Annotated in this window: 119 protein-coding genes, 1 tRNA gene and 1 pseudogene (1 of these 121 only partly in view); 84 read left to right on the top strand and 37 right to left on the bottom strand. The window is 57.2% G+C overall.

The annotated features are described in order from the left end of the window. The 3 genes in view from rplV to rplP are tightly spaced (at most 13 nt apart) and all read left to right on the top strand, a layout consistent with a single transcriptional unit that may run on beyond the window. A protein-coding gene (gene rplV, locus BLT54_RS17800) for a 50S ribosomal protein L22 (protein WP_009574009.1) crosses the window boundary here: on the top strand, positions 1-248 show its 3' portion. The gene continues 133 nt to the left of window position 1, outside the view; only the last 248 of its 381 coding nucleotides appear in the window; its start codon lies off the left edge, out of view; it ends in the stop codon at positions 246-248. Next, a complete protein-coding gene (gene rpsC / locus BLT54_RS17795) occupies positions 248-955 on the top strand; it encodes a 30S ribosomal protein S3 (RefSeq protein WP_074646534.1) in 708 nt (235 codons plus the stop codon). The genes rplV and rpsC overlap by 1 nt, the downstream gene beginning before the upstream one ends. Positions 956-968: 13 nt before the next feature. Next, entirely contained in the window at positions 969-1,382 is a 414-nt protein-coding gene (rplP, locus tag BLT54_RS17790; RefSeq protein WP_009574011.1) for a 50S ribosomal protein L16, read from the top strand. A 119-nt stretch (positions 1,383-1,501) separates the two neighbouring features. Here rplP and BLT54_RS22325 read toward each other — a convergent pair whose 3' ends face one another. Both BLT54_RS22325 and BLT54_RS17785 read right to left on the bottom strand, forming a co-directional pair. After that, the gene (locus BLT54_RS22325; RefSeq protein ID WP_143026872.1) at positions 1,502-1,999 is read right to left on the bottom strand and encodes a hypothetical protein; all 498 of its coding nucleotides are present in this window, start codon (positions 1,997-1,999) and stop codon (positions 1,502-1,504) included. 90 nt (positions 2,000-2,089) lie between these two features. Then, complete coding sequence (locus tag BLT54_RS17785; RefSeq protein ID WP_074646533.1) at positions 2,090-2,710, bottom strand: 2OG-Fe(II) oxygenase family protein; 621 nt, start codon at positions 2,708-2,710, stop codon at positions 2,090-2,092. 123 nt (positions 2,711-2,833) lie between these two features. Here BLT54_RS17785 and BLT54_RS17780 point away from each other — a divergent pair, with 123 nt between their 5' ends. The 41 genes from BLT54_RS17780 to BLT54_RS17595 all read left to right on the top strand — a co-directional run bounded on the left by BLT54_RS17780 (position 2,834) and on the right by BLT54_RS17595 (position 31,007). Next, positions 2,834-3,262, top strand: a complete 429-nt coding sequence (locus BLT54_RS17780) for a hypothetical protein (RefSeq protein WP_143026871.1) — start codon at positions 2,834-2,836, stop codon at positions 3,260-3,262. A gap of 180 nt (positions 3,263-3,442) precedes the next feature. After that, positions 3,443-3,568: a hypothetical protein gene (locus BLT54_RS23040; RefSeq protein ID WP_281241905.1), complete on the top strand. Its 126-nt coding sequence runs from the start codon at positions 3,443-3,445 to the stop codon at positions 3,566-3,568. 46 nt (positions 3,569-3,614) lie between these two features. Beyond that, a complete protein-coding gene (locus BLT54_RS17775) occupies positions 3,615-4,070 on the top strand; it encodes a hypothetical protein (RefSeq protein WP_143026870.1) in 456 nt (151 codons plus the stop codon). A gap of 173 nt (positions 4,071-4,243) precedes the next feature. Further along, positions 4,244-4,441 carry a 50S ribosomal protein L29 gene (rpmC, locus tag BLT54_RS17770; RefSeq protein WP_009574014.1) on the top strand — a complete coding sequence of 66 codons (198 nt, stop codon included), beginning with the start codon at positions 4,244-4,246 and terminating at the stop codon, positions 4,439-4,441. A 14-nt stretch (positions 4,442-4,455) separates the two neighbouring features. Continuing rightward, positions 4,456-4,701: a 30S ribosomal protein S17 gene (gene rpsQ / locus BLT54_RS17765; RefSeq protein WP_009574015.1), complete on the top strand. Its 246-nt coding sequence runs from the start codon at positions 4,456-4,458 to the stop codon at positions 4,699-4,701. 63 nt (positions 4,702-4,764) lie between these two features. Beyond that, positions 4,765-5,133, top strand: coding sequence for a 50S ribosomal protein L14 (gene rplN / locus BLT54_RS17760; RefSeq protein WP_009574016.1), 369 nt, complete (start codon positions 4,765-4,767; stop codon positions 5,131-5,133). After that, positions 5,133-5,438: a 50S ribosomal protein L24 gene (gene rplX, locus BLT54_RS17755; protein WP_009574017.1), complete on the top strand. Its 306-nt coding sequence runs from the start codon at positions 5,133-5,135 to the stop codon at positions 5,436-5,438. Before rplN ends, rplX begins: the two co-directional genes overlap by 1 nt. Beyond that, positions 5,438-6,001 (top strand): 50S ribosomal protein L5, encoded by a 564-nt coding sequence (gene rplE, locus BLT54_RS17750; RefSeq protein WP_074646530.1) that lies wholly within the window; start codon positions 5,438-5,440, stop codon positions 5,999-6,001. The genes rplX and rplE overlap by 1 nt, the downstream gene beginning before the upstream one ends. Positions 6,002-6,022: 21 nt before the next feature. Next, positions 6,023-6,328, top strand: a complete 306-nt coding sequence (rpsN, locus tag BLT54_RS17745) for a 30S ribosomal protein S14 (RefSeq protein ID WP_009574019.1) — start codon at positions 6,023-6,025, stop codon at positions 6,326-6,328. A 15-nt stretch (positions 6,329-6,343) separates the two neighbouring features. Beyond that, complete coding sequence (rpsH, locus tag BLT54_RS17740; RefSeq protein ID WP_009574020.1) at positions 6,344-6,736, top strand: 30S ribosomal protein S8; 393 nt, start codon at positions 6,344-6,346, stop codon at positions 6,734-6,736. Positions 6,737-6,748: 12 nt separating this feature from the next. Beyond that, positions 6,749-7,282 (top strand): 50S ribosomal protein L6, encoded by a 534-nt coding sequence (rplF, locus tag BLT54_RS17735; protein WP_009574021.1) that lies wholly within the window; start codon positions 6,749-6,751, stop codon positions 7,280-7,282. Positions 7,283-7,293: 11 nt separating this feature from the next. Further along, positions 7,294-7,653 carry a 50S ribosomal protein L18 gene (gene rplR, locus BLT54_RS17730; RefSeq protein WP_074646529.1) on the top strand — a complete coding sequence of 120 codons (360 nt, stop codon included), beginning with the start codon at positions 7,294-7,296 and terminating at the stop codon, positions 7,651-7,653. 175 nt (positions 7,654-7,828) lie between these two features. Further along, the gene (rpsE, locus tag BLT54_RS17725; RefSeq protein WP_009574023.1) at positions 7,829-8,404 is read left to right on the top strand and encodes a 30S ribosomal protein S5; all 576 of its coding nucleotides are present in this window, start codon (positions 7,829-7,831) and stop codon (positions 8,402-8,404) included. Positions 8,405-8,415: 11 nt separating this feature from the next. After that, the gene (rpmD, locus tag BLT54_RS17720; protein WP_009574024.1) at positions 8,416-8,607 is read left to right on the top strand and encodes a 50S ribosomal protein L30; all 192 of its coding nucleotides are present in this window, start codon (positions 8,416-8,418) and stop codon (positions 8,605-8,607) included. 158 nt (positions 8,608-8,765) lie between these two features. Continuing rightward, entirely contained in the window at positions 8,766-9,143 is a 378-nt protein-coding gene (locus BLT54_RS17715) for a COG4315 family predicted lipoprotein (protein ID WP_074646528.1), read from the top strand. A gap of 81 nt (positions 9,144-9,224) precedes the next feature. Next, entirely contained in the window at positions 9,225-9,731 is a 507-nt protein-coding gene (locus BLT54_RS17710) for an RNA polymerase sigma factor (RefSeq protein ID WP_074646527.1), read from the top strand. After that, a complete protein-coding gene (locus BLT54_RS17705; RefSeq protein ID WP_074646526.1) occupies positions 9,728-10,492 on the top strand; it encodes an anti-sigma factor family protein in 765 nt (254 codons plus the stop codon). The genes BLT54_RS17710 and BLT54_RS17705 overlap by 4 nt, the downstream gene beginning before the upstream one ends. A gap of 160 nt (positions 10,493-10,652) precedes the next feature. After that, entirely contained in the window at positions 10,653-10,793 is a 141-nt protein-coding gene (locus tag BLT54_RS22655) for a hypothetical protein (protein ID WP_176832912.1), read from the top strand. 185 nt (positions 10,794-10,978) lie between these two features. After that, complete coding sequence (locus tag BLT54_RS17700; RefSeq protein WP_074646525.1) at positions 10,979-11,197, top strand: DUF1127 domain-containing protein; 219 nt, start codon at positions 10,979-10,981, stop codon at positions 11,195-11,197. A 39-nt stretch (positions 11,198-11,236) separates the two neighbouring features. Further along, entirely contained in the window at positions 11,237-11,359 is a 123-nt protein-coding gene (locus BLT54_RS23035) for a hypothetical protein (protein ID WP_281241904.1), read from the top strand. A gap of 304 nt (positions 11,360-11,663) precedes the next feature. Next, a complete protein-coding gene (rplO, locus tag BLT54_RS17695; RefSeq protein WP_074646524.1) occupies positions 11,664-12,140 on the top strand; it encodes a 50S ribosomal protein L15 in 477 nt (158 codons plus the stop codon). Between the two features lie 105 nt (positions 12,141-12,245). Next, positions 12,246-13,604, top strand: a complete 1,359-nt coding sequence (gene secY / locus BLT54_RS17690) for a preprotein translocase subunit SecY (RefSeq protein WP_143026869.1) — start codon at positions 12,246-12,248, stop codon at positions 13,602-13,604. Then, a complete protein-coding gene (locus tag BLT54_RS17685; RefSeq protein ID WP_009574031.1) occupies positions 13,601-14,242 on the top strand; it encodes an adenylate kinase in 642 nt (213 codons plus the stop codon). Before secY ends, BLT54_RS17685 begins: the two co-directional genes overlap by 4 nt. 225 nt (positions 14,243-14,467) lie before the next feature. After that, positions 14,468-14,836: a 30S ribosomal protein S13 gene (gene rpsM / locus BLT54_RS17680; protein ID WP_074646523.1), complete on the top strand. Its 369-nt coding sequence runs from the start codon at positions 14,468-14,470 to the stop codon at positions 14,834-14,836. Positions 14,837-14,851: 15 nt separating this feature from the next. Further along, the gene (gene rpsK / locus BLT54_RS17675) at positions 14,852-15,244 is read left to right on the top strand and encodes a 30S ribosomal protein S11 (RefSeq protein WP_009574033.1); all 393 of its coding nucleotides are present in this window, start codon (positions 14,852-14,854) and stop codon (positions 15,242-15,244) included. Positions 15,245-15,367: 123 nt separating this feature from the next. Next, positions 15,368-16,384, top strand: a complete 1,017-nt coding sequence (locus BLT54_RS17670; RefSeq protein ID WP_009574034.1) for a DNA-directed RNA polymerase subunit alpha — start codon at positions 15,368-15,370, stop codon at positions 16,382-16,384. A 137-nt stretch (positions 16,385-16,521) separates the two neighbouring features. Then, the gene (gene rplQ / locus BLT54_RS17665) at positions 16,522-16,950 is read left to right on the top strand and encodes a 50S ribosomal protein L17 (protein ID WP_074646522.1); all 429 of its coding nucleotides are present in this window, start codon (positions 16,522-16,524) and stop codon (positions 16,948-16,950) included. A 337-nt stretch (positions 16,951-17,287) separates the two neighbouring features. Beyond that, positions 17,288-17,899 (top strand): autoinducer binding domain-containing protein, encoded by a 612-nt coding sequence (locus tag BLT54_RS17660; RefSeq protein ID WP_074646521.1) that lies wholly within the window; start codon positions 17,288-17,290, stop codon positions 17,897-17,899. Between the two features lie 54 nt (positions 17,900-17,953). Continuing rightward, entirely contained in the window at positions 17,954-18,541 is a 588-nt protein-coding gene (locus tag BLT54_RS17655) for an acyl-homoserine-lactone synthase (RefSeq protein WP_074646520.1), read from the top strand. Between the two features lie 86 nt (positions 18,542-18,627). Further along, complete coding sequence (locus BLT54_RS17650; RefSeq protein WP_074646519.1) at positions 18,628-19,941, top strand: replication-associated recombination protein A; 1,314 nt, start codon at positions 18,628-18,630, stop codon at positions 19,939-19,941. A 65-nt stretch (positions 19,942-20,006) separates the two neighbouring features. Next, positions 20,007-20,381 (top strand): fluoride efflux transporter CrcB, encoded by a 375-nt coding sequence (gene crcB / locus BLT54_RS17645; protein WP_074646518.1) that lies wholly within the window; start codon positions 20,007-20,009, stop codon positions 20,379-20,381. After that, on the top strand, positions 20,378-21,424 hold the full coding sequence (locus tag BLT54_RS17640; RefSeq protein ID WP_074646517.1) for an RluA family pseudouridine synthase: 1,047 nt from the start codon (positions 20,378-20,380) through the stop codon (positions 21,422-21,424). The genes crcB and BLT54_RS17640 overlap by 4 nt, the downstream gene beginning before the upstream one ends. Continuing rightward, positions 21,421-22,092 carry an HAD-IA family hydrolase gene (locus BLT54_RS17635; protein ID WP_074646516.1) on the top strand — a complete coding sequence of 224 codons (672 nt, stop codon included), beginning with the start codon at positions 21,421-21,423 and terminating at the stop codon, positions 22,090-22,092. Before BLT54_RS17640 ends, BLT54_RS17635 begins: the two co-directional genes overlap by 4 nt. A 4-nt stretch (positions 22,093-22,096) precedes the next feature. Beyond that, a complete protein-coding gene (locus BLT54_RS17630; RefSeq protein ID WP_074646515.1) occupies positions 22,097-22,804 on the top strand; it encodes an ATP12 family chaperone protein in 708 nt (235 codons plus the stop codon). Positions 22,805-23,031: 227 nt separating this feature from the next. After that, positions 23,032-24,057 (top strand): amino acid ABC transporter substrate-binding protein, encoded by a 1,026-nt coding sequence (locus BLT54_RS17625; protein ID WP_074646514.1) that lies wholly within the window; start codon positions 23,032-23,034, stop codon positions 24,055-24,057. 144 nt (positions 24,058-24,201) lie between these two features. Continuing rightward, the gene (locus BLT54_RS17620; RefSeq protein ID WP_074646513.1) at positions 24,202-25,422 is read left to right on the top strand and encodes an amino acid ABC transporter permease; all 1,221 of its coding nucleotides are present in this window, start codon (positions 24,202-24,204) and stop codon (positions 25,420-25,422) included. Between the two features lies 1 nt (position 25,423). After that, positions 25,424-26,740 (top strand): amino acid ABC transporter permease, encoded by a 1,317-nt coding sequence (locus BLT54_RS17615; protein WP_074646512.1) that lies wholly within the window; start codon positions 25,424-25,426, stop codon positions 26,738-26,740. Positions 26,741-26,755: 15 nt separating this feature from the next. Continuing rightward, the gene (locus BLT54_RS17610; protein WP_009574046.1) at positions 26,756-27,544 is read left to right on the top strand and encodes an amino acid ABC transporter ATP-binding protein; all 789 of its coding nucleotides are present in this window, start codon (positions 26,756-26,758) and stop codon (positions 27,542-27,544) included. A gap of 247 nt (positions 27,545-27,791) precedes the next feature. Then, positions 27,792-29,003: an alpha-D-ribose 1-methylphosphonate 5-triphosphate diphosphatase gene (locus tag BLT54_RS17605; RefSeq protein WP_074646511.1), complete on the top strand. Its 1,212-nt coding sequence runs from the start codon at positions 27,792-27,794 to the stop codon at positions 29,001-29,003. Beyond that, positions 29,000-30,205 (top strand): MFS transporter, encoded by a 1,206-nt coding sequence (locus tag BLT54_RS17600; RefSeq protein WP_074646510.1) that lies wholly within the window; start codon positions 29,000-29,002, stop codon positions 30,203-30,205. Before BLT54_RS17605 ends, BLT54_RS17600 begins: the two co-directional genes overlap by 4 nt. Next, positions 30,192-31,007 carry a sugar phosphate isomerase/epimerase family protein gene (locus BLT54_RS17595; protein ID WP_083351883.1) on the top strand — a complete coding sequence of 272 codons (816 nt, stop codon included), beginning with the start codon at positions 30,192-30,194 and terminating at the stop codon, positions 31,005-31,007. Before BLT54_RS17600 ends, BLT54_RS17595 begins: the two co-directional genes overlap by 14 nt. Before the next feature lie 50 nt (positions 31,008-31,057). Here the strand turns inward: BLT54_RS17595 and BLT54_RS17590 are convergent, their stop codons facing one another. From BLT54_RS17590 to rpmH, 22 genes are all read right to left on the bottom strand, one after another. Further along, a complete protein-coding gene (locus BLT54_RS17590) occupies positions 31,058-31,702 on the bottom strand; it encodes a DapH/DapD/GlmU-related protein (RefSeq protein ID WP_074646508.1) in 645 nt (214 codons plus the stop codon). After that, a complete protein-coding gene (gene phnE, locus BLT54_RS17585) occupies positions 31,699-32,556 on the bottom strand; it encodes a phosphonate ABC transporter, permease protein PhnE (protein ID WP_074646507.1) in 858 nt (285 codons plus the stop codon). The genes BLT54_RS17590 and phnE (BLT54_RS17585) overlap by 4 nt, the downstream gene beginning before the upstream one ends. Beyond that, a complete protein-coding gene (phnE, locus tag BLT54_RS17580; RefSeq protein ID WP_074646506.1) occupies positions 32,553-33,503 on the bottom strand; it encodes a phosphonate ABC transporter, permease protein PhnE in 951 nt (316 codons plus the stop codon). Before phnE (BLT54_RS17580) ends, phnE (BLT54_RS17585) begins: the two co-directional genes overlap by 4 nt. A 72-nt stretch (positions 33,504-33,575) precedes the next feature. Next, complete coding sequence (phnD, locus tag BLT54_RS17575; protein WP_074646505.1) at positions 33,576-34,490, bottom strand: phosphate/phosphite/phosphonate ABC transporter substrate-binding protein; 915 nt, start codon at positions 34,488-34,490, stop codon at positions 33,576-33,578. Between the two features lie 39 nt (positions 34,491-34,529). Further along, complete coding sequence (gene phnC / locus BLT54_RS17570) at positions 34,530-35,333, bottom strand: phosphonate ABC transporter ATP-binding protein (RefSeq protein WP_074646504.1); 804 nt, start codon at positions 35,331-35,333, stop codon at positions 34,530-34,532. 123 nt (positions 35,334-35,456) lie between these two features. Continuing rightward, a complete protein-coding gene (locus tag BLT54_RS17565) occupies positions 35,457-36,638 on the bottom strand; it encodes an alpha-D-ribose 1-methylphosphonate 5-triphosphate diphosphatase (protein ID WP_074646503.1) in 1,182 nt (393 codons plus the stop codon). After that, the gene (locus BLT54_RS17560) at positions 36,625-37,344 is read right to left on the bottom strand and encodes a phosphonate C-P lyase system protein PhnL (RefSeq protein ID WP_074646502.1); all 720 of its coding nucleotides are present in this window, start codon (positions 37,342-37,344) and stop codon (positions 36,625-36,627) included. Before BLT54_RS17560 ends, BLT54_RS17565 begins: the two co-directional genes overlap by 14 nt. Further along, the gene (locus BLT54_RS17555) at positions 37,341-38,138 is read right to left on the bottom strand and encodes an ATP-binding cassette domain-containing protein (RefSeq protein WP_009574057.1); all 798 of its coding nucleotides are present in this window, start codon (positions 38,136-38,138) and stop codon (positions 37,341-37,343) included. The genes BLT54_RS17560 and BLT54_RS17555 overlap by 4 nt, the downstream gene beginning before the upstream one ends. Then, positions 38,135-39,064: an alpha-D-ribose 1-methylphosphonate 5-phosphate C-P-lyase PhnJ gene (locus tag BLT54_RS17550; RefSeq protein WP_074646501.1), complete on the bottom strand. Its 930-nt coding sequence runs from the start codon at positions 39,062-39,064 to the stop codon at positions 38,135-38,137. Before BLT54_RS17550 ends, BLT54_RS17555 begins: the two co-directional genes overlap by 4 nt. After that, the gene (locus BLT54_RS17545) at positions 39,061-40,134 is read right to left on the bottom strand and encodes a carbon-phosphorus lyase complex subunit PhnI (RefSeq protein ID WP_074646500.1); all 1,074 of its coding nucleotides are present in this window, start codon (positions 40,132-40,134) and stop codon (positions 39,061-39,063) included. The genes BLT54_RS17550 and BLT54_RS17545 overlap by 4 nt, the downstream gene beginning before the upstream one ends. Further along, positions 40,134-40,670, bottom strand: coding sequence for a phosphonate C-P lyase system protein PhnH (gene phnH / locus BLT54_RS17540; protein WP_074646499.1), 537 nt, complete (start codon positions 40,668-40,670; stop codon positions 40,134-40,136). The genes BLT54_RS17545 and phnH overlap by 1 nt, the downstream gene beginning before the upstream one ends. After that, entirely contained in the window at positions 40,670-41,089 is a 420-nt protein-coding gene (locus BLT54_RS17535) for a phosphonate C-P lyase system protein PhnG (protein WP_074646498.1), read from the bottom strand. Before BLT54_RS17535 ends, phnH begins: the two co-directional genes overlap by 1 nt. 4 nt (positions 41,090-41,093) lie before the next feature. Continuing rightward, positions 41,094-41,810: a phosphonate metabolism transcriptional regulator PhnF gene (phnF, locus tag BLT54_RS17530; protein WP_074646497.1), complete on the bottom strand. Its 717-nt coding sequence runs from the start codon at positions 41,808-41,810 to the stop codon at positions 41,094-41,096. A 190-nt stretch (positions 41,811-42,000) separates the two neighbouring features. Beyond that, a complete protein-coding gene (locus tag BLT54_RS17525; protein WP_074646496.1) occupies positions 42,001-42,507 on the bottom strand; it encodes a SixA phosphatase family protein in 507 nt (168 codons plus the stop codon). Then, the gene (gene argB / locus BLT54_RS17520) at positions 42,504-43,397 is read right to left on the bottom strand and encodes an acetylglutamate kinase (RefSeq protein ID WP_074646495.1); all 894 of its coding nucleotides are present in this window, start codon (positions 43,395-43,397) and stop codon (positions 42,504-42,506) included. Before argB ends, BLT54_RS17525 begins: the two co-directional genes overlap by 4 nt. Before the next feature lie 67 nt (positions 43,398-43,464). Next, positions 43,465-44,112 carry a ribosome biogenesis GTP-binding protein YihA/YsxC gene (gene yihA / locus BLT54_RS17515; protein WP_074646494.1) on the bottom strand — a complete coding sequence of 216 codons (648 nt, stop codon included), beginning with the start codon at positions 44,110-44,112 and terminating at the stop codon, positions 43,465-43,467. 18 nt (positions 44,113-44,130) lie between these two features. After that, positions 44,131-45,963, bottom strand: a complete 1,833-nt coding sequence (gene yidC / locus BLT54_RS17510) for a membrane protein insertase YidC (RefSeq protein ID WP_074646493.1) — start codon at positions 45,961-45,963, stop codon at positions 44,131-44,133. Between the two features lie 105 nt (positions 45,964-46,068). Then, positions 46,069-47,613, bottom strand: coding sequence for a putative bifunctional diguanylate cyclase/phosphodiesterase (locus tag BLT54_RS17505; RefSeq protein ID WP_074646492.1), 1,545 nt, complete (start codon positions 47,611-47,613; stop codon positions 46,069-46,071). A 77-nt stretch (positions 47,614-47,690) separates the two neighbouring features. Beyond that, a complete protein-coding gene (gene ttcA / locus BLT54_RS17500) occupies positions 47,691-48,572 on the bottom strand; it encodes a tRNA 2-thiocytidine(32) synthetase TtcA (RefSeq protein ID WP_074646491.1) in 882 nt (293 codons plus the stop codon). A gap of 6 nt (positions 48,573-48,578) precedes the next feature. Next, a complete protein-coding gene (gene yidD, locus BLT54_RS17495) occupies positions 48,579-48,887 on the bottom strand; it encodes a membrane protein insertion efficiency factor YidD (protein ID WP_074646490.1) in 309 nt (102 codons plus the stop codon). Further along, positions 48,884-49,327, bottom strand: coding sequence for a ribonuclease P protein component (rnpA, locus tag BLT54_RS17490; protein ID WP_074646489.1), 444 nt, complete (start codon positions 49,325-49,327; stop codon positions 48,884-48,886). Before rnpA ends, yidD begins: the two co-directional genes overlap by 4 nt. Before the next feature lie 52 nt (positions 49,328-49,379). Continuing rightward, entirely contained in the window at positions 49,380-49,514 is a 135-nt protein-coding gene (gene rpmH, locus BLT54_RS17485; RefSeq protein ID WP_009574071.1) for a 50S ribosomal protein L34, read from the bottom strand. 270 nt (positions 49,515-49,784) lie between these two features. Between rpmH and BLT54_RS17480 the strand changes: the two genes are divergently transcribed. The 7 genes from BLT54_RS17480 to BLT54_RS17450 all read left to right on the top strand — a co-directional run bounded on the left by BLT54_RS17480 (position 49,785) and on the right by BLT54_RS17450 (position 56,813). Then, positions 49,785-50,507 (top strand): TVP38/TMEM64 family protein, encoded by a 723-nt coding sequence (locus BLT54_RS17480; RefSeq protein WP_074646488.1) that lies wholly within the window; start codon positions 49,785-49,787, stop codon positions 50,505-50,507. Further along, positions 50,504-51,877 carry a dihydrolipoyl dehydrogenase family protein gene (locus BLT54_RS17475; RefSeq protein ID WP_074646487.1) on the top strand — a complete coding sequence of 458 codons (1,374 nt, stop codon included), beginning with the start codon at positions 50,504-50,506 and terminating at the stop codon, positions 51,875-51,877. Before BLT54_RS17480 ends, BLT54_RS17475 begins: the two co-directional genes overlap by 4 nt. 65 nt (positions 51,878-51,942) lie before the next feature. Then, entirely contained in the window at positions 51,943-53,346 is a 1,404-nt protein-coding gene (locus BLT54_RS17470; RefSeq protein ID WP_245708047.1) for a sensor histidine kinase, read from the top strand. A gap of 75 nt (positions 53,347-53,421) precedes the next feature. Continuing rightward, positions 53,422-53,498 (top strand) — tRNA-Arg (locus tag BLT54_RS17465). A 318-nt stretch (positions 53,499-53,816) separates the two neighbouring features. Continuing rightward, a complete protein-coding gene (locus BLT54_RS17460) occupies positions 53,817-54,608 on the top strand; it encodes a hypothetical protein (RefSeq protein ID WP_074646485.1) in 792 nt (263 codons plus the stop codon). Positions 54,609-54,926: 318 nt separating this feature from the next. Next, the gene (locus BLT54_RS22890) at positions 54,927-55,664 is read left to right on the top strand and encodes an HNH endonuclease (protein WP_074646484.1); all 738 of its coding nucleotides are present in this window, start codon (positions 54,927-54,929) and stop codon (positions 55,662-55,664) included. A gap of 105 nt (positions 55,665-55,769) precedes the next feature. Further along, a complete protein-coding gene (locus BLT54_RS17450; protein WP_143026868.1) occupies positions 55,770-56,813 on the top strand; it encodes a hypothetical protein in 1,044 nt (347 codons plus the stop codon). 321 nt (positions 56,814-57,134) lie between these two features. Here the strand turns inward: BLT54_RS17450 and BLT54_RS17445 are convergent, their stop codons facing one another. Further along, complete coding sequence (locus tag BLT54_RS17445) at positions 57,135-57,419, bottom strand: hypothetical protein (protein WP_074646482.1); 285 nt, start codon at positions 57,417-57,419, stop codon at positions 57,135-57,137. A gap of 90 nt (positions 57,420-57,509) precedes the next feature. After that, entirely contained in the window at positions 57,510-58,133 is a 624-nt protein-coding gene (locus BLT54_RS17440) for a helix-turn-helix domain-containing protein (protein WP_074646481.1), read from the bottom strand. A gap of 287 nt (positions 58,134-58,420) precedes the next feature. Between BLT54_RS17440 and BLT54_RS17435 the strand changes: the two genes are divergently transcribed. The 8 genes from BLT54_RS17435 (at position 58,421) to BLT54_RS17400 (ending at position 68,685) form a co-directional block, all read left to right on the top strand. After that, positions 58,421-58,657, top strand: a complete 237-nt coding sequence (locus BLT54_RS17435) for a helix-turn-helix domain-containing protein (protein ID WP_074646480.1) — start codon at positions 58,421-58,423, stop codon at positions 58,655-58,657. Positions 58,658-58,821: 164 nt separating this feature from the next. Continuing rightward, positions 58,822-59,550, top strand: coding sequence for a hypothetical protein (locus BLT54_RS17430; protein WP_074646479.1), 729 nt, complete (start codon positions 58,822-58,824; stop codon positions 59,548-59,550). Next, the gene (locus BLT54_RS17425; RefSeq protein ID WP_074646478.1) at positions 59,547-61,748 is read left to right on the top strand and encodes a DDE-type integrase/transposase/recombinase; all 2,202 of its coding nucleotides are present in this window, start codon (positions 59,547-59,549) and stop codon (positions 61,746-61,748) included. The genes BLT54_RS17430 and BLT54_RS17425 overlap by 4 nt, the downstream gene beginning before the upstream one ends. Further along, complete coding sequence (locus BLT54_RS17420) at positions 61,741-62,733, top strand: TniB family NTP-binding protein (protein WP_074646477.1); 993 nt, start codon at positions 61,741-61,743, stop codon at positions 62,731-62,733. Before BLT54_RS17425 ends, BLT54_RS17420 begins: the two co-directional genes overlap by 8 nt. Next, positions 62,669-64,510 carry a TniQ family protein gene (locus BLT54_RS17415; protein WP_083351881.1) on the top strand — a complete coding sequence of 614 codons (1,842 nt, stop codon included), beginning with the start codon at positions 62,669-62,671 and terminating at the stop codon, positions 64,508-64,510. Before BLT54_RS17420 ends, BLT54_RS17415 begins: the two co-directional genes overlap by 65 nt. Positions 64,511-64,575: 65 nt before the next feature. Continuing rightward, the gene (locus BLT54_RS17410) at positions 64,576-66,144 is read left to right on the top strand and encodes a TniQ family protein (protein ID WP_245708046.1); all 1,569 of its coding nucleotides are present in this window, start codon (positions 64,576-64,578) and stop codon (positions 66,142-66,144) included. A gap of 90 nt (positions 66,145-66,234) precedes the next feature. Continuing rightward, positions 66,235-66,519, top strand: a complete 285-nt coding sequence (locus tag BLT54_RS17405; protein ID WP_074646475.1) for a hypothetical protein — start codon at positions 66,235-66,237, stop codon at positions 66,517-66,519. A 534-nt stretch (positions 66,520-67,053) separates the two neighbouring features. Beyond that, the gene (locus tag BLT54_RS17400; protein ID WP_074646474.1) at positions 67,054-68,685 is read left to right on the top strand and encodes a hypothetical protein; all 1,632 of its coding nucleotides are present in this window, start codon (positions 67,054-67,056) and stop codon (positions 68,683-68,685) included. A gap of 206 nt (positions 68,686-68,891) precedes the next feature. Here the strand turns inward: BLT54_RS17400 and BLT54_RS17395 are convergent, their stop codons facing one another. Next, complete coding sequence (locus BLT54_RS17395) at positions 68,892-72,287, bottom strand: AAA domain-containing protein (protein WP_074646473.1); 3,396 nt, start codon at positions 72,285-72,287, stop codon at positions 68,892-68,894. Positions 72,288-72,760: 473 nt separating this feature from the next. On the opposite strand from BLT54_RS17395, the gene BLT54_RS17390 reads away from it, so the two are divergent. From BLT54_RS17390 to BLT54_RS17375, 4 genes are all read left to right on the top strand, one after another. Next, a complete protein-coding gene (locus BLT54_RS17390; protein WP_245708045.1) occupies positions 72,761-73,087 on the top strand; it encodes a nucleotidyltransferase family protein in 327 nt (108 codons plus the stop codon). Positions 73,088-73,329: 242 nt separating this feature from the next. After that, a complete protein-coding gene (locus BLT54_RS17385; RefSeq protein WP_143026867.1) occupies positions 73,330-73,515 on the top strand; it encodes a hypothetical protein in 186 nt (61 codons plus the stop codon). 209 nt (positions 73,516-73,724) lie between these two features. Beyond that, positions 73,725-73,892, top strand: coding sequence for a type II toxin-antitoxin system RelE/ParE family toxin (locus tag BLT54_RS23145; protein WP_218129404.1), 168 nt, complete (start codon positions 73,725-73,727; stop codon positions 73,890-73,892). Between the two features lie 46 nt (positions 73,893-73,938). Continuing rightward, positions 73,939-74,232, top strand: coding sequence for an addiction module antidote protein (locus tag BLT54_RS17375; RefSeq protein WP_074646470.1), 294 nt, complete (start codon positions 73,939-73,941; stop codon positions 74,230-74,232). Positions 74,233-74,559: 327 nt separating this feature from the next. On the opposite strand, the gene BLT54_RS17370 is transcribed toward BLT54_RS17375, so the two are convergent. From BLT54_RS17370 to BLT54_RS17360, 3 genes are read right to left on the bottom strand one after another with little or no spacing between them, the layout of a single operon-like run. Further along, complete coding sequence (locus BLT54_RS17370) at positions 74,560-74,955, bottom strand: rhodanese-like domain-containing protein (protein ID WP_074646469.1); 396 nt, start codon at positions 74,953-74,955, stop codon at positions 74,560-74,562. Positions 74,956-74,969: 14 nt separating this feature from the next. Further along, entirely contained in the window at positions 74,970-75,917 is a 948-nt protein-coding gene (locus BLT54_RS17365; RefSeq protein ID WP_074646468.1) for an NAD(P)-dependent oxidoreductase, read from the bottom strand. Then, positions 75,914-77,095, bottom strand: a complete 1,182-nt coding sequence (locus BLT54_RS17360) for a mandelate racemase/muconate lactonizing enzyme family protein (protein ID WP_074646467.1) — start codon at positions 77,093-77,095, stop codon at positions 75,914-75,916. The genes BLT54_RS17365 and BLT54_RS17360 overlap by 4 nt, the downstream gene beginning before the upstream one ends. Positions 77,096-77,272: 177 nt before the next feature. On the opposite strand from BLT54_RS17360, the gene BLT54_RS17355 reads away from it, so the two are divergent. The 6 genes from BLT54_RS17355 (at position 77,273) to BLT54_RS17330 (ending at position 85,356) form a co-directional block, all read left to right on the top strand. Then, positions 77,273-77,992, top strand: a complete 720-nt coding sequence (locus BLT54_RS17355) for a FadR/GntR family transcriptional regulator (RefSeq protein ID WP_074646466.1) — start codon at positions 77,273-77,275, stop codon at positions 77,990-77,992. A gap of 77 nt (positions 77,993-78,069) precedes the next feature. Beyond that, on the top strand, positions 78,070-79,977 hold the full coding sequence (locus BLT54_RS17350) for a propionyl-CoA synthetase (protein WP_074646465.1): 1,908 nt from the start codon (positions 78,070-78,072) through the stop codon (positions 79,975-79,977). Further along, positions 79,974-82,307 (top strand): molybdopterin-dependent oxidoreductase, encoded by a 2,334-nt coding sequence (locus tag BLT54_RS17345; protein WP_074646464.1) that lies wholly within the window; start codon positions 79,974-79,976, stop codon positions 82,305-82,307. Before BLT54_RS17350 ends, BLT54_RS17345 begins: the two co-directional genes overlap by 4 nt. 102 nt (positions 82,308-82,409) lie before the next feature. Then, a complete protein-coding gene (locus BLT54_RS17340; RefSeq protein WP_074646463.1) occupies positions 82,410-83,357 on the top strand; it encodes a tripartite tricarboxylate transporter substrate binding protein in 948 nt (315 codons plus the stop codon). 22 nt (positions 83,358-83,379) lie between these two features. Then, positions 83,380-83,832 (top strand): tripartite tricarboxylate transporter TctB family protein, encoded by a 453-nt coding sequence (locus BLT54_RS17335; RefSeq protein WP_074646462.1) that lies wholly within the window; start codon positions 83,380-83,382, stop codon positions 83,830-83,832. A 12-nt stretch (positions 83,833-83,844) separates the two neighbouring features. After that, positions 83,845-85,356 carry a tripartite tricarboxylate transporter permease gene (locus BLT54_RS17330; RefSeq protein WP_143026866.1) on the top strand — a complete coding sequence of 504 codons (1,512 nt, stop codon included), beginning with the start codon at positions 83,845-83,847 and terminating at the stop codon, positions 85,354-85,356. 1,242 nt (positions 85,357-86,598) lie between these two features. Here BLT54_RS17330 and BLT54_RS17320 read toward each other — a convergent pair. The 4 genes from BLT54_RS17320 to BLT54_RS17300 form a co-directional block, all read right to left on the bottom strand. Further along, positions 86,599-87,090 carry a GNAT family N-acetyltransferase gene (locus BLT54_RS17320; RefSeq protein WP_342707862.1) on the bottom strand — a complete coding sequence of 164 codons (492 nt, stop codon included), beginning with the start codon at positions 87,088-87,090 and terminating at the stop codon, positions 86,599-86,601. 1,236 nt (positions 87,091-88,326) lie between these two features. Next, positions 88,327-89,103 (bottom strand): MetQ/NlpA family ABC transporter substrate-binding protein, encoded by a 777-nt coding sequence (locus BLT54_RS17310; RefSeq protein ID WP_074646457.1) that lies wholly within the window; start codon positions 89,101-89,103, stop codon positions 88,327-88,329. A gap of 22 nt (positions 89,104-89,125) precedes the next feature. After that, positions 89,126-89,800 (bottom strand): methionine ABC transporter permease, encoded by a 675-nt coding sequence (locus tag BLT54_RS17305; protein ID WP_074646456.1) that lies wholly within the window; start codon positions 89,798-89,800, stop codon positions 89,126-89,128. Then, positions 89,790-90,851 (bottom strand): methionine ABC transporter ATP-binding protein, encoded by a 1,062-nt coding sequence (locus BLT54_RS17300; RefSeq protein WP_074646455.1) that lies wholly within the window; start codon positions 90,849-90,851, stop codon positions 89,790-89,792. Before BLT54_RS17300 ends, BLT54_RS17305 begins: the two co-directional genes overlap by 11 nt. A gap of 463 nt (positions 90,852-91,314) precedes the next feature. Here BLT54_RS17300 and BLT54_RS17295 point away from each other — a divergent pair, with 463 nt between their 5' ends. The 3 genes from BLT54_RS17295 to BLT54_RS17285 are packed head-to-tail and all read left to right on the top strand — an operon-like array spanning position 91,315 to position 94,052. Further along, positions 91,315-92,301, top strand: coding sequence for a TRAP transporter substrate-binding protein (locus BLT54_RS17295; RefSeq protein WP_074646539.1), 987 nt, complete (start codon positions 91,315-91,317; stop codon positions 92,299-92,301). After that, a complete protein-coding gene (locus BLT54_RS17290; protein WP_074646454.1) occupies positions 92,302-92,808 on the top strand; it encodes a TRAP transporter small permease in 507 nt (168 codons plus the stop codon). Further along, positions 92,805-94,052, top strand: a complete 1,248-nt coding sequence (locus BLT54_RS17285; protein WP_074646453.1) for a TRAP transporter large permease — start codon at positions 92,805-92,807, stop codon at positions 94,050-94,052. The genes BLT54_RS17290 and BLT54_RS17285 overlap by 4 nt, the downstream gene beginning before the upstream one ends. 40 nt (positions 94,053-94,092) lie before the next feature. On the opposite strand, the gene BLT54_RS17280 is transcribed toward BLT54_RS17285, so the two are convergent. Then, entirely contained in the window at positions 94,093-95,415 is a 1,323-nt protein-coding gene (locus tag BLT54_RS17280; protein ID WP_074646452.1) for an aspartate aminotransferase family protein, read from the bottom strand. A gap of 150 nt (positions 95,416-95,565) precedes the next feature. Between BLT54_RS17280 and BLT54_RS17275 the strand changes: the two genes are divergently transcribed. From BLT54_RS17275 to BLT54_RS17260, 4 genes are all read left to right on the top strand, one after another. Further along, a complete protein-coding gene (locus BLT54_RS17275) occupies positions 95,566-96,429 on the top strand; it encodes a MurR/RpiR family transcriptional regulator (RefSeq protein ID WP_245708044.1) in 864 nt (287 codons plus the stop codon). Positions 96,430-96,476: 47 nt separating this feature from the next. Further along, on the top strand, positions 96,477-97,442 hold the full coding sequence (locus BLT54_RS17270; protein ID WP_074646451.1) for a TAXI family TRAP transporter solute-binding subunit: 966 nt from the start codon (positions 96,477-96,479) through the stop codon (positions 97,440-97,442). 80 nt (positions 97,443-97,522) lie between these two features. Then, complete coding sequence (locus tag BLT54_RS17265; protein WP_074646450.1) at positions 97,523-100,138, top strand: TRAP transporter permease; 2,616 nt, start codon at positions 97,523-97,525, stop codon at positions 100,136-100,138. Next, positions 100,135-100,566 carry a universal stress protein gene (locus BLT54_RS17260; RefSeq protein WP_074646449.1) on the top strand — a complete coding sequence of 144 codons (432 nt, stop codon included), beginning with the start codon at positions 100,135-100,137 and terminating at the stop codon, positions 100,564-100,566. The genes BLT54_RS17265 and BLT54_RS17260 overlap by 4 nt, the downstream gene beginning before the upstream one ends. A 146-nt stretch (positions 100,567-100,712) precedes the next feature. Here the strand turns inward: BLT54_RS17260 and BLT54_RS17255 are convergent, their stop codons facing one another. Together BLT54_RS17255 and BLT54_RS17250 are read right to left on the bottom strand one after the other, a co-directional pair. After that, positions 100,713-101,447: a response regulator transcription factor gene (locus BLT54_RS17255; RefSeq protein ID WP_074646448.1), complete on the bottom strand. Its 735-nt coding sequence runs from the start codon at positions 101,445-101,447 to the stop codon at positions 100,713-100,715. Then, on the bottom strand, positions 101,444-103,408 hold the full coding sequence (locus BLT54_RS17250) for a hybrid sensor histidine kinase/response regulator (RefSeq protein WP_074646447.1): 1,965 nt from the start codon (positions 103,406-103,408) through the stop codon (positions 101,444-101,446). Before BLT54_RS17250 ends, BLT54_RS17255 begins: the two co-directional genes overlap by 4 nt. A 160-nt stretch (positions 103,409-103,568) precedes the next feature. On the opposite strand from BLT54_RS17250, the gene BLT54_RS17245 reads away from it, so the two are divergent. The 8 genes and pseudogenes from BLT54_RS17245 to BLT54_RS22315 all read left to right on the top strand — a co-directional run. Further along, positions 103,569-105,230, top strand: a complete 1,662-nt coding sequence (locus tag BLT54_RS17245) for an acyl-CoA synthetase (protein ID WP_074646446.1) — start codon at positions 103,569-103,571, stop codon at positions 105,228-105,230. Between the two features lie 79 nt (positions 105,231-105,309). Further along, positions 105,310-106,071, top strand: a complete 762-nt coding sequence (locus BLT54_RS17240) for an ABC transporter ATP-binding protein (protein ID WP_074646445.1) — start codon at positions 105,310-105,312, stop codon at positions 106,069-106,071. A gap of 128 nt (positions 106,072-106,199) precedes the next feature. Beyond that, positions 106,200-106,829: an ABC transporter ATP-binding protein gene (locus tag BLT54_RS17235; protein WP_245708048.1), complete on the top strand. Its 630-nt coding sequence runs from the start codon at positions 106,200-106,202 to the stop codon at positions 106,827-106,829. Positions 106,830-106,854: 25 nt separating this feature from the next. Then, positions 106,855-108,060: an ABC transporter substrate-binding protein gene (locus BLT54_RS17230; protein WP_074646443.1), complete on the top strand. Its 1,206-nt coding sequence runs from the start codon at positions 106,855-106,857 to the stop codon at positions 108,058-108,060. 78 nt (positions 108,061-108,138) lie between these two features. Then, a complete protein-coding gene (locus BLT54_RS17225; RefSeq protein WP_074646442.1) occupies positions 108,139-109,029 on the top strand; it encodes a branched-chain amino acid ABC transporter permease in 891 nt (296 codons plus the stop codon). Positions 109,030-109,040: 11 nt separating this feature from the next. Further along, the gene (locus BLT54_RS17220) at positions 109,041-109,967 is read left to right on the top strand and encodes a branched-chain amino acid ABC transporter permease (protein WP_143026864.1); all 927 of its coding nucleotides are present in this window, start codon (positions 109,041-109,043) and stop codon (positions 109,965-109,967) included. 14 nt (positions 109,968-109,981) lie between these two features. After that, a complete protein-coding gene (locus tag BLT54_RS17215; protein WP_074646440.1) occupies positions 109,982-110,863 on the top strand; it encodes a 3-hydroxybutyryl-CoA dehydrogenase in 882 nt (293 codons plus the stop codon). Positions 110,864-110,879: 16 nt separating this feature from the next. Then, positions 110,880-110,973, top strand: a pseudogene (locus BLT54_RS22315) (electron transfer flavoprotein subunit beta/FixA family protein); the annotation flags it as partial.

Below are 110,973 nucleotides of genomic sequence, written 5' to 3'. Positions count from 1 at the left end.
TTACGGACCTCACGTTCTCCAACAAGCGTATTGCGGCTGACGTGAAGAAATGTCTTCAGTCTGCGATCGCCAATGCCGAAAACAACCACAACCTCGACGTCGATGAACTCATCGTTGCCGAAGCTTGGGTTGGCAAAAACCTGACCATGAAACGCGGTCGCCCGCGCGCGCGTGGCCGGTTTGGCAAGATCATGAAGCCGTTTGCGGAAATCACCATCAAGGTGCGTCAAGTTGAGGAGCAAAACTAATGGGTCATAAGGTTAACCCGATCGGTATGCGCCTCCAGGTCAATCGCACCTGGGACAGCCGCTGGTACGCCGACACCAAGGATTATGGGAATCTTCTTTTGGAAGACCTCAAAATCCGCGACTTCGTCAAAGAAGAGTGCAAACAAGCCGGCATCAGCCGTGTGATCATCGAACGTCCGCACCGCAAGTGCCGCGTCACGATCCACACCGCCCGTCCGGGTGTCATCATCGGCAAAAAAGGCGCGGACATCGAAGGTCTGCGCAAAAAAATCGCCGCGATGACCGCGTCCGAGCTGCACCTCAACATCGTTGAAGTGCGCAAGCCGGAACTCGACGCCGCTCTCGTGGCCGAGTCGATTGCACAGCAGCTTGAGCGTCGTGTGTCCTTCCGTCGTGCCATGAAACGTTCGGTTCAGAACGCCATGCGCATGGGCGCTTTGGGTATCAAAGTGAACGTCGCTGGCCGTCTTGGTGGTGCCGAGATCGCACGGACCGAATGGTATCGCGAAGGTCGCGTGCCGCTGCACACTTTGCGTGCTGACATCGATTACGCTCATGCCGAAGCCTCCACGGCTTATGGCATCATCGGCATCAAAACCTGGATCTTCAAAGGCGAGATTATGGAACATGACCCGCAGGCTCATGACCGTCGCGCCGAAGAAGCTCAAGCTGGTCCGGCGCCTCGCGGCGACCGCGGCCGTCGCTAAGGAGATCTGAGATATGCTTCAGCCAAAGCGTACAAAATTCCGCAAGGCCCACAAAGGCCGGATCCATGGTCAAGCCAAAGGCGGCTCTGACCTGACTTTCGGGACATTCGGCCTCAAGGCCGTTCAGCCCGAGCGCGTCACCGCGCGTCAGATTGAGGCAGCTCGTCGTGCGATGACCCGCCACATGAAACGCCAGGGTCGCGTTTGGATCCGTATCTTCCCGGATCTGCCGGTCACCTCGAAACCGACCGAAGTCCGTATGGGTAAAGGTAAAGGTTCTGTTGATTATTGGGCATGCAAGGTCAAACCCGGCCGCGTGATGTTCGAAATCGACGGCGTGACGGAAGAAGTCGCACGTGAGGCCCTGCGCCTTGCCGCGATGAAACTCCCGATCAAAACCCGCACCGTGGTCCGCGAAGACTGGTAAAAGTGGGTGCCCCACGGGGCACCTGCGCACAAGCGGTGGAGCGGGTGTCATAGACACCTGCGGGCCGCGCCCCAGTTGAAAAATATACCCCCCGTCGAGAAATCGGCGGGGGTTTTTGTTTATAACCAACTCTCAGTATATGAGTTATAGGCAATCAACTCAGGAAAAAACTCGGGGGTGGGGATCGGTGTTACACCATCATTCATGTCCCAAAAGCGCGAATAAATCACGACGCAGTCTTTTGGCGCTGTTCTTTTCCTTGAAGTATTCAGTGTCGGTTGCAGCTTATGAATAAGTGCGCCTTCAGCGGTGTGCAGGTCTGTCGGTGTTTTTAGGGTCCGTCTTCCAGACAAGCCAGCGGTTGCAATTTCTCCAAGATAATATGCGTTGTTGATCGGATCATTCATCTTTTCGTGTTTGCCAAACCGAGAGCTGGGAGACGTTGATAGGCCGATATAATTAATGGAGCTTTCGGCTAACGCTTCTCTGCTTGATATACCCATATATAGTGTGCGTGTTAGTGTGCGTGACTTTTTGCCCCAAGCAATGGCTTCCTCTTTAAGGCCTTCAATTGACGTGTAAGGTCCGTACCATTCTACTATAATCGCAATTGGCATTTTATTTCCTAAATAGCAATTTCTATTCAGTTATGCTCAGCCGAATTCGGGTGGGGCGCAAGGAATTATGCGCTAGGTCTTATTTCTTACTCATTCCCAGCGATAATTAAAGCTCACGGAAATCCGGTCAAACTCCGAGCCATTCATCGGAACTTCGTGGCGCAGCCAGCTTTCCCAGAGCAAGACGTCCCCCACCTTGGGTTTCATGTAGATAAAGCTCTTTAATTCACGCCGCGCGTCTTTGTTGCGCGGCGGGGCGGCCATCATCATCGCGTGGCGGGGGTCTTCGAGTTTGAGCGCAGAGGCACCTTTTGGCATCGCCACGTAGGTGGTGCCGGAAATCACCGAGTGCGGGTGGATGTGTGAGCCGTGGGTGCCGCCTTCGGGCAGGATGTTGATCCAGAGATCTTCGAGCACCAGCTTGCGGTCGTCCAGGTTGAATTCCAAATCCTTGGCAAAGGCCGCGACATGTTTGTCGAGGGCTTTCACGAGGGATTTGAAGATCGGAAAGCGCCAAGCAAGATCGGTGAGGGAGGCATAGGAGGTGTAGCCCGGATAATCATTCGCCTCACACCACTCCTGACCCGCCTCGTCATCTTCGGCGATGACATAACAAGACTGTTCCAATTCATCCGCGTCGATCTTGGGCTTAAACTCGGACAAGGCGGCGTGATAGAGGCGGGTGACGAAGAGGGATTCGATGGTGGGCATGTGACAGGCTCTCTAAAAGGTTTGTCCCGTCTTAGCGCGGCGGGGAAAGTTTGGCGAGGCGGCACTTGCACGCGGGCGGCCAATCCGTAACAGTCAGAGCAAATTTTGCGGGAGGTTTTCGCTTTGGACAATTTGTTTTATCTCATGTCGTCGCCGGAATTTAAAAAGGTCTTTTATGCCCTTGGAGTGGGGGCCTTGTTTCTGGCCATAGGCCTCGTTGTCGTCGCCTTTTCGTTTTACGGACGCGGGCGGGAAGAGGAAGAGGCCAGCACACTGGAGCCGCAATGGGTGATGCTGTTTGCGACATTTCGCGACAGTTTGATCATCACGATCCTCTATACTGCGGAGGCGTTTTTGTATCGTTACTCGGACTTTATGGGGCTGCGCGAGATGAGCATGATGAACGTCATGAGTGCCTATCCTTTGGTACAGCCGTTGCTGGTTTATATTTTCGACATCTTGATCTTTGTCGTTGCAGCCCTTCGGGTGATTTCGCTCACGCGGTTTCTGGCGCGGGCGAAACACGGGGCGGGCGCGTCGCCAAACCCATGATGTAAGCAGGGCGTTTCTGGACGTGATGCGTAGCTTAGGGAGTGGGTCTTTTCAGCCAAACAGGGTCTCAACCGCCCTTAGGCCGAAAGCCCGGTTTCGATTGGCACCAACGGGCAAACTTTTCTCACGGTTGTCGCCAAGCCTCTGAGATACTTTCATGGCAAGGGGCTCGTACAGGACGTGATCAAGCTATTGACCGAAGAAGGGCTTGTGCCTGAAAACCCATCATGGGGCGACATAGAAAATGTTCATGTTGTTCAAACGATGGCAGCTGATGATGGAACTGTGCTGGATGTCGATGACTGAATAGGTGAGCCAAAAGTCGAGAATATACATAACGAGCGGGTTCAAGATGGCTGATGCAGACAATTTCTCTTTTCGTATCGATCGAACGCTGGGTTGGCATCCCGACAAGGACTGTTCTGTGTTCTCGCTTGACTTGGCCTTTTATACGGAAGGTGACATTTTCTTTCGGGTTGATGGCACGACGAAAGCGGTCAGCAAATATCTGTTAGAGTTCTATCTTGAGCTAAAGGCATCTGCCCTGAAATTCTTGGGCACAACATCGTATGAGACGACAGTTGCCATGCCGCTATCTGGGGGAGGGCTGATCTTTTCTCGCAATGAACAAAACGTTTCTATGGAGTTTCGAGGTGCGTTCACCGTGGACATGACTTGGCCTGACTTCATAGAGGGCTTTCGACGGTTTGAGTGTGAGTTGGTAAAAGAGTTGGGCACGCGGTTCCCGAAAATGGTTCGTACAGCAGAGTTTCAACTGATTTATCCAATTGAAGCGACATTGCATTAGGGCTGCGTTGCAAACCCCATCTTTCCCTTGCTCTATCCCCACGCTTCCCCTATAGGAACCCATCGCACGTGCCCGGTCCTCGGGATTCGTGTGTTTTGACATTCGCCCATCAGGCTCAGGGTCACCCACATAACGAACGTGGCGCTCTCTGATGTAAGACAAAGGATAAGGCTATGAACGCCCAGGAACTCCGCGCTAAGACGCCGGACGAGCTCAAGACCGAGCTTGCCAATCTTAAAAAAGAATCCTTCAACCTGCGCTTTCAGCAGGCCACGGGTCAGCTCGAAAACACCGCTCAGATTCGCAAAGCGCGCCGTTCGGCCGCTCTTGTGAAAACCATTCTGAACGAAAAAGCAGCTTCGGCTGAGTAAGAGGAGACTGACCTATGCCCAAACGTATTCTGACAGGTGTTGTCACCTCGAACCAGAACGAACAGACCGTGACCGTGTCCGTGGAGCGTCGCTTCAAACACCCGGTTCTGAAAAAGACCATTCGTAAGTCCAAAAAATACCGGGCTCACGATGAGAACAACCAATTCAACGTTGGTGAAACAGTCCGCATTCAGGAATGTGCACCGAAGTCGAAGACCAAGCGTTGGGAAGTTATCGTCACTGAGACGGCAGCGTCCTAATTTAATCGAAACCCTGGGGGAACAGGTCGCTGCAGACCTCCCCCATAGGTCGGGAGAAACCATATGATCCAGATGCAGACCAATCTGGATGTAGCTGATAACTCAGGCGCTCGCCGAGTTCAGTGCATCAAGGTCCTCGGCGGTTCGCACCGTCGTTACGCGTCCGTGGGTGACATCATCGTTGTATCGGTGAAAGAAGCCATTCCGCGCGGCCGTGTGAAAAAAGGGGACGTCCGCAAGGCCGTCGTCGTTCGCACCGCCAAAGAAGTCCGTCGCGAAGATGGCACAGCGATCCGTTTTGATCGCAATGCTGCCGTGATCCTCAACAACAACAACGAGCCGGTCGGTACCCGTATCTTTGGCCCAGTTGTGCGTGAGCTTCGTGCGAAAAACTTCATGAAGATCATCTCGCTCGCTCCGGAGGTGCTCTAATGGCTGCTAAGTTGAAAAAAGGCGATAAAGTTATCGTTTTGGCTGGCAAGGACAAAGGCAAAAAGGGTGAAATCACCACTGTGCTGCCGTCCAAAGGCAAAGCCATCGTGGAAGGCGTGAACATCGCCATCCGTCACACCCGCGCCTCTCAGGGCGATCAGGGCGGCCGCAAGCCGATCGCAGTGCCGGTCGACCTGTCCAACCTGGCGCTTTTGGATGCCAACGGCAAAGCCACCCGCGTCGGTTTCAAAATCGAAGGCGACAAAAAAGTGCGCTTCGCCAAGACCACGGGAGACGTGATCTGATGCTTGATACAGCAAATTACACCCCGCGTCTGAAGGCGATTTACAAGGACAGCATTCGTGCCACGCTCAAAGAAGAGTTCGGCTACAAAAACGACATGCAGATCCCGCGCCTCGATAAAATCGTTCTCAACATCGGTTGCGGTGCTGAAGCTGTGCGTGATTCCAAAAAAGCCAAATCGGCTCAGGAAGATCTCACTGCCATCGCCGGTCAAAAGGCCCTCATCACGAAAGCCAAGAAATCCATCGCTGGTTTCCGCGTTCGTGAAGACATGCCGCTTGGTGCGAAGGTTACTCTTCGTGGCGACCGTATGTACGAATTCCTCGACCGTCTGATCACGATCGCAATGCCCCGTATCCGCGACTTCCGCGGCGTGCCGGGTAAATCTTTTGATGGCCGTGGCAACTATGCCATGGGCATGAAAGAGCACATCGTGTTCCCCGAGATCAACTTCGACAAAGTCGATGAAGTCTGGGGTCTGGACATTGTCATCGCCACCACGGCGAAAACCGATGCTGAAGCCAAGAGCCTGTTGAAAGCGTTCAACATGCCCTTCAACAGCTGATCGCGCGAGGAGTTAGAGAACATGGCTAAGAAATCCATGATCGCCCGTGAGCGCAAGCGTGAGAAATTGGTGGCAAAATACGCTTCCAAACGCGCTGCTCTCAAAGAGGTCATTTACGATCAAGACAAGCCGATGGAAGAGCGTTTCCGCGCCTCCCTGAAACTTGCAGATCTGCCGCGCAACAGCTCGGCAACCCGTCTTCATAACCGTTGTCAGTTGACCGGTCGTCCCCACGCTTACTACCGTAAGCTGAAGGTCTCCCGGATCATGCTGCGGGAACTTGGCTCGTTTGGCCAAATCCCCGGTCTCGTGAAATCCAGCTGGTAAGAGAGGGCATAAGATATGAACGATCCTATCGGCGATATGCTCACCCGTATCCGTAACTCTCAACTGCGTGGCAAATCCGTTGTCTCCACCCCGGCATCCAAGCTGCGGGCATGGGTCTTGGACGTGCTGCTCGACGAGGGCTACATCCGCGGCTATGAGAAAGGCACTGATGCGAATGGTCACCCGACCCTCGAAATCAGCCTGAAATATTACGAAGGCACTCCTGTTATTCGCGAATTGAAACGGGTTTCGAAACCCGGTCGTCGCGTGTACCTCGGTGTCAAAGACATCCCATCGGTCCGTCAGGGCCTGGGCGTGTCGATTGTCTCCACCCCCAAAGGTGTGATGTCTGATGCAAACGCTCGTGCCAACAATGTTGGCGGCGAAGTGCTTTGCACAGTCTTCTAAGGAGGTCTCTCGATGTCTCGTATTGGTAAAAAACCGGTCGAAATGCCCAGCGGCGTAACCGCCTCTGTGTCCGGCCAGACCATTGAAGTGAAGGGCCCGAAAGGCTCTCACTCCTTCACCGCCACGGACGACGTGACCCTCACCATTGAAGGCAACGTCATCACCGTGACCCCCCGGGGCAAATCCAAGCGTGCGCGTCAACAGTGGGGCATGTCCCGCACTGTGATCGGCAACATGGTCACTGGCGTTTCTGTCGGTTTCAAGAAAGAACTTGAAATCAACGGTGTTGGTTACCGTGCTCAGCTTCAGGGCAACATCCTGAAACTGAACTTGGGTTACTCCCACGAAGTGAACTTTGAGGTTCCGGCTGGCGTCACCGTCACATCCGCGAAACCGACAGAGATCACCGTGGAAGGCTCTGATCCGCAGCTCGTCGGCCAAGTCGCAGCCAATATCCGCGAATGGCGTAAACCGGAGCCCTATAAAGGCAAAGGTATCAAGTACAAAGACGAGTATATCTTCCGCAAAGAAGGTAAGAAGAAGTAAGGACGCTCAAAATGGCAAACAGCAAAAGAGACCTGTTCTTGAAGCGCCGCCTGCGCGTCCGGAACAAACTTCGCAAGAACAATGTTGGCAAACTTCGTTTGTCGATCCATCGTTCGAACAAGAACATCAGCGCTCAGCTGATCGACGATGTCAAAGGCGTGACCCTCGCCTCCGCTTCCTCTTTGGAAAAGGATCTGGGGATCATCGGCAAGAACAACGTCGAAGCAGCCACCAAAGTCGGTGCTGCAATCGCAGAGCGTGCCAAGAAAGCCGGTGTGGAAGTGTGTTACTTCGACCGTGGCGGCTTCTTGTTTCACGGCAAGGTCAAGGCTCTGGCCGACGCTGCGCGTGAAGGTGGTCTGAAGTTCTAAGACTGAGCGCGATCCGAAAAGTGGATATCGGTTTTCGGACCAAATTGCGCGAACACTAAGTCTGTGGGGGACAGGTTTGTCCCCCCGATGATCCGGGTCGGCCTCACATATGTGGGGCCTTCACCGCGATTGAAATTAACGGCGTCAGCTACGCCACCAGTTCAAAGGAATGCCAATGGCAGAACGTGAAAACCGCCGGGACAACCGTCGCGACCGCGATGAAACCCCGGAATTCGCCGATCGTCTTGTTGCGATCAACCGTGTCTCCAAAACTGTGAAGGGTGGTAAGCGTTTCGGCTTTGCAGCTCTCGTGGTTGTGGGCGACCAAAAAGGCCGCGTCGGCTTCGGCAAAGGCAAAGCGAAAGAGGTCCCTGAGGCCATCCGCAAAGCCACCGAGCAAGCAAAACGCCAAATGATCCGCGTGCCGCTCAAAGAAGGCCGTACCTTGCACCACGACACCAACGGTCGTCATGGCGCTGGTAAAGTCGTGATGCGCACCGCACCGCAAGGTACTGGTATCATCGCCGGTGGTCCGATGCGCGCCGTGTTCGAGATGCTCGGTGTTCAGGACGTGGTCGCAAAGTCGATCGGTTCGCAGAACCCGTACAACATGATCCGCGCCACGCTGGACGGTCTCAAATCTGAGGCTTCTCCGCGCTCCGTGGCTCAGCGTCGTGGCAAAAAAGTCGCCGAGATTCTGCGTCGCGACGATGCACCGGTTGCTGACACTGAAACCGCTGTAGAAGCGTAAGGAGTAGACACATGGCTAAAACCATCGTTGTAAAACAGGTCGGCTCCCCGATCCGTCGCCCTCAGGTTCAGCGCGCAACGCTGATCGGCTTGGGTCTCAACAAAATGCACAAAACCCGTGAGCTGGAAGATACCCCTTCCGTGCGCGGCATGGTGCGTTCGATCCCGCACCTCGTTGAAATCATCGAAGAGCGCGACAATTAATCGACGCTTTCGAGCTTGATTTTGAAAAGCCCCGCAGGAAATTGCGGGGCTTTTTGCATTTTCTTCTAAAAAAACCATCGGGCCGGGAATAAAACGCTCTCTGCCCCTGTATCTCCCATGTCTGCACATGGTCAGACCTCATGTCAGGGAGACAGAAGATGATGAAGATCCTCACCGCAACCGCCCTTACCCTCGCCACCCTTGCCGCCCCCGCGTTCGCAGAAAGCCCGGTTTTGATCGGGGAACTGAATGGCGAATCTCTGTTGATGGACGCCCAAAAGATGACGCTTTACACCTTCGACAAAGATGAAAAAGGCGTCTCAAACTGCTATGAAGGCTGTATCGAAAACTGGCCCGCACTCACCGCAGAGTCCGAGGCCGATCTTCCGAAAGGCTACAGTCTGATCACCCGCAAAGACGGTGTGAAACAAGTCGCCTACAAAGATCAGCCGCTCTATCTTTGGGTCAAAGACATGCAGCCGGGTGACATGACCGGGGATGGCGTCAAAGGCGTTTGGCACACTGCCCGGCCGTAACCGCCCTCCGACACAGGTTTGATCCACCCGGATCATGCGTCAGGCGGGGGAGCTGTCCCCCGCCGCTTTCAAGAGGCACTCATGGCCAAGTTCAAAGCAGAACTCGAAGCGGCACTCCCAGCGATCTGGCGCTATGCGTTTGCGCTGACCCGCGACCATGCGCGCGCGGATGATCTGGTTCAGGATTGCGTCGAACGGGCGCTGAACAAACGCCATCTTTGGTCGGCAGATCGGCCCTTGCGGCCATGGCTGGCCAAAATCGCACTCAATGTGTTTCGCAATGGGCTACACCGCGAACGCGCCCACCTTCACCTTGCCTATGATGAGGCCGGGGACACCCCCGATTTGCCGGTGTCAGAGACCCATATGGATGCGCGCCTCGATGCCAAACGCACTCTTGCGCGTGTCGCGCAATTGCCCGAAGAGCAACGCCACGCTTTGCTGCTCGTCACCGTAGGCGGTTTGAGCTATGCGGAGACAGCCGAGGCCCTGGGAGTGCCGATTGGCACCGTGATGTCGCGCATTGCCCGCGCCCGCCATCGTCTTAAGCAAGATCCACAGCCCGTTCAACTCAGGAGCGTGACATGACCCATGCGGAGGATTTTGATCCGACCCTTCATCGCTATGCCGATGGGGAGATGACGCAAGATGAGATGCGGGCATTTGAGGCGCGCATGGAGGCCAATCCGGCGCTTGCCGCACGTGTGGCCGAGGTCATGGCGCTCAACAAGGCGCTGAATATGGCCGTACCAAGCCCACAGGCGACGTATTTTGCCAAGATGATGCCGGACATCAGCCCGGACATCAGCCCGCGCAGTACTTGGCCGCTACGGGCCGTGGCCGCCGTGGCTTTGCTCGGGATCGGATTGGGTCTGGGCTATTGGGGTGGGTTGGCGCGCTCTGCCGGACAGGGTGGTGTATCAGAGGGCCAACTTTTGGCCTCCGCCTCAGCCGCACATATGCTCTACACAGCGGAAGTGCTGCATCCGGTGGATGTTTCGGGCGATGAGCGCGATCATCTCAAAACATGGCTGACCAAGCGGCTTGGAGCCGAAGTGCGCATCCCGACGCTGACGCAGGAGGGGTTTTCTCTTGTGGGGGGGCGGCTCTTGCCAGCGCCGCACGGGGCCGCCGCGCAGTTCATGTATGAAACCGAGGCCGGACAACGGGTCACGCTTTACCTCACGCCGACGGCGCAAATGGCGGTCTCTTCCCTTAAATTCAACACTCATGATGGGCTGACCGCCGTGTCATGGCAGGACCCACATTGGCATTATGTTTTGGTCGGCGCGGCGTCGCGGGCCGAGATGGAGCATCTGGCCAAGCGGGTCCATGGCGATGTGATCTAAAGCCATGATGGCGACGCCAATTTAAAGAAAATTGACCCTCAACGCCGCGTTTTGGCCTGATTCCTTTTTATCTTTGTTAAGGCGACAGGCACAATGTGGCGGGCAATCGGTGCAAGGCAAGTCTTGCCAAGAGACTGTGCAATGCTCAATGAGGTGATCCATGCCTTTCACACTGCCAAAACTCAGGGCCGGATTGCGTGCCCAGTCCCCACTTTTCGCGTTGATTGACCGGGTGAAATCCTCTTGGGAGGCGGGGCCACCGCCGCATTGGACCGATCATATGCGCCAAACGCGGGAATAAGTGCGTATTATTTATACAAAAATGCATAAATAAGTAACGGTTTTAAAACTGCATGCATTTTATGCATAGCCGCCAGACCGAAACAGGGGGATGTCAAATCTCCCGATCCCCCCTACATCAGTCGTGCTCCCAAAGAGACACAAACAGCACGGAGCGTACGGCTCCGCATTTTTAGGATTAGAACAATGGCACATACCGCTCACTCCACCCGCTCCGCCGGCTTCGGCTTCTCCCGCTTTCTTGGCGAAATCTTTGACAACATCCGTTTGTCCTTTGCTCGCCAGCGCGCTTACACCCAGACCTTCAATCAGCTCGACGCCCTGTCGGATCATGAGTTGAACGACATCGGCTTGGGCCGCAGCGACATCCGCGACATCGCTCGCGACACCGCCGCCCGCGTTTAACAGCGCCCAGATTTAGGTCTCATTGAGAAGGACGAAACGATGCAACTTGTAGCTCCCTTTCCTGCCCAGCCCTTTGGCGCAGTGATGCGCGCGCTCAAAGCCGTTTGGCACACAGGCGCGGCCCCAAGTTGGACCGAATACCTGCGCGAAACCCGCGACTGAGCCCCTCAACGAGACTGGACAGATCAAACACCCTGCAGGACACTGCGGGGTGTTTTTGGTTTTATCGTATTGGCGGTGCCCCAAACGACCTTGGCCGGTATGTGATCACGCGGCTGGGGAGACGACCATGCGGCGCTTGGCCTATCTGAGCACTCATTCTAAAGTATAAGAGGGTGTGGCTTGATCTACGCGCACAACCCCTCTATACGCGCCCGGTGGACGAGACCGTTCATAAGAATCAACATTTGTAAGCCGTGGTTGCCCACTCCGTCGCTGGAGGGCACATCCGGCAAGGAGAAGCGACATGAAATTGCATGAATTGCGTGACAACGCAGGCGCCACCAAAGCTCGGAAACGCGTTGGTCGTGGTCCGGGTTCCGGCACCGGTAAAATGGGTGGCCGTGGCATCAAAGGTCAGAAATCCCGTTCGGGTGTGGCGATCAAAGGATACGAAGGCGGCCAGATGCCTTTGTACCAACGTCTGCCGAAGCGCGGCTTTAACAAGCCGAACCGCAAAGAGTTCGCTGTTGTGAACCTCGGCCTGATCGAAAAATTCATCGAAGCGGGTAAACTCGACGCTGCAAACGTCACCGAAGACACTTTGGTGTCCTCCGGGCTGATCCGCCGCAAACTCGACGGCATCCGCGTTTTGGCGAAAGGTGAAGTCACCTCGAAACTGTCGATCACTGTGACCGGCGCATCGAAATCTGCGATCGAAGCTGTGGAAAAAGCAGGCGGTTCGCTGACTGTGACTGCAAAGGCCGACGCGGCAGCCGAATAAGGCTTGTGACAGAGGGCCTGGACCCTTAAGTCATCCTTAAGTTTTCCAAGCGCCGCCCCCGGAAGACCGGTCGGGCGGCGCTGTTCGTGAAGAGAGAGACCATTAATGGCATCCGCAGCAGAACAAATGGCAGCGAACCTCGACTGGGGCACCCTCGGGAAAGCCAAAGAGCTTCGCCAGCGTATCTTTTTCACCCTCGGTCTTTTGATCGTGTACCGTCTGGGCACCTATATTCCGGTGCCTGGGATCGACGGTGGCGCGCTTAAGAGCTTTATGGATCAGGCGGCATCCGGTATCGGCGGCATCCTGTCGATGTTCACCGGCGGTGCATTGGGCCGGATGGGTATTTTCGCCCTCGGTATCATGCCTTACATCTCTGCGTCGATCATCGTTCAGCTGATGACCTCCATGGTCCCCGCGCTTGAGAACCTCAAAAAAGAGGGCGAGGCGGGGCGCAAGAAAATCAACCAATACACCCGTTTTGGCACGGTCGCTTTGGCGTTGTTTCAGGCCTACGGTTTGGCTGCTTCGCTTGAGGCTGGCGATCTGGCCCATGATCCGGGCTGGTATTTCCGCGCGGGCGTTGTGATCACCCTCGTGGGCGGCACCATGTTCCTGATGTGGCTCGGTGAACAAATCACCCAGCGCGGTATCGGCAACGGCATCTCCTTGATCATCTTCGTCGGCATCGTCGCCGAAATCCCACGTGCCTTGGCTCAGTTCTTTGAATCTGGCCGGACCGGCGCGGTGTCCCCGGCGGTGATCCTCATCGTGATCGCCATGATTGTCGGTGTGATCGCCTTCGTGGTCTTCATGGAGCGGGCGCTGCGCAAGGTGCATATCCAATATCCCCGCCGTCAGCAGGGTATGAAAATCTATGACGCGCAGTCCTCCCACCTGCCGATTAAAGTCAACCCGGCGGGCGTGATCCCGGCGATCTTTGCAAGCTCCCTCTTGCTGTTGCCGACCACCGTCGCGACCTTTTCCGGTCAGGGTGACGTTGGTCCGGTGATGTCGACCATTCTGGCCTATTTCGGTCCGGGGCAGCCGCTCTATCTGTTGTTCTTCACCCTCATGATCGTGTTCTTTGCCTATTTCTATACCGCCAACGTCGCGTTCAAAACCGAAGACGTGGCTAAGAACCTGAAGAATCAAAACGGTTTTATCCCTGGCATCCGCCCGGGCAAAAAGACCGAGGAGCATCTGGACTACATTGTGGCCCGTATTCTCGTCATTGGTTCAGCCTATCTTGCGGCAGTTTGTCTCTTGCCAGAGATTTTGCGTAGCCAATTCGCCATTCCCTTCTATTTTGGCGGCACTTCGGTGTTGATCGTGGTATCGGTGACGATGGATACGATTCAGCAAATTCAATCTCACTTGCTGGCGCACCAGTATGAGGGTCTGATTGAGAAATCTCAGCTGCGTGGGAGGAAGCGCAGCAAAAGAGGGACGACACGGAAATGAACATAATTCTGCTTGGACCGCCCGGCGCGGGCAAAGGCACACAGGCACGCCGTCTTGTTGAGGAGCGGGGCATGGTGCAACTTTCGACCGGGGATATGCTGCGTGATGCGCGGACCTCCGGGACCGAGATGGGGCAAAAAGTTGCTGCAATCATGGATGCGGGGCAACTTGTCACCGATGAGATCGTGATTGGCCTGATTGATGAGAAAATCCGCAACGGCAATGCCGCTGGATTTATCTTTGACGGTTTCCCGCGTACTTTGGGTCAGGCTGACGCGCTCAACGAACTGTTGTCGCGCAATGGCGCCCAACTCGAAGCTGTGATCGAGATTGCCGTCGATGACCAAGCGCTCGTCAATCGCATCACCGGCCGTTACACCTGTGGCAACTGTGGTGAGGTCTATCATGACACCACCAAGCCGACCAAGGTCGACGGTGTATGTGATGCCTGCGGATCGACCGATCTGAAACGCCGTGCGGACGACAATGAGGACAGCCTCAAAACCCGTCTGATGGAATATTACAAAAAGACCTCTCCGCTGATTGGCTACTATTATGCCCGTGGTGACCTGAAGTCCGTCGATGGCCTTCAGGACCCGGAAAAAGTGGCGGCGGATATTGCTAAGGCGCTGGCGTAAACGCGCCACATCCTTGGCATGACTTGGAAATTCACCGGGGCCTCTTGACGCTCCGGTGATTCCCCCTTATGGCAACCCATCCCTATGGGGCAAAGATTCGCCACCGGACCGAGTCCGAGGCAATCAGATTGAATTCAGCTGCGGCTCGCGAGGCCTAAAACCCGCGAGCCAACGTTGTGAAAAAAGGTTCCGGTATTACGGAACCGCAACGAAAGGACAGACCACGTGGCACGTATCGCCGGCGTAAACATCCCCACTGCAAAGCGGGTCCCGATCGCCCTCACCTATATCACTGGCATTGGCAACACCTCTGCTCAAGCCATCTGCGAAGCCGTTGGCATCGACCTGACCCGTCGTGTGAACGAACTCTCCGACGCCGAAGTTCTCGCCCTGCGCGAACATGTCGACGCCAACTACACCGTCGAAGGTGACCTGCGTCGTGAGACCCAGATGAACATCAAGCGTTTGATGGACCTCGGTTGCTACCGTGGCCTCCGTCACCGCCGCAACCTCCCGGTGCGTGGTCAGCGGACCCACACCAACGCGCGCACGCGCAAAGGTCCGGCAAAAGCAATCGCCGGCAAGAAGAAATAAGGGAGGGCATAGAACATGGCACGCGATACCCGTCGTACCGCTAAGAAAAAGGTCTCCAAGAACATCGCCGCTGGCGTTGCTCACGTGAATTCGACCTTCAACAACACCAAAATCCTGATCTCCGACGTGCAGGGCAACGCCATCGCTTGGTCGTCTGCTGGCACCATGGGCTTTAAAGGCTCGCGGAAATCCACACCTTACGCCGCCCAGATGGCTGCGGAAGATGCGGCGAAAAAGGCTCAGGATCACGGTCTGAAAACCATCGAAGTCGAAGTTCAGGGGCCGGGTTCGGGTCGTGAATCCGCGTTGCGTGCGCTTGCGGCTGTTGGTTTGAACATCACGTCTATTCGTGACGTGACCCCGATTGCACACAACGGCTGCCGCCCCCCGAAGCGCCGCCGCGTGTAATCACGCCTATATTATTTGGATCGCGGGTGTTCGCGCCCGCGGTCCGTTTTTGTGTTTAAAAGACCCCTCGGGCGTTCTCCGCTTACGGACATGGGCGGGAGGACAGGAATGGAGGCTACTTCAATGATCCACAAAAATTGGGCCGAGCTCATCAAACCGCAACAGCTTGACGTCAAGCCGGGCAACGAGCCCGCACGTCAGGCCACCGTTGTCGCCGAACCGCTTGAACGCGGCTTTGGCTTGACACTGGGCAACGCATTGCGTCGCGTGCTGATGTCGTCGCTTCAGGGCGCGGCCATCACCTCCGTTCAGATCGACAACGTTCTGCACGAGTTTTCGTCCATCGCCGGCGTGCGTGAAGATGTCACCGATGTGATCCTCAACCTCAAAGGCATTTCTTTGCGCATGGATGTGGAAGGGCCGAAACGCCTGTCCATCGCTGCCAAAGGGCCGATGGTTGTCACCGGCGGTGATATTTCCGAATCTGCTGGCATCGAAGTTTTGAACAAAGATCACGTGATCTGTCACCTCGATGACGGCGCTGATTTGTTCATGGAACTGACGGTCAACACCGGCAAAGGCTATGTCTCTGCCGAGAAAAACAAGGCCGAAGATGCGCCGATCGGTTTGATCCCGATTGATGCGATCTTCTCGCCGGTCAAAAAAGTGTCTTACGACGTGCAGCCGACCCGCGAAGGTCAGGTGCTCGACTATGACAAACTGACGATGAAAATCGAAACCGACGGCTCTTTAACCCCGGAAGATGCAGTCGCATTCGCGGCGCGTATCCTTCAGGATCAATTGGGCATCTTTGTGAACTTTGACGAGCCGGAATCGGCTGGTCGTCAGGAAGAAGACGATGGCCTTGAGTTCAACCCGCTTTTGTTGAAGAAAGTGGACGAGCTGGAACTGTCTGTCCGTTCGGCAAATTGCCTGAAAAACGACAACATCGTTTACATCGGCGATCTGATTCAGAAAACCGAAGCCGAGATGCTGCGCACCCCGAACTTCGGTCGCAAGTCGCTCAACGAGATCAAAGAGGTTCTGTCTGGCATGGGCTTGCACCTCGGTATGGATGTCGAAGAATGGCCGCCTGAGAACATCGAAGACCTGGCGAAGAAATTCGAAGACCAGTTCTAAGCAATTTGGGGGAGGCTTAGGCCTCCTCCCTCGACAATGCCCGGAATTGCCGGGGACTATATGGGCACATGCCCCAAGGAGAGCCGGTGACACGCATCGCCGGTCAGACAAAGCAAAACACGCTATAGGAGAGACACATGCGTCACGCTAGAGGCTACCGCCGCCTGAACCGGACCCACGAACACCGCAAAGCGATGTTCTCCAACATGTCCGGCTCGCTCATTGAGCACGAACAAATCAAAACCACCTTGCCGAAAGCCAAAGAGCTTAAGCGCATCATGGACAAGCTGATCACGCTCGGCAAACGTGGCGATCTTCACGCCCGTCGTCAGGCGGCTGCTCAGTTGAAACAGGACAAAGATGTTGCGAAACTCTTTGAAATCCTTGGTCCGCGCTATGCAGAACGCAACGGTGGTTACACCCGCGTTTTGAAAGCTGGCTTCCGTTACGGTGACATGGCTCCGATGGCCATCATTGAACTGGTTGACCGCGATCCGTCTGCCAAAGGTGCTGCCGACCGTGCGCGCCTTGAGGCCGAAGACGCCGCAATGGCCGAAGAAGATTAAGTCTTCTCGATCCGATTCTAAAAAGCCCCGCCTCGTGCGGGGCTTTTTTGTTTGAATGTGTAAATTTGATGCATTTTGTCAGTATTCTTGTCTTTTCGCCTTGGGCTTTTGCCCCAATACTGGACGAACAGAGGCATTTTGGGTCGGGTGCCGCACGGTGTTTGTCAAAAGAAAACAGATCATTTGATCAGAAATCATGCGAAAAGGCGCTATTCATCACGGCACGTTCATAACGGCACCCAAAGAGGCTTTTCAAACGATACTCTTTGGTTTAGTCCTTGTTCAGGTGGTCGCCTTAGGGTTGTCACTCCCTTTCGTAAAAGAATGAATTTTATCAATGTCTGACACAACGGAACTCACACGCTTGTTCGCTCAGCTTCGGGCTGCATCTCCGGCCGGATATTCGGTCGGGTTACATATTCGGTTTGCGTCGCCGCTTGTTGCGGAGGCCACATATGATCCGAAATGGCTCGAACATTACACGGCGAACGCCTATGCGTTGAGAGATCCGATGATTGCTTGGGGGTTGAGCTGCGAAGGGCAAACAAGGTGGAGCGAAATAGAACTCCCCGATCCATTTAATCTTTGGAGGCAGGCCGCTGAATTCGGCCTGAACTATGGTATCGCCGTGTCCTGTGGACCGGTTCAGTCGAGAACCATCATCGGGTGTGCCCGCGCAGATCGCGAATTTACGGATCAAGAGATCACGAAAATCGCCACCATTTCGCGTACGCTTCATGAAATCTCGGAACCCCAAACAGATCTGACACAGGCTCAAATTCAGGCCCTCCGGTGCATCGCGGGCGGTGATCGTCATGCAGCAGCCGCGGCCAAGCTCGGGATTTCGGAGAGCGCGCTTAAGGCGCGTCTTGTCTCTGCCCGGGAACGTCTTATGGCCCGGACAACCTCAGAGGCCATTCAAAAAGCCAAGGAGATCAAGCTGTTGTGACGGTGCTCGCTCTCGCGTTGCGTTGAAGAAATCAACCAACACCGGAGACGTACCATGCAAACGACCACACTTTCTTTTGCCAATCTGCACAACCACGGCGATCTTTTCGCCAACATGCTTCGCGCCAGACATGAAACCTTCATTCAACATGCGAAGTGGGATTTGCCGCAGGCCGATGGCATGGAATATGACCAATACGACACGCCCGCATCCCGTTGGATCGCGGTTCACGAGTTCGGAGATGTGTTGGCCGGTATCCGCTTGACCCCGACAACCACAAAATGTGGCATTTATTCCTATATGATCCGCGATGCTCAGCGGGGACTTTTGGACAGCATCCCAAGCAATCTGTTGTTTGATGAGGCACCCGTTGCGCCGCATGTTTGGGAATCGAGCCGGATTTTCGTGTCGCCCCGCGTACCTGCGAAACAACGGATGCGGGTCCAGATGAGCCTGATTGGGGAAATGACCAATTCCGCACGGGCCTTGGGAGCCACGTCGGTTTTGTGCCTTATCCCTGAAAATGGCAATCGCTGGGGGCGTCGTGTCGGTCTCGACATTGATGTCGTGGGGCCGGTGATGGACATCGGCGGCGCGCGCAACGCATGTATGCGCATCAACCTTAGCAACAAACTTCACTAACCATGTGCTTTGGACCGGGGCCGAAACGCGCCATTTCGGCCCCGATACCCCTTTTCCATTGGCCATAAGCGGCGTAACGTCCGCCTATGTCTGACCTTTTTGCATCCACAGAACCATCGACCTCACACGCCGCCGGGCCGCGCCCGCTGGCCGATCGTTTGCGCCCACAAACTTTGGGCGAGGTGATTGGTCAGGAACAGGTTTTGGGGCCTGACTCCCCGTTGGGCGTGATGTTGGCGTCCGGCTCCCTGTCTTCGATCATTTTCTGGGGGCCGCCGGGCGTGGGCAAAACCACCATCGCACGGTTATTGGCGGCCGAAACCGATCTGCATTTCGTGCAGATTTCTGCGATTTTCACCGGCGTGCCGGACCTGCGCAAAGTGTTTGAGGCGGCGAAAATACGGCGGCAAAACGGCCAGGGCACCTTGCTGTTTGTTGACGAGATTCATCGGTTCAACAAAGCGCAACAGGACAGTTTCCTGCCCTACATGGAAGACGGCACCATTCTTTTGGTCGGCGCAACCACGGAGAACCCCTCGTTTGAACTGAACGCTGCTGTGCTGTCACGCTCGCAAGTGATGGTGTTGACGCGGCTGTCTTTGGCCGATCTTGCGCTTTTGGCCGAACGCGCCGAGCGCGAGTTTGGCAAGCCTTTGCCACTGAATCCCCGCGCGCGCGACACGTTGTTTGAAATGGCGGATGGCGATGGGCGCACCCTTTTGAACCTGATCGAACAGATCGCCGCGTGGAAGGTCGAAACGCCTCTCGATCCCGAACAGTTGGGCAAGCGCTTAATGCGCCGTGCCGCAAAATACGATAAATCCGGCGACGAGCATTACAACCTGATTTCAGCGCTGCACAAATCGGTGCGCGGCTCTGATCCCGATGCGGCGCTCTATTGGTTTTCGCGGATGTTGGAGGGCGGCGAAGACCCACGCTATCTGGCGCGGCGGCTGACCCGGATGGCAATTGAGGACATCCAATTGGCCGACCCACAGGCGCAGGCGATGTGCCTTCATGCCTGGGAAGTTTACGAACGTCTGGGCTCGCCCGAGGGCGAATTGGCACTGGCGCAGGCGGTGGTCTATCTGGCGCTCGCGCCGAAATCGAATGCGGTCTACACGGCCTTTAAAGCGGCGCGCGATGCGGCGCGCAAAACCGGGTCTGAACCGCCGCCCAAACATATTCTCAACGCGCCGACCAAACTGATGGCGGAGCAGGGATATGGTGAAAACTATGCCTATGATCATGATGCCGAGGACGGATTTTCCGGGCAGAACTTTTTCCCCGACACACTCCCGCGCACTCAGTTTTACAAACCGGTTGAGCGCGGGTTTGAACGGGATTTGGCCAAGAGAGTGGCCTATTTCGATAAGCTGCGTGACAAACGCAACGGTTGACGTTGACATTGCTCCCGGCGCATCACAGGAAGCGCCAAGCAGAAAGGCCCGCAGAAAGGACTGTCATGCCCCCCTTGATCCAAGTCGCCCTCGGAGGTGCGTTCGGCGCCACGGCGCGTTACATGATCGGCCTCGCCACAGCGCGGCTTTTGGGCAAGGATTTTCCATGGGGCACTGTGACGGTCAATTTCTTGGGCTCGTTTCTGATGGGGGTCATCGTCGTGGTGCTTGCCCATGAAAACGGCAACCGCTACGCGCCCCTGTTGATGACGGGGATGTTGGGCGGCTTTACAACTTATTCGGCCTTCTCGCTGGATGCGATTACGTTTTATGAGCGCGGCGAGGTCACTTTGGCCGCTCTTTATGTCGTTGCAACATTGGTGCTCGCATTGGGCGGCATCGTATTGGGCCTTTACACCGCACGGAGTTTTTACGCATGAGCCGGGTTCAGATGATCACCATTGGCGACGATCAACCCGAGCAAAGGCTCGACCGTTGGTTTCGCAAAATGTTTCCACAAATCACCCAAGGCAACATCGAAAAGATGTGCCGCAAGGGCGATATCCGTGTCGATGGCGGGCGGGTGAAATCCAACACGCGGGTTGGGCCGGGGATGGAAATCCGCGTGCCGCCATTGCCCGATGAGGTCGCGCCCAAACGCGACCGCAGTGGCGACGCGATTTCCGCCGCTGACGAGAAACTGATCCAGTCCTGCGTGATTTACAAAGACGATTACGTCATCGTGTTGAACAAACCGGCGGGCTTGCCGACCCAAGGCGGATCGAAACAGACGCGTCATGTTGACGGTCTGGCTGAGGCGCTCAAATTCGGACTTGAGGAAAAACCGCGCCTTGTGCACCGGCTTGACAAGGACACCTCTGGCGTTCTGATTTTGGCCCGCACACCGGCGATGGCCACGAAACTGACCGAAGCCTTCCGCCACAAAAACACCCGCAAGATTTACTGGGCTTTGGTGGCGGGCGTGCCTGTGCCGTACCTTGGCGAAATCAAATACGGTTTGATGAAAGCGGGCGGCCATGGTGCGCGCGGCGAGGGCGAAAAGATGATCGCCATCCATCCGCGCGACATGAATGCCAACCCGGACGCCAAACGTGCGCATACGCTTTATGCCACGCTTTACCGCGTCGGTTCGCGCGCCTCTTGGGTGGCGATGGAGCCGATCACCGGGCGCACCCACCAGTTGCGCGCACATATGGCCGAGATCGGCCATCCGATCATTGGCGATGGTAAATATGGTGGCTCTGGTCAGGAAAACCTTGGCGATGGCTGGGGCGCGCAATTGGGCGGGATCATTTCGAAAAAACTCCACCTGCACGCGCGCAGCCTGACCTTTGAACATCCGGTGACGCATAAGGTCATCACCGTGACCGCGCCCTTGCCCGAACATATGCGCAACAGTTGGGACACGTTTGGCTGGACTGATGATCTGGCCGCCGTTGATCCGTTCGAGACGCTGCGATGACCAAACTCGTTATATTCGACGTAGACGGCACACTGGTCGACAGTCAGGCTCATATCATCATGTCGATGGAAGCCGCATTTGCGACCGTAGGGCAGGCGGCCCCGGACCGTGACACCATCCTGTCCATCGTTGGTCTGTCTTTGCCGGTGGCGATGCGCGAACTTGCACCTGAGGCGGATGACGCCGCGATTGCGCGGATGGTTGATGGCTATAAGGACGCGTTCCAAACCCATCGTTTGAAACAGGGCGCCGCCGCCTCGCCGCTTTATCCCGGTGCCGAAGAGGCTCTGCGGACTTTGGGCGCGCAGGGCGATGTTGTGTTGGCGATTGCGACCGGGAAAAGCCGCCGGGGTTTGGATGCGCTGCTGGCCGATTGGGCGTTTGCCGATCTGTTTGTCACCACGCAATGCGCCGATGATCACCCTTCCAAACCGCATCCTTCGATGGTGCTGAGTTGCCTCACCGATTGTAATGTCGCGGCGTCCGAGGCGGTGGTGATTGGCGATACGACCTATGACATGGAAATGGCCCGCGCGTCACGGGTCCAAGGGATTGGTGTGCGCTGGGGCTATCATGGGGGTGAGGCGCTCATGGCTGCGGGCGCGCATGTGGTTTTGGATGATTTTGGCCAGCTCAATGCGGCCTTGGATGAGATGTGGAAAGGGTGACGACGTGTCCGAATGGAAGGCAAAGCGGTTTTGGAAAAAGACCACGGTTGAGGCCGTTGAGGGCGGGTTTGAAATCCGTCTGGATGGCCGTCCGGTGCGCACCCCTGCCAAAGCGCCGCTGATCGTCCCGACCCGTGCTTTGGCCGAGGTGATCGCGGCGGAATGGGAGGCGCAGGAGGGGGAGATTGGCCCAAACACCATGCCCGCCACCCGCAGCGCCAATGCCGCCATTGATAAAGTCGCCATTCAACACGCCGAGGTTGCCAATTTGCTGGCCGATTATGGGGACAGTGATTTGCTCTGTTACCGCGCCGCCCATCCGCGCGAGTTGGTGGAGCGTCAGGCGGAGCAGTGGGACCCCCTTCTCGACTGGGCCGAAGAGGCGTTTGGTGTGCGGCTTCATCCCCGGACGGGCATCATGCATGTGCCACAGGAGGCGGAGGCGTTGCAGGTCCTGCGCGCCAAGAGCCATGGGTTCAACGCATTCGAACTGGCGGCGTTTCACGATCTGGTCAGCCTGTCAGGCTCGCTGATTCTTGGCCTTGCGGTCACCCATGGGAAGTTGTCTGCAGACGAGGCATGGATGCGATCGCGCCTTGATGAACTGTACCAAATTGAACAATGGGGCGAGGACGAAGAGGCCAGTGAGAGCGCCGAAATCAAGCGCCAAAGCTTTGTTCATGCAGAACTCTTTTACCGCTTGGTCAATTAAGTGGCGCTCCTGCAGTTGCCTTGCTGAATTCACGCGCATTTCCGCAAGCGGTTTGGGCGAACGCACGGTTATCATGCAGAATCGTGATCCCACTCTTGACGTTCTTGAATGAATCCCTCCAAACTACGCTCATCGAAGGGGCAATTGCTCACTTTGGTAACGTTCCCGACCCGGAGGGGATCGGAAAAGAAGCGCCGAAAACGGCGCAGTATCAGGAAGAGGTAAACATGAAAAAATCCGTATTTCTTGGCGCGCTGACGATGGCTGGCCTTGCCGCTGGTGCGGCGATGGCTCAAGATTCGTCAACACTTGCCGCCGTCCAAGAGCGCGGCGCGCTCAAATGCGGCGTGAACCCGGGCACTCCCGGCTTTGCTGCGCCGGACGCAAACGGTAAATATATCGGTTTCGACGTTGATCTGTGTCGCGCTGTTGCCGCGGCCGTTCTCGGCGATGCTGAAAAAGTTGAATACACTCCGCTGACCTCCGCTGTGCGTTTCACCGCACTGGCATCCGGCGAAGTCGATATGCTGGCACGGAACACCACCTGGACCTTCTCTCGTGATGTGGATCTCAAAAACACCTTTGTGGGCGTGAACTATTACGATGGTCAGGGCTTTATGGTCCCGAAAGCCCTCGGTGTGTCCTCCGCAAAAGAACTGGCTGGTGCGACCGTGTGTATCGAAACCGGCACCACCACCGAACTCAACCTTGCCGACTATTTCCGTGTGAACAACATGGATTACGAACCGGTTCCGGTTGAAAGCTTTACCGAAGCTCAGACCCAGTTCCTTGCAGGTGCATGTGACGTCTACACCACAGACGCCTCCGCTCTGGCCGCATCGCGCGCCTCTTTCGAAACCCCGGAAGCCTATGTCGTTCTGCCGGAAATCATCTCCAAAGAGCCGCTTGGCCCGCTTGTGCGTCACGGTGACGACAACTGGGGTGACATCGTGCGCTGGACGTTGAATGCGATGGTCACTGCTGAAGAATTTGGTGTGACCTCCGCCAATGCGCCGGAACTTGTCAAAGGCACTGAGAACCCGGAGATCAACCGTCTTCTGGGCGTCGAAGGCGAACTTGGCGCGATGCTGGGGCTTGACAATGCGTGGGCGTACAACGTTATCACCCAAGTTGGCAACTACGGCGAAAGCTTTGAGAAAAACATCGGTGAGAACACTCCGGTGGGCCTGGCGCGTGGCTTGAACGCCCTTTGGACCGAAGGTGGCCTGATCTACTCGCCGCCCTTCCGTTAAGATCATAATGTGGGAAGGGCGCGGGTCATACCGCGCCCTTTTCCGTTCTGACGCTACCCAAACGATAGTCAAACATTTCGGCGCGCGGACCATGGGATCGCGCGGGGTATGGGTTTATTCAGGGGAAACAGGGGACCGTCTCTTATGACGACACTTACAGATATACCGCAAAGCCAGGGTTTTCGGCTCAGTCAGTTGATTTACGATACGCGGTATCGCTCGATCACGATCCAAGTCATTGTTTTTATAGCCTTCATGCTGGTTGGCTGGATACTTGTCCGTAACGTGACGATCAATCTTGCCAATCTTGGCAAGGAAATTGATTTCACGTTTTTGCGCAACCCGTCCAATTATGACATCCAGCAGACCTTGATCGAATATGACTCGACATCGAGCAATTTCCGAGCCGCCATGGTTGGCTTGTTGAACACGCTTCTTGTCGCCTTCCTGGGGTGCATTCTGGCAACCTTGGTGGGGGTCACAGCCGGTGTGTTGCGCCTGTCGAAAAACTGGCTCGTGGCCAAGGTCATGACGGTCTATGTCGAAACCTTCCGCAACATTCCGGTTGTGATCTGGATCATCGCCACCATGGCGGTTCTGTCCGAAGCCCTGCCACAGCCAAGCGCCTTTCGTGGCGAAACGCCGACTGCGTCGATGTGGCTTTGGGACACGGTCGCGGTGACCAACCGGGGGACATACATTCCCATGCCGGTTTGGGGCGCAGGTTCCGTCTTTGTGATTGTCACGTTCTTACTGTCGCTTCTGGCCCTCTGGTCCTTTGGCAAATGGGCGCAGCGCCGGTTTGAAGCGACCGGGCAAATCCTGCCAACCGCCTGGATCAAACTGGCGATCTTCATCGCGCCGACGCTTTTGGTTTACTTGGCTTTGGGCGCTCCAATCACCTTTGATTCCCCGGCGCTCAAAGGCTTTAACTTTCAGGGAGGCATTCAGCTTAGCAACTCGATGATCGCGCTTTGGCTGGCGCTGTCGATCTACACTGGCGCCTTTATCGCCGAGATCGTCCGCTCCGGCATTCTCGCGGTCTCCAAGGGCCAGACCGAAGCGGCCTTTGCCCTGGGCATTCGCCCTTCACGTACAATGAACCTTGTGATCTTGCCGCAGGCGCTCCGCGTCATCATCCCGCCGCTGATCTCTCAGTTCCTCAACCTGACCAAAAACTCCTCTCTCGCTTTGGCCGTTGGCTATCAAGATTTGCGTGCCACCCTGGGCGGGACGACGATGAACAACACCGGGCGCGAGCTTGAATGTATGCTTTTGATGATGCTGATTTATCTCATCGTCTCTCTGATCATTTCGTCGGGCATGAACGTCTACAACAAATCCATGAAGTTGAAGGAGCGTTAAGATGGTCAAACAAAATTCAACCATCGCCTATGTGCGCTCTGAAATTTTAGAACAACAACCGGCCCCGCGAGGACAGGTTGGGGCCTCCAAATGGGTCCGTGAAAACCTGTTTTCGGGCTGGTTCAACACGATTTTGACACTGGTTTCGCTTTATCTGGTGTTCACCCTGTTGCAAGCGCTCGTGCCTTGGGCCTTTGGCGGGGTTTGGACCGCGGATTCCTTGCAGGAATGCCGCGCCATTCTGAACGAACGCTATGGCAATACCCATCATGCCTGTTGGGCCGTCATCAACGAGCGTTGGAACCAGATCGTCTATGGAACCTTCTTCCCCTCCACCGAATATTGGCGCACCCATGTCGCCTTTGTCCTGTTGATCCTCGCGATCTTGCCGGTGCTGTTCGATGCACTGCCGCGCAAGATGATGTGGATCACCATGGCCTATCCCTTTGTCATGGTCTGGCTGATCTGGGGGGGCTCGCTTTGGGGGCCGATTTCTGTGGCTGTCGGCTTTGGGATTGCCTATTTCACCGCCTCCGTCGCGGCGCGTTATCTTGGCTCTGGCCTGACCGCTCTGGTCTCTGCTGTCGCCGCTTTTGTGTGGTGGATGATCCTTGGCCCCATTGTGGTCTCGGCGCTCAACGACACTATGCCGCTCTTGGCCTTGCGTGAAATCCAAAGCCGCGAGCTTGGCGGTTTTGTCATCTCCGTGATCATCGGCGTCTCTGGCATCGCTTTGTCTTTGCCGTTGGGCATCATCCTTGCCTTGGGGCGTCAATCCGATCTGCCTTTGGTGAAAATGATCTGTGTCGGTTTCATCGAATTCCTGCGCGGCGTGCCACTGATCACCTTGCTGTTCACCGCCTCGCTGTTGCTCAACTACTTCCTGCCACCCGATACCGAGTTTGACCTCACCCTGCGCGTGATCGTCATGGTGACCTTGTTCTCCTCCGCCTATATGGCCGAAGTGATCCGCGGCGGCCTTGCCGCCCTGCCAAAGGGTCAATACGAGGCCGCCGATGCGCTGGGTCTCGACTATTGGAAAGCACAGCGGCTTATTATCATGCCGCAAGCGTTGAAAATCTCGATTCCGGGCATCGTGAACACCTTTATCGGCCTGTTCAAAGACACCACTCTGGTCTTTTTCATCGGCATTTTCGACATGCTCGCCGCCGCTCAGGCGATCCGCGCAAACTCCGCATGGAACGGCATCACCTGGGAACTCTACATCTTCATCGGACTTATCTTTTGGGTCTGCTGTTTCTCTATGTCTCGTTATTCACAGTGGCTGGAGCGCAAGCTCCGCACCGATCACCGTTAAGAAAGGAGACCGGATATGTCTCTCGCAGAAGACCGCACAATCGACCGCTCGAAGCTGACCGTCTCCGATGAGGTGGCCGTTCAGATCGTCAATATGAACAAATGGTATGGGGAGTTTCACGTGTTGCGTGACATCAACCTGACCGTCAATCGCGGGGAGCGGATCGTCATCGCCGGGCCGTCTGGCTCCGGCAAATCGACAATGATCCGTTGTATCAACCGCCTTGAAGAGCACCAAAAAGGCAAGATCATTGTCGATGGCACCGAATTGACTTCGGATTTGAAAAACATCGACAAAATCCGTTCGGAAGTCGGCATGTGCTTTCAGCACTTCAACCTGTTTCCGCATCTCACCATCTTGGAAAACTGCACCCTTGCACCGATGTGGGTCCGCAAAACGCCGAAACGCGAGGCCGAAGAGATCGCGATGCATTTCCTCGAAAAAGTGAAAATCCCGGAACAGGCCGACAAATACCCCGGCATGCTTTCGGGCGGGCAGCAGCAGCGCGTGGCCATTGCCCGCTCGCTGTGCATGAAACCGCGGATCATGTTGTTTGACGAACCGACCTCGGCGCTTGACCCGGAGATGATCAAAGAGGTGCTCGACACCATGATCGAACTGGCCGAAGAGGGCATGACCATGCTCTGCGTGACCCATGAAATGGGTTTTGCCCGTCAGGTCGCCAACCGCGTGATCTTCATGGACCAAGGTCAAATCGTCGAACAAAACGAGCCGGAAGAGTTTTTCAACAATCCGAAATCGGATCGCACCAAACTGTTTCTGTCTCAGATCCTCGGCCACTAAACCGACACCACATCACAGACCATCACAGACCAAAGGGCGCTCTTCGGGGCGTCCTTTGTTTTGGGTGTCTCTTGGTTTAGTGACTACCGGCTGGGTCTCCCGCCGCTGGGACAGTATCGTCACAAAAACTTCGCATCCGCGTCACGCAGAATATGCTTTGCGGTGAAATTCATCCGTACGATTATGCCCCCAAGATCCAAACGATCCTTGGCTGTGCCTCGGCCAATCCATTAGAGCAGCGCCCCTCATGACCCTACACACGTTCCAAGGCGCAACCGTCTACCTCCCCGGCGAGATCGCACAGGTCAATGTCACCGTGTTTGACGGCCATATCGTTGAAATCGACGGTCCGGCGCAGGGCGACATCATTGATGCCAAGGGTAAAACCCTTGCCCCCGCGTTGATCGACGTCCATGGCGATGCGTTTGAACGCCAACTCATGCCCCGTCCCGGCGTCTTTTTTCCGCTTGAGGCCGCAGTGATCGACACCGACCGACAACTCGCCTCCAACGGCATCGCGACCGCCTATCATGCCGTCACGCTCGGCTGGGAACCGGGGCTGCGCGATGTGGCGCGCGGTCGCCATATGATGCAGGCGTTGTTGGATTTGGCCCCACGCCTCACGGTTGAAAACCGGGTTCAACTGCGCTGGGAAACCTTTGCTCTTGAGGCGCTCGATGTCATCGAATGGGCGCTTGGCGCGCCGTTTTTGCCCTCCATCGCCTTTAATGATCACACGTCCATGACCATGCGCGGGTTTGATGTTGCGATCCAGGAGCGGGCGTTTGAATTTTCACCCGCGTTTTCCGTGGCCGATCTCAATGATCCCCGGATGACCGCCCGCATCGCGGCCAAGGCGCATCGTTCGGGGCTTACCAATGCCGAATACGTCGCGCTTTTGGCCCGTGTCTGGGAACGGCGGTCTGACGTGCCTGCGGCCATCGACAGGGTCACCGATCTGGGCCGCAAAGCCGGCGCACCGATGTTAAGCCATGATGACACCCGCTCTGAAACCCGGAGCTATTTCCGCGCTTTGGGCGCGAGAGCAGCGGAATTTCCCATGGTGATGGAGGCGGCTCTGGCCGCGCGCGACAGGGGCGATCTGATCATCTTTGGCGCGCCCAACGCCGCCCGTGGCGGCAGTCACATCGGTTCTTTGAGCGCGGGCGACATGGTGGAATCGGGGCTTTGCGACGTCTTGGCCTCGGATTATTTTTATCCGGCGATGTTGGCCGCCGTGGCGCGGTTGGACGCCGATAAACGTGCGGATCGCAGCGCGATTTGGTCTCTGGTCTCCGCTGGCCCGGCGCGGGCGATGAACCTGAGCGACCGGGGTGAGATCGCGCTTGGCAAACGCGCCGATCTTGTGCTGATCGACTGGCCTGAGGGCCATGCGCCCTCGGTGCTGGGCACTTGGGTTGGTGGGCGGTGCGCCTATCGCGGTCAGTCCGCCGGATGAAACCAGATCTGCGCGATTACATCCCTTCTGTTGGCCTCGGACTCACGCAGATTCTGGGCTACGGCAGTCTGATGTATGCCTATGCCGTGCTGTTGCCACGGATGGCCGAACATCTCGATCTGTCGCTGTCGACCGTTTTTGGCATCCTGTCATTGGGCCTGTTCTTTGGCGGGCTTGTCTCACCCGTGGCGGGCATGTTGGTTGATCGTTTTGGCGGGCGTTGGGTGATGACGCTTGGGTCGATCGTTGCCGGACTGGCGCTGATGTCCCTGTCGCAAGTGAGTGGAAAATTCGGGCTTTTCCTTGCGATCTTGCTGGCCGAAGGCGCGGGCATGTTCGTGCTCTACAATGTCGCTTTTGCTGCGATCATGCGGATTGAGAGCCGTGTCCCTGCGGCGCGGGCGATTTCGATCATTGCTCTTTTTGGTGGCGTGGCCTCGACAATCTTTTGGCCTTTGACGCTGAGCCTTGCCAATGAGTTCGGTTGGCAGACCACATGGATCACCTTGGGCCTCATGGTGCTTTTGATTTGTACGCCGCTGCATTTTGTTCTCCTCGGCGGACCGCAAAAAGGCCCGGAGGCAGTCGCCACCCCGCTGAATCAGGACTGGCCCGAACTGCAAGGGGCTGTGCGACAGAAAGCGATGCTTTGGATGATCTTGTCCTTCGTGTTCTCGGGCTATGTGATGGGGGCTGTGATGACGCTTTGGGTGAGCAATGTGCAGACATTGGGGCACACGGCCGCCGCTGCCGCCTTTGCCGGGGCCGTGATCGGACCGTTTAAAACCGTGGGGCGCGGGTTTGAAATGCTCGTAAGCCGCAACCTCTATCCGCTTGTGACCTACGCTATGTCGCTTGGGTTGATGATTGCCGGGTTTATCCTCCTTCTGGGGTTTGGAGCCAGTTTCATCGGCCTGCTCTGTGCTGCCGCGCTCTATGGCATGGGGGATGGAATCAAGACCATTGCCCGAGGCACGTTGCCGCTCGCTCTGTTTGGGCAGCAAGGTTACGGCGCGCGGCTGGGCTGGATGTCCTTTGTGCAAATGGCGGTCAACGCCTCGGCCCCTTTCACCTTTGCTTATCTGGCGGAGCAATTTGGCGGGTGGTGGTCTTTTGCAGCCATGGCCGCTTGCCTGTGCTTTGCCCTTGCGACCTATTTTTTGATCCCCGACCCAAGGAGAAATCGCCATGTTGCCGCTTAAGATCGGTGCCTGCCTGAAAACGGATGAGATTGCTTTGCATCGGGAGTGGCTGTTTGAGGCTGACCGTGACATCGAAGTGCAGGATTTCATGACCCATGCCGCCCTCACGGGCGAGTTTGAGGCGCGTATCGCTGCGGCGAAAACCGCGCTTGCGGGGCATGCCGGGCGGGTCGGGATTCATGGCCCTTATGAGGGTCTCGACCTCGACAATAAGGATGCGGAATTGCGTCCGCTCATCACCGCGCGGTTTTTGCGGGCGTTGGAAGCGGCGGACCGGATCGGCGCACGCCAGATGGTGCTGCACTCGCCCTATACACGTTGGTATCAAAACAATCTTTTGTGTACCAAGGGCTATGCCGAGGCCAAGCTTGAACGCATTCAGGACGTCCTGACCCCGGTCGTGCGCGCCGCCGAAGACATGGGCATCACGCTTGTGATCGAAAATATTAAGGACGTGGACCCGGCCACACGGCGCAAGATGGTCGAAAGCTTTGCTTCGCCTTCGGTTGCCCTGTCAATCGACACGGGTCATGCGCATCTGGCACGGTGCATGTCCGGCGCGCCGCCTGTGGATTATTTCGTGCGGGACGCGGGGGAGCAGTTACAGCATATCCATATTCAGGACGTGGACGGCTATGCCGACCGCCATTGGGCACCGGGCGAGGGCGACATTGAATGGTCTGCGGTGTTTCGCGCTCTGAGCACCTGTGCGAGTGCGCCGCATGTGGTTTTGGAACTGCGCAACAAGGCCGACATCCCCAAAGGCTACGCCTATCTCAAAGGGCTTGGTCTGGTTGCATAAGACGATAAGCCCGCCGTCATGGATCTGCGGCGGGCTGATGCGTGGCGGGGTCAGCCCCGGTGTTTTTCGTCTCGGTATTTTTCAATAAACGCGTCAATGTCCAAGGCCCGAATATCTGGCAAGGCCTGTTTGTATGTGTCGCGCGGCCAATCCCAGACGGCGATCTCCATGAGGGCCGCCGCCTGAGCCTCCGTAAAGCGGGGTTTGATCACGCGCGCAGGGACACCGCCGACCACCGTATAGGGCGCGACGTCGTGGGTCACGACGGCCCCGGCGCCAATGACGGCTCCGGTCCCGATGGTCACGCCTGCGGTGATGGTCACGCCATGGCCGATCCAAACGTCATGGCCGATGGTGACCCAATGATCTTTGCGCCATTCGAAGAAATCATGGTCATCCTCACCCAGCCCATAGGCCTCGGCGCGGTACACCGAATGGTGTTGTACCGCGCGCCATGTCGGGTGATTGCCAGGGTTGATCCGCGCCGCATTGGCGATGGAACAAAATTTGCCGATACTCGTCCAAACCACATGGCAGTGTTGGGTGATGTAGGAGTAATCGCCCATGCTTGACGACTTCATCATCGTGCCCTTGCCAACCTCTGTCCATGCGCCCAGATCACAATCGCTGACATCGGCCTCGGGATGAATCGTGGGCCTTTCAGAAAGCTGTTTCTTTGATCCTGCACCGCTCATTTCGTGCCCTCCCAGTCCCCGATGATGCGTGCCCGAATGATCCCCGAAAGATGGTCGATCACATAGACCATGGCGATGATCAGAAAGATGATGGACCACGCCTCATCCCATTTGTACGCGGAAATCCGGTCCGACAGTAGAAATCCAATCCCGCCTGCGCCCACGATCCCGAGGATGGTGCCGGAGCGGACATTGGATTCGAAATTATAAAGCAGGATGGACAGGATCACCGGATTGACCTGTGGCGCGATGCCAAAGCGGATTTGTTGAAACCGTGTCCCGCCCGAGGCCTTGACCCCATCAATAGGTTTGGTCGAGGTGTTTTCAATCGCCTCGGAGAACAGTTTGGCAAAGGTGCCGACCTCGGAGACAGCGATGGCCAAAATACCCGCCAATGGTCCAAGCCCGAACGCCCGAATGAAAATCAACGCGAGGATCAGCGTTTCGAAGGCGCGGATGATGTCATAGCCGCGCCGCACCCCAAGGCGCAAACCATTCAGCCGGTTGATGTTTTTTGCCCCCAAAAAGGACAAAGGAAATGCCACGATGGCCCCCAACAGCGTCCCCATGAAGGCGATGGAAAGCGTTTCCCCCAGCCCTTTGAGAATCTCGGAAAACTCCGGCCAGCTTTTCCAGATATAGGGGGGGAACATGAAACCCAACACATGTCCCAGACGGCCAAGACCGATCCAGATGCGGGTTGGGCTAAAATTGAAAACCCAAAGACAATAGAGCATCAGCCCCGCGAACAGCGTCCAAAGCGCGATCCGGCGCAGGCGCAGGGTCAGTGGGAGATGAAAGGCGCGTGGCACACGGGCGCGGGCCTGTTCGATTTGCGCATGGGTCAGGCTCATGGGCGATCCTCCATTCCGATTATTTTATGGCGCAGTTTCTCGGAGCCGTAGTCGATAACGATGACCGTCGCGAGAATGATGAGAAACAGCGCAGAGAGATCGGTGTATTCCTGAAAACTCATGGCTGTTCGAAATTCCTGCCCCAAACCGCCCGCGCCGACATAGCCGATGATGGAGGAGGAGCGCACGTTGATCTCAAAGCGCAGCAACGTGTAGCTGATGATGTTGGGAAGCACTTGCGGCACGGCGCCGTAGCGGATTTGATCGAACCATGTGCCCCCGGCCGCTTTGACCCCTTCGAGCGGGCGCATGTCGATGTTTTCGTTCACTTCGGAATAGAGCTTGCCCAAAGCGCCGCAGGCATGAGTGCCAATGGCCAAAACGCCCGCCATCGGACCCACAGAGAAGCAAAACACAAAGATCAGCGCCCAGACGATGTCGGGTACGGTGCGGGTGATTTCAAGCAAACGACGGGTCAGCCACAACACCCATTTGTTAGGCGACAGGTTCCGTGCTGCTGGAAAGGAAAGCAAAAACCCGCCGACAACGCCGAATGTGGTCGCCATAAAGGCAATGAGCACCGTCTCCCAAAGCAGTTTGAGCCAGGTTTTCCAACGCCAGAACCATTCGCCAAAATCGCTCCAAAAACTATCCCACCGCAGGGTTGGGAGGGTCTGGGACACATATTCGCCCAACCGGGGCAACCCCGCAGGAATGATCCAGCGCCATTCGCGCGCCCCGTCGGGCATCGTGACTTGGGTGATCTTAAAAAAATCTCCGATCCATGCCGAAAACGCGAAAAGCGACACGAGGACAAGCGTGCCAATGGCCCAGCCCCGCCGCGCTTGACGACGTTTGGTGGCAAAGTCCAATTCGAATTGTGTCAGCCGTTCCGGCGCGGCTGCGTCGACGGTCAACTGGGGCATTGGGGCGACTGTGAAGGTCATATGAACCTCTGTGAGATCAGGCCAAAAGGATAAAAGGGGACACCAGTGTGCCCCCTTTTAAATGCAGGTTGATCAGCCGCGACGCTGGCTTTTGATCCAATCGCGCATGTCGACGATCCACTGGTAGCGATCGCGATCCACGCGGGTGAAGCCGATCTCCGGGTTCGGGTCGGTTGGCTCAAAGGACGAGTAAAGCGCGTAGCCTTCGGGGTCTTCCGTCGGGAAGGCTTCGAGAGCATTGGTCAGATCGGAAATCAGTTCAGCCGGCAGGTTGCTGCGCACGGTCCAGGGGCCAGAGGTGATTTCCGGGCTTTCCCAGATTTTGCAGATCAGCCCGGCCTCGATCATGCCCTTGGATTCCATCCGCTGATAGATGCCATCCAGATCGTTGTTCTGGTAGGTCGATGCGGTGTTGAATGTCCCGTTCACAACCCCGCTCACCCCGGCTTCATGCGAGCCAGAGAACGGCACGGCGGCGAAATATTCTTCGGGTTTGAACCCTTCCTTGGTCAGGAAGTTGAAATAAGGAACGGCGTAGCCCGAGGTCGAATCCGGGTCAGCAAAGGCGTGGATCTTGCCTGCGGCATCGGCAAGGCTTTTGATCCCCGAGTCACAGCGGGTGACAACGATGGAGCGATAGCCGGTGTTGCCGTCTTTTTTGATGGTGGTCAAAATCGGCTCGACCTCGCCATTGGTGGCGGTGTAGGCGGCGGCATAGGACGAGGAGCCAAAACGGGCAATCTCGATTTGATTTGCGGCAATGGCCTGAACCACGCCATCATAATTGCCTGCGGTGAAAATTTCGACCTTCACCCCCAATGTGTTTTCCAAATACGTCCGCAGCGGCTCCGTGCGCATCAGACGGTCTTTTTCGTTTTCGCCCGAAAGGACACCGAATTTCAAAGTTTGGTAGTCTTCTTTCCAACCCTCAGCGAGCGCAGGTGCTGCGATCAGAACCGCAAGAGCGGTGGCAGTGATGAAACGCATGTGGAAATCTCCTTTGAAGCGTTTGTGAAAAGGCGATGATCAGGCCGGCACGGTGGCGTGTACGGCGGTCGATGTGACCGCCGCGTTAAACTCTTGCAGGCCATCAAGTCCGTAAATGTCACGCACGACATCATCGGTGAGCTGTTCGGGGGTGCCATCGAAATACACGCGGCCCTGACGCATGGCGATGATGCGGTCACTGTAGGCGCGGGCGGTGTCGAGCGTGTGCAGGTTCACCAAAACGGTGATCCCGTCCTCCCGGTTGATCCGTTTCAACCCGTCCATCACCAGCGTCGCATTGGCCGGGTCAAGCGAGGCAATGGGTTCGTCGGCGAGCATGATTTTCGGGCGTTGCACAAGCGCCTTGGCGATGGCCACGCGTTGTTGTTGCCCGCCTGACAGCGTCCCCGCGCGTTGCAGCGCTTGCGGCACAAGATCAAGCCGATCCAAAGCCCGGATCGCCATGGCGCGCTCCTCATCAGAGAATTGCATCGTCATCGACGACAGGACCCCGTGTTCTGCCAGACGCCCGATCAGCACATTGGTTAAGACGTCAAGCCGATCGACGAGATTGAACTGTTGAAAGATCATTGCGCAATCCCGACGCCAGTGTCGCAGGGCCTTGCCCTTGAGCGCGGTGATGTTGGTGTCACCAAACGAAATCGACCCCGCAGTGGGATCGACCAGGCGATTGAGCAGACGCAGCAATGTTGATTTTCCGGCACCCGAGCGGCCAATCACGCCGATAAACTGCCCCGGTTCAATGGAGATCGACACGTTGTCGACGGCGTGGGTCTCGCCAAAAGAGCGGGAGACATTGGACAGGATCAAGGCAGAACTCATGGTATACTCCGGAGATATTCATTCGGATGTTTCACCATGAGGTTTACGTGAGCGGATTAACGTCCCGCCGACATTTGCATGACGATGCCCTGATAATTTGGCGACAGATATGTGACAGCCGCCTCAGGCAGGGTGTAACAGCTTAAGGTCGCGACTCTGCAGCCGCCCGATCGAATGGATCATCTTGCCGCCACAAAACGTGGCGCTCACACGGGTCAGCGCGCCACGTTCAACCAGCGCCAAATCGGCACGCAGTCCGGGTTCGATCCGCCCGCGATCCGTCAGCCCCAGTGCTTTGGCCGGATTGGCCGTTACCAAAGCCGCCGCCCCCGCAAGCCCCTTTGGATCGCTTTCGGCCAAGGTCATCACCGCCGCCAACATCGCCGCCGGGTGGTAATCCGCCGCGAGAATGTGCAACAGCCCCTTGGCATGTGCCTCGCGCGCTGAAAGATTGCCGGAATAACTCTGACCGCGCATCGCATTTGGTGCCCCCATCGCATTCAGCATCCCACGCGCTGCGGCGGTCTCGGCCGCCTCAGACGTGACCGGAAACTCGCTGATCACCGCGCCCATTTCGGCCATCAAAAGCGCCTTTTTGGCACTGTCATCATCATGGCTCGCAAGCGCGACACCGTGGCTTTTGCAGAGCTTGGAAACCTGACGGAGATTGTCGAGAATAACCTCCTGCGGGCGGGTGCGTTCAGCGATCCTGGTGCTCACGACCTGTCTGGCTTCGGTTTCGGACATGCCGTCGCGTGTGGCGATAAGGCTGATATGACGCTCAATGTCGCGATACTGTCCCTGACCCGGCGTGTGATCCATCACGGAAACCAAATCGACCTGCTCATCGGCGATCAAATCGGCCAGCACCTGCACCGCATTGGCATAGGTGATGTCAAAGCGAGCATGGATGCGATGGTCGACGCGGCAGGACCTGCGCAGCCGGTGCAGATCACGGATGACTTGGCTGGTGTGTTCAAACGAGCGCCGTTCGCCAATTCTTGCTGCCCGCGAGAAACTCACCGCCGCATAAGCCGTGGTGATCCCCGCCGCGGACAAGCGCGCATCAAGATGCGACACAGCCACCTCCATCGGGAAATCGACCCGCGGCCGGGGTTCCAATTCGGTTTCGATCATGTCGCCGTGCATGTCGATGAAGCCGGGAAAGACCAGCGCCCCGCCACAGTCGATGCCGTTTGAAACAGGCCGTTCGGCGATCTGGGCGATCAACCCGTTTTCAATGCAGAGCGCGCCGTCAGTGAGCACACGATCCGGCAAGACGAGGGAAAGATTAGACAGCCACATCGGCGCGGTCCTCCATATTGGGGGCATCAGGGGTCAGGTCAATGACTCGGTCAATCAGGTGTTCGACGTCATCGGGATGGTGAAACACGCCGATCATGGCGGTGCCGCTTTGTTTGAGCTCATGCAGACGCGCGACCAGAGCCACCCGCGCATGTGCGTCGAGCGAGGCGGTCGGTTCGTCCAAAAGCAACAGCTTTCGGGGCAAGATCAGCGCGCGGGCGAGGTTGACCTTTTGCTGCTCTCCGCCTGAAAACGTCGTGGGATAGGCGCGCCAGAGGCTGTCTTTGACCCCGAAAGCCTTGAGCCAATAGCGCGCCTTGTCCAGGGCCTGTGGCGCGCTGTGCCCGGCCATGCGCAGCGGCTCGGCCACGAGATCTTCGGCTGAAACCCTCGGGCGTGCCACAAGGAACTGAGTGACAAATCCGATCTCGGTGCGTCGCAAATGGGTCACATCCACGTCGGCGGCGCGCAACAGGTCGATCACCCCGTGATCCGAGTGAAATAGAACCTGACCCGCCTGCGCCAGATAGCTGCGATACAGGGTGCGCAGCATCGTGGATTTGCCCGCGCCGTTTTGACCCTTGAGCAAAAGAAATTCGCCCGCGTTCAGATCAAAAGAAATGTTGGAAAACGCCGCCATCTGACTGCCCAGATGGTGCATGGTGAAGCCTTTGGTCAGGCCTTGGACGTGGAGAATGACACTCATAGTTTCGCATGCACCAATTGTTGCGTGTAGGGATGTTGCGGGTCTTGGAAAATCTGATCGACCAACCCCGCTTCGACCACTTCGCCGCGGCGCATGACCATGACGCGGTCGGCCAAAGTGCGGATCACCCCCAGATCATGAGACACGATGACCATGGTGATATTGCGGTCCTGTTGCAGCCGTTTGAGCGTATCAAGCACCAGCGCCTGCACACTGACATCCAGCCCCGTGGTCGGCTCGTCCAGCAACAACAACGCAGGTTCAAGCGCGATCGCCTTGGCCAATTGCACACGTTGCTGCATGCCGCCCGACAATTCGATCGGCGGTGCGTCAAGGCGTTCAAGCGGAAATTCGGACGCCGCCAAGGCCGCGCGCGCCTTGTCGCGCAGCACGGAAAACCGCCGCTCTCCGGCAATCAAAAGCCGCTCGGCCACGTTGCCGGAACTGGAGTGTTTCATCAAAAGCCCAAGATGCGGGTTCTGATACACGATGCCGATCTTGGTTGCGCAGAGCATCCGGCGCGCGAAACGGCCAAGCTCAAACAGATTGCCCTGTACATCGGGCAGATCCAATGTGTAGCTGCCGCTGTCGGGCGTGTCCTCAAGGTTCATCATCCGCAACAGCGTTGATTTTCCAGAACCACTTTCCCCCACAATCCCAAGCACTTCGCCGGGAAATACCTCGGCTGAGACGCGGGTCACAGCCTGCACATCGCCATAGGTCTTGGTGACATCGCGCAGAGTCACCAAAGGCCGCGTGGTGACGATGCGCGGGGCGTCGAGTGTCAGGGTCATTCTGCCATCTCCCCATTTTCATACCATGTCTTGCCAAAGGTGACGGCGTCGCCCGTGCTCTGTTGGATGTGTTTCACGCCAAAGCCGCTGTCGGACAGTTCATAGGCGGAACTGCCATCCTCTTGTGGGATTTCGTTCATGAAAAACCCTTTGGCGCCGGAGCGGGAACAGGTCAGGTCGTGGTGCTCTTCGACCTTGTAGGGCACATCATCAAAGACCAGAGGTTCAACGCGAGTGTAGGGGGGAACGGCAAAAATGCGCTTTTCGCGACCCGCAGACAGGATTGTCAAATGCTGTGCCATGTTCAGCTTTGGCACGTCCCAACGCGGGATCGGCGAAGGGGTCATGACGTGACGTCCATTGACCATCGAGGGGTAGCTCGCGCCCTGCATCACCCGCCCGGATCGCACGATTTGTTCGTAAAGCTGTAGCCACATCCGGCCATAATCCGCATCGGCATGCATTTGACGCGCGATTGACATATTGGGCTGAACCGGGCGCAGAGGCTCGGGGTTGGGCACTTGCAGCACAAGGATTTGAGCCTCGTTCAGTTTTTCTTCCGGGATGCGGTGGCGTGACTGAATCAGATCGGCCTGGAGCGTATCAAGCGTGGTTGGCGCACCGGAGACCCTGGCCAAAAAATGCCGGATCGACGCGGCGTTGACGCTGTCGTCAGCGCCTTGATCAATCACTTTGATCCGCATGTTGGGGTGGATGAGAGTCAGCGACACCTGCAATCCCCCCGTTCCCCAGCCCCGTGCCATCGGCACCTCGCGGCTGGCATAGGGCATCTGACAACCGGGCACCGCCACGGCTTTGATCATTTTGCGCCGAATTTCGCGCTTGGCAGAGGCGTCCAGAAAGCCGTAACTCATCGGCTCCCAGGCGCGGGACAAGGTTTTGAGGCTTTGTGGCGTCACACTCATTGCGCAGGTTCCTTTGAGGGGGATGTTTTTTCTGCCGTTGTGCCGGTCTTCTTGGCGCTGCGCATTGCATCCAAAGAGGATTGAAATGTCACATAATGCGGCAGTTTGAAGTGGATACAGAAGCCCGAGCTTTCCACGCCTTCGGTATGATAGAGGTAGAATTCCTCCTCGGTGGGTGACCCTTTGGGCGCGCCTTTGCTGTTGAGATCCAGCGTGGCGGCGGAGATGCATTTCACCTCGTTCCAGCCCAGCGTGGCGGCAAAGCCCAGCTCAAGTGTGTCGCCTTTCTTTGACACGACCTCGGCCTGTGACACCTTGACCCGTCCTGCCGAAAAGGCTGTGCCTTTCGGGTGGGTCACGATGATCTCAGCCTCGCACAGGCGCAATTCGTTCACCGTTGGATGCGCTTGGCCGTAGCCGCGCATCGCCGCATATCCAAGCGCCAAAGTCGCGCCCGTGTCCGCGCGCGCCAAGCTTTGCAACCTGTGCGCGCGCGTGGCCGGAAACAAAACTGGCTCACGGGTCACATCGGGAATGTCCTCGGGCGCGGTCTCATCGAAACCGGGCATTTCCACCAGATCATTCTCCGCCTGCCACGCCGCAACCGAAGGCTGATGCGCGGGGGCGGGCGTGGCCGAGGGGGTGACCGGGGCCGGGACATAACGCGCGCCCTCAAGCACATCGGTTGCGATGATCCGGTGGGAATAATCCAAGGTCGGGCCAAGCACCTGACCGCCGGGAATGTCTTTGAACGCTGCCGAAATGCGACGATGGGTAAACAGGGTTACCTGTTCAATCGGGCGCGCCACATGCAGTCGCGGTTGCGTCGTGCGCCACGCGCGCAGCAACAGAACCGCCTCATATAAGTCGCCCCCCGCCTGCGCCAAAGCCAGCGCGGCGAGGTCTTCGTCATAAAGCGAGGCCTCGCCCATCACCCGGTCGATCAGATAGGGCAGGGCAGTTTTGATCTCCGCCACCCGTTCGGGTGTGATCTCGCCCATCTCGGCGCGAAACAACCGTTCTGCCTGTTCAATCGCCTGTTCGCCACCGCGCGTCGCCACATAGGCCATCAGAGCATCTCCACTTTGGTTGACCGTGGCAGGCCCAGGACCTGCGCACCGTCGATGAAAAACACATCGAACCCGATCGGGTATTGGATGAGATCGCGGCGCAGGGACCAAAACCCGTCCGGCACCCCGCCGATATGAACGCATTCCTCTGTCTCGATCCCCGGCCCGGTGAGACGCAGGCGCGGCCCTTCACCAAGGCGGGCGCGGATCACGACACTGGCGCCACCGTCGGGGTAGAGATCGGAGCCGGTCGACAGGGATTTCAGGCCATCCAGATCGGTGAGCGCGCCCAGAAACACATGATCGGCGCCCGCCAGCGCTGCGATACGCGCGCCGGTTTCCAACACTTTGGGCATCAAAAGCGGGTCGGCGCAGAAGACATGACATTCGCGGTCGATCAGCGCCTCAATGATTTGGGCTTCGCCTCGTTCGGGTAAATCGCGCAGGCGGCCGGGGCGGCTCATCGACCAAATCAGGGCCTCGAATGTGGCATTGGCGCGGGTTTCCTCACGCGAGGGTGTGGGGGCTGTGCGCATCAGAACGTCTCCATATCAACGCGGGTCGCTTCGATCCGGCACAGGGTGTCATGATCCTGCGCCTGCTGCATTTTTGCCTGTTCGCTGACAAAAGCTGTGCAGTCCGCCACCGCACGGCCCGCGTCCAACGCCAGATCGACTAGCGCCATGGCCATGGCCGCCTCAAGATCACGCCCACGCCGCATGCCATAACCTTCATGCGCGCCCATTCGGATATGCGCCTCGCTCACAAGCACCTCGCCAAGATGAAACCCCGTGCCCTGCGCCGTGTCGCGCATCGGCAACATGACCAGTCCGGTTCGACTTGAAAGCACTTCGACCGGATCGAGGTGATCAAGCAGCCCCTCGCCAAAGGTCTTGATCGCGCAGGCGTCGCTGCGCGCCAATGTGGTGAGGCATAGGTTGTGCGGATGGGTCATCGCCTTAGTCCCTCTCGTTTGTCATGGTGAATTTGACGCGCAGCGCCGACCAGATGACTTCGCTGAAACTCAACGCCGTGCCATCCAAGGATTGGTCAATGGCGCGGATGACAATGACCGGGGTTTGCGGGTGCTGACGCAAAAGCTTGGCCTCTTCCGGGCGGGCAAGGCGGCTGTGCAAAGTGGTTTCGGCGCGCAGATAATCGGTGATGCCGTAGGATTTATAAGTCTCGGTCACCGAGCCGATCAGATCACGCCGGGTGACAAAATCGGGAAAGCGTTTGGCGCAGCGATAGCCGGTTCCAATGTTGATCGGCAGCGTGTCAGCATAGGTGATGCGGCGACTTTTTTGCACGGGAGCGCCGGGAAGCAGGCCGAGCGCGCGCGCGACCCGTTCGGAGGCGGCGGTTATTTCCGCGCCAAGCAATGCGCCTGTCACCTCGATACCTTGCGAGTTCAGGTTGCGGTGCAGCCGCGTGCGCGTTCCGATCGCATATTCAAGCATCGGGCCGGATTCAACAAAGGTGCCACGCCCCTGTTCGACGCTGACACTGCCTTCGCGTGCCAGTTCAGCGATGGCGCGACGCACAGAATGGCGTCCTGCCTCATATCGCGCCGCCAATTCGGGTTCGGTCGGAAGCCTGTCCCCCGGTTGCAATGTGCCATTGGCGATGTCTTGTTCGATTGCGTCACAGATGCGCCGCCATTTCTGAGTGATCATTGTCCACCATCATTCATTCGGATGAATGTGGACTACGCCGCGTTGGTAACATGTGCATGACGCCGGGCGCAGATTTTGATGACGATCCGTATGGGGCGAATTGTGTGGGGCTATGGCAAATCAGCCCCGCGCAGCGCGGTGGCCCGGCTGCCTTGTCGCTGTGACCTGTCAAAAAGCGAAGGGGGGAGAGTTACGCGTCCAGATCGCGCGGCACCACAAAGTCGACAACCGGGTTCACGCCAAATGCAATCTCTGACCAAGTCGGGGCGGCCACGTCAAACACCGTGGTGGCACAGGTTGGGTAGCGCGCAAAGTCTTTGTGCAGCGGCGCTCTGTTGGCAAAGCGTGCGGCAAATTCGCCAACGCCGGGGTTGTGGGCGATCACCAAAACCGTGTTGCCCTCGGCCTGTTTCAACTGGGACATGATCCGCATGTCAGAGGCGAGATACAGCGTGTCTTTGACCACGAGATCGGCACAGAGCCCCATGCCATTGGACAACCATTCATAGGTTTCGCGGGTGCGCGCGGCGGCAGACACCAACACCTGATCAGGCAGATACCCTTTGTCCCGCAGCCAAATCCCCATCAGGGCGGCGTTGCTTTGGCCGCGGGCATTGAGCACCCGGTCAAAATCGTCGCTCAGAGGATCATCCCAGCTCGATTTCGCGTGCCGCATCAGGATGAGGCGCAGGCTCATTTTGCGCCATGCGGTTTCATACTGGGTTGGCTGTCGCGAATAAGCGAACCCGCACCGTGTTCGGTGTAAAGTTCCAACAAACAGGCATTGGGTGCGCGCCCGTCCAAGATCACCACGGCCCGCACCCCGGCGTTCAGGGCATCCAGCGCGGTTTCGGTTTTCGGGATCATGCCACCGGCGATGATGCCCTCTTCGGTGAGGGTGCGGATTTGTTCGGAGTTGAGCGAGGTCAAGACGTTTCCATCCGCGCCTTTGACGCCGGACACATCGGTCAAAAGCAACAGGCGATCGGCCTTAAGCGCGCCCGCGATGGCGCCGGCGGCGGTGTCGCCATTGACGTTAAACGTCTCGCCGTCGCGACCCGCGCCCACAGGCGCGATCACCGGAATGAGGTTTTCATCGCCAAGTTCCTTGATGATCGAGGGGTCCATTTTGACTGGCGTGCCAACAAAGCCCAAATCGGGATGAGTCTGTTCGCAAATCATCAGGTTCGCGTCCTTGCCGGAAATCCCGACCGCGCGCCCACCTTGGCTATTGATCGCCTGAACGATGCGTTTGTTCACAAGGCCGGACAGGACCATTTCGACGACCTCAACGGTGGCCTTATCGGTCACGCGCTTGCCGTTGACGAATTCGGATTTGATGTTCAGATCGGCCAAAAGCTTGTTGATCATCGGACCGCCGCCATGAACGATCACCGGTTTGACGCCAACCTGCTGCATCAACACCACGTCGCGGGCGAAACTTTCCATCGCCTCGTCAGACCCCATGGCGTGACCGCCAAGTTTGATCACCACTGTCGCGCCTTCGTAGCGCTGCAAATAGGGCAAGGCTTGTGACAATGTGCGGGCGGTTGCGATCCAGTCTCTGTTCATGTCTTGCGTCTTCATTTCCCGGGAGTCCATTGGAGGGGTTGCTCCTGAGTATCGCGTTCCCGGGCGCGGGTGCAAGGGTCGCTTACACCAGCGTTGCGATCACGGCGCGCAGAACATCAATGCCCCACCCTTTTTCCGAGGAGGTGACGATCAGTTCCGGGTAGGCGGCCGGGTGTTTTGCCACCGCCGCGCGCACCTGCTCTAAGATCGCCGCGCGCTCCACCTCTTTGACCTTGTCGGCTTTGGTCAACACCACCTGAAAGGTCACGGCGGACTTGTCGAGCCGCTCCATGATGTCCTCATCCACGGATTTGACCCCGTGGCGGCTGTCGATCAGCACAAAGGCCCGGCGCAACGTGGCGCGGCCAGACAGGTAGGCCTTAAGCAGGCGTTGCCATTTTTCGACGGTTTGGATCGGCGCTTTGGCATAGCCATAGCCGGGCAGGTCGACGAGGTAATGACTGTCTGAGGCGGTGAAAAAGTTGATTTCTTGTGTCCGACCCGGCGTGTTCGAGGCACGTGCGAGCGCCTTATGCCCGGTCAGGGCGTTGATCAGAGACGATTTGCCCACGTTTGAGCGGCCTGCAAAGCAGACCTCAAGGCGGTCATCAGGCGGCATGCCGTCCATGGCCACCACGCCTTTGACAAATTCGGTCTGTGCCGCAAACAGCAAGCGGCCCTTCTCGAGGGCCGCCGCGTCAGGATCCGCAATGGGAAAACTTAGGTTCATCTGGTGTGGGACGCCCTATCAGGACGCCCCCTCCTTTTTCTTAAGCCGCAGCGAGCGTAACACGTTGCCCAAAACATCGGGTTTGTGCCCGTGGCTGCGCATGATGATGTACTGCTGTATGAATGTGATCGTGTTGTTGCAAATCCAGTAGAGCACCAGACCAGAGGCGAAGTTGCCGAGCATGAACATGAACACCCAAGGCATCCAAGCCATGATCATCGCCTGCGAGGCGTCTGTGGGGGCTGGGTTCAGCTTTTGTTGCAACCACATCGAGATACCGAGGATGATCGGCAAAATCCCGAGGGAGACAAGGGCAAAGGTCGTGCCGGCTTCGGGGGCTGCGAAGGGCAGAAGACCGAACAGGTTCAGGATCGAGCTTGGGTCCGGTGCGGACAGGTCTTTGATCCAACCGAGCCACGGGGCCTGACGCAATTCGGTGGTGACGATGATCACCTTGTAGAGCGAGAAGAACACAGGGATCTGCAAGATCAGCGGCAAACAGCCAGAGGCCGGATTCACCTTGTTGGTCTTGTAGAGCTCCATCATGCCGCGCTGGAGTTTTTCTTTGTCGTCGCCAGCGGAGGCTTTGAGTTTTTCCATCTCCGGCTGAAGCTCTTTCATCCGCGCCATGGAGACGTAGGATTTATACGCCAGCGGCAACATGATGCCTTTGAGGATCAGCGTCAGAAGAACGATCGACCAGCCCATGTTGCCAATCAGGCCATTGAGGGCGTGAAGAATGCGGAAAATCGGCTTGGTAAAGAAGAAGAACAAGCCCCAATCGGTCGAGTCGCTGAACTTATAGACCCCATCTTTGGTCTCATAGCTGCGAATGGTTTCCCATTCTTTCGCCCCGGAGAACAAGCGCGAGGTGATTTCAACGGACTGGCCCGGAGCAAGTTCAATTGTCGGGTAGCGCGCAACCGTCCGATAGACGTCGGCGCTTTCCTGATAAGACACGACCGAGGTGAACGGATCGTTGGAATCTGGGATCAGAACCGTCATCCAGTAGTGATCGGTAAAGCCCACCCAACCGTCTTTTTCGACATCGACGATTTCGGCGTGCTGGCCCCAACGCGGGTCCGCATCCAGTTCGGTGAACTTGGTTTTAAGCATCGAGCTTTTGAAGCTGATCTCTTTGAGTTCCTTGCCAGACTGGCGGATCGCGCCCTCATGGACGAGCAACCGCGTCAGGTCTTCGGGCTTGCCAATTTTCACAACTTCGTTGTTGGCCGCCATACGGGCCGGGGTTGCGCTGTTGTTTTGCACGGACTGCGTGACGGTGAACATGTAGTTCTCGTCAATCGCAATGTTTCTGTGAAAAATCAGGCCCTTGCCGTTGTCCCAAGCCAGTGTGACGGGGGCATCCAAGGACAGAACGTCACCGCTTTCTACGGACCAGGTGGTGTTTGCACCCGGCACGTCAGAGGCGTCCAAAGTGCCGCCCGGTGCCCAGCCATACAGGGCGTAATAGGGGCTCTCGCTCCCCACCGGGCGAAGCAAGGTGACGATCGCGTCACTGTCAAGCTCGACTTTGTAGTCTTTGAGGGAGAGATCGTCGATGCGCCCCCCTGCGAGGGAGATAGACCCTTCCAGCCGGGGGGTCTCGATGGTGATCCTTGCCGCATCCGGCACTTGTTCCGCCGTAGCGTTGCTGACACTTGTCAGCTCGGTCGCGGCGTCGGCACCCGGAGGTGTCAACGCCCCGGTGCCCCCCTGATCGACCGCCGTCGCCACAGGGGCGTTGGGGTCCACAACAGGTTGGGGAGCTGGGAAAAAGATCTGCCAGCCAAGCAAGACAGCGCCGCTCAACACTACGGCCAGAATCAGGTTCTTGTTTTGATCGTCCATGAAGGCCGCCCGATTTTTGGAAAATAATCTTGGCTGGTTCAACCTGTCCAAGGCCGGAACGTCAAGCGGTTTTGGCTATTTCTTTTGGAAAATGCGGCAAAGTGATCAACTGGCGCGTTTGCCGATCCGGGGCGTTTCGGCCAATTTGCGTCTATGAACGTCCATCCATTCGAGCGTTTTTTCAAACGCCATCGGTCGTGAAATGGAGAAGCCTTGCACATGACCACAGCCAAGTTGTGCCAGCATGGCATGTTCGCCAACGGTCTCAACCCCCTCCGCAAGCGTTTCCAATTCAAGGCGTTCGGCCATGGTCAGAATGGCGGCAAGCATGTTTTGCTGATCGCGATCCAGATCGCAGCGTGTGACATAGGACCGGTCAATTTTGATCCGCTTGACGGCAAAGCGACGGATATTGGCGATGGAGGCATGGCCGGTGCCATAGTCATCAAGATCAATACCACAGCCCATTTCTTTCAAGGCCCAAATATTGCGGGTGATGATATCATTGTCGGAAGAGGCGATGACGCTTTCCAAAATTTCAATGCTCAGTCTGGAGGGATCGAGTTCAAACCGATCGAGTTCCCAACGGATCTTGTCCACCAGTTTCGGATTTGCGAGATCGGATGGCGAAAAGTTGACCGCAACAGTGTCCACATGAAATCCAGCCTTATCCCATGTTTTCAAAGACATGAGAGAGTGGTAGAGAATGACTTCGCCGAGGCGTTCGTACAATCCCAACTCTTCAATGGCCGAAATGAAGTCGCCGGGATTGATGATGCCTTTTTCCGGGTGGTGCCAACGTGCCAGCGCCTCCATTCCGGATACCTCACCGGTGTCGGTTGAGATTTGGGGCTGAAACCACGGCACAATTTGACCATTTTCCAAGGCATCGCCGACATCGGCAAGGATCGTTCCGCGATCAAGTGTTTTGGGTGTGAGCGAGGGCGTGAAGGCGCGAATCGAGCCGGGCCCATTGTGACGCGCGTCCAACAAAGCGACCTCTGCCGCATCCAAAAACGCTTGTCCTGAACAGGCGGGGGCGCGGTTTGGCATGCAAAACCCGATTGAACAGGTTGCATAAACCTTGGTTGCATTCAGTGTGTAAGGCTCAGACAGTGCAGCCTGTAGCCGGGAGGCCAGTTGAATCAGGGTTTCGAGATCAGCGCGACGCACCGGGGCGAGGCCAATGGCGAAACGCGCACCCTCTAAACGCGCCACAACATCATGTTCGCGCAGCGTGTTCACCAAACGATTTGCGGCAGTTTTCAGCATGTTGTCGGCAGCGTCGGCCCCCCAATTGGCCTCCAATGCGCGATAATCATCAAGATCAATGGCCAAACACGCGGTGGTTCGACCGGTGACATCCCGGCTGTCGAGGATTTGGTCCAGAGCATCAATGACGGTAGGACGTAGAGGCAAGCCCGTCACACCATCGCGCGCCCGCGTCGGGTCGCGTGTGAAAGACGAAGCAAGCGATGGAAGCGCGCCGATTACCGCGAAAAGCGCCGGGATGAGCAAAGCCGCGATCACCAAAGCAGTTTCCCCGCCAAACCAATAGACGCTGAGGCAGATGGCAGGCAGAAAAGCCAGAGTTTGAGGCCCCATCAGGGCATCGCGCAGGCGGCGAAGCTTCGCGGCGATGTGGCGCATTGGTGTCGTCCCGGTCTTGTGTTCGGCCCAAAAGGCCCTTTCACCGGAGAACGTGGGCCAAGAAAGTGGCCGTGCGGTTAACGCAGCTTCGGGATTTCCATAGAATTTTCTGGATTTGTTCCAATTTTCTCGCCATCCGTTAACGAAAGGCCAAGGAAATCGAACAATTTCGGGTCCAGCATATGTGAAGGACGGATATTGGTCAGTGCTTTGAACATGACTTGACGCCGTCCGGGGCTGTTCTTTTCCCAGCCATCGAGAATGTGTTTGACCTGTTGGCGCTGAAGCCCGTCTTGGGAGCCACAGAGATCACATGGAATGATTGGATAGTTCATCGCACGGGAGAATTTTTCGCAATCCTCCTCCGCCACATGCGCCAGCGGGCGATAGACAAAAAGATCGCCCTCTTCATTGACCAATTTCGGCGGCATCGTGGCAAGTCGGCCACCATGAAACAGGTTCATAAAAAACGTTTCAAGGATGTCGTCGCGATGATGACCCAACACCACGGCGGTACAGCCCTCTTCGCGGGCAATCCGGTACAGGTTGCCGCGGCGCAGACGTGAACAGAGCGCACAAAAGGTCCGCCCGGCGGGCACTTTATCCATGACGATGGAATAGGTGTCCTGGTACTCAATGCGGTGCGGAACCTGCATTTTCTCCAAGAATTCAGGGAGAACCGTGGCAGGAAAGCCGGGCTGACCCTGATCCAGATTGCAGGCGACGATCTCCACCGGCAACATGCCACGCCATTTCAGCTCATAAAGCGCGGCGAGCATCGTGTAGCTGTCCTTGCCACCTGACAGGCAGACCAACCATTTCGCACCACGCTCCACCATGCCGTACTGTTCAATTGCCTCGCGCACATTGCGGATGATGCGTTTGCGCAGCTTTTTGAACTCCGTCGTGGACGGGGCGCCGTGAAAAAGCGGGTGAATGTCGTCGAGATCATCGAGCATGGTGGATCACTCCTCGGCGCTGTCTGGGGTGGTATCGGGTTTGACGTGGTCGTGTTGGCAATGAGTGTGCTTGGCGTGGCTGTGTGGCTTTTTCGGGTCCGGTACGGGATCATAGCCGGTCCCCCCCAGCGGATGACATCGGCCAATGCGCCGGATGGTCAAATAGCTGCCTTTGAGCGCGCCGTGTTTTTCCAGCGCTTCCATAGCATAGGCGCTACAGGTCGGCTGATAGCGGCAATTATACCCAATCCACGGGCTGAAAATAAGACGATAAGCGCGCACGGGCAGGGACACCACATAGGCCAGCGGGGTCATCGTGCATCCCCGTGAATTTTGCGCATCGCGTATTTCAGATCTTTGAGCAAAAGATCAAAGGGACGCGCACTCGTGTCGTTTTTTTTGCCGATCAGCACATAATCCCAGCCCTCGCGCCCCATTTCTGGAATGACAAGGCGGGCGGCTTCGCGCAGGCGCCGTTTGGCGTGATTGCGAAACACGGCGTTGCCAACTTTTTTGGAACAGGTGTAGCCGACGCGAATGCCGCTTGCCGGTTCACCTTCGCCACGGTTGCGCCCCTGAAGCAAAAAGCTCGACGTGCCCTGACGCCGCGCACGCGCAGCCTTCAGGAAATCAGCGCGTTTGCGCAGCGTGTCCATCTGAGGTTTTTCACTGGCATCAGCGCATGACAAAACCGCCGGTCGCGGACCTGCGGCTGTGGCGCTTGCCTCTGCCTTGGGTGCGTCCGGCGGTGTCATTTTGGTCTCGCCCCTAAAAGTCTAAACTCTCAAGGATGTCCCGGTCGCAGATTTATGCGCAGAGGGACTTACGGCCACGCGCACGGCGGGCGTTGAGAATTTTACGGCCAGCTTTGGTCGCCATACGGGCACGGAAGCCATGGCGGCGCTTGCGGACGAGGTTGCTCGGTTGGTAGGTGCGTTTCATCGCGCCGTCTCCATCGGTTGATCAGGGCCCAAACCCCCAAAGAACGGGGATTCGAAGGCGGTAAGTGTTTCGAAGCCCAGCCAATAGGAGGGCAGCGGGCGCTTGTCAATTCACATGCGACGTATTTCTGTAACAAACTGCCCCGATGTCGGGGAATTTGAGGGCAGGGCATCACTGCCGCGTGAGAGTCGCGCAAACTTCTGGTCACGGGGCGCTTGATTGCCCATTTTGCAGGAAATCGCACAAATTCATAGCCAAAAGGATCGTATCTTGGCCGAAGCTCCCCCCTCGACACAGCGCAAACATCTTGTGCCGCTGTTGGTGCTGCTCTGTGTGGCGCTCGCTCTGGCCTATGTGTTTCGTGATGCCTTGAGTTATGAGGCGCTGTCGGAGAATCGGCTGCGCCTGATCGCGCTGCGCGATGTGCATTATGCGCTCACCGTCTTGGGATTTGTTGCCGTCTACACGGTGATCGTCGGGTTTTCCCTTCCGGGCGCCACAGTCGCGACCCTCACGGGCGGCTTTTTGTTTGGCACCTTCCCAGGTGTGATCTTTAATATCACCGGGGCCACATTTGGGGCCTCGCTTTTGTTCCTGGCGGCGCGTTGGGGGCTTGGCGGATGGCTGGCATCAAAGTTGGATGCCTCGGAAGGGCGCATTCACAAGATCAAGCAAGGCATCGACGAAAATCAATGGTCGATGCTGTTCCTGATGCGATTCATGCCGGTGGTGCCGTTTTTCGTTGCCAATCTTTTGCCGGCTCTGTTCGGCGTGGCCTTTCATCGCTTTGTGATTTCCACCGCCCTTGGCATCATTCCCGGCGCTCTCATTCTGACCTCTGTGGGGGCGGGATTGGGCGAGGTGTTTGACCAAGGCGGGCGGCCTGATCTGAGCGTTTTGTTTGAACCGAAAATCCTCCTGCCGATTCTGGGCCTGTGTTTGCTCTCAATCGCGCCTATGGTGATCAAAGCACGAGGTAAGGAGCCATTATGAAACAGATCAAAACAGACCTCTGTGTGATCGGGGCCGGGTCTGGTGGGCTGTCGGTTGCTGCGGGCGCGGTTCAGATGGGCGCGCGGGTCGTTCTGATTGAAAAAGGCGAGATGGGCGGGGATTGCCTCAATTATGGCTGCGTTCCGTCCAAGGCGCTGCTCCATGCCGCATCGAAGGGCATGAGCTACTCTGATGCGCTCACCCATGTTCACAAAACCATCGACATCATCGCGCCGCATGACAGTCAGGAACGGTTTGAAGGGCTGGGCTGCACCGTGATCCGGGCCCATGCGCGGTTTACCTCGCCGGATGCGGTGGAGGCGGGCGAGTATCGCATCAAAGCCCGCAGGTTTGTCATCGCCACCGGCTCGCGTCCGATGGTGCCGCCGATTGAAGGCATCGAAGATGTCCCTTACCTCACCAATGAAACGCTGTGGTCGCAAACTGCGCTGCCGGAGCATCTGGTGATCCTTGGTGGCGGACCAATTGGGATGGAAATGGCGCTGGCGCATCGGCGTTTCGGCGCAAAGGTCACGATTTTGGAGGCAGGCCGTGTGCTTGGCCGCGATGACCCCGAGGCCGTCAAGCTGGTCAAAGAAGCGCTGATCGCGGAAGGCGTGAAAATCCTTGAGCATTCCACCGTGGTCAAGGTCGCGACGGAGCCGGGCGGCGTGGCTCTGACTTTGGCAAAGGGCGCTGTGTGCCATGGCTCGCACCTTTTGGTCGCCACCGGGCGCATTGCCAATTCCGAATCCCTGTCGCTGGAACATGCCGATGTCGATCACAACCGTGGCGGCATCAAAGTGAACGACCAGTTGCGCACGTCCAATCGGCGGGTTTATGCCATTGGCGATGTGGTCTCGGGCACACCGCAATTCACCCATGTGGCGGGCTATCAGGCCGGGGTGGTGATCCGCTCGCTGCTGTTTGGCCTGCCCGCCAAAGCCGCGACCCATCACATCCCCTATGTCACCTATACCGCGCCCGAATTGGCTCAGATTGGCCTGACAGAAGAGGCGGCGCGCAAGGCCCATGGTGGGGCGCTTGAGGTGCTGCGCGCAGACTACGCGGGCAATGACCGCGCCATTGCGAGCGAGCGCGCAGGGGGCGGGTTCATCAAGCTGATGGTGGTCAAAAGCCGCCCCGTGGGGGTCACCATTGTCGGTCCTGAGGCGGGCGAACTGATCGCGCTTTGGTCGCTTGCGATCGCCGCAAATCTCAAGATGAGCAAAATTGCGGGGATGGTCGCACCTTATCCCACATTGGCAGAGCTTAACAAACGCGCGGCGAGTGCCTATTTTACCCCCAGGCTGTTTGACAGCGCTAAGGTCAAAACGGTGGTAAAGCTGGTTCAGCGGTTCCTGCCCTGATCCGCACCTAACAAGGGATGAAAGCCATTCTTCGATTTCTAAACTCGCTGACCGGGCGGTTCCTGATGTTGACGTTCATCTTTGTGATGGCGGCAGAGGTCATGATCTTTGTGCCCTCGGTTTCGCGGTTTCGCGAAGATTTCCTCTTGTCCCGGCTTGAGCGCGCCCAAATCGCCTCTCTGGCGCTTTTGGCCAATGACAGTCTTGATATGGACCTCGAAGACGAGTTGTTGGCCAATGCGGGCGTTTATAACGTTGTGTTGCGCCGCAATGAAATTCGTCAACTTGTGCTCTCCTCTCCGATCCCCGAACAAATCCACGCCACCTATGATCTGCGCGATGCGGGGGCATTTGAGCTGATCCGGGACGCGATGCTCACCCTGTTTGATCCCGAAGCGCGGGTGATCCGGGTGATCGGCGATCCGGTGAAACAAGCCGGGCTTTTGATCGAGGTGACGCTGCCCACAGCACCTTTGCGCATCGCGATGATCGACTACGGCATGCGCATTTTGATCCTCTCCGCCGCGATTTCGTTTTTCACCGCCTTTCTGTTGTTCTTGGCGGTGCGTGCACTTTTGGTGCGGCCGATCAAACGGGTGATCGGGGCGATGACCTCCTACACCCAGGCACCCGAAGACGCCCGCCGGATCATTCAACCCTCTGCCAAAGTCTCTGAATTGCGCGAAGCGGAAGTGGCGTTGAAAGCGATGGAAACCGAACTGACCTCTGCGCTGCGCCAAAAGGAACGTCTGGCGCAATTGGGCGGGGCGGTTGCCAAGGTCTCCCACGATCTGCGCAATATTTTGACCACGGCACAGCTCTTCACCGACCGTCTTGAAATGTCGCAAGATCCCGGTGTGATGCGTTCTGCGCCAAAGCTGGTGAATTCGATCCAACGCGCGGTCAACCTGTGCGAATCCACCTTGGCCTTTGGCAAGGCCGAAGAACCGGCCCCGGCGCTGGCGGGTGTGCGTCTGGCCGAATTGGTCGGCGAGGTGATCGAAGGCGAACGGCTGACCATTGAGGATTTCGACCTGTCCTTTGCCGAAGATGTGCCCAACACCATGGTCATCCGTGCGGACACCGAACAAATGTACCGCGTGCTCTCAAACCTTGTGCGCAATGCCCGTCAGGCGATTATTGCTACGGGCAAGCCCGGCGAAATCTCGGTGGCGGCCTTTGAGGATGATGACGAATGGGTGTTGAGCGTGACGGATACCGGGCCGGGCCTGCCGGTAAAGGCCCGCGAACACCTGTTCCAGCCGTTCCATGGCGGCGCACGCAAGGGCGGCTTTGGGCTTGGCCTTGCGATTGCCGCCGAACTGGTGCGCGGCCACGGTGGGCGGCTCTTACTGGAACGCAGCGACACGTCGGGGACGGCCTTTGCCATCCATCTCCCAAAAGGCTACGCACAATCGCCCTCTGATGCGAAGGCGTCCGATGCCGAAACCGCCGAGGCCGCCGAGTAAGCCAAATAAGTTTTCAAAAAACCGCATTGGCCTCTTGCGTCCCCGCGCAACACTCGCTAAATCCGCCCACACAGTGCACCCGTAGCTCAGCTGGATAGAGTACCTGACTACGAATCAGGGGGTCAGAGGTTCGAATCCTCTCGGGTGCACCATTTTTCTTTTATTGAACGTCACACGAACCTGACCCAACCGTCATAGTTGGACCACAACAGGGTTGTCAGACGCTCAATTTGAGGCGCTTGTGATAGCCGAGCGTCAAGACTCAAAAACGCGCCGTTCAAGCGAACTGGCGCGGTTTTTGTTTTTATATGGGATGGGCGTGCTGAGGTTGCTTGCGGCCCTAAGCTGCCACTCACTGCGGACGAAACTGCTGTCCGCAAAAATCCTCATATTGTTTGGTCCCGTCTTTACTGGTAATTTCGTAGACCAAAATCGCTTAAAAAAATCAAAACCTTAAGAAGGAAATTCCAATGGGCGAAGCTCGAACCAGACAGAACCGAATAAAGGGCTTTTTGGAACAGAACCCATGGTGTTGTCTTTGTGGCGGATCGGTGGCCGCTACCACGATTGAACATGCACCACCGAAGGTTTTTTTCATAAATAAAGAGGTCCCTGCGGCAACCCATAGGATGCCCGCCTGTGAGCGTTGCAACAATGGATCAGGTCCCGCCGATCAAGTTGCTGCACTTGTCGCATTGATCCAGGCGTCTGTTCACCGGGATGTTCCGGACGAATACATGGAAAAACTCATGCAAGGTGTTCAAAACAATACTCCTGACGCCTTCTCAGCTATTGCGGAAGGTGTATCATCTGATGTGCCTTTGAGAGTTGACGGGAAAGTCGATTTTTACGCCAGAGTCGAAATCGACCAAAGGGTTTTTTCAGGTTGGCTTAACCCATGGGCAGCAAAACAAGCATACGCACTCTACTATCTTCATTCCGGTGGAGAAATCTTGCCGCCGACTTCGCGGGTCATGGTCCAATGGTTTACCAATGCACATGTCTTGGATGAGCAGTCTCCTGATGAGTTGCTACGGGCTTTGGGCAACTATGGAGATCTCAGGCAGGGTGCGAAAAACTCTGAACTGCAATATGGCTATAAATGGCAACTTAATGGCGAGATAGGATGTTTCATCCTGATGCTTCAAGATTCGTCGATGGTGATGCTTGGCGTATTCCATGATCAAGAACAGGCAAAGAGTTTTCCCCATTGGACACTTTTTGCGACCAACGCTGAAAGTGGAATATATCAAATTCAATGAGCGGGTCTGGACGATATTCCAGAGAAATTTCAATGAACAGACTTTGCTTCTCATATTTTTGTCGATTTTGGCTCAATCTCGCCATGTGGCAGCGCGGAACCCACAGGAATATCCTTGGCGGTAAATCTGCATTCACGGCCCAGACCGGACATGCAGTCGCTGGCCCAATGCTGCGCTGCAGCTCGTTGAAGCGCTCATCCGTGCATCGTACAGCATCTCCTTGGGTCAGATGACCGCTCCCCTTTGCCTAACAACCTTGAGAGGAGCGGCGACAAAAATATATGGTGGTATCGGCGCTGACCGGCTAACCATACCGATATGACCGAGAAAAAGCGCAACCCCGATTGGACCCGCGACGAGCATCTCGTCGCTTTGGATTACTATATCGACAATCGGGACGACTACTTTTCGCCAACTAGCGCAGGCGTCGAGGAACTGGCGGCCAACATTAGCAGAGTTGCCAAAGTGCTCGGATTGACCGGATTAGATACCTTTCGGAACCCCTCCGGTGTCTCGATGAAGTTGCTGAATTTCCGCTCTCGTGATCCGCAGCACGACACAAAGGGTCTTCCCCAGGGCAACAAGCTGGAACAGATCCTCTGGGACGAATTCGCCGAAGACCCGGTAGCGTTGAAAAAAATGGTCGAGAACATCTTGAATGTAACCAGCGCCGCGATGGCAAACGGCGTCCCCGTTCTGCCAGATGATGATGCTACGGAAGCCAGCGAGGGCCAGTTACTAACACGTTTGCACCGCTATCGCGAGCGGAACGCGGCTATCGTTAAGCGTAAGAAGGCGTCTTTCTTCAGGAAGCACGGGCATTTGTGCTGTGAGGCCCGTGGTTTCGACTTCCTGAAGGTCTACGGCGAGCGCGGCGCTGGATTCATCGAGTGCCACCACACCAAACCAGTGTCCGAGCTCAACGCTGGGGAAACCACGAAGTTGGCCGACTTAGTTCTGCTCTGCGCAAACTGCCACCGCATGGTTCACGTGGCGCGACCATGGTGGACGTTGGAGGAGCTATTCGCTTCAATCAATCAAGACGAAGAGAGTTGAGGCACCATGTATTTTTCCGTTGTGTTCCCGTTTGCCGATTTTCGGAGCTTACACCGCGATAGGGCCGGGCGCTTGGAACGTCCTGCATGGGGTAAAGCGGACCCAATGGCTAAGTTTGCTCGTGGTTTCGGGGGAATTCACACAAGGACGAAGCCGGGTGCCGGTTTTGCCGGTGAGAATTACTACGCCGACTGCGACAATGCAATTAAGTACCCGTATCAGTACTTTTTGAAACCAGTTCCAGGATTGCAGCGTTCAATCTTGGCATATCCTATATACCGGCGCTTCTATTTCGACGGACACATGGCTGGCCGCTTCGAGCTAGGCTTCCGGCTGAATGAGGACTCTATTCACGATATAGCCTGTTTCGAAGGCATGGTTGAGTACAGTGCTTCGGAACTTGCCGCACAAGTGTTGCAAAACGACCTAAGGATTGAGTTGCTTGACAACCGGCAATTAACTCAGTCCTTTTCCGGCGCGGCGCAGGCCCTTCGAGATGGCTGGCTACTCAGCAGTACGAGGACTAAGGACCTCAGCACCTTCGACATAGAAAATATCGGCTCCAGGTACGTCGGAGTTGGCGCTCCATTCATCTTCATTCGATCTGGTCGAGAAACGAATCTAAAGCCGGAGAAGCAGAAGCGCGAATTGTTTCGGAACGATGATCTTGAGCTCTTTCTCACGAGGTCTGGTAGCCAGGCTCAGAGCTTCGATGTAGCGGTGATACCGTCTGTTGCTTCGCTTTCGGCGGAGACGCCAAGGGAGCGGTTGGCACGTCTATTCTATATCCAAATTCGGGTGCTGTCTTACGCGCATTCATTTTACCTTCGTCAGGTGGCGTCCGGAAAAATTTCGGGACCGAAGTCGCTCGAACCAGCGATACAAGCACTGCTAGAGAGACTGTCTAGTTTAGAACCCGCCGAAGGCGACCGGGCGGATGAATTGGCCTGCCACGAGATGTCGGAAATACTGCGGCGAACAGACTTGAGCCCTGCCCAACTCGCTACCGAAATCGAGGAACTAGTGAAGCCAGGCATTATGCGTCGTTGGTTCGGGGGCTTTTGGGGCTACGCAGATCGAAAAGTCGACATAGCAATTGAGGCCGCCGCAGGAACTGCGACAACGCATCTCCTATCCGGCGGCCTCTGAAAAAATTGGGCAGCACCGAATGCTTAGCCCGTCTATGAGGTTGGGAAACAGTGTCCCCGTGAGAAAGCAAATAGTTCGATCCAGAATGGTTGTCAAGACCTCAGCGCAACATCAGTCCAGGCTGCAAGACGACTTCGCTTGAACGCCGCTGGCCCGCAGTAGTGACGCCGCGCCAGCAGCGTGTATCCGCGTTGGACGCCAATCCATTCGCGCCTGCAGCGAACGACCGCAATCCGCCCTTCCGACCATATTCCTTCGCACCCGAAATGCCATTCTGCTTGCTGGCGCGACGCTTACACAGCCCGCCAGCAAATGGTATTTCTATTTCTCCCGGTCGTCAGAGCGACCGGCCAGCAGTTCCTGAATACCTTTCTGCAGCAGTAGATCAACTCGGTCCGGCATTTCGTCGAGGCTCCAGACCCTTTGGCTGTCAGGCCAGAGCTCATCGAAAAGCTCTTCGGTCATCACCACATAGGCCACCCTGCCGCTTTGGCGCAGGTAGGTCGGACCATTGTCCGCCTGCCGAACAAGCTTCAGCGTGTTGTGTGGCAGTGTCTCGACGTCAAAGCGCCTGCCTTGTAGCTGGGGGAGTTTGGAACGTTCCATAAGTAGCCCTTTCAAACGCGCGCACCAACCGCCACGGAGACGTCCGTGTGGGGGCGCGAAAGGAGAGGAAAACTCAGGTCATGCCCCCGTCTAGCACGCCGTGCGAGCAGTGTCAGCCCGCTTTGCGGCCAGCTGCCGGGGAATGTCCTGAATGAAAGCAACGGGAGTGGTCACGGCAATTGCAGCGGCAATGAGCATGACAATGTCGAGTTGATCTGAAGGGGCCCCGAACTGAAAATTCATCTTCAGACTCAAAGTTTTCATGCTGAGGTATGTTAGGGAGGTGAGCAGAGAAACATCCCGCACGCATGCCCAATCTTTCGCGCATGCCTTAAACCTCGCCCATCTGCCTTTTGGGGTGCTACCATCCTGCTCGAGCGGTATCGGCTGCCGCGGCGTGTCGGAACGAGCTTCGTGATCGTTCTCACAAAAGCCGACTTCACCAAGGAAATTTCTGACTTCGTTTATGACCAACCATGGATCCTGATTTGGGTTCCGAGGTGCTGGGTCGGCGCCGCTAAGGTCAATGATCCGTCGTCTGTAACTTTGCGGCATTTCATTCAATGCTCTTTCGTAGTTGCCAACGGATCCAACAGACATGCCAGTGGATACAGCTAGATACTCTTGGGTCCACCCAAGAGTTTCACGGATATTCGCGAGTCGCTTGGCATCCTTTTCGTGCGCTTTCGATTCGAATTTTTTCGCGTTTTTCATCCAAGAGTTCCGCTCAGCTAGAGTTGGCACCACTACTTCTAGGTGACCGGCTCGTCGCCGGCAATTTTTTTGAGTGCTCCCGATTGGGGGTAGTCGTTTTGAAGGGTCCATTGACCCAATTGCTGAATTTGCGTCTGATCTACAAAATTTTGTGGCTGGCATCGCCTAGGCTAAGGCGCAGGCCGTCAGAGGCGTCGTTTTTTGGCCTTGAAGGGGCAATCAGTTGACATGCAAAACTCATCACGGCCCGCACCAAAGCGTGTCGATTGAGTTTGGCGGAGACGATCATGAACAACCATGCGCGCAAGAATTTTGAAGCTCATGAAGCGCTGAAAATGCGTCTCAGGCTCAATGGAATTTCGTTGGCTGAGATCGCTCGTCAGGTCGGAGTCTCGCGTACAACCGTTTCTCTGGTTGGACTGAGAAAATTACAGAACTCAACAGTCGAGCGAGCGATTGCAGATGCACTTGGCGTCCCTGCCGAACACTTGTTTGCGCCAGTCGAGAAGGAGAAGTCAGAATGATGAACTAAAGAATAGGAAAGCCCCCGAGAGCGGCAACTCTCAAGGGGCTTGGTGCAATAGAATAGATCCCGTTGCACCTCCTTCATGACCGAACTTGAGAGACCCGTCAAGAGCGTAGCGTTTTGACGGACGGGTCTCCTGCATTCAATCAACAAGGAGGCCGAATGGCGCGGGCTGTGCCCGCGGCCACGGCAAAAGATATGTCTAATGATGATGACGATTTCTATCGTCCACCTGCAAAGACCACTGCGGGCTTGATGTTCCCCGCCCGCTCTAAGCAGACGGTACGGGGCTTTACGCTTGCGAAGCTGCCAGCAGAAAACGATTGGCGGCAAATCATCAGTGCCAGCCAAGGCGAACGTGAAACCTGCCTTTTGGCATTGGCCGATCCGCAATTGTGGAACCTTCACGATCAGCCGACGCCCGTGAGCTACATCGATCTAGACGGTCGGCAACGCACGCATCGCTTCGACTTTTTGGCTGAGTACCGAAACGGGCAAAAAATTGGCTTGGCGGTCAAGCCGGCTGATCGCGCCGAGAAGTTGAACTTTCGCGAAACGCTCCACGCAATCCGGCGGGATCTGCCCAAAGGCTTTGCGGATGGGGTGTGCCTCGTCACAGAGCGCAACCGGCATCCCAAAGAAGTCCTGAATGCACAGCTTCTGAACTTTTTCCGCCGCTGCGAGGATCCTGAAGCTGATGCTCTGGTTGCGGAGCGCATCGCTGACCTGTCGGGCGAGATGTCGATCGCAGAGATGATCAAACCGCTTGACCTCGATGCGCGCGGTTTCCGCGCTGCTTTCAGAGCCATCTACGCGGATCTCCTGCGGGCCGAAAAATGTGAACTCATTTCCCTCAATACAATCGTTGCGCCGAAAGGAGTCGATCAATGAAAGATATGCACTTTCAACTCAATCTCGGTCCCGTAGATGCGGTCATGGCCAAGGGAGAACTCCACTTCGTTCAAAACATCACGGAAGAAACCGTGACACTTCTCGCCAAAGCGGCCGGAGCCGTGCCGTTGAGTTTCTCCCACGAAGAACTCGCAAAGCTGCTCGATAACGGACACTTCAGTGTCGAGTACGGCTACTTTTCTGACCGGCAAGCCGCACGGCGTGCACGGGCGGGGCGCGCGTTGCTCTCCAGCCTCTCGCTCAAAACGCAACTTCATGCCTTTCAGGGTGAAGCTTGGTGCGAGGTAATGATCGAAGGCGCGAAGGAGGGCTGGTTCAACCGGTCTTCCAAGCGATGGCATGAGTTCTTGCCTACACTCCACGCACGCGTGAAGCGCAAACTCGAGGAAGGTGTCCTAAAAAGCCTGGAAGGCAAAGCCGCTGAACCGAGCCTGTTGAGTTACGTCCCAAGTCGGACAAAAGCCATGAGCATGTTGCGCGCGTGGGAAGAGAGCCGCGACCCGATGGTCTTCGTAAAGAAGAGCATCTTCAATGGGCAAAACGCAAAGCGCGTGCATCCCGAAGTAGAGGCGATCATCCAAGTTGAGTCCTTGTGCTTTAAGCATCCGAACGAAATTTACCCGCAGCAGTTCCATGACGCTGTGAATGCGGAAGTGCGGCGAAAGAACATCGCCCGAGGGATCTCCGGAGAAGACCTTTTGCCGGAAGTTTCGCTCAGTACGATTGAACGGCGTATTGGGGATATGGACCAGTTCGAGGCCTTAGCTGCTCGCAAAGGCGTCGCCTACGCGAAGAACAAGCTTGGAGCCCATGTCGGCGGCCTCAAACTAAACGCACCTCTGTTTCGGATCGAGATGGACGAATGGGAGATCGACCTTATGGCGATCCTCAAACGCGCCGGTTTCGACATCTCACTTTCAAGCGTCCGTGACTTGGAACTCGGACGCTATTGGGTGTGCGTCGCGATGGATACAGCTAGCCGATGTCTTTTGGGTCTCAAGTTGTCGACTAAGCCAAACACCGAAGACGCCAAGGCAACGCTGTGGATGGCAATGCGAAACAAGACAGCCTTAGCTTCTGGATTGGGCTGCGAGACGCCTTGGAGACAGCACGGACATGTCTATCATGTCGCAGTCGATAACGGCCCCGCCTTCGTCAGCACGGACTTCAAAGCGGCACTATCTGATCTCGCGATTGACTACTCCGTCTTGCCCGCTGGCGTGCCAAGGCTCCGTGCGCACATCGAGCGCGTGTTCCGGTCAATCGCAACCTTGTTGATGCCCTACCTGACCGGTCGCACCTTCTCTAATCCGCAAGAGCGGGGAGATTACCCTTCGCAGAAATATGCCGTTCATACGGCCGAAAGCATCGTGGAGTTGCTCGTGCGCTTCACAGTGGACGTCTACCACAACCGCAAACATAGCGGGTTGGAGTACGCGACACCGGCTAACATGTGGGACAAGCTCGTGGCTGAATTCGGATGGTCGCCGCCGATGTCCTCACACAAGTTACGACACATCTTGGGGCTTAAGTTCACCCGCAAAACCGGCACTCACGGCGTGTTGATGAACGGCGTCAATTACCACTCGAAACGGCTGGCAAAGCACTTCCAGAAGTATGGCCCGCAATCGGTGGAAGTCAGCATCGATCCCGAAGATATGGGGCGTATTTCAGTCTGGTTGGAGCGCGGAAAGGAGAGCGGTTGGTCAACGTTGAGTGCAACAATCGACAATCTCGAGGGTGTATCTTTTGCGTCCTGGGAGAAGGCGATTTTTGAACTCCGGCGAAACAATCGGGCTGCCGCAAGCCTCACTCAAAGTGTCGTTGATCGCGCGATTGCGAGGATCAAAGAGATCGACGCTGAGCAGCGCGCGATGCGGCAGCTTGGCCCCATCAATCTCACGGTGGATCAAATCCGGCGCGCCCAGAAGGAGACTTTCTGGGGGCTGTCATTCGGATCAAATCCCGATGCTGTACCCAGCGGTGATGCGGTTCCGACGGATCACCACACAGGGCTTCTTTCCGATGAGATCCCGTACGAACCTGGCCCGCTCCCAGCAGAACTGCCGGCCACCGTCATCACAGAAACGCCGGATGTTGAGGAATGGTTCTTCAGTGACGAACTCGATGAGACCGGTGTGCCGAAGGCTGCCAATGAGGAGAACGACAATGAATAAACACAGCAAACAGTTTTCTGACGACGCAGCAATTCGCAAAACGGTCCAAGGCCTCCGGCAACTCTACATCCCGAGGCCGGAGTTCAATGCGTTGGATGCGCGGTTCTCCAGCCTCTTGGAGCAGCGCCGAGCAGACGCGGCGGATGGGGTGGCGTTCAAGGCGCGCGGGTTGATGCTGATCGGTGCGTCCGGCAGTGGGAAGACCACGGCCGTGCGCGAATTGATCCGCAAGTACAGCGCCGAAATTCAAACCGATCCAGGATACGAGATTTGCGAGTACATTGGGCTGCAGGTGCCATCGCCGGCGACCATGAAGTTCGTCGGGGCGGCGACCTTGCGAGCTCTCGGCTACCCGTTTTCAGGCAATAAACAAGGTCCGGCCATTTGGGATCAGGTGAAGGAGCAGTTGAAGCTGCGCCAGACGATCTTCCTGGGATTCGATGAGGCACAGGATCTTGCACGGTTTCAGACGGACAAAGAGCGGCAATCGGTCGTGAATACGCTCAAATCACTCATGGAGAACTCGGTGTGGCCGGTGGGCTTGCTGTTGTCGGGCATGCCCGACCTCAAGAAAATCGTGAACCAGGATCCGCAATTGGCGCGGCGGGTCGATCCGATCGAGATTGGTCGACTGCACAGCATTCGCGATACGGGTGCGGTCCTCAAGATGGTTCAAAAATACGCTGACCGTGCACAGATCGCGGTTGATTCATCTGTTCAAAGCGAAGCCTTTGCAATGCGCCTGATGCATGCCGCGGACTATCAATTCGGCCTGCTTGCCGAGATCGTGGTTTTGGCTGTCTCGCAGGCGCTGTTCACGGATGGTTTCGAGGCAAAGCTGTGCCTCCAGCACTTCGCTGACGTCTTTCGCGACAGAAACGGTGCCGATGTTTGGATGAACGTCTTCCTGGCCGACGACTATGGCCGCATCGACCCGCGACGGCTTCTGGACAATGACGGCGACGGGGAGGATGCGGTTCTATGAGTTCCCTACTGTCTTTCGCTCTCCCCTCTATGAGGGGGAGACACCCGCGTCCTATGTCAGTCGCTTGGCGGCACTCCACAGAACACCCCCGAGGGACTTTTGCTCGGATCTCGGCATGCGCTGGCCGTTTTTGTGCACGGGCCACGAAGATCAAATCGCGCAGCTCGCATGGCTGGTTGGGCTGCCTGCCGCACAGTTGCAAAGGTGGTCCGCCCGCAAGCTGTCGATCGGTCGTTATCAGGTCGGAAGAACGCATTCTTCGACTGGCGTGTTCCGGCGCACGGCCACGCGGCTTTGCCCCGTTTGTGCCGAAGAGACCCTGAGCGCAACGGGCCCGCACGGGGTGGCGCAGCGCCTCGAATGGTCTGTCCTCAGTTTGCATCGATGCGAAACCCACGGCTGCGCTCTAATCACCCTGCCGCCGGCGCCACACGCCCATCTGCCCTACGATGTCGTCGCGCAAGCGCGTCAGCATCAGGGACGCATTCGAGACGCAGCAAAAAGCCCCATGTTCTTGGAGCCAACGGCCTTTGAAGCATACGTTCGCGAGCGCATATACGAAGGGCCGCAAGCCGATTGGCTTCAAGCGTTGGACCTCACCAACCTCCATCGAGCGAGCCTGACGCTCGGTGCGGCTTTGGAGGGGCTGCCGGCAAGGGAAGTCGCTCTGATGGGGCGAGGCGACGAACGCTCACTGTGCCAAGCTGGGTTCGAGCGTCTATGCGTGGGTGCGGAAGCTCTCACGGGAGCCCTTGATCGTCTCCGCGCTCAGTCCACGGCTGAGCGACCTTATTTCAGCGCGGACCTAAGACCGTTCTATCACTGGCTGCGGAGCGTCTATGACGATCCGTCCCTGACCAAGATCACAGCGCTCACGCGCGAGCACATCTTCAAAACCTATCCGGTCGATCTGGACCAATACGTGCTTGGGGAGAAGCCGACGAACGAGGTCTGGCTGACGATGGAAGACGCCCGCGCGCGGTCGGGGTTCGGCGCGGTGTTCCTCAAGAAGCTGTTGGGCCATATGCAGGGGGTCAGTGAAGTCGAAGCCCTCATGCGAACGGACGTCCATGTCGATGAGTTGCGGGACGCAAAAGTCTTCTGGGCGACGCTTACCAATCTGAAGGAGGCTGCCGACGCGCTTGCGATCTCACCGTCGCAAGTGAAGGTGCTGATGAGCCTCGGTGTGCTGCCGAGTATCCAGATCACGTCCTCCTTGCGTTACACGAAGCGGGACGCTGTCCGGAAGTTGCTGAAGGCGATCGAGGAGCTTCCGCCTGTCTCCGCAGAGGGTGGGTTTCTTCCTGTTCGGGCCTTTTGCCGCCGCGATGGAATTGCGCTGCCGAAGGTGATCAAAGCGTTCTGTGAGAGAACTTTGTCAGGGGACGTGAGACGCGGACAGGGCCCGGGTTTGCATGCGCTGCACATCGAGTTTGATGCGATGAAGTCAGAGCGCGATATTTCTCTTTCTCAGGATATCACCTTGCCGGAGGCTGCGACCTACCTGCGGATCAACATCATCTCGATCCGCAAACTCAGGGACGCCGGCTATCTCAAGCAGATCCAAAAGCGAAACCCCGACACCAACCACGTCAAAAGCTATCTGACGCTGGAGAGCATCAGGGCGTTCGAGCGGCGCTGGATCACGCTTGGCCAAATGGCGGAAGTCGAGGGAAGTGAGCCTTACCACCTAGCCCGCAAATTGGACCGCGATGGCGCGGTTCCCATATCTTGCTTCACCGGATTTGTGCGTGTCTACGAAAGAGAGTTTTCATGATGTTCAAAATATTCATGTCGCGCCTCAAGGTCAGATCTGATGATCTTGTCTGAGGAGGAAAGCGATTGGCCAAACGTATTCCAGCGATACCCGGAATGGTTTTCCCACAGTTGCCCTTGACGGTGCAGCATCCCGATTTCGAGCCTGCGTCTTCCCTCTTGTCGCGTCTCGCGGCAAAGAACGGAGTACAGTCGATCCAGCAGTTCTGTCGTGACATCGCATTCCCGATCGAGCCGCTTTTTCGCGGGGAGCGTGCTGCGATTGAACAGCTTGCCGGGTTGGCGGGATGTCAGGCGGCGGCTTTGGATCGCGTGTCGATCCGGCACCTCGGGCGGGGACATTTCCGTTTGCGCGACGAGATTGTCACCACCCATATGCTCCACCGTAGTCGTGTCCGTGTCTGCCCGGAATGCGTCCGCAGTGAGGTGCCAACTTCCGCTGAGGCGTGGCATTTGCCGCGTCGTTTGCAGTGGAAATTCGTCTCGCTCAGAACCTGCCCGGAGCACGGTTGCATGCTGGTGTCTTTGCCGCCGGAAAAGTTTACGAAAGACGGCAAAGATTTTACGGCACAAATCCGCAAGCACTTTGATTGGGTTCTGTCACAGGCTCCAGTGCCCGCGGAACAGAGCGCCTTCGAGCACTATCTGACCGCGCGCGTGCTGAAGGGCAGGGGAGATGAATGGATTGACAGTCTTGATCTCAATGTCGCCTCACGCGCTTGCGAAGTTCTGGGGTTACTCTTGGCCAAGGGACCAGACGTCAGTTTGAGCGGGCATACCGAAAAGGACTGGGCTCAATTTGGTGCGGCAGGCTTTGAGGTCTTGAAAGAAGGGGCTGAGGCCTTGTCTACGTGCCTTCGCGATCAGGTCGCGCAAGTGGAGGGCGACCGCAGATTTTTCGCCAAGGTTTACGGGCCCTTGATCACGTGGCTTCGTGGTTCTGGGCTGGGTGAGGAGTTCGAGCCGCTTCGTGACGTTGTGCGCCGTCAGATATTCCAAACGTTTTCGATCCGAAAAGGCATTCTGGTTCTCGGAGTTCCTTCAGAGGGTATCACGGCGTCGAATGTTCCGGCGGTTCTGCCCGTGACGGAGTTCATCAGAGAAAATGCACGCCTTCTTGTCCGGCGAGGGTTGGCGCAGCATGATGATTTGGGCCATGTTGTCCTAAAAGGGTTTGTGACTGAGGGGATGCTCAAATCTTTTGAGCGTGAACGTCTGGCGGAAGCCGAAGGTTCGTTGTCGGCAAGTCCCGATGGGACGGTCTGCGGTCCTGTTGAGAGACCTGCCCTCTCCCGCGCCTCAGGCGCTGAAACCATATCTATCCCTGATGCGGCCCGCTTTCTTCGGGTCACGGCCAGGACCGTGTCTTATCTGGCAGAGCATCGTTTCCTGGAGCGTGCAAAACTTGTTGAGGGTTATCGAGCTGGCTCATTTGTGTTCCAAGCGAGCAGTCTAAGAATGTTCCATGCGCGATATGTCTCCCTTGGCGAGTTGGTCGAGGAGACACAGCATCCACAGGGTGCGCTTGCCATGAAGCTCAGGAATGCGGGGTTGGATATACTGGCGATGCCACCTGATTTCAGTCGCATTTTCTGGCGTGAAGATGTTGACTTGTCTGGCCTGAAAGCAGGTTGAAAGACCTCCTGCGATCCACCTTCCTTTTCTTTGCACGAACAGCACGGCCCCCTTCGTGGTCGTTGTCGTTAGAATGAGAAAGGCAAATTTATGGATCACGCAGATCTCCCCAAAATGCAGGGCCCGCGGCTTGACCTTGAAAGCCTTCAGTTCGACGCAATGAAAGTGTCCCAGCAAGCGGACGCTGGGCCAACTTACCTGCGTCACAATGGCAGAGTGGCCTATGTTGTTATGACCGAAGAACTCTTCGACGCGCTGTGGCCTGATACGCAACGGGTCTGGAGTTTGGACGAGATGCCGCTTCGTATCGACCGGCTTTTGCAGGAAGGTTTGGAGGCAGCGTTATCGTCGCGCCCTGAAGCGCCGAAGATGTAGGCGCAACCTAGGAACCAAGCGCTGGCTGGACAGAGCCAGTGCATGGTCTTTTGTAATTTGGGCGGGAAGGAGACGTTCGCTGCGGGTGCGAGTTCGGTGCGCTAAATCGACGAACCAGACAAGTGGTTGCTAATCAGCGGGTGATCGCATTGACCAAATCACCAGATTGCCGCAACTATAGGTTCTGTTGAAGAACTGAAATGAGATTTTGATGCCTGTAATTACTCCCCTCGAAGGCGTGGACAACTCCAGCCGACTTCTACGAACCTCCATATATTTGCGGACGTCGCTAAATTCTGGCGAAGGAACGGTTCAGGATTTGTTGGATTGTGTGGTTCCTATCGTTTCTGATTCTATTGAGCGTCTGCCTGCTGGGCAGATTGTAATAAAGGACCTTCAACAAGCGGTAATGAACCGGTTCAGTTTCAAAATGCCAACTTTCACAATTGAACATGTGCTGGGTAGATTGGCCCAAAAGGAAAAGGTCACCTACGATAAGGACCAAAGGCATACTTCCACGAAGGAAGGACGTCAGTGCTGGATATTGCGCAAGTTGCTAACTCAGAAGAAAAAATTTCATCATTGGAGGCAAAATTCTCTGAATTTGCGCTGCAATCTTACCAAATGGAGTCCCCGCCATTCTTTCCGAATTGGTCTGATGTACTAGTGTATTTTTTGCACCCTGACTCGGTTGGGACTTCAAAGTCGGTTCAGGATGTCAAAGGAACCCTGATATCTGATTTTGACGACATTATACGCAAAGTGACATCGAGTTTTATCCTCAGCTGCGAAAAGAGTTCTGACCGCGTTGCGTTTGAGACGATCCTTGAAGTCTATGGCGGGATCCTTCTCGGTGATTTTTTACAGAATGTTCAATCTACGGGTAACCGAGCGGCTTTCAAATCTCTAACGATAATTTACGACACCACAATCATGCTTCGGCTGCTTGGTTGTTCTGGAAGGGAGCTCCTGTCTGCAACGATGGAGATGCATCGCGACCTCCAATCGCTCGGCTGTAAAACTGAATACCTAAGTAACAATGAAACGGAACTTGCTACTATCTTAGATACTATCATCGGGCGCTATGACTCGCACCAGCTAATATATGGTGAAACTGGCGATGCTCTTGAAAAGGGAACAATTCAGATCGGCACGATTAGGAGTTTGCAGATCGGGTACCCCGAGGCTCTAGCGGAGGTAAACGTCTTTGAATCTAAATATAATTTTCAGAATACAAAAACTGCCAACTATTTTCAGATTGATGAAGTCAGATTTCAAGAAATGTTGGCCGGTGACAAGGACACCTTCTATGGCCAACAGAACAGAATAAGCGACGCGCAGTCTCTGGCGGTAACGATGAGGTTGAGGCAGAAGTCTAATTCATTCGATTTGTCGAATGCAAAGTACGTTTTTGTGACAGCAAACAGTCATTTAGCGCGAAGCGCTCGACGTTTTATTCGTGAAGAATTGCACAAATCACCTCAATACGTACCACCGATGCTCACCCATTCGCAGATTAGCACAGCCGCATGGATATCAAATGAAACCAAGCTACAGGATAGCGCTATTTCAAGGGAACTCTTAGCCAACTGTATGTACGCGCAACAGCTTTCTAAAGACTGGGTGGATGGTTTCATCGGCATGCTAAAAGGGTCAGATGTTAACGATGCCAATCACACGCTTATTCACGCCGTCCGTTCAATCGCACGAGACGATAGCCTCGGGAATCCAACAATACTTCGCAAGCTGAATCCAAATGAGATAATCAGACGCGCACGTCTTGCTGAGGAGGAGCGGGTTGCGGAGCAAGAAAGGATACACAAAAACAGACTAGAGGAAATTGCTGTTGAAAGCGATACAACAGCGCGTGCGGAAGAGCGTGAACGCCTAGCGGAAAGAAACGAACAAAAAGCAGAAGGTATGGCGAGAGTTGTTGTTCGTCTCTTAGAGGTATTATTCATTATTCTTTGCATTTATATCTTTGTACTGGGTTTTGGAAGCTTTGACGCAGATGACTTCACTACATGGCTTCAGCCTTTCGGTTTTGTATTGGTGACAGCAGTAGCGGTGCTGGATTTATTCCAATTTCAACCGGTAAGGCGGATTTCAGACCCTCTGCGAAAGCGCTTGCAAAAATTTTTTTACCGGAATTTGTACGAGAATTGAACTATAAACAAACCCGTATTTGGAACTTGCTCGCGCAATCAATCGATTTCAAGTGGTGGTTGCTGGAAAGGCGCATTAGATCATAACCGAGTATGCGATGCCGTCATCTAATCATACCAAAATGCTGCACTGTGCACGAATGGCTGGTTTGGTGAAGCTGCGCTGCGGCATCGTAACTGACTGCGGAGGTCGGCTCAGGGCCGTTGTTACTTCGCACGTCGCATGAGACCGTCGTGGATGGTTTTGATTTCATCCTCAAGGTGCCGTCCACGGTAGACAAAAGACGTTTCGTGCCGGGCGTATTGCCCGTTCCGATCCGCGCTGAGCCAATTGAACGATCCGGCACAGAGAACCGCCCCGTCGACGGAAACGATCTTGCTGTGCAGTTTCGGGACCTGGTGAACTGCAACACCTATCGCCGACAGTCTGTGCTCCACGGCTTCCATCTGACTTAGTCCCCCTGCGGCCGCGCTATTGTTCAGCAGGGGGTCAGTAAAGACTTCGATTTCTGCCCCACGCTGGCGTGCCGTCGCCATTGCGTCCAGCAGCCCGGTTCGTTCGATCGTGCCCGCGACGACCCAAGGGCTGACGATCATGTATCGCCGCCCTTCGCCTTTCAATGCTGCCAACAGAAAGGCATCGTGCTCGGCTGCATGCTGCAACATCTCGATCTGAGCATCGCCGCGGGTCAGGTCTTCGCGCGGCTCCATGGCAAAATCCAATGCCTTGCCCTTGGCCGCAAGGAATTCAGACAGCAAGGCACGGGGAGAGCCGCTGCGTGCAGTGGCCAGGATGTCCATATCGCCGAAGATCAGACAGCTGTCCTTTGCCCGCGACACCGTAACGTTCAACATACTGGGCGAAGCATCAATAAAACCGCCATCCGCGTGTTTGGAATAGACTGGTGAGAAGATCACCAAGGGGCGTTCAGCGCCCTGCAGCGCATGCACGGTCCCAATGGTCATGCCTTCACGACCGGACACGGTGATGCCGCGCGCGGTGCAGGCGTCCCGCAGGGCGCGCACTTGCTGTCCAAAGGGCGTGACGACGCCGACAACTTGCTCCAGTGGCTGACCATAGCGACCTTCTAAAAGCGAGCGGTTACTCTCCAGCCATGCCGCGATAGTGCGGGCCTCGACGGGGTTTGCACGGCTGCCGCCGCTGGTAAAGGCACGGCCATCAATATGCAGGTAGCCAAGCGCGGGAAGGGGCGCGTCCTTCGGAGCGGGTCCGCGCATCGGGCGCAGCTTGCCTTTGTAACATAGAGCGTTGCTGAAGCCGATGATCTCATCATGGCAACGGCGATGCTCAAACAAGTATAGCCCACGATCGAGTTCAGGCCAGGGCGCGACTTTGCAGGCTTGCAGCGCCAGTCGCATGGCGCTGCCGCTCGTGGAACGAATCCCGCTGGCGTTGATTTGGTCAGGCACCTCCTCGCCGGCGATCAACTCACTGTCCTTGAGGTTACCAATATCGACAGGGCCGGGCACAGCAGAGATCGGCTCGATTTGCTGTGTGTCGCCGATCACGAGCGCACGTTTTGCCAAGGCAAAAGAGGCGCCTGCGACCTCAGGCAGGACTTGCCCGGCTTCGTCGACGACCAGCAGGTCGATGAAATTGTAAAGGCTGTCGGTCGCGAACTTGCCCCCTTGGAAGCGGCTGCAAGACAGCTTCCCTGGGAGGCTCGCAAAGGTGGCAACGGCGCAGGGCGTCAGCATCATGCGACGTTGCCATCGTGGCTCGACCGCCTTTCGTCCTGTCTTTTCATGCGAGGTGGTGATGGCATTGAGATCGGCCTCCATCGCCATCAGCCATCGACCTTCCCAGTAGTGGGTCGCGAGCAGGAACAGATCGAAACGGGACCCGAGGTCAGCCTGCCGTTCCAGAACCTCCAAGTCATCCGAGCCTCCAAACGCTTCAGCCGCCTTGCGCCAGGCCAGCTCGCTGTCCGCCGCCTGCTGCCTGAGATTTTCAGCCCGGGCATGTCGTTGTTTGGTTGAGGCGAGAGTCTTCTGCCCCTGCCTCAGCGCATCCGAGACCCGCACTTCGATATCCTGTATTCGGGTCATGTCCCGCAACCCACCCACGCGATCCCCGATCGCGAGCTGCGCCCTCAACGCGCGCTTTCGCTTGACCGAAGACAGGAAGCCGAACACGCCGGCAAGCCATGATTCAGACGCGAGGTAGTGATCCAGTGACGCTTGGGCGGCAGCGAGGCGATCCGCAGCCTCCTGACTGGTATGGACTGCTTCCGCCCGCCGGGTCTCTTCTCCTTCCGGATCTTCGCCGAGTTCCGACAGAAGGGTTTCAGCGCATGTCCTGCGGCGGTCAAAGGTTTTGTCAATCAGTCGAAGTTTGTCGACTTCTGCGGTCATTCTCTCCCGTAGTCTTCCGACAAACCCGGCAACGTCTTCATCCTTTGCTTCTGGAAATGCTTTTCCTGCGGCGTCCAGCCAGGCAGCTCGTGCCCGCTCGACGTAGGATACGGACTCGCATTCAGCCTGGAACGCCTCAGTCTGATAGCGCTGCGCGGCCTCCAAGCGCCGGGAATGCGAAGGTAGGAACATCCCGAAGCTCTTGATCCCCGGCAACCAACGCCCGGCAAACACGCCATCGCCCGCTGCGAAATCCTTGCCGAAGGCGTCGATAATATTGGTGACAGCCTGATTGTTCGACGAGGCTGCTACAATCACCGGCGGGTCGCCCCCTTCAAGCGCAGCCTTCACCCAGAGGCCCGCCACAGCGGAGAGCAACATGGTCGTTTTGCCGGTCCCGGGCGGACCGTTCACCGCGATCACCTCGCCAGGTTGCGACGCGTCAAGCCAGGCCAGGACCTGCCGCTGATGTTCGGCTAGGGGGAAGTGCGGGTTTGAATGTCCAAGGCGCCGGGCAAAGTCATTTTCGATGCCGTGATCCATCGCGATCTCGGGGCGGTGGGGCAACGCAATCTGGCGTAGAAGCGGCGTGTCCGGTTCATTGGCCACTAGATTGTCGTAGAGATCCAACATTCCGCGCACCGTTGCATCGGCACCTTCCGACACCTCAATGAAGCCGCTTCCGATTGGCAAGTATTCCTTTTCGTCAGAGGGCCAGCCCGGCGCCAGAGCATCGACCATCTGACGGCAGTGCTGGCGGTAGTCTTGCCAGCCGTCGACCGTCGTCATTTCTGGTAGGGGCGTCGTCGTTAGGAAAGCGTCGAGCGCCTCAACCGACCCAAGAGCAAAGGCACCCCGCGGCAAAGGGTTCAACAGGTCGCGCGCAATAGCATTACGTGTCGGCACGAGCCGCCCCGCTCGGTCCACGAAGCCCTCGGTTACCACAGGAGCAACGATCTCCGGCATGCCGTCGGCGCGCGCCGCGGCATGCGACGCTTTACGCGCCGTCACCAAGGGCCAGAAGCGAACCGAGACGGTGCCGGAACCCTCCTTGCCCTGGAACAGTGACTGGACCAGTTGCTTGGGAAGGTTACCCGTCTGGAGCGCATCGTTCGGGAGCACCATGAACCTTTTCCGGTCTGCGGCCCGAAACGTCCCTTCTCCAAGCGCGCCGTCCGCAAGGGAGGTCCGCCAATAACGCAGGACGTTCGATAACGTTTTGGGCATCAGGCGCTCACCGTGGGGCTAGTGCAAACAAAAAACTGAGTATGCACTGCGGCTTGCTCAGACTGTCCTGATTATTGGCCTTTTGATGATAGAAGAACAAGTGCTAGCCGTGCGGTTCGTAAACCAAGATGCGGGGCTCCGCTTTACAACTCCGCACGTTACCTCCGTCTCACAGAACGGACCGTCACCATCTGAAAATGCTGCGCATGAACCAATGGCCGGTCTGGTGAAGCTGCATCGCGGCTTTCTAGCGGCGGGTGGATGGCAGGTCAGGGCCGTTAGTTGCGTCTGTTACTTTCGGCCCTTAACAGCCGGTAGTCCCTTAATGCCAGGACCCTCGAAGCAGCCGCTTAGGCCGAGTGCGGCGCTGCGCGGTGGATGAATGGTGGCAATAGGGGAGCAGGCAATCGCCGGTCATTCTTGGTAAGACTAGGCGGTCAATGTTACTGAGAACGGGAGGCAGATTTCTGGGAATGCGCAAAGGACTTGAAGGACGGGAGATGTGCCGGAAGAAACCCTCGCAGGCTCTAATGCACGGCCATCATGTGATCCGGCAAATCGTTGCGCAACATCGCGCATTGAATCCTCGCGTTTACGGCTCTGTGCTTCGTCAAGAAGACAAGGAAGATAGCGATCTCGACATCTTGGTGGATCCTATGCCCGAAACCACTCTCTTCGACCTGGGAGGGCTGCAGGAAGCTCTCGAAGAAGCCTTGGGTGTCAGGGTTGATGTCAGAACCCCTCGTGATCTTCCTAAACGTGTCAGAGATCGAGTGCTGAGCGAAGCCGTTCCAGTTTGACGTCGTTGGCATCTTCGGCGCGAACCTGAAGCTATGAACGCAAAAGGTGTGCTGATGTGCTGGGTGCGGCAAAGGAGAGCCGGTCTGGAGCAGGGGTATATCCGCGATGTGGCGACCCGTGGGGCTGCGGTAAGGATTTTGGATGGCCCCCCCCCCTGCTTTCCTTTGGCCCTGACGCACAGGCAGCCCTCAATGTCGCTATGAGTGCAGACCATGACAACCGAAAAGCCAGGATCGCAGCAATGCGGAACGCTGGACGGGAGCAGGGCAAGACCGGCGGTAAGGTTCCTGTCGAATGGGGCAAAAAGCAGATTATGGAAGTCGAAAGGCTCGAAGCCCTGGGCAAGACCCGTGATGAAATCGCCAGAGCTTTGAATATGAGCCGTGCAACATTGATGCGCAGATTGCGCGAAACCAATTCCAACTGAGGTCCCCTCAATGACATGACTTCCAAGATCAGAAATGTAAAACCACCCAAGGTGTAGTTTATAGTTGGCGCGACCTCAGTTGATAACTATAAGCTACACATGGCCAACGAAGTTCGCCAAACCGCCACGTTTTCTGATTGGCTCGACGGCCTCAAAGACCGCAAAGCCGCGTCACTGTTGATCGCGAGGATCGAGCGCCTGAGCTACGGATGATCGCGAGGATCGAGCGCCTGAGCTACGGACTGATCGGTGACACTAAGCTATTCGAGGGCATAGGCGAGCTTCGGATCGACTACGGCCCCGGCTATCGGGTCTACTTCTGCCGCCGGGGTGGAGTGCTCTACATCTTGCTATGCGGCGGCACGAAACGGACATAGAAAAGGGATATAAAACGGGCCAAGAAGATGGCTCAGGAGATCGGCAATGACCATTGAAACCACCACCTTCGACGCAGCCAAACATCTCGGCGACCCTGAGGCGCAAGCGATATTTCTTCGCGACGCTCTCGAAACCGGAGACACCGGGTATATCGCCCATGCCCTCGGTGTTATTGTGCGAGCTAAAGGCATGACCCAAATAGCCCGCGATGCTGGTCTGAGCCGCGAAGCGCTCTACAAGGCGTTGTCACCGACTGGAAACCCGACGCTTTCGACGCTCATCGGTGTCACCAAAGCGCTCAACATCCGTTTGGAAGCGTCCGCGATCTCTGTCAAATGAGGTGCGGATGAATGAGCAAGAAATACGATCCTATCTCATGGCGAGAAACGCTTGAAGGAACTTTCCGAAAAGGTGCCGTTGATTACTGATCAAGTGTCCGTCGTCATATAAAATGGGACATCAGAGCCTCCAATGTTCAAGCCGCTTTATATGACGACGGACATAGATCGTCTCTTTCCTCATGCGATCCACCTTAAACGCTGGTCCGAATTTCCGCGACCACCTCTGACAAGGGTCCGCAAGCGGCCTTCAGCCATCGCAAGGGGCGACAGATCACGCGACCCGATGAGGGCGGCCAAGCTCGCCCGAACCGCCCCACGCCGACATTCAGCCCTTCTTGGCCACCTCTTCTGTGGGCTGTCCGGCCTTTTTCCAAGCGGAATAGCCGCCGGCCACATGGCCAACCTTTTCCAGGCCCATCTCCTGCACCGCCGCTGTGGCCAGGGCCGAACGCCAGCCGCTGCCGCAGTAGAAGATAAAGCTTTTGTCTTCGGCAAAGATCGGCTTGTGATAGGGGCTGTCCGGGTCGACCCAGAACTCCAGCATGCCGCGCGGGCAGTGAAAGGCGCCGGGGATACGCCCTTCGCGCTCCAGTTCACGCCGGTCGCGCAGATCGACAAAGACATGGTTGTTGTCACCCTGCACGGCAGCCGCTTCTTCCTGGGTCAGGGTGCGGATCTTGCTTTCAGCCTCGTCGATCAGTTGGCGATAGCCTTTTTTCATCGGTCTTCCTCCGTTTAGTAGCCGCGTTCCCGGTCGAACAGATCCCGCAAAGGTGCGCCTTGCGCATAGGTCGTCAGGTTCGCGAGGGTTTTTTCGAGAAACCGGGCAAGGTGATCCCCGCCCAGAAAGGACACATGCGGTGTCAGATGCACCTCCGGAACCTGCCAGAGCGGGTGCGTCTCGGGCAGCGGTTCGGGAAAGGTCACGTCAAGCGTGGCGTGGGCGATGCGCCCGGCGGCGATGGCCCGCAGCAACGCATCCTGATCGAGGATCGCGCCACGCGCGATGTTAATCAGGTGCAGCCCCGGTTTCGCTTGCGCCAGAAATGCATCATCAACCATGCCGCGCGTCTCGTCGGTCAGCGGCACACAGATCGCCGCGTGATCGGACTGGGCCAACACCTCCGCTGGGCCGGCCAGTGGTGTCAGCCCCTTGGGAACCTCCGCCCAGGGGCTGTTGCGGCAGGCGACGATCTGCATGTCGAAGGCCAGCGCACGCCGGGCGATCTCGGCCCCGATGGAGCCGTAACCGATCAGACCCAGTGTCTTGCCAACCAGCGTGCCCATCTCCGGCCGTACCCATTCTGTCAGAGATCGGGCACTGATTTCGTTCAGGCGCTTTTCGCGGTTGAGCATCGCCGCAAGCACGAATTCCGCGATCTGCGGTGAGGTCTGCCCGCGCCCGCATCCGACCATGCGCCCGTCGAGCAGCCATTCGGGAAAACGCTCCACCCCGGCGGAAAACAGCTGCACCCATTTGAGACCGGGCCGGGGCTGCGGGACCCGGCCTGCCTCAGACAGCCAGCTAGGGTAGGGGTAGGTCACCAGAGCCTCGGCTTCCTGAGGAAAATCCCAGGGGCGGTCGCGGTCCAGATGGTCGATCACCTGCGGATTCGAGGCATGGGCGCGCAGCGCCTCCCCGAAGCTTTCGGAGATCTGCTGAACCACGACCGGGCCGGTCATTTCACCATCACTTTCGGCGAGCGGTTTACCACCTCGTCATTGAGGTTGATGCCCAGCCCCGGCCCCTCGGGCACGGAGAAATAGCCGTCCACCGGTTGCAGGTCGATGTCGCACAGCTCGACATTATAGGCCTTGGTGGCGTGGGTGTGGTGTTCATGGATCAGGAAGTTCGGGATTGCCGTTTCCAGATGAAGCGCCGCAGCCGTGCCGATGGGCGAGCCACAGACATGGGCCTGCACCATCACGTCATAGGTATAGGCGTAATCGCACATCTTCTTGGCTTCGGTCAGACCGCCGACAAGGCCGATATCCGGCTGCAGCACCTCGATTGAGCGGTCCTCCATATAGGCACGCATCCCGTTGCGGCCAAAGATTCGCTCGCCGGCGGCCATGCGCAGGGGGCTGCGGCGTGAAACGATGTCCTGCAGCTTGCTGTCGTGATAGGCGACGGGTTCCTCGTAATAGTAGATGCCGTATTCCTCCAGCGCCTCGCCCAGTTGCAGTGCTGAGGGGATCGTGGTGGCAGAGTGGACCTCAAGAATGATCTCGCCCGAGGGGCCGATGGCTTCCCGGATCGCGGCCATGCGCTCTCGGAACATCTGAATCTGATCGTAGCTGAAATATTTGGTATGCGACGGGTGCCGCTTGCCTTCGCGGTCCATCAATAGCGGGTCGACCTTCACGCAATCATAGCCAAGGCCCATGACCTTCTTGGTGACGTCGAAATATTCGTCGACCTTGTAGAGGTGCTGATAGGTGTCTTCCCAGCCGAACTGGATTTGGCTGGCATAGGCGCGCAGCTTTTCATTGGTCTTGCCGCCGAGCAGTTGGTAGCAGGGCACGCCGAGGGCCTTGCCCTGAATATCCCAGATCGCCATGTCCAGTGCCGAGATCGCCGGCAGGATCAGCGGACCGCCGCATTGTGCCCAGAAGCTCGACCGATAGATCTTTTCCCACAGCGCTTCGCGGTTCCAGATATCGGCGCCGATGGCAAAACGCTGCGCCACCTCGACCGCCGCCGCCGCCCCTGCACTATGGCCGATGCCATAGGCCAGCGCCACCTCGCCGACGCCAGTCAGCCCGGACTCAGTGGTTACCCGCACCAGCACCGGGTGCCAGGGGATGATGATTTCTTCCTGCATATGGATATCAAAAACTTCGACGGATGTGATTTTCATGGGACCTCCTCCTTTTGCACCCGGAACGTCCGGAACGTGCAGAACGCACCTTACACATATGGCTGGCATCTTTTACCAATTTTTACAACTAATTATTTTACAAATGATAAAAGTTATTTTATGGCTGTCGGCAGGCGATCACTTCGCTAGCATCGGGTGAACGCGACGGAGGGTGTGATGGACGCGACTCATCTAAACGAAGAAGAACAGAACAGTCCGCTTGCGGATCGCGTCTATGGCGAGGTCCTTTCGCAGATCATTTCCGGAGTGCTCGAAGTGGGGGCGAAACTGCCCTCCGAGAATGATTATTGCCGGATGTTCTCGGTTTCGCGCCCGATCGTGCGCGTGGCGCTGTCACGGCTCTGCGCCGACGGCATCGTAGAGCGCAAGCGTGGAAGCGGCACCTATATCAAGCGCCGTCCCTCGCGTCGGCTGTCCGATTTTGCCTCCCCGGGCGATCTGGCGGTGCTACTGCAATGCATCGAATACCGGATCGAGGTCGAAGGCATCGCTGCCGGGCTGGCCGCAGAACGGCGCAGCGAACGGCAGCTTGAGGATATCCGCGCCGCTTTTGATCGGCTGAGTACCGAGGCAGTGTCGGATTTCATTACCCCGGCAAGCGATCTGGCCTTTCACAAGGCGATCGCGGCCGCCACCGGCAATCTCTTTTTCATCGACACGCTGAACATGCTGCACGAACCGGTTGTGCGCCTGCTCAACGTGTCGCTTGGGCTGACCCGAACCAGCAATCCGCAGCGTATTCAGCAGGTGTGCGAGGAACATACCGAGATTTTCGAGGCGATCCAGGCGGGTGACCCGGTGCTGGCCTCGGCGGCGATGCGAATGCATCTGGCGCGGTCGCGCCGTCGCATCACCGACCACACGCAGGACAGCTAGGCCCGCCGAAGCCGACCCGAAAAAAATGACAGAAACTCTGCCGAAGGGCAGAGCCTGAAGACGAGCGGAGGAGCACCATGACAACGTATCGTGAAACTTATGACCGCTGGCAGGCCGACCCCGAGGGGTTCTGGATGCAGGCCGCCGAAGCCATCGACTGGGAGCGGGCGCCGGAAGTCGGCCTGACGGTGAATGATGATGGCGTGCATGAGTGGTTCGCCGATGCGCAGGTCAACACCTGCTGGAATGCAGTCGACCGTCACGTTGCGGCCGGGCATGGCGACCGGCTGGCGATCATCCATGACAGCCCGGTGACCGACAGCGTGACCCGCATCACCTATGGAGAGCTGCAGGACCGGGTTGCGCGCCTGGCCGGGGTGCTTACCGCGCAGGGGGTGGGAATGGGCGACCGTGTGATCCTCTATATGCCGATGATTCCCGAGGCGCTCTGCGCGATGCTTGCCTGCACGCGGATCGGGGCGATTCATTCGGTGGTATTCGGCGGGTTTGCCGCCCACGAGTTGGCCACACGCATCGACGACGTGCAGCCCAAGGCGATCCTTGCTGCGTCCTGCGGCATCGAGCCGGGCCGTATCGTGCATTACAAACCGCTGCTGGATTCCGCCATCGAGCAGGCCTCCCACAAGCCGGGCGTCTGCCTTATCTTTCAGCGTCCGCAGGAAGTGGCGAACCTGATCGACGGTCGCGATCAAGACTGGAGCGAGGCCGTCGCCGCCGCGGAACCCGTGGGCTGCGTGCCGGTGCCGGGCAATCACCCGGCCTATATCCTGCATACGTCTGGCACCACCGGGAACCCCAAGGGCGTGGTGCGCCCGACCGCCGGACAGCTCGTGGCGCTGCACTGGTCGATGCGCAATATCTACGACGTGATGCCGGGCGATGTGTTCTGGGCGGCCTCGGATGTCGGCTGGGTCGTGGGGCACAGCTATATCTGCTATGGTCCGTTGATCAACGGCAGCACCACCATCCTGTTCGAGGGCAAGCCGGTCGGCACGCCGGATGCGGGTACCTTCTGGCGGGTGATCTCTGAGCATAAGGTGAAGAGCTTTTTCACCGCGCCCACCGCATTTCGCGCCGTGAAGCGCGAGGATCCGCAGGGCGAGTTCCTGAAAGATTATGACCTGAGCGCGCTGAAATATGTCTTCCTCGCCGGAGAACGCGCGGACCCCGACACCGTCCACTGGGCCGAAGAAAAGATCGGAAAGCCGGTGATCGACCACTGGTGGCAGACCGAAACGAGCTGGAGTATCGCCGCCAACCCCGCCGGGATCGAGCTGCTGCCGGTCAAGGCTGGCTCGCCCTCCGTGCCGATGCCGGGTTATGATGTGCAGGTTCTCGACGAGGCCGGCCATCCGGTGCCGCCGGGCACGCTTGGTGCCATTGCGATCAAGCTGCCGCTGCCGCCGAGTTGCTTTGCCACCGTCTGGAACGCTCATGAGCGGTTCGAAAACTCCTATATGGCGCATTTCCCCGGCTACTACGAGACCGGCGATGCGGGCATGATCGACGCTGACGGCTATATCTACGTCATGGCCCGCACCGACGACGTGATCAACGTGGCCGGGCATCGCCTTTCTACCGGGGCCATCGAAGAGGTCATCGCGGCCCACCCGGATGTCGGCGAATGCGCGGTGGTCGGGGCGGCAGATTCGCTGAAAGGACAATTGCCGCTGGCCTTCATCTGCCTGAATGCCCGCGTCACCCGCCCGCATGATGAGGTGCTGGCCGAATGTGTAAAACGCGTCCGCGATGAAATCGGTCCGGTCGCCGCGTTTCGCCACGGGGTGGTTGTCGACCGCCTCCCCAAGACCCGCTCGGGCAAGATCCTGCGCGCGACGATGGCGAAACTGGCGGATGGCGAAGCCTTCCGCATGCCCGCAACGATTGATGACCCGACCATTCTGGACGAACTGACACAAGCGCTGCAAAGCATCGGTTACGCGAATACTGGAGAAATCGCATGACCAAGGACCTCCGCCCGCATTCCGCCCATTGGGGCACCTTCCGTGCGTGCTATGACGGCACGCTGAAGGTCACGCCGTTCGAACTGGACCCGGAGCCGTCTGAGATTTTGGAAAACCTGACTGCGGCGCCGCGCAACCCTGCCCGGCTGGATCGCCCGCTGGTGCGGCGCGGCTGGCTGGAAAACGGCCCCGGTCCTGACGACCGCCGCGGGCGCGACGATTATGTGGAAATGGGCTGGGACGAGGCGCTGGATCTGGCCGCGCGGGAACTGCGGCGGCTTGGTGCCGGTCCCGACCTGCCGAAAAGTGGCCCCTTGCCCGGCGCGCATGTGTTCGGCGGCTCTTATGGCTGGTCCTCCGCTGGGCGGTTTCATCACGCGCAAAGTCAGGTGCACCGGTTCCTGAACAGCGCCTTCGGCGGCTACGTCGCCCATGTCGATACCTATTCCTCAGCGGCCGGGGCGGTGATCCTCGATCTGGTCTGGGGCAATACGCTGAAGATGTCGCGTCAAACCCCGTTCTGGCAGGAAATCGCGGAAGAGACTGAGCTGTTGGTCGCCTTTGGCGGCCTGCCGCTGCGCAATCTCGCCGCCAGCCCCGGGGGCAATTCTCAGCATATCGCCGGGCCCAGTCTGCGTCAGGCGGCAGATCGGGGCTGCGAATTCGTTTCGATCAGCCCGATCTTCGACGATTTCGAGGCCCTGCCGCAAGTCACGCGCCTGGCCCCTCGCCCTGGCACCGATGTCGCACTGATGCTGGGCATGGCCTATGTGTTGCATGACGAAGGGTTGGCTGATCGCGCCTATCTTGACCGGTACACCACCGGATACGCGACCTTCGCCGATTATCTGACCGGAGCAAGCGACGGCCAGCCCAAGACACCCGCCTGGGCCGCCGCGATCTGTGATGTCCCGGCGGAACAGATTGCCGAAATCGCCCGCCTGGCGACCCGCAAGCGCACGCATATTGCGGTATCCTACGCGCTGCAACGGGCGCGCCACGGCGAACAGCCGGTCTGGATGGGGCTGGTTCTTGCGGCAATGCTGGGCCAGTATCCGCTGCGGGGTGCGGGCTTTTCCTATTCACTGGGCTCCATCGGCAACACTGGCAAGCCGCCGCTTGCGGTGCCGTTGCCAACCCTGCCGCAGGGGACCAACCGGGTGGGCGATTACATCCCGGTCGCCCGGATTTCGGAACTGCTGCTCAACCCCAAGGGGACGTATCAATACAAGCTGGAAACGCGGCGCTATGCCGATATCCGGCTGGTCTACTGGGCCGGGGGCAACCCGTTCCACCATCATCAGGATCTGTCCCGGCTGAGGCAGGCCTTTGCCCGGCCCGACACGATCATCGTGCATGACAGCGTCGGTACCGCCACCACCCGCCATGCCGATATTATCTTTCCCGCCACCATCAGCCTGGAACGCGACGATATCGGTGCCGCAGGCAACGATCCGTTCCTGGTGCCGATGCCGCAGCTTGTGCCGCCGCTTGACGGCGCGCGGGACGATTATGACATCTTCGCGGCTCTGGCTGTCCGCCTTGGCGTGGCCGACCATTATACCGAGGGCCGAAGCAGCGCCGACTGGCAGCGTGATCTCTATGAACGCACCCGGGAGGCGCTGGAAACCCGGGGCGACACGCCGCCCAGTTTTGACAACTTCCTCGCCGGGGATGTCCTGCCGCTTCCGGTGTCCGACTCCCCCTCCCGAATCGCGCAATTCCACGCCGATCCCGAGGGCGCGCCGCTCGACACGCCCAGCGGCCGGATCGAGATTTTTTCGCAACGCATCGCTGATGCCGGATTTGCCGGGCATCCCGTCTGGATCGACCATGACGAATGGCTGGGCTCCGACCGGGCAAAGGCCCATCCGTTTCAGCTTGTCGCCAATCAGCCGCGCGGGCGGCTGCATAGCCAGCTCGATTTCGGCAAGGCCAGCATGGCGCGCAAGGTTGATGGCCGAGAGGTGCTGCGGCTTCACCCCGAAGATGCTTCAGCGCTTGGCGCAAAGGCGGGCGATATCCTTCGGGTGTGGAACGAACGCGGCGGATTTTTGGCAGTGGCACAGCCGGATACGGCGTTGCGCCGTCATGTCGTACAGATCCCCACAGGTGCCTGGTATGCGCCCGTCGATCTGCCGGGGGCGGGCCTAACCTGCGTCAACGGCAACCCTAATATCGTCACAAGCGATGCGGGTTCCTCAGCAATCGGACAGGGCTGTGCCGGACAGCTGACGCTCGTTTCGGTTGAGGTTTGGGCCGGAGACGTCCCTCCGGCGGTGTCGCATCATGAGATTTTGCCAAAATCGATCCGTAATCTCCAAACATAAGTTGACAACTTTTTACATTTAATGAAGACTATCTTGTAAGGGGTTGTTGATCGAGGAGGGTCGCCGCCCCTACATTCCATGCATCTCTTGGGAGGAGAAGTCATGCAACGACGTACTGTTTTGGCATCCGTATTTGGTGCTCTGGCTGCAATGGCGATCGGCCAGACGGCCATGGCTGACGATTGGCCCAGCCGCCCGATTCAGGTGATTGTCCCCTTTGGGGCGGGGGGCGACACCGATTTCAACGCACGTGCGCTGGCCAAGTATCTTGAGCCCGAACTGGGCGTATCGCTGCCGGTGATCAATGTCACAGGCGCTGGCGGTACGGTTGCCGCTCGCCAGGTGATGGGTGCCAAAGCCGACGGTCAGACCGTGCTGTTCTTTCACACCACCTTCCTGACCAGCCAGGCTCTCGGCATCACCGATCTGACGCTGGACGATTACGAAGTGACCGGCATCGTCGCTCAGGAAGACGGCAACGTGATCGTGGTTCCGGCGGATTCGCCCTATCAGACCATGGAAGAGCTGATGGCGGCCAGCACCGCCAACCCCGGAGAGATCGACCTGACCGCCAATACCGGCGCGATGACCTATCTTGTCGGCACCCAGCTGAACAATGCTGGCGCGGCGTTCAACTTCGTCGATGTCGGCGGCGCGTCGGGTCGTCTGACCGCCGTGCTGGGCGGCAATGTCGATGTGTCCTTCAACCCGGTTGGCCAGGTGAAACCCTATGTGGACAGCGGCGATCTGCGGGTGCTCGCCACAATCTCGAACGAGCGCACGACCTCGCTACCCGATGTGCCCACTCTGACTGATCTTGGCTATGACATCACCTTCCGGGCCGAATTCTTCTACCTGTTCCCCAAGGGCACGCCGCAGGACCGGATCGACATCTTTTCCAGCGCGATTCAGAACGTCATCGCCAACAGTGGCGGCTACGCGGACGAAATCCAGAAGGCCTATTCGCAGAAGCCCTATTATCTTGGGCGGGAGGAAAGCCGCGAGCATCTGGATGTGGTGCTGGAGCGCATGAAACAGGTCAAATTCTGATCCGTATCGGGGAGAGCGTATCATGACCTCTCGCAGGCAAGATTTGATCTCCGCGGCAGTGCTACTGCTTGCTGCGGTGCTGATCCACATGCAGGCGCGGGGGATTACCTCACGCTTCAAGACCGGGGTCGATTCCGGGTTCTTGCCCGAAATCGTCACCGCGATGCTGGGCGTTTGCGCGCTGGCCATCGGCCTACGCGCGACCTTGGGCGCTCCGGGGGAGAAGCGGCGCGCGACGGGGCAGCTACGCGTTCTGGGCGTGCTGGGGGGCCTGGTGCTGGCAACGCTTGCGATGCCGGTGGTGGGCTTTCTGCCGGTGGCGGCGGTGCTGCTCTTTGCCCAGATGGTGGTGCTGACCCCGCGCGGTCACCACCAGCCGGTGTTCAAGGCAGCGATCTCCGTCCTTATGGCCGCCGCGATCTGGGCGGTATTCACCAAGGGCTTTGGCCTCATCCTGCCCAGCGGACCTTTCTGAAAGGGGACAATCATGCAAAATCTTGCAGGCATCCTGGATGTCTTCGCTTTCGCGCCCCTACTGGCGATCTTTCTGGGCGTCACGGTGGGCATCGTGTTCGGCTCGATCCCCGGGCTGACGGCAACCATGGCCGTGGCGCTCTGCCTGCCGATGACTTTCGGCATGGATCCGGTGACAGCGCTGTCGCTGCTTGTCGGGCTTTATATCGGCGGCATTTCCGGCGGTCTGATCGCGGCCATCCTGATCAACATTCCCGGCACGCCGTCCTCCATCGCCACCACCTTCGATGGTTTTCCCATGGCGCAGAGGGGTGAGGCGGGGCGCGCGCTTGGCATTGCCATCCTCTACAGTTTTCTGGGCACCCTTGTGGGCTGCGTAGTCCTGTTTTTCCTCGCCCCGCCGCTGGCGCGCATTGCCGTGACCTTCGGCAGTTTTGAATATTTTGCCATCTCCCTGTTTGCGCTAACGTTGGTTGCGGGGCTGGCCAGCGGCAATCTGCTCAAGGGGCTGGCCAGCGCCTGTGTCGGCCTTCTCGTCGCGATGATCGGCATGGCCCCGGTCGATGCCTATAACCGCTTTACGGGCGGGTTCCACGCGCTCGATTCCGGACTGTCGCTGCTGCCGGTGCTGCTTGGTCTTTTTGCCGTGGCCGAAGTGCTGAAATACGCCGAGAACCCCACCAGCCCCGATGAGGGCCACGCGATGCCCAAGGTGAAATTGGGCGGGTTCTTTGGCGTCGATGCCAGGCAATTCCGGGAATATCTCCCGAACTTCCTGCGCTCTTCTGCCATTGGCATCGGGGTTGGCCTGCTGCCCGGCATCGGCGCGGCGGCATCGAACATGCTTGCCTATCTCGCCGCCCGCAGCGCCAGCAAACAGCCCGATACCTTTGGCAAGGGCAATCCTCAGGGGATCGTTGCCACGGAATCCGCGAACAACGCGGGGATCGGCTCGGCCATGGTACCGCTGATCGCTCTTGGCATTCCCGGTGATTCTGTCACCGCACTGTTGCTTGGCGGCTTCCTGATCCACGGGATCCAGCCCGGTCCGCTGATGTTCGCGATGAATGGTGATCTGGTCTATTCGGTCTTCACCGCCATGGCACTCGCCGCCGTGGTGATGCTGGTGGTCGAGTATTTCGGCATTCGACTTTTCATCCGGATTCTGTCGGTGCCGAAGAACTACCTGCTGGCCGTCGTGCTTCTGATGTGCGTGGTGGGGGCCTATGCCACCAACAACCGCATGTTCGATGTCTGGACGCTGGTCGCCTTCGGGGCGCTGGGGCATGTGATGAACCGCTTCGATTATCCGCTGCCGCCGCTGATCCTTGGCTTTATCCTGGGCCCTGTGATCGAGGAGAACCTGCGCAGCGCCCTGATGTCGAGCCGGGGGGCGATCCTGCCGTTCTTCGAACGTCCGGTGACGGCCTTCTTTTTGGTGGCCATCCTGCTCTATGTGCTGGGAACGCTGTTTCTTGGGTTGCGCGCCACCCGCAGGCGCAAAATGGCCGAGATCCGGGCGTGATCATTCGGCCCGCCGCGGACCCCTCCGGAGGAGAGAGGTGGTCCCACGAAATCAGACGCTGTGCTAAGGTTTATCCCGAACCTCTGAGGGGAAGCTAGAATGGCGTAGCACCGCAAGTTGACGACATTCAGGTTTGGGCCAGAAATGCTTGATGTTTGGGTCAGAATTGTCTGAGGGCGCTCACTGATTTGACTCAATTTTCTGACTCGTTTGGGCCAAGTCCGTGTGACGTTCCACACTGTGCCGGCTGCGCAGCGCCGAAGGTGCGAAGTCCCAAAAATCGAGTGATCGGCGCGGTCCCGCGCGGATCGCAATTTCATCAGGTTCAGTTTGGAGTTTTCCAGCCCGGCCCTGGGCCGGGCCGTAGCATCCTTCGAGCCGGACAGCGCCTCCCACAGCGCAACGGGAGGTGAGAAGGTTGTGGGAAATGTAGCAATGTTGGCATAGGTCTTATGCTCTAAGAGGGTCCAGTCTAATGGGTTCCAACCGGATATCTTAAAAGTCCCACTCCATCCCGCCACGAGACTTCCGTCAAAGTTTACGACCCATCCGTTCTCAACGGACTCAGTGAGTGTTATACTGCTCCCGATCCCTAAAAATTTCAGCCCCGCCCCGAGCGCATTTACATCTTCTTCAGTCAAATTTGGATGATTATAACCTCCTCCTGGATTTCCAGCTTGTTCCGCAGCCCAATCTAATCCATCACCCAAGGCGCGTGGGAAATGAACTGTAACATTTGTCTCTGTTTGGTCATTTGAATAAAGCGTCGAGTAGGCTCCAGAGACCCCTGTATTGCCAAATTCTGAAGATTGGCCTCTGCGGTTCTGATTATGACTTTCGGTTTCGGAATTGAATTCATTAGTTAGAGAATTAGTCATCGGTAGCTAAGTCCAATTTGAAAAATTTAATTATGAACGCACGCGCTGGTCGATGTTCGCATCCTGTAATTCGCCCCAAGCGCAAACTCGTAAGCAACCACTCATTCGCTAGGAAAAAAGTTATAAGAAAAGCTGCTGCCGAAAATCCCCAAACAGGGAATGAGAGGATGAGCACAAAGCTTATGTCCCACCCCAAGTACCGGCTCACCTCATCTAAGAGCAGAAATGCCATAGCCTGAACGTAGAGGGTTAAGAATAAGCCGACTGGAGAAGCTATGAGTGGCAGCCTGTCATATTGCCGAATATACCATTTAACCAATTGCCGGAAATACATCGTTATTTTCCGCATAAAAGCAAACCTCTTTCAAAGTTGAACCCCATAATTCCCTCCCAATCCGACAGCTCCAAGCTTCCGAAAGAACCGATCTGTCTTTGCGATATGTTCCCCGGAACTGACGTAGAACAACACCAGATGCGCGTCCTGTGGTTTTGCCCAATCCAGCACCGCGCGAACAAGTTTCAGAGCCACCTTGCCACCAAGAAAGGTCCCGCGCACGGGCTTTGCGACATTGATCATATTGACACTCGCCACACGTGCGCCTTCGCCGATGAAGTAGCCGCCCATGTAGCAATGTGCGAGTCCCAGAATTTCCCCATCGCGCATGGCCTTCACACCCAGGTTGCGATCAGGGTCATCAATGGTTTTCTGGAAAAAAAGGTCGAACTTTTCAGCGGAGAAGGGAATTTGACCGAAGATGCTTTCCTGATGAGCCGCCTTCGCAAACGCCCGCGCCGCATCCTGGTCGCGCTTTACGACCCTCGAAATCAAAAGACGGTCGTCCGACAATGCCTGCACCAATGCTCATGCTCTATTAACAACACAGTAAGTTGATCTCTTGGTAAGGAATGCCACTCCCGGAGGTCAATCATTTTTATCAAACGGATCAATTGGTTCAAACTGTGAGAGATTTGCGTCAATGGAAGGATTGACGAGGGCTCAATGCGTGGCGGATCGGTTGTGGTCCGCCCTAAAGTGCAGAGCGCTCGGCTGGAGAGATAAATCTATCCTTGCTTGCTTCTCTTTGGAGCGCGAAGACAGTCAATCAACTTTTTCGTCCTTAGGTTCTGGGAGTTGAGCGGTGCGTGCAACAATCGGACGCGACTGTCGTACAATCCTGACGAGATATCGCCATTTAGATTTGGGTCAGAAATGCCTGAAGTTTGGGTCATGATTGCTTGGGGACGCTCACTGATTTGACTCGGTTTTCTCACCAGATTGGGTCAACTCCGTGTGACGTTCCACATCTTTTGTCAGATGCCGCGCAAAACCGACTTTTGTGACAGGTAACTGACCCGAGCGGCGGTATTTCCTGAAATCATAGCAGCGTTGCTCAGTTGAGCGGGTGATCGTAAGATCCGGCCAATCCAGCCTTTGTCTGATCTCGGAAGCCTCGCTTGGTCAAAACCTACCAGCCACTCCCGGAACGAACTTCCCGCAATTGCCGCTGACGGTGGTATATGCCGCGTGTGAGCCGGCTACTTCCTTGCTGTCGCGGCTTGCGGCCAGGAACGGCGCCGTTTCGATGCAGAGGTTTTGCGGCGACATTGCCTTTCCGATCGACCCGCTCTTTCGTGGTGAGAAGGTTGCCATAGAGCAATTGGCGCAGCTTGCAGGGTGTGACGTGGGCGCATTGGAGTGGGTGTCTATCCGCCACCTCGGTAAGGTCCATTTTCGTTTGACGCCGCGCTGGCGGGGCACTGTGAGCCAGACTGGATGAACTATGGCGTCTTTGGCTACGATGTACTGAAAGATGGTCCTGACGCTCTTTCCGATTGCTTAATTGCGATGGCTCGTGTGGACGGCGCGGACGGTAGGTTCGTCGGTCGACTATTTGGTCCTTGGATGGCGTGGCTGAAGAGCCGGAGCCTGATCGCGATCAGATAAGGCATGCGCTGGCTCAGCTTGGAACCGACCTTAGCCTCTGAAGCGCACATTGGGTGCGTTGCAAGGCCCCTCTTGACCGCGCGGTATGCTCAAAGGGCAAAGCGGGCCGTACCCTTGTGGCCGAAAGCCGGGTGGCCCGCTTTTGTTTTACCAGGACGTGATCACAGCGCCTTGGTAGCTGTTGTCGATAAAGGCTTTGACCTCATCGGAATGATACGCATCCACGAGTGTCTTGACCCAGGGCTGATCTTCGTCGCCTTTGCGGACCACGATCACATTCACATAGGGGTTTTCAGCCTTTTCCATCGCAATGGCATCGTCTTTTGGGCTGAGACCGGAGGCGATGGCATAATTGGTGTTGATGATCGCGATATCCGCATCCGCCAAAGTGCGCGGCAATTGCGCGGCGTCGAGTTCGAGGAACTTCAACCCCTTGGGGTTCTCCGCGATGTCAAGCGGGCTGGGCACCAGACCCGTGCCCTCGGTCAATGTCACCAGACCCAAATCCTGCAACAACAAAAGCGCGCGTCCGCCATTGGTCGGATCATTCGGGATCGCCACTTTGGCACCGTCATCGAGCGTGGCAAGATCGTCGATCTTGTCGGAATAAATCCCCATCGGTGTGGTGATGGTGGTGCCGACGACGACCAGATCAAAGCCGCGATCTTTCATCTGGTTGTCCAGATAAGGCACGTGTTGGAACGAGTTGGCTTCGATGTCACCATCGGCCAGAGCGGTGTTCGGGATCACATAGTCGGAAAATTCGACCACATCTATATTTAGCCCCATGGGAGCGGCCACTTTGGCGACTTCTTCCATGATTTCGGCATGCTCACCGGGGGAAACCCCGACTTTGATGTCTTCGGCCATGGCGGCCGCAGCGGCGAGGGCAAGAAGAGAGGTAAGAGTTGCAAGACGCAGCATAGTTTGCTCCTTTGTTTGCGTATTATTGACCACGCCCTTTGGGCGCGCGTTTGTCCACGCGGGCGGCGATCCATTCACCGACGGATTGCACAAGCTGGACGAGAATAATGAGGATGACGACGACAACGGCCATGACGTCCGGCATGAACCGTTGATAGCCATACCGAATGCCCAAATCGCCCAAGCCTTCGCCGCCCACGGCCCCGACCATGGCGGAATAACCGATGAGGCTGACAACGGCGAGGGTGAGGCCAAGAGTGATGGAGGGAAGCGCCTCGGGGACCAAGACCTTGCGAATGATTTGAAATGGTGTCGCACCCATGGCCCGCGCCGCCTCGATCAAGCCACTGTCGACTTCGCGAATGGCATTTTCCACCAGCCGCGCGATAAACGGCACGGCGGCAATGGTCAGCGGTACGATCGCCGCCGTGGTGCCGATCGACGTGCCCGCAATGGCGCGGGTGAACGGGATGATCGCGACGACAAGGATGATGAACGGCACAGAGCGGGTGGCATTGACCACCAGCCCAAGCACTTTGTTCACCCAAGGCGCGGAGAGCAATTCCCCGCGCTGCGAAATCGCAAGGAACACCCCCAAAGGCAGGCCAAACATTGTGCCGAGAAGGGTCGAAATCGCGACCATATAGAGCGTCTGCCCGGTGGCTTCGATCAAAAGATTGATGAGATTAGCCGACATAGCCAAGTACCTCCGTCAAAAGCCCGTGACGTTCCAGATACGCCCGCGCATCGGCGCCCTTGCTGGCATCAAGCGAGACCAAAAGATTGCCAAAGGGCCGGGTTCCGATTTCTTCCACCGCACCCGCAAGGATGTTGACCTGAAGCCCCAAGTCGCGGGTCAACAGCGCCAGCATCGGGTCGGTCGCGTGTTTGCCCGCAAAGGTCACGCGGATCACCTCTTCGGCGGGGCCCACAGGCCGCGTGTCTTGGATTTTGCCTTTGAGAAAGGATGGAAGCGTGACGCCCAAGACACCGGAGAGAAACGCGCGAGTGGTCGGATGGTGGGGTGCTGTGAACACATCATATGTCGTTCCGGCCTCAACGATTTTACCATTGTCTATCACCGCCACATGGCTTGCGATGTCGCGGACCACGGCCATTTCATGGGTGATCAACAGGATGGTCAGACCCAGCTCGCGATTGATGTCTTTCAACAACTCCAACACCGTTTGGGTGGTTTTGGGGTCCAAGGCCGATGTGGCCTCATCGGATAGCAAAACCTTTGGTTCTGTTGCCAAAGCGCGGGCGATGCCGACGCGTTGTTTTTGACCGCCGGACAATTCTGCGGGGTAGCGATCTGCCTGTGCGGTGAGGCCAACACGTTCAATCAAATCCGCCACGCGGGTTTTGATTTTTGTCTTGGGGACGCCCGCGACTTCTAACGGCAAGGCAATGTTGCCCGCCACGGTGCGTGAGGCCAACAGGTTGAAATGTTGGAAAATCATCCCCACATCGCGCCGGATCATCCGCAACGCCGCGCCCTGCGCTGCGCCGACATCCTGTCCGCCGACCAAAACTTTGCCGGATGTCGGACGTTCCAATCCGTTGGCCATCCTCAGCAACGTCGATTTGCCCGCCCCAGAGCGGCCAATGATGCCGGTGATCGCTCCGGCTTCGACGGTGAGGGAGACATCGTCAACGGCAGAGACAGTGCCGCCGCCGGGGTGGGTGAAGGCCTTTCCTACGGTCTCAAAAACGATAGACGCGCCTTTTGGGGCTCTCTCTGACATGGTTTCGTGATCCGTGTTGCTAACGCTTGATTTCTGCGTCGGTAGACATGAGCCAGCCGCAAGGTTCAAGTCATGAAGCGCGCACAGAGCTTGTTTGCAAGGTACGGAGCCGTTGCGAAACGGAGGCGTTTGGGACGCCGGTGTTGCCACTCGGGCGGGCCGCTGGACCACGGTTCCCGTGGTTGTCATGGCGGCGGAAGAATATTCTTCTTTCGTGGGACTTGGCTGCGACATGCATCACGAGCCGTCGTGTAGGCGACATCTGGGGCCCAATATCTTATTGCAGATCGTATTGGAAATGAACCTACCGGCTTGCATTCCAAACTGGCTTCGCGCCATATGCGCAATAAATCCGCATTTTGGAGATGCCTTGCGTATCTTTATGACGCTTGGCGATCTTTTCGGGATGTTATTTGATTTCGGCACTTTTGAATGCCCTTATCGCACGTTTGGGAGGACCAACATGAAGACCTTTATCACCACTGCTGCATTTGCGCTCACGGCTCTGATGGCACATACAGTGCCGCTTGCCGCAGAGATCAAACCGACAACGTTGCGCTTGGCGCATGTGGTCAACGAACAAGACGCCTATCAGATCGCCGCCACCAAGTTCCAAGAGCTGGTGTCTGAGCGCTCCGACGGCGCGATCACGGTCGAGATTTTCCCCAACGCCACTTTGGGGGATGAACGCACCCTTCTCGAAGGCATGCAAATCGGCACCGTTGACATGGGCATCATCACCAACGGCCCGGTTGCGAACTTTGTCGAAGAAATGGCCGTGTTTGAGTTGCCGTTCCTGTTCAAGACCCCCGAAGCCGCCTATGGCGTTCTCGATGGTGAGATCGGTCAAGAGTTGCTTGATCGTCTGTCTGAGGTGAACCTCAAAGGGCTGGCCTATGCCGAACGTGGGTTTCGGAACCTGACAAACTCGCGCCACCCGGTGCGCACCCCAGCCGATCTTGATGGTCTGCGCGTGCGTGTGATGGAAAACCCGGTCTATATCGACACCTTCCGCGCGCTTGGGGCCGATGCCACGCCGATGGCATGGACCGAGGCACTTACCGCGATGCAACAGGGCACGATTGATGGTCAGGAAAACCCGGTTGGTGTGGTCTATTCGTTCAAATTGAACGAGACGCAAACCAACATGACGATGACGCGCCACACCTATGCGCCCGCGGTTTTTGTCATGGGGATGCCTGCATGGGGTAAACTGTCCGACGACGCGCAAGAGATCGTCCTGCAAGCCGCCAAAGACGCCTCCGCCTATGAACGCAAGATGAATGCCGAAGCTGAAGCCTCGCAGCTTGCCGAATTGAAAGCGTCGGGCATGAATGTGATCGAAGATGCCGATCTGTCCACCTTCTCGGCGGCGCTTGAGCCTGTGTATGAAAAATACGGCCAGAAATTTGGCGACTACCTGCCGCGCATCCAAGAGGCGCTGAAGTAAATGTTGAAAGTGCTGGCGTGGATGGATCGGGGGGTGGGCGAAGTCCTCAAACCTGTCGTCTTTGCAGGAATGATTGGTCTGACCGGCGTGATCACGCTTCAAATCGTGTCACGGGTGTTTTTCACCTCTGTGGGATGGACAGAAGAGGTTGCACGTTTTCTGTTGATTTGGATCACCTTTCTTGGCGCTGCGCTGGCCTTTCAACAAGGACGGCACATTGCTGTGACGCTTTTGCGTGACAGCCTGCCGTTGACCTTGCGCCGGATCGTCTCCGGCGCGGGGATCGTTGTGACATTTACATTTCTTGTGACCTTGGCCGTTATCGGCTGGCGTTACATGAATATGCAAAGCTATCAAAAATCGCCGTCTTTGCGCCTGTCTATGACCTATGTCTACGCGGTCATGCCCTTGGCCTCTGCGATTATGGCGGGGCTTTCGCTGATAGATCTGATCCGGCTTTTGGCCGGGCAGGCACCGCGTGAAACCCAGACGGAGTTGAATGAATGAGCCTCGTTCTGGCCGGTCTTTTCGTTGTCTTTCTTATCATGGGGCTTCCGGTCGCGATTGTGATCGGCGCGGCCTCGATGACGGCGTTGAACCTGTCAGGTGTCCCGCTCATGGTGGTGCCGCAACAGATGTTTTCCGGCATCAACTCTTTCGCATTTGTCGCCGTGCCGATGTTTATCTTGGCGGGCGACATCATGGCGCAGGGGGAAATTTCCAAACGTCTCGTCGCCTTCGCCGACAGTATGTTTGGCTTTATCAAAGGCGGCCTCTCTATCGTTTCGGTGCTTGCCGGGATGTTCTTTGCGGCCATTTCCGGCTCCGGTGCCGCGACCACAGCCGCTGTGGGCGCAAGCCTTGTGCCGGAACTCAAACGCAAGGGCTATGATCCCGCCGCTGCCGCCTCTTTGATTGCCGCATCGGGCACCATTGGCGTGGTGATCCCGCCGTCCGTTCCGATGATCATCTATGCGGTGATCGCCCAGGAATCGGTGGCAAAACTGTTCCTGAATGGCTTTATCCCAGGCGTTGCCATGGGTGTCGGTTTGATCGCAATCGCCCTCGTTCAGGGGCATCGACGTGCCTATCCGCGCGGGACGCCGTTTGATCTTTCGACCATCTGGCGCACGCTTTTGTCTGCCAGCTGGGGCCTCATGGCACCTTTGCTCATCCTTGGTGGTATTTTCTCGGGGGTGTTTACCCCCTCTGAGGCGGCGGTCGTGGCGGTCAACTATGCCATCATCGTTTCGCTGTTCATTTACCGCGATCTCACCTTGAAGGGCCTGTATCAGATCATGATGCGCGCAGGGGTGACCACCGCTGTCATCATGTTCGTGATTGCGGCCTCGTCGGTGCTGAGCTGGGCGTTGTCGAGTTGGCAAGTGCCCTCTGCCATCGCAGAATATGCCTTGTCGCTGTCGTCCAATCCCTATGTGCTGCTCTTGTTGATCATGGCGTTGATCCTTGTCACGGGGGTGTTTTTGGAAACGGCGTCGGCCCTCATTATCCTGACCCCGATGCTTTTGCCTTTGGCGATGCAATTGGGCATTGATACCGTCCATTTCGGGATCATCATCGTCGTCGGACTGGCGATTGGCATGGTCACGCCGCCGGTGGCGATCAATCTTTTCGTCGCCTCGACAACGGCCAATTTGCCGATTGAACGGATCACAAAGGCGGTTTTCCCTTACCTTATGGCTTTGATTTTTGTCTACCTGATGATTGCCTTTGTTCCATTGGCCTTTTGACGCCTGACAGAGGCGTGGGCATAGAGGCGGGACTGCGCACTCATGCCAGTGCCGCGTCGAATGCGATGCCCAGTTTCTCGATCAACTCGCCAATCTGATCCTCGGTCAGGATGAACGGCGGGGCCAGAAGCACATGATCGCCCCGCTGCCCATCCACAGTGCCGCCCATCGGGTAACAGATCAGCCCCGCCTCGAAAGCGGCGGCTTTCACCCGCTTGTTGATCCCTCGTGCGGGGTCAAAGGGGGCTTTGCTGGCGCGATCCTCGACGAGTTCCAGCCCACGGAACATCCCGCGCCCGCGTATATCACCGATATGCGGGTGATTGCCGAACGCATCGCGCAGGGCGCTGTCGAGCTTTTCGCCCATCTGAGCCGCGCGTGCGACCATGCCTCCCTCGGTCAGTTTTGTCACCACCGCATGGCCCGCCGCACAGGCCACCGGATGGCCGATATAGGTGTGCCCATGTTGGAAAAATCCCGATCCTTGTACAAAGGCTTCGTGTATCTGCGCCGAACAAAGCGTCGCTCCGATCGGCTGATACCCGGCGCCAAGCCCCTTGGCGATGGTGAGGATGTCGGGGGCAACCCCGTCCTGGTCACAGGCAAAAAGCGTGCCTGTGCGCCCCATACCGCACATCACCTCATCGAGGATCAACAACACGCCATAGCGGTCGCAAATCTCGCGAATGCGCTTAAAATATCCGGGCACGGCGGGCACAGCGCCGAGCGTCGCCCCCACAACGGGTTCCGCAACAAAGGCGATGACCGTCTCTGGTCCCACCCGCAAAAGCTCCGCCTCCAACTCATTTGCGACACGCTGACCATAGGCCTCTAAGCTCTCGCCCTCTTCTTGGCCGCGATACGCGTAACAGGGCGCAATATGGGAGGTCTCGGCCAAAAGCGGGGCAAATTGCGCCTTGCGCCAGACATTGCCGCCCACCGCCAACGCGCCCAAGGTGTTGCCGTGATAGCTTTGACGGCGAGAGATAAAACGGGTCCGCTGTGGCTCACCGATCTCGACACAATACTGCCGCGCCATTTTGAGCGCGGTTTCCACCGCTTCCGAGCCACCAGAGACGAAATAGACCTTATCGAGGCCTTTGGGCGCATGAGCGATCAGGCGCTCCGCCAAGGCTTCAGCCGGTTCAGAGGTGAAGAACCCGGTATGTGCAAAGTCGAGGGAAGCGACCTGTGTCTGAACCGCTGCAATCACATCTGGATCGGAATGCCCAAGACAGGACACCGCCGCGCCGCCGGAGCCATCAAGATATTGCTTGCCGGTGTCGTCATAAATATAGGCCCCATCGCCGCGTGCGGCTTTCGGCGGGGTGCTGCGGGAATTGCGATAGAAAACATGCGTCATTTACGTGCTCCGAGGGCGAAAAGAGGCGGCGAAAAGAGGCCAGGCTGAAAAGGGTCCTTTATAAATTTGAAACGCATAAGCCAAACATTGACAAGAGTTGAAACAATTGAAACAGTCTCTGAAAGTCTTTTTGTGGCCTTGGGGAACGCGGTGTCGGCAAGTTATCAGCAAAGATTGGCGGAACATTACGCCGAACTGAGCCCGCGTTTGCGTGAGGCCGGGGATTATCTTGTCGAACACCCGCTTGATGTGGTCACACGCTCCCTGAGATCAGTCGCACAAGAGACGCGAATCGCTCCGGCGACCTTTAGTCGTCTGGCGCGCGCCTTGGGGTTTGAAACATTTGAAACTCTGCGCGAGGCGGTGCGCGCACAATTGTCGCTTAAAGTGTCGAGCTTTGCGACCCGCGCCAAGGACCTCAGAGAAGCGCCCAAAGGCGAGGTCGAGGACCTGCTTATGCGCTCGCTTGAGATGACCCAAAGCAATCTCGAAGACCTTGTGCGCGGGCTCGATCAGGTTGAGCTTGCAAAGCTGATTGATGTGCTACACCACGCGCGCCGCGTGCTTATTGTGGGGGCTTTGGGGTCAACGGGGATTGCCGAATACGCGGGTTACATGGCAAATTTCCTGGGAGGGAAGTGGCGACTCGCCGGGCGCATGGGGTCTTCTTATGGCTCGGCGCTCAGTGATATGAACCAAAAAGATGCGATGATCGTGATCACCATGTCGCCATCCGCACGCGTGTCGGTCAATGCCGCCGAGATCGCCCGCCGCCAAGGTGTGTATGTGGCCGTGATCACGGACAGCTATGCGTGCCCCGCTTTGCGCCATGCCAACACGTCTTTCATTATAACAGGGGAAACTCCGAACTTTTTTAACACTTACACGACCACGGTTTTTTTCCTTGAAGTCATTATGGCGATGCTCGCGCAAAAAGCCGAGCCGGATGTCGTGGAACGCATATCAGAGATCGAGCGCCACAATCGGGCGCTTGGAGAAGTGGTCGATCTGTGAGGTGTGAGTGCCTCGGGATGACCGGAAAATCACTAAGGGAGACACCTATGACCAAACACCTGAAACTTGGCCTTGCCGCTGCCGCGGCCTCCGCCATGATCGCAGGCTCTGCGATGGCTGAAGAGTTCGTCACCATCGGCACCGGTGGTGTGACGGGCGTGTATTATCCGACGGGCGGCGCAATCTGTCGTCTGGTCAATAAAAACCGCAAGGAAACCGGTGTACGTTGCTCGGTCGAATCCACAGGCGGGTCGGTTTACAACGTCAACACAATCAAGGAAGGCGAGCTGGAATTCGGTGTCGCCCAATCCGACATTCAATACAACGCCTATAACGGTGTCGTGCAATTCGAGGGCGACCCATTCGAAGGTCTGCGCTCGGTGTTCTCCGTACACCCGGAACCCTTTACCGTTGTGGCACGTGCCGATGCGGGGGTGAAAACCTTTGAGGATCTCAAAGGCAAACGCATGAACATCGGCAACCCAGGCTCTGGTCAGCGCGCCACCATGGAAGTGGTGATGGAAAAGCTTGGCTGGACCTCGGATGATTTCGCCCTCGCGACCGAGCTCAAACCTTCGGAACAATCGGCCGCGCTGTGCGACAACCAGATCGACGCTATGGTCTATACTGTGGGTCACCCGTCGGGTTCCATTCAGGAAGCCACCACCGCCTGCGACTCCGTCCTCGTCGAAGTGGCAGGGCCAGCCATCGACGAATTGGTTGCCGACAACCCTTACTATCGCGTGGCGACCATGCCGGGCGGCATGTATCGCGGCAACGATGAAGACGTGCAGACCTTTGGTGTTGGCGCGACCATCGTGACCTCTGCGGATGTCTCCGAGGATGCGGTCTATGCTGTGGTTTCTGCCGTTTTCGACAATTTCGAAGACTTCAAGGGTCTGCACCCGGCCTTCGCCAACCTGAAGCCGGAGGAGATGATCAAAGACGGTCTCTCCGCCCCGCTGCATCCGGGCGCAGCCAAATATTACAAAGAACAAGGCTGGATGGAATAATCGGCCAAACATCTCAGGGGCGGCGCATCAGTGCCGCCCTTTTCCCATAAAAACACAACAGGGACGGTGGGGTATAAAGAATGACAGACACTGAAAAACGTGCATTGAACGAAGACGAGCTTCAGGAACTGGTTGCGGCCTCCGACAGCGGTGCCCGCAATGTTGCGGGAACATTGGGCAAGGCGATCGCGACAGTGGCGTTGTTGTGGTCGGTTTTCCAGGTGCTTCTGGCCTCTCCGATCGGGCTCAAGGTCCTGCCCGGTGACATGATCAACAACGCGCGGCAAATTCACCTTGCCTTTGCGATCTTCCTCTCTGCCATGTCCTATCCCCTGTTCAAATCGGCATCGAAAACCTCTGTGCCGTGGTATGACTGGATTTTGGGGCTCGGTGGGGCATTTCTCGCCATGTATGGCTATTTCTTCTACGCGAAGATCGTCGGAAATGGCGGGCTTGCGGACGCGAGCGACTCCTATTTCGCCCTTGCGGGCCTCACCTTTCTGTTCATCGCGGCGTATCGCACGCTCGGGCCGGTGATGGTGATCCTCGCCATTGTTTTCTTGGCCTATGTCTTTTTCGGCGCCTCAGAAGTTGTCCCGGATCAGATCCGCTGGGCGGGCGCGTCGCTGCGCAAAGCGATGTCGCATATGTGGATCACGACCGAAGGCGTGTTCGGTATCGCGCTCAACGTCTCGACCCAGTTCGTGTTCCTCTTTGTCCTGTTCGGTGCCCTGCTCGATAAGGCCGGTGCCGGGAATTATTTCATCAAAATGGCCTTTGGGGCTCTTGGACACCTGCGCGGTGGTCCGGCGAAAGCGGCCGTGGTTGGCTCCGCCGCAACGGGGCTGATTTCAGGCTCCTCCATCGCCAATGTGGTCACGACCGGCACATTCACCATCCCGTTGATGAAACGCGTGGGCTTCTCCGCAGAAAAGGCTGGCTCCGTCGAGGTCGCTTCCTCCGTCAACGGTCAAATCATGCCACCGGTGATGGGGGCCGCGGCCTTTCTCATGGTGGAATATGTCGGCATTTCCTATTTCGAGGTCATCAAACACGCCTTTCTTCCCGCGATCATCTCCTACATCGCGCTGGTTTACATCGTTCACCTCGAAGCGGTGAAAAACAACATGCCGACCATCGGCAACAAGGTCGTATCACTGTGGCGCACGGTCATGGGGATGTTCCTGTTTTTCGCGGGCTTTGGCGGGCTGTGCTATGCCACGCAATTTCCCGTGCGCCTGATCACCTCCATGGTGCCCGAGGGCAGCGGCTGGCTGCTCGCTGTGCTGATCGCTCTGGTTTATATTGGCCTCGTCAAACTTGCGGCCAATACCGACGAGCTTGAGATCGACGACCCCAATGCCGAAGTGATGGAACTTCCTGATGTGGCAAAGCTGTGGAAGGCGGGTCTTTATTATTTGTTGCCGATCGTCGTTTTGGTCTATTTCCTGATGATCGAACGCAAATCTCCGGGTCTGTCGGCATTTTGGGCGACCTTCCTTTTGTTCTTCATCCTGCTGACACAAAAGCCGCTCAAAGCGATGTTCCGTGGTGAAAACGATGCTGTGTCCCGGATGAAAGAAGGTGTGGTCGATCTGGTCGATGGCATGATCAACGGGGCCCGCAACATGATCGGGATTGGCCTTGCGACCGCGACCGCTGGCATCATTGTTGGCACCGTCTCTTTGACGGGCATCGGTCAGGTGATGGCGGATTTCGTCGAATTCCTTTCGGGCGGCAATCTGATCCTCATGCTGCTGTTCGTGGCGATCCTGTCGCTGATCCTTGGGATGGGTTTGCCGACCACGGCGAACTATATCGTGGTCTCCTCGCTCATGGTGTCCGTGGTTGTCGAACTTGGCGCGCAATCGGGGCTGATCGTCCCGCTGATCGCCGTGCACCTGTTTGTGTTCTACTTCGGGATCATGGCGGATGTGACGCCCCCTGTGGGGCTTGCGAGTTTTGCCGCCGCCGCCGTGTCAGGCGGGGATGCGATCCGCACGGGGTTCACTGCCTTTTTCTACAGCCTGCGGACGGTCGCTCTGCCGTTTGTGTTCATCTTCAACACCGATCTTCTGTTGATTGATGTGACCCTGGTCCAGGGCATCGTCGTCTTTATCATCGCGACCATTGGCATTTTGGTGTTCACGGCCGCGACGATGGGGTTTTACATCACCAAGTCGCGGATCTGGGAAACGGCGGCTCTTTTGCTTGTGGCTTTTGCCCTGTTCCGTCCGGGCTTCTTCATGGACATGCTCCAACCGCCGTTCCATGAGACCGCCCCCACGGTCGTGGCACAGGCGCTCGAAGAGGCCCCCGCCGGATCACAGATGCGTATCGTGGTGAAGGGACCGGATTTCGATACGCTTGAGGAAAAGGAAACGCACCTTGCCCTCACTGTACCGGATGTCGACGGCGGCGACGCGCGTCTTGCGGCGCTCGGGCTGATCTTCACGGTTGATGGGGAGCGCATGATCATGGACGAGCCAATGTTTGGGACGCCTCTGGCCGAACAACTGTCGAGCTTTGATTTCTATGGGGATGAGCCGGTGCAGATCACGAATGTTCAGGCACCCGCCAAGCAGCTCCCCAAAGAGTTGATGTTCATTCCAGCGCTCATTCTCTTGGGCCTCGTGACCGTTCTGCAACGACGCCGGGCGGCCTCCAAACGCGAATTCGAAGGAGAACCCGCATGATCCAGACCATTCTCTGTGCCGTTGATGTGAACCGCGTCAAAGATGAGGTGAAAGTCTTGCAAGCCGCCGCGCGTCTGGCCGCCGCCGAAGGGGCGCAGCTTGATGTGATCACCGTTCTGCCCGATTATGGCATGAGTTGGGTCGGCGGATATTTCGACGAACAACACACGAAAGACGCGCGCGGCAAAGTGAAACAGACCCTGCGTGATCTGGTGGAAGAGGTGCTCGGCCCAGAGGTCAACGCGAAGGTGCGTCATCTGGTGGCGGTTGGTACGGCTTACCATGAAATCCTTGAAACGGCGAAAAAGGACAGTGCCGACCTGATCGTCCTTGGCGCGCATCGCCCGGATCTCAAAGACTACCTCTTGGGGCCGAATGCGGCCCGCGTTGTGCGGCACTCCAAATGTTCGGTTTTCGTTGTCCGTTGAAGGACGCCGAACATGTAAATCCTTGGCCTGCTTCGGAGACGGGGCAGGTCATTTTGACTGAGCTATTCGTGAAAGTTTGGACAGGGGCATCGGCTGCGCCCTGTTGAAATGGCCTGTTGAAACGGCCCGGCACATTCTGGTTGGTGTTAAGGTGCGTCCAATGTGAGTGTCGTGGGCCATTCCACAGGCGCGACAAACACATATCCGGCCCCATAAATCGTGCGGATGATTTCGTGGGGATTGTCGCCATGTTTCAATTTGCGACGCAACCGGGAAACCCGGACGTCGACACTGCGATCAAAGTTGTCCAGACGATCCCCTGCCGTCAAATTCAACAGCGCTTCCCGGCTTAAAATCCGACCCGTTGCTTGCACAAAAAGGCGCAGCAATGTGTTTTCTGCCGTGCTCAAATGAATTTCCCCCCCGCTCTCCGAGACCAAAAGAGAGGAGGAAAAATAGGCCGTCCATCCGGCGAACTTGGCAATGTCCTGTGCGCCTTCGGGGGCGGGTGCGTGGCTTTGACTGCGCCGAAGAACGGCCCGCACACGGGCGACAAGTTCACGCGGCTCGAAGGGTTTGACGATATAGTCATCCGCCCCCAATTCGAGGCCGACAATCCGGTCCATGATATCGCCTCTGCCACTGACAATAATGATTGGCGTGCCGCTTTGGCCGATGTCTTCGCGGATCAGGGTCAGCCCATCTGCGTCGGGCAGGCCCAAATCCACCAGAAAGACGTCAGGCTGGGCCAGTTTGAGCGCGCCAAGCAAGGCCACGCGGGAGCGAAACCAGTCGACGTTGAACCCATTGTTGACCAAAACCCGGTCAATGACGGCGGCAACGCCCGGATCATCTTCGAGCAGATAGACGGTTTTGCTCATGTGTCCCCCTCTTTGATGCTCAACACCTGTTTGATCGACTGTTGCAAAAGCGTGCGATCAAAGGGTTTGCGCAAAATGGGCAGTTTGACGCCAAGACAGCTTTGGTCCGGTGGCGTGGCTTGTCCGGTCATCAGTAAAATGCCAACGCGACTGTGGTTTTTGAAGACCTCGCAGGCCAGATCAAGACCGGAGATGCCACCCGGCATGGCAATGTCGCTGATCAACAGGCGAATTTCAGAAATGTGTTTCAGCAAATTCAGTGCGTCGCGGGCATTGGCGGCTTCGATCACGGGATATCCTTCGTCGACAAGCTGTCGACGCAGAACCCGCCGCACATCCGCGTCATCATCAACCAGCAAGGTCACAGGCCTTTCTTGTGCGGCCAAAAGCTGGGCTCCGGGACTTTCGCTGGCGTCAGTCTCTGGCAGTTCAGTGTCATCCACTGCAGGGATAAGGATGGTGAAGGTGCTGCCCTGACCGCGCTCGCTTTCGACACGAATGGCACCATTGGATTGTTTGACAAACATATAGACCATGGACAGCCCAAGCCCGTATCCGGCACCGTCATCCTTAGACGTGTAAAACGGCTCAAAAATTCGCTCGCGGCTGTCCTCTGTCATGCCTTCGCCATTATCAATCACTTGAAGCCGTAGAAAATACCCGCTGGCCAGTCGGTCCGGCTCGGCCTCGATCGGAGATAAAAACACAACGTCCTGACGCAGTTCGATCATGCCACAGTCCCCGATGGCGTCACGGGCGTTCACCGCAAGATTGAACAGCGCCATTTCAAGCTGTGCCAAATCCACAAAGACCAGAGGCAGATCCGTGGCGCTTTCGGCCGAAATGTCAATGGTTTCGGGAATGGTGGGGCGCAACAGTTTGACCAGCCCATCCAATATGTCATCTGTCCTGACGGGCTGTGGATCAATCGGCTGTTTGCGTGCCAAAGACAACAGACGCCGCGTCAGATCAGAGCCGCGCCGGGCGGCGGCGATGGCCGGGGCTAAAAATTCCTCGTTCAGCTCTGTTTGATCCAACCGATCCGCCAAGGGCGTGAGATTGCCCAAGATGACCGTCAGCAAATTGTTGAAATCATGCGAAATGCCGCTTGAGAGACGTCCGAGCGCGTCCATCTTTTGGCTTTGCAACAGTGCGGCATTGGCGGCCTTTTGCCGGGTCACGTCGATCGACAAAAGGAAGAAACCGATCACCTCGCCGCGCGACGGTTGTTCGGGCCGCAGGAACGTCCTGATTTCTTTGTCGCGGCCATCGGGCAGGCGGATGGTCATGGCAAAATCCACCGCCGCGCCGCGCCGCGTTTGTTCAAAGAAATGGTTGGATTTGCCAAGGGTGTCGGGTGCCAGAATGGCGCTACAGAGTTTGCCGATGAAATCCTCGGGTCGCAACCCATAGGCGCGCGCGAACCGGGTGTTCACATAGGAAAACCGCATGTTTTTATCGACATGGGCAATTCCTGCGGACACTTCGTTGGCAATGATGTTGAGGCGATTTTCGCTCAGTTGCAGCGCGGCGGTGCGTTCATGGACGCGCCGGGCCAGATCGGTTTCGCGCTGATTTTGCTCGGTGATGTTGGAATAGACCGCCGCAACCCCGCCGCCGAGCAAGGGAGCGGCGCTAAATCGGATGGCCCGACCATCGGGCAATTCACAATTGATACAGTGGCTTTCGCCTTTGCTCGCCGCTTCGATATTGGTCCGCACCCTGGCCAAAATCGTACTCAGGGGCGCGTCCTGTGGGCTGAGAGCATGGTTGAACAAAGCCTTGTGCGGCGTGCCCGCCTGAAGTGTGACATCCCCCAAGCCAATGAAGTCCTGAAATTTTCTGTTCCACGACACCAACCGCAATTGCGCATCAAAGACGCCCAGACCCTCTGACACATGGTCAAGAGCGGCCTGCGTCAGGCTGTCGTGAGGGGGGTGCTTGGCCCATGTCGTTGTCACAATTCACCTCAGATCCAATCGCGTCTGCGCAAATGTTTGCGCGATTTCGGATGTCTTCGAAAGCCCAACTCGTGCCACTGTTACAATTCGTATCAATTCAGAAATCTTTCGGAAAACTTAAGAAGATAGTGAATCCGAAATCGCGTTTTGGAGGAGACCGATGGTGAAATCCCATAATATCTATGATCAAGGCCTGGACATGACCGCCGCGAATTTTACGCAGTTGTCACCGCTGAGCTTTATTGAACGAACGGCCGCCATTTATCCCAGAAAGACTGCGGTCATTTATAATGATCTGCATCGCACCTGGGAAGAGACCTATCTGCGCTGTTGCAAATTCGCGTCTGCTTTGTCCAAGCGTGGCATTGAGAAAGGCGACACAGTTTCCATTATCGCGGCCAATATTCCCGAAATGTTCGAAGCGCATTTTAGCGTCCCGATGACAGGTGCGGTGTTGAATGCGATCAACACACGCCTTGATGCCGAAGCCATCGCGTTCATCCTCAATCATGCCGAAGCCAAGGTTGTGATCGTCGACCCCGAGTTTTCCGAAGTCATGGAGCGCGCGCTGCACATGGCGGGGGGCGACATCTTGGTCATCGACATCGAAGACTCAAGCTTTGAGGGCGGCAAAAAAATCGGTGCGTTGACCTATGACGCGTTCCTGGCCGAAGGCGATGAAAACGATGACTGGTCTTTGCCGGGTAGCGAATGGGACGCCATCAGCCTGAATTATACGTCTGGCACGACGGGCAACCCCAAGGGGGTGGTCTATCATCACCGTGGTGCCTATCTGAACGCGCTGTCCAACATCAACACATGGGATATGCCGCGCCATTTCACCTATCTTTGGACCTTGCCGATGTTCCATTGCAACGGCTGGTGTTTCCCATGGTCGGTCGCGGCCCATGCGGGAACGTCGGTCTGTCTGCGCGCCGTGCGCGACAGCGCGGTCTATGAGCTGATCAAATCGCAAAAGGTGACGCATTTCTGTGGGGCTGCGATTGTTTTGGGTCTTTTGGGCAACGCCCCCGACGAGATGAAAGCGGGCATTGAGCATGAGGTCAAAGTGTTGACCGGCGGTGCCCCACCCCCCGCAATCGTGATCGAGAAAATGGAAAGCGCCGGCTTTGATGTGACCCATGGCTATGGCCTGACCGAAACCTACGGTGCCTCTGTGTTCTGTTCGTGGCATTCTGAATGGGACGCCCTGCCACTGTCCGAACGGGCCCGAATCAAAGCGCGGCAAGGCGTTAAAAACATGGCACTTGACGATCTGATGGTCGCAGAACCTGACACGATGACCCCCGTGCCCAGCAATGGTGAAACCGTGGGCGAAGTGTTTGTGCGCGGCAACAACGTGATGAAGGGATACTTGAAAAACATCTCCGCCACGGACGCGGCGTTCCGTGGCGGTTGGTTTGCCTCCGGCGATCTCGCCGTGCGTCATCCCGACGGCTATATCGAGATCAAAGACCGCTCGAAGGACATCATCATCTCTGGCGGCGAAAACATCTCGTCGATCGAGGTCGAAGATGTGCTTTACAAACATCCGTCCGTCATGCTCGCCGCCGTTGTCGCCAAGCCGGATGAGAAATGGGGCGAAACCCCCTGTGCCTTTATCGAACTGAAGGCGGGTGCAACCACAACCGAAGCCGAGATCATCGAATTTTGCCGTGCCAATATGGCGCGCTTCAAGGCGGTCAAAACGGTGGTCTTTGCCACTTTGCCCAAGACCTCTACCGGCAAAATCCAAAAATTCGTCCTGCGTGATCAAGCCCGCGCAATGGCTCAGGCAGAGGCCGAAGGCGTCTCTGTGTAAGACACGATCCGAAAACGGATCAGCGGGCGGGGGAGACCCTCGCCTGCGCAAAACAAGCCAGATTAAGGGAGGATCGCAGATGAATGCATCGGGAGATTTCATTCTGCAAACGCAGAAGCTGACCAAAGGCTTTCTGGGCTTTATTGCCGTGGACTCGGTTGACCTGAATGTCGAACGCCATACGATCCACGCGCTGATTGGCCCGAATGGTGCTGGAAAAACCACGGTTTTCAACCTGTTGACAAAGTTTTTGACGCCCAGCAGCGGCACGATCTTGTTGGATGGCGAGGACATCACAGCGGCGCGGCCAACGCAGATCGCGCGCAAAGGCGTGATCCGGTCGTTTCAGATTTCGGCGGTGTTTCCGCATTTGACCGTGCGTGAAAACGTGCGTGTCGCGCTTCAGCGCCAACTTGGCACCTCCTTTCATTTTTGGCGCGCGGAAAGCTCTTTGAATGTCCTCAATGAGCGCGCTGACGAGCTGTTGGATTTGGTCGGTCTGTTGCGGTTTGCCAATGATGAGGTGGCCGACATGTCCTATGGCCGCAAACGCGCGCTTGAGATTGCCACGACGCTGGCGATGGAACCCAAATTGATGTTGTTGGACGAACCAACCCAAGGCATGGGGCGCGAAGATGTGGACCGGATCACCGAACTGATCCGCCGCGTTGCCAAAGGCCGCACCATTTTGATGGTGGAGCACAATCTTGGGGTCGTCTCGACCCTGTGTGACCGCATCACGGTGCTTCAGCGCGGCGCGATTTTGACCGAAGGCGCCTATGCCGAGGTCTCGTCCGACCCGCGGGTTAAAGAAGCGTATATGGGGAAATCGGCAGCATGAGCGGGGCAGGAAAACACAGCGCCGGGATCGAGATTGGCGGCGAACACAGCAGCGAAAAGATCGAAGATTTGCGCATCACCGACCTGCATGCGTTTTATGGCGAAAGCCACGCGCTGCACGGGATCGACATGACGGTCTATCAGGGCGAGTTGGTCACATTGCTTGGGCGCAACGGCGCTGGGCGCACCACCACGCTGCGCGCGGTGATGGGGTTGATCGGGTCTCGGTCCGGGTCGATCATGCTGAAGGGCAAAGAGGTGATCAAGGCCAGTGCGCATGAAATCGCGCGTCTGGGTGTTGGCTATTGCCCCGAGGAACGCGGCATTTTTGCAAGTCTCTCGGTCGAGGAAAACCTGTTGCTGCCGCCGCATGTGGCCCCCGGTGGCATGAGCGTCGAGGAACTCTACGAGATTTTCCCAAACCTTGCCGAACGGCGCACCAGTCCCGGCATGCGCTTGTCAGGCGGCGAACAACAGATGCTGGCGATGGCGCGCATCCTGCGCACCGGTGCGACGCTGTTGTTGCTCGATGAGATCACCGAAGGGCTGGCCCCGGTGATCGTCGATAAGCTCGGTGACGTGCTGACCATGCTCAAAGAGCGCGGCTTTACCATCGTGCTGGTCGAGCAAAATTTCCAATTCGCGGCCCCCTTGGCCGACCGACATTTCATCATGGACCATGGGCATATCGTCGACTGCGTCCTGCAAAGCGAGTTGCAAGAAAAACAAGCCGTCTTTGATGAATATCTGAGTGTTTGACACGTTTCAAAAGGGAGGAGACCCAATGAAATTTCTGAAAAACTTTATGGTGGGCGTATCTGCGCTGGCTCTGACAGCAGGTGCGGCGCAGGCCGAAATCAGCGATGGCGTCGTGAAAATCGGCGTGTTGACCGATATGTCGGGCACCTATTCCGACGTGGCGGGTCCGGGCACCGTGACCGCCGCAGAAATGGCGATCGAAGATTTCGGTGGCACCGTCGCGGGCGCACCGATCGAAGTGGTGTCCGCCGATCACCAAAACAAAGCCGATGTTGCCGCCAATAAAGCGCGCGAATGGGGCGATACCCAACAGGTTGACGCCTTTGCCGAACTGGTGACCACATCGGTTGCCATGGCCGTGTTCGAAGTCGCCAAACAACAAAACAAAGTTGTTTTGGTCTCGGGGGCGGCCTCGTCGCCACTGACCAATGACGCCTGCATCCCAAGCGGCCTGCACTGGACCTATAACACCCGCGCTCTGGCGGTTGGCACCGGCTCCGCGATTGTCAAAGAGGGCGGCGATAGCTGGTATTTTCTGACGGCGGATTACGCCTTTGGGGAATCCCTGCAACGTGATGTGACGACCGTGGTCGAAGCGGGCGGCGGCAAAGTTCTGGGCGCGTCCAAGCACCCGTTCCCGGCCTCCGATTTCTCGTCTTTTGTGCTTCAGGCACAGGCCTCTGGTGCCAAGATCATTGGCCTTGCCAATGCGGGCGGCGATACGATCAACGCGATCAAAGCCGCCAATGAATTCGGCATCGTCAGCGCAGGACAAAAAATCGCCGGGCTTTTGGTGTTCCTCTCCGACGTCCACGCGCTTGGGCTTGAGACGGCGCAGGGTCTGTTGATGACCGCCAGCTTTTATTGGGATTTGAACGACGAAACCCGCGCGTGGTCGCAGCGGTTCTATGAGCGCACGGGCAAGATGCCCACGGGCGTTCAGGCCGGGGTCTATTCGTCGGTCACGCATTACCTCAAAGCCATCGAAGCCACCGGGACGGACGATACCGATACGGTTGTGGCCAAAATGCGCGAGATGCCGGTGAATGACTTTTTCGCTCAAAACGGCGTGCTGCGTTCCGATGGGCGCATGGTGCATGACATGTATCTCGCCGAGGTCAAATCCCCCGCAGAGTCCACAGGTCCGTGGGATTATTTGAAGATCGTGCGCGTCATCCCCGGTGAAGAGGCTTATGGCCCGCTGTCCGAAAGCACCTGCCCGACAAAATAGGCCAAAGCATAAGGTCAACTTCCCCGCCGGAGGAACGGCTCTGGCGGGGCTCACGCATAAAAGAAATGGGATCACTCAATGTTTTCCGACCTGCTGGGCATCGCGCCCCAAGTCCTGTTTGGCCAGCTGTTGCTGGGCCTGATCAACGGGTCGTTCTATGCCGTTTTGTCCTTGGGTCTGGCGGTGATTTTCGGGCTGCTGAACATCGTGAATTTCGCGCATGGTGCGCTGTATATGTTGGGTGCCTTTGCCGCCTGGTTGCTTGGGAAATATCTGCATATCGACTACTGGGGCGCGCTGATACTTGCGCCGCTGATCGTCGGGTTTATCGGGGTGCTGCTTGACCGGTTTTTGTTGCGCCGTTTGGCGGGGGTTGATCACCTCTATGGCTTGCTCTTGACCTTTGGCCTGGCAATGTTGATCGAGGGCCTTTTCGTCAAAATGTTTGGCGCATCAGGTCAGCCTTTCGCCGCTCCCAAAGCCCTCAATGGCGGGGTGAACCTTGGGTTCATGTTCCTGCCCTACTACCGCGCTTGGGTGGTTGTCGCCTCTTTGGTGGTCTGTGCAGTCACCTGGTATGTGTTTGAACGCACCAAAATCGGTGCCTACCTGCGCGCAGGCACAGAAAACCCAAAACTGTTGCAGGCGTTTGGCGTCAACGTGCCGCTTCTGACCACGCTGGCCTATGGCTATGGCGTTGCTTTGGCAGCCTTTGCCGGGGTGCTGGCCGCCCCGATCACGCAGGTCAATCCGCTGATGGGATCGAACCTGATCATCGTGGTCTTTGCCGTGGTGGTGATCGGCGGCATGGGGTCCATCATGGGGGCCATCGTCACAGGCCTGTCCATGGGCGTGGTCGAGGGGCTGACCAAAGTGTTCTGGCCCGAAGCGTCCTCCACAATCATTTTCATCGTGATGGCCATCGTGCTTGTCCTGCGCCCCGCCGGACTGTTCGGCCGCACCAACTGAAAGCTGGGAACATGAAGAAATATTTGGCTTACGCACTCCTTCTCACCCTGTTGCTGGTTGCGCCGCTGCTGTTTTATCCGGTGCTGTTGATGAAGGTTCTGTGTTTTGCGCTCTTTGCCAGCGCCTTCAATCTCATCCTCGGCTATGGCGGTCTGCTCAGCTTTGGTCATGCGGCGTTCTTTGGCGGCGCGGCCTATGTCACAGGTCATGCGATCAAAACCTGGGGCCTGCCGACCGAGCTTGGCATTCTGACCGGCACAGTGGCGGCGATGGTCCTTGGGCTTTTGGTGGGCGTCTTGGCGATCCGCCGTCAGGGGATCTATTTCGCGATGATCACTCTGGCCTTGGCGCAGATGGTCTATTTCGTCTTTATCCGCTCCGGCTTTACCGGCGGTGAAAACGGCCTGCAAGGCATTCCACGCGGCACGTTTTTGGGGCTCGTCGATTTGAGCAATGACCGCGCGATGTACTATTTCGTGCTGGGGGTCTGCCTTATTGGCTTTGGCGTGATCGCCCGCGCGGTGCATTCGCCTTTCGGTCAAGTGTTGCGCGCGATCCGCGACAATGAACCCCGCGCCACATCGCTTGGCTATAACATCGACCGCTACAAGCTTTTGGCCTTTGTGATTTCCGCCACGATTGCCGGGCTCGCAGGCGCGACCAAATCGGTGGTGTTCCAATTGGCCTCTTTGACCGACGCGCATTGGCACATGTCGGGCGAGGTGGTGTTGATGACGCTCTTGGGCGGATTGGGTACGATTTTCGGCCCCGCTGTTGGTGCGGCCATCATCGTGACGCTGCAAAACACGCTGTCCTCTGGGCCTCTCGGGGCGTGGGTCACCGTGATCATGGGGCTGATCTTTATCATCTGCGTCTTGGCGTTCCGCAAAGGGATCGTCGGCGAGCTTCAGGCCGCTCTGCGCAAGTCCTTCAACTAAAAGGTATACCTCATATGACAACCACGATCAGCTCCACAGGAGTCATTGGCGCCGGGCAGATGGGCAACGGGATTGCCCAAGTCATGGCGCAGGCCGGGATGGATGTTGTTCTGACCGACATCAGCGCCGATGCCTTGAGCGCGGCAATGGCGTTGATCCGTCGCAATCTGGACCGTCAGGTCGAGCGCGAAAAGATCACCGCCGATGATCGGGATCAAACCCTCAACCGGATTTCGACCACCCATGACATGGCGCTGGTGGGGGCCACGGATCTGGTGATTGAGGCCGCCACGGAAAACGAAGCGCTCAAACTGCGCATTCTCGAAGGGCTGACACCTCATCTGCATGATCACACTCTTTTGACGACAAACACCTCGTCGATCTCGGTGACCCGGCTCGCCTCGGCCACGGATCGGCCGGACCGGTTTATGGGCATTCATTTCATGAATCCCGTGCCGGTGATGAAACTGGTCGAATTGATCCGGGGCCTGTCCACCAGCAACGAGACCTTTGACACCATCAATGAGGTTGTCAGACGGATCGGCAAAACCGCCGCCGTGGCAGAGGATTACCCCGCCTTTATCGTCAACCGCATTCTGGTCCCGATGATCAATGAGGCGGTCTACACATTGTTCGAAGGCGTCGGCTGTGTTTCCTCGATTGACCAAGCGATGAAACTCGGGGCCAACCACCCGATGGGGCCGCTTGAGCTGGGCGATTTCATCGGCCTCGACACCTGTCTGGCGGTGATGAATGTGCTCTACCACGGCCTGTCGGATAGCAAATACCGCCCATGCCCGTTGCTGGTGAAATACGTCGAGGCCGGGTGGACCGGTCGCAAAGCTGGCCGTGGTTTTTATGATTATAGCACGGTGCCTCCCACACCGACCCGCTGACACAAGGAGCGTCTAAATGAAGGTTTTGGTACCAGTCAAACGCGTGATTGACTACAACGTGAAGGTCAAAGTGAAGGCCGATGGCACTGGAGTTGATCTTGCGAATGTGA

Source organism: Celeribacter baekdonensis (assembly GCF_900102315.1).
Taxonomy (GTDB): Bacteria; Pseudomonadota; Alphaproteobacteria; order Rhodobacterales; family Rhodobacteraceae; genus Celeribacter; species Celeribacter baekdonensis.
The sequence above is the reverse complement of the archived record's forward strand: the minus strand, read 5'-3'. Positions and strand labels throughout refer to the sequence as shown.

What these genes read in the sequence shown, in the direction of transcription:
- rpsC (WP_074646534.1), top strand. Translation starts at nt 248, where the DNA reads ATGGGTCATAAGGTTAACCCGATCGGTATGCGCCTCCAGGTCAATCGC.
- rplP (WP_009574011.1), top strand. Translation starts at nt 969, where the DNA reads ATGCTTCAGCCAAAGCGTACAAAATTCCGCAAGGCCCACAAAGGCCGG.
- BLT54_RS22325 (WP_143026872.1), bottom strand. Translation starts at nt 1,999, where the DNA reads ATGCCAATTGCGATTATAGTAGAATGGTACGGACCTTACACGTCAATT.
- BLT54_RS17785 (WP_074646533.1), bottom strand. Translation starts at nt 2,710, where the DNA reads ATGCCCACCATCGAATCCCTCTTCGTCACCCGCCTCTATCACGCCGCC.
- BLT54_RS17775 (WP_143026870.1), top strand. Translation starts at nt 3,615, where the DNA reads ATGGCTGATGCAGACAATTTCTCTTTTCGTATCGATCGAACGCTGGGT.
- rpmC (WP_009574014.1), top strand. Translation starts at nt 4,244, where the DNA reads ATGAACGCCCAGGAACTCCGCGCTAAGACGCCGGACGAGCTCAAGACC.
- rpsQ (WP_009574015.1), top strand. Translation starts at nt 4,456, where the DNA reads ATGCCCAAACGTATTCTGACAGGTGTTGTCACCTCGAACCAGAACGAA.
- rplN (WP_009574016.1), top strand. Translation starts at nt 4,765, where the DNA reads ATGATCCAGATGCAGACCAATCTGGATGTAGCTGATAACTCAGGCGCT.
- rplX (WP_009574017.1), top strand. Translation starts at nt 5,133, where the DNA reads ATGGCTGCTAAGTTGAAAAAAGGCGATAAAGTTATCGTTTTGGCTGGC.
- rplE (WP_074646530.1), top strand. Translation starts at nt 5,438, where the DNA reads ATGCTTGATACAGCAAATTACACCCCGCGTCTGAAGGCGATTTACAAG.
- rpsN (WP_009574019.1), top strand. Translation starts at nt 6,023, where the DNA reads ATGGCTAAGAAATCCATGATCGCCCGTGAGCGCAAGCGTGAGAAATTG.
- rpsH (WP_009574020.1), top strand. Translation starts at nt 6,344, where the DNA reads ATGAACGATCCTATCGGCGATATGCTCACCCGTATCCGTAACTCTCAA.
- rplF (WP_009574021.1), top strand. Translation starts at nt 6,749, where the DNA reads ATGTCTCGTATTGGTAAAAAACCGGTCGAAATGCCCAGCGGCGTAACC.
- rplR (WP_074646529.1), top strand. Translation starts at nt 7,294, where the DNA reads ATGGCAAACAGCAAAAGAGACCTGTTCTTGAAGCGCCGCCTGCGCGTC.
- rpsE (WP_009574023.1), top strand. Translation starts at nt 7,829, where the DNA reads ATGGCAGAACGTGAAAACCGCCGGGACAACCGTCGCGACCGCGATGAA.
- rpmD (WP_009574024.1), top strand. Translation starts at nt 8,416, where the DNA reads ATGGCTAAAACCATCGTTGTAAAACAGGTCGGCTCCCCGATCCGTCGC.
- BLT54_RS17715 (WP_074646528.1), top strand. Translation starts at nt 8,766, where the DNA reads ATGATGAAGATCCTCACCGCAACCGCCCTTACCCTCGCCACCCTTGCC.
- BLT54_RS17710 (WP_074646527.1), top strand. Translation starts at nt 9,225, where the DNA reads ATGGCCAAGTTCAAAGCAGAACTCGAAGCGGCACTCCCAGCGATCTGG.
- BLT54_RS17705 (WP_074646526.1), top strand. Translation starts at nt 9,728, where the DNA reads ATGACCCATGCGGAGGATTTTGATCCGACCCTTCATCGCTATGCCGAT.
- BLT54_RS22655 (WP_176832912.1), top strand. Translation starts at nt 10,653, where the DNA reads ATGCCTTTCACACTGCCAAAACTCAGGGCCGGATTGCGTGCCCAGTCC.
- BLT54_RS17700 (WP_074646525.1), top strand. Translation starts at nt 10,979, where the DNA reads ATGGCACATACCGCTCACTCCACCCGCTCCGCCGGCTTCGGCTTCTCC.
- BLT54_RS23035 (WP_281241904.1), top strand. Translation starts at nt 11,237, where the DNA reads ATGCAACTTGTAGCTCCCTTTCCTGCCCAGCCCTTTGGCGCAGTGATG.
- rplO (WP_074646524.1), top strand. Translation starts at nt 11,664, where the DNA reads ATGAAATTGCATGAATTGCGTGACAACGCAGGCGCCACCAAAGCTCGG.
- secY (WP_143026869.1), top strand. Translation starts at nt 12,246, where the DNA reads ATGGCATCCGCAGCAGAACAAATGGCAGCGAACCTCGACTGGGGCACC.
- BLT54_RS17685 (WP_009574031.1), top strand. Translation starts at nt 13,601, where the DNA reads ATGAACATAATTCTGCTTGGACCGCCCGGCGCGGGCAAAGGCACACAG.
- rpsK (WP_009574033.1), top strand. Translation starts at nt 14,852, where the DNA reads ATGGCACGCGATACCCGTCGTACCGCTAAGAAAAAGGTCTCCAAGAAC.
- BLT54_RS17670 (WP_009574034.1), top strand. Translation starts at nt 15,368, where the DNA reads ATGATCCACAAAAATTGGGCCGAGCTCATCAAACCGCAACAGCTTGAC.
- rplQ (WP_074646522.1), top strand. Translation starts at nt 16,522, where the DNA reads ATGCGTCACGCTAGAGGCTACCGCCGCCTGAACCGGACCCACGAACAC.
- BLT54_RS17660 (WP_074646521.1), top strand. Translation starts at nt 17,288, where the DNA reads ATGTCTGACACAACGGAACTCACACGCTTGTTCGCTCAGCTTCGGGCT.
- BLT54_RS17655 (WP_074646520.1), top strand. Translation starts at nt 17,954, where the DNA reads ATGCAAACGACCACACTTTCTTTTGCCAATCTGCACAACCACGGCGAT.
- BLT54_RS17650 (WP_074646519.1), top strand. Translation starts at nt 18,628, where the DNA reads ATGTCTGACCTTTTTGCATCCACAGAACCATCGACCTCACACGCCGCC.
- crcB (WP_074646518.1), top strand. Translation starts at nt 20,007, where the DNA reads ATGCCCCCCTTGATCCAAGTCGCCCTCGGAGGTGCGTTCGGCGCCACG.
- BLT54_RS17640 (WP_074646517.1), top strand. Translation starts at nt 20,378, where the DNA reads ATGAGCCGGGTTCAGATGATCACCATTGGCGACGATCAACCCGAGCAA.
- BLT54_RS17635 (WP_074646516.1), top strand. Translation starts at nt 21,421, where the DNA reads ATGACCAAACTCGTTATATTCGACGTAGACGGCACACTGGTCGACAGT.
- BLT54_RS17625 (WP_074646514.1), top strand. Translation starts at nt 23,032, where the DNA reads ATGAAAAAATCCGTATTTCTTGGCGCGCTGACGATGGCTGGCCTTGCC.
- BLT54_RS17620 (WP_074646513.1), top strand. Translation starts at nt 24,202, where the DNA reads ATGACGACACTTACAGATATACCGCAAAGCCAGGGTTTTCGGCTCAGT.
- BLT54_RS17615 (WP_074646512.1), top strand. Translation starts at nt 25,424, where the DNA reads ATGGTCAAACAAAATTCAACCATCGCCTATGTGCGCTCTGAAATTTTA.
- BLT54_RS17610 (WP_009574046.1), top strand. Translation starts at nt 26,756, where the DNA reads ATGTCTCTCGCAGAAGACCGCACAATCGACCGCTCGAAGCTGACCGTC.
- BLT54_RS17605 (WP_074646511.1), top strand. Translation starts at nt 27,792, where the DNA reads ATGACCCTACACACGTTCCAAGGCGCAACCGTCTACCTCCCCGGCGAG.
- BLT54_RS17600 (WP_074646510.1), top strand. Translation starts at nt 29,000, where the DNA reads ATGAAACCAGATCTGCGCGATTACATCCCTTCTGTTGGCCTCGGACTC.
- BLT54_RS17595 (WP_083351883.1), top strand. Translation starts at nt 30,192, where the DNA reads ATGTTGCCGCTTAAGATCGGTGCCTGCCTGAAAACGGATGAGATTGCT.
- BLT54_RS17590 (WP_074646508.1), bottom strand. Translation starts at nt 31,702, where the DNA reads ATGAGCGGTGCAGGATCAAAGAAACAGCTTTCTGAAAGGCCCACGATT.
- phnE (WP_074646507.1), bottom strand. Translation starts at nt 32,556, where the DNA reads ATGAGCCTGACCCATGCGCAAATCGAACAGGCCCGCGCCCGTGTGCCA.
- phnE (WP_074646506.1), bottom strand. Translation starts at nt 33,503, where the DNA reads ATGACCTTCACAGTCGCCCCAATGCCCCAGTTGACCGTCGACGCAGCC.
- phnD (WP_074646505.1), bottom strand. Translation starts at nt 34,490, where the DNA reads ATGCGTTTCATCACTGCCACCGCTCTTGCGGTTCTGATCGCAGCACCT.
- phnC (WP_074646504.1), bottom strand. Translation starts at nt 35,333, where the DNA reads ATGAGTTCTGCCTTGATCCTGTCCAATGTCTCCCGCTCTTTTGGCGAG.
- BLT54_RS17565 (WP_074646503.1), bottom strand. Translation starts at nt 36,638, where the DNA reads ATGTGGCTGTCTAATCTTTCCCTCGTCTTGCCGGATCGTGTGCTCACT.
- BLT54_RS17560 (WP_074646502.1), bottom strand. Translation starts at nt 37,344, where the DNA reads ATGAGTGTCATTCTCCACGTCCAAGGCCTGACCAAAGGCTTCACCATG.
- BLT54_RS17555 (WP_009574057.1), bottom strand. Translation starts at nt 38,138, where the DNA reads ATGACCCTGACACTCGACGCCCCGCGCATCGTCACCACGCGGCCTTTG.
- BLT54_RS17550 (WP_074646501.1), bottom strand. Translation starts at nt 39,064, where the DNA reads ATGAGTGTGACGCCACAAAGCCTCAAAACCTTGTCCCGCGCCTGGGAG.
- BLT54_RS17545 (WP_074646500.1), bottom strand. Translation starts at nt 40,134, where the DNA reads ATGGCCTATGTGGCGACGCGCGGTGGCGAACAGGCGATTGAACAGGCA.
- phnH (WP_074646499.1), bottom strand. Translation starts at nt 40,670, where the DNA reads ATGCGCACAGCCCCCACACCCTCGCGTGAGGAAACCCGCGCCAATGCC.
- BLT54_RS17535 (WP_074646498.1), bottom strand. Translation starts at nt 41,089, where the DNA reads ATGACCCATCCGCACAACCTATGCCTCACCACATTGGCGCGCAGCGAC.
- phnF (WP_074646497.1), bottom strand. Translation starts at nt 41,810, where the DNA reads ATGATCACTCAGAAATGGCGGCGCATCTGTGACGCAATCGAACAAGAC.
- BLT54_RS17525 (WP_074646496.1), bottom strand. Translation starts at nt 42,507, where the DNA reads ATGAGCCTGCGCCTCATCCTGATGCGGCACGCGAAATCGAGCTGGGAT.
- argB (WP_074646495.1), bottom strand. Translation starts at nt 43,397, where the DNA reads ATGAAGACGCAAGACATGAACAGAGACTGGATCGCAACCGCCCGCACA.
- yihA (WP_074646494.1), bottom strand. Translation starts at nt 44,112, where the DNA reads ATGAACCTAAGTTTTCCCATTGCGGATCCTGACGCGGCGGCCCTCGAG.
- yidC (WP_074646493.1), bottom strand. Translation starts at nt 45,963, where the DNA reads ATGGACGATCAAAACAAGAACCTGATTCTGGCCGTAGTGTTGAGCGGC.
- BLT54_RS17505 (WP_074646492.1), bottom strand. Translation starts at nt 47,613, where the DNA reads ATGCGCCACATCGCCGCGAAGCTTCGCCGCCTGCGCGATGCCCTGATG.
- ttcA (WP_074646491.1), bottom strand. Translation starts at nt 48,572, where the DNA reads ATGCTCGATGATCTCGACGACATTCACCCGCTTTTTCACGGCGCCCCG.
- yidD (WP_074646490.1), bottom strand. Translation starts at nt 48,887, where the DNA reads ATGACCCCGCTGGCCTATGTGGTGTCCCTGCCCGTGCGCGCTTATCGT.
- rnpA (WP_074646489.1), bottom strand. Translation starts at nt 49,327, where the DNA reads ATGACACCGCCGGACGCACCCAAGGCAGAGGCAAGCGCCACAGCCGCA.
- rpmH (WP_009574071.1), bottom strand. Translation starts at nt 49,514, where the DNA reads ATGAAACGCACCTACCAACCGAGCAACCTCGTCCGCAAGCGCCGCCAT.
- BLT54_RS17475 (WP_074646487.1), top strand. Translation starts at nt 50,504, where the DNA reads ATGAAACAGATCAAAACAGACCTCTGTGTGATCGGGGCCGGGTCTGGT.
- BLT54_RS17470 (WP_245708047.1), top strand. Translation starts at nt 51,943, where the DNA reads ATGTTGACGTTCATCTTTGTGATGGCGGCAGAGGTCATGATCTTTGTG.
- BLT54_RS17460 (WP_074646485.1), top strand. Translation starts at nt 53,817, where the DNA reads ATGGGCGAAGCTCGAACCAGACAGAACCGAATAAAGGGCTTTTTGGAA.
- BLT54_RS22890 (WP_074646484.1), top strand. Translation starts at nt 54,927, where the DNA reads ATGACCGAGAAAAAGCGCAACCCCGATTGGACCCGCGACGAGCATCTC.
- BLT54_RS17450 (WP_143026868.1), top strand. Translation starts at nt 55,770, where the DNA reads ATGGCTAAGTTTGCTCGTGGTTTCGGGGGAATTCACACAAGGACGAAG.
- BLT54_RS17445 (WP_074646482.1), bottom strand. Translation starts at nt 57,419, where the DNA reads ATGGAACGTTCCAAACTCCCCCAGCTACAAGGCAGGCGCTTTGACGTC.
- BLT54_RS17440 (WP_074646481.1), bottom strand. Translation starts at nt 58,133, where the DNA reads ATGAAAAACGCGAAAAAATTCGAATCGAAAGCGCACGAAAAGGATGCC.
- BLT54_RS17435 (WP_074646480.1), top strand. Translation starts at nt 58,421, where the DNA reads ATGAACAACCATGCGCGCAAGAATTTTGAAGCTCATGAAGCGCTGAAA.
- BLT54_RS17430 (WP_074646479.1), top strand. Translation starts at nt 58,822, where the DNA reads ATGGCGCGGGCTGTGCCCGCGGCCACGGCAAAAGATATGTCTAATGAT.
- BLT54_RS17425 (WP_074646478.1), top strand. Translation starts at nt 59,547, where the DNA reads ATGAAAGATATGCACTTTCAACTCAATCTCGGTCCCGTAGATGCGGTC.
- BLT54_RS17420 (WP_074646477.1), top strand. Translation starts at nt 61,741, where the DNA reads ATGAATAAACACAGCAAACAGTTTTCTGACGACGCAGCAATTCGCAAA.
- BLT54_RS17415 (WP_083351881.1), top strand. Translation starts at nt 62,669, where the DNA reads ATGGCCGCATCGACCCGCGACGGCTTCTGGACAATGACGGCGACGGGG.
- BLT54_RS17405 (WP_074646475.1), top strand. Translation starts at nt 66,235, where the DNA reads ATGGATCACGCAGATCTCCCCAAAATGCAGGGCCCGCGGCTTGACCTT.
- BLT54_RS17395 (WP_074646473.1), bottom strand. Translation starts at nt 72,287, where the DNA reads ATGCCCAAAACGTTATCGAACGTCCTGCGTTATTGGCGGACCTCCCTT.
- BLT54_RS17390 (WP_245708045.1), top strand. Translation starts at nt 72,761, where the DNA reads ATGCGCAAAGGACTTGAAGGACGGGAGATGTGCCGGAAGAAACCCTCG.
- BLT54_RS17385 (WP_143026867.1), top strand. Translation starts at nt 73,330, where the DNA reads ATGCGGAACGCTGGACGGGAGCAGGGCAAGACCGGCGGTAAGGTTCCT.
- BLT54_RS23145 (WP_218129404.1), top strand. Translation starts at nt 73,725, where the DNA reads ATGATCGCGAGGATCGAGCGCCTGAGCTACGGACTGATCGGTGACACT.
- BLT54_RS17375 (WP_074646470.1), top strand. Translation starts at nt 73,939, where the DNA reads ATGACCATTGAAACCACCACCTTCGACGCAGCCAAACATCTCGGCGAC.
- BLT54_RS17370 (WP_074646469.1), bottom strand. Translation starts at nt 74,955, where the DNA reads ATGAAAAAAGGCTATCGCCAACTGATCGACGAGGCTGAAAGCAAGATC.
- BLT54_RS17365 (WP_074646468.1), bottom strand. Translation starts at nt 75,917, where the DNA reads ATGACCGGCCCGGTCGTGGTTCAGCAGATCTCCGAAAGCTTCGGGGAG.
- BLT54_RS17360 (WP_074646467.1), bottom strand. Translation starts at nt 77,095, where the DNA reads ATGAAAATCACATCCGTCGAAGTTTTTGATATCCATATGCAGGAAGAA.
- BLT54_RS17355 (WP_074646466.1), top strand. Translation starts at nt 77,273, where the DNA reads ATGGACGCGACTCATCTAAACGAAGAAGAACAGAACAGTCCGCTTGCG.
- BLT54_RS17350 (WP_074646465.1), top strand. Translation starts at nt 78,070, where the DNA reads ATGACAACGTATCGTGAAACTTATGACCGCTGGCAGGCCGACCCCGAG.
- BLT54_RS17345 (WP_074646464.1), top strand. Translation starts at nt 79,974, where the DNA reads ATGACCAAGGACCTCCGCCCGCATTCCGCCCATTGGGGCACCTTCCGT.
- BLT54_RS17340 (WP_074646463.1), top strand. Translation starts at nt 82,410, where the DNA reads ATGCAACGACGTACTGTTTTGGCATCCGTATTTGGTGCTCTGGCTGCA.
- BLT54_RS17335 (WP_074646462.1), top strand. Translation starts at nt 83,380, where the DNA reads ATGACCTCTCGCAGGCAAGATTTGATCTCCGCGGCAGTGCTACTGCTT.
- BLT54_RS17330 (WP_143026866.1), top strand. Translation starts at nt 83,845, where the DNA reads ATGCAAAATCTTGCAGGCATCCTGGATGTCTTCGCTTTCGCGCCCCTA.
- BLT54_RS17310 (WP_074646457.1), bottom strand. Translation starts at nt 89,103, where the DNA reads ATGCTGCGTCTTGCAACTCTTACCTCTCTTCTTGCCCTCGCCGCTGCG.
- BLT54_RS17305 (WP_074646456.1), bottom strand. Translation starts at nt 89,800, where the DNA reads ATGTCGGCTAATCTCATCAATCTTTTGATCGAAGCCACCGGGCAGACG.
- BLT54_RS17300 (WP_074646455.1), bottom strand. Translation starts at nt 90,851, where the DNA reads ATGTCAGAGAGAGCCCCAAAAGGCGCGTCTATCGTTTTTGAGACCGTA.
- BLT54_RS17295 (WP_074646539.1), top strand. Translation starts at nt 91,315, where the DNA reads ATGAAGACCTTTATCACCACTGCTGCATTTGCGCTCACGGCTCTGATG.
- BLT54_RS17290 (WP_074646454.1), top strand. Translation starts at nt 92,302, where the DNA reads ATGTTGAAAGTGCTGGCGTGGATGGATCGGGGGGTGGGCGAAGTCCTC.
- BLT54_RS17285 (WP_074646453.1), top strand. Translation starts at nt 92,805, where the DNA reads ATGAGCCTCGTTCTGGCCGGTCTTTTCGTTGTCTTTCTTATCATGGGG.
- BLT54_RS17280 (WP_074646452.1), bottom strand. Translation starts at nt 95,415, where the DNA reads ATGACGCATGTTTTCTATCGCAATTCCCGCAGCACCCCGCCGAAAGCC.
- BLT54_RS17270 (WP_074646451.1), top strand. Translation starts at nt 96,477, where the DNA reads ATGACCAAACACCTGAAACTTGGCCTTGCCGCTGCCGCGGCCTCCGCC.
- BLT54_RS17265 (WP_074646450.1), top strand. Translation starts at nt 97,523, where the DNA reads ATGACAGACACTGAAAAACGTGCATTGAACGAAGACGAGCTTCAGGAA.
- BLT54_RS17260 (WP_074646449.1), top strand. Translation starts at nt 100,135, where the DNA reads ATGATCCAGACCATTCTCTGTGCCGTTGATGTGAACCGCGTCAAAGAT.
- BLT54_RS17255 (WP_074646448.1), bottom strand. Translation starts at nt 101,447, where the DNA reads ATGAGCAAAACCGTCTATCTGCTCGAAGATGATCCGGGCGTTGCCGCC.
- BLT54_RS17245 (WP_074646446.1), top strand. Translation starts at nt 103,569, where the DNA reads ATGGTGAAATCCCATAATATCTATGATCAAGGCCTGGACATGACCGCC.
- BLT54_RS17240 (WP_074646445.1), top strand. Translation starts at nt 105,310, where the DNA reads ATGAATGCATCGGGAGATTTCATTCTGCAAACGCAGAAGCTGACCAAA.
- BLT54_RS17235 (WP_245708048.1), top strand. Translation starts at nt 106,200, where the DNA reads ATGACGGTCTATCAGGGCGAGTTGGTCACATTGCTTGGGCGCAACGGC.
- BLT54_RS17230 (WP_074646443.1), top strand. Translation starts at nt 106,855, where the DNA reads ATGAAATTTCTGAAAAACTTTATGGTGGGCGTATCTGCGCTGGCTCTG.
- BLT54_RS17225 (WP_074646442.1), top strand. Translation starts at nt 108,139, where the DNA reads ATGTTTTCCGACCTGCTGGGCATCGCGCCCCAAGTCCTGTTTGGCCAG.
- BLT54_RS17220 (WP_143026864.1), top strand. Translation starts at nt 109,041, where the DNA reads ATGAAGAAATATTTGGCTTACGCACTCCTTCTCACCCTGTTGCTGGTT.
- BLT54_RS17215 (WP_074646440.1), top strand. Translation starts at nt 109,982, where the DNA reads ATGACAACCACGATCAGCTCCACAGGAGTCATTGGCGCCGGGCAGATG.